This is a genomic window from Cupriavidus nantongensis (assembly GCF_041726985.1).
In the GTDB taxonomy this organism is placed as follows: domain Bacteria; phylum Pseudomonadota; class Gammaproteobacteria; order Burkholderiales; family Burkholderiaceae; genus Cupriavidus; species Cupriavidus nantongensis_A.
Genome location: NZ_CP168303.1, coordinates 3,266,605 through 3,378,687, shown reverse-complemented (window position 1 = coordinate 3,378,687; position 112,083 = coordinate 3,266,605). Strand labels below are relative to the sequence as shown.

General features: G+C 68.1%; 104 protein-coding genes, 2 tRNA genes and 2 riboswitches (2 of these 108 cut by a window edge). Of the genes, 65 read left to right on the top strand and 41 right to left on the bottom strand.

From position 1 onward, the window contains the following. Positions 1-1,055 carry the 3' portion of an ATP-binding cassette domain-containing protein gene (locus ACEI37_RS26955; RefSeq protein WP_373378829.1) on the top strand. The gene continues 787 nt to the left of window position 1, outside the view, so the window shows 1,055 of its 1,842 coding nt (coding positions 788-1,842); the start codon falls outside the window, past its left edge; it ends in the stop codon at positions 1,053-1,055. A gap of 20 nt (positions 1,056-1,075) precedes the next feature. After that, a complete protein-coding gene (locus ACEI37_RS26950; protein WP_111521295.1) occupies positions 1,076-1,819 on the top strand; it encodes an ABC transporter ATP-binding protein in 744 nt (247 codons plus the stop codon). A 259-nt stretch (positions 1,820-2,078) separates the two neighbouring features. On the opposite strand, the gene ACEI37_RS26945 is transcribed toward ACEI37_RS26950, so the two are convergent. Beyond that, positions 2,079-3,014: a LysR substrate-binding domain-containing protein gene (locus tag ACEI37_RS26945; protein ID WP_373380323.1), complete on the bottom strand. Its 936-nt coding sequence runs from the start codon at positions 3,012-3,014 to the stop codon at positions 2,079-2,081. 156 nt (positions 3,015-3,170) lie between these two features. On the opposite strand from ACEI37_RS26945, the gene ACEI37_RS26940 reads away from it, so the two are divergent. From ACEI37_RS26940 to ACEI37_RS26825, 24 genes are all read left to right on the top strand, one after another. Further along, the gene (locus ACEI37_RS26940) at positions 3,171-4,166 is read left to right on the top strand and encodes a Bug family tripartite tricarboxylate transporter substrate binding protein (protein ID WP_373378828.1); all 996 of its coding nucleotides are present in this window, start codon (positions 3,171-3,173) and stop codon (positions 4,164-4,166) included. 3 nt (positions 4,167-4,169) lie between these two features. Continuing rightward, complete coding sequence (locus ACEI37_RS26935) at positions 4,170-5,042, top strand: N-formylglutamate amidohydrolase (RefSeq protein ID WP_373378827.1); 873 nt, start codon at positions 4,170-4,172, stop codon at positions 5,040-5,042. A 211-nt stretch (positions 5,043-5,253) separates the two neighbouring features. Next, positions 5,254-7,212: a tRNA uridine-5-carboxymethylaminomethyl(34) synthesis enzyme MnmG gene (gene mnmG, locus ACEI37_RS26930; protein ID WP_373378826.1), complete on the top strand. Its 1,959-nt coding sequence runs from the start codon at positions 5,254-5,256 to the stop codon at positions 7,210-7,212. Between the two features lie 21 nt (positions 7,213-7,233). Further along, the gene (rsmG, locus tag ACEI37_RS26925; protein ID WP_373378825.1) at positions 7,234-7,935 is read left to right on the top strand and encodes a 16S rRNA (guanine(527)-N(7))-methyltransferase RsmG; all 702 of its coding nucleotides are present in this window, start codon (positions 7,234-7,236) and stop codon (positions 7,933-7,935) included. Between the two features lie 86 nt (positions 7,936-8,021). Beyond that, positions 8,022-8,795, top strand: coding sequence for a ParA family protein (locus ACEI37_RS26920; protein ID WP_062795850.1), 774 nt, complete (start codon positions 8,022-8,024; stop codon positions 8,793-8,795). A 16-nt stretch (positions 8,796-8,811) separates the two neighbouring features. Further along, positions 8,812-9,714 carry a ParB/RepB/Spo0J family partition protein gene (locus tag ACEI37_RS26915; RefSeq protein ID WP_265922096.1) on the top strand — a complete coding sequence of 301 codons (903 nt, stop codon included), beginning with the start codon at positions 8,812-8,814 and terminating at the stop codon, positions 9,712-9,714. Positions 9,715-10,031: 317 nt separating this feature from the next. Continuing rightward, entirely contained in the window at positions 10,032-10,538 is a 507-nt protein-coding gene (locus ACEI37_RS26910) for an ATP synthase subunit I (RefSeq protein WP_373378824.1), read from the top strand. Positions 10,539-10,780: 242 nt separating this feature from the next. Next, positions 10,781-11,647, top strand: coding sequence for a F0F1 ATP synthase subunit A (gene atpB, locus ACEI37_RS26905; protein WP_035848827.1), 867 nt, complete (start codon positions 10,781-10,783; stop codon positions 11,645-11,647). 71 nt (positions 11,648-11,718) lie between these two features. Next, positions 11,719-11,985, top strand: a complete 267-nt coding sequence (gene atpE / locus ACEI37_RS26900) for a F0F1 ATP synthase subunit C (RefSeq protein ID WP_011299478.1) — start codon at positions 11,719-11,721, stop codon at positions 11,983-11,985. 99 nt (positions 11,986-12,084) lie between these two features. Then, positions 12,085-12,555 (top strand): F0F1 ATP synthase subunit B, encoded by a 471-nt coding sequence (locus tag ACEI37_RS26895; protein ID WP_116355143.1) that lies wholly within the window; start codon positions 12,085-12,087, stop codon positions 12,553-12,555. Positions 12,556-12,557: 2 nt separating this feature from the next. Then, on the top strand, positions 12,558-13,103 hold the full coding sequence (locus ACEI37_RS26890; RefSeq protein WP_111521289.1) for a F0F1 ATP synthase subunit delta: 546 nt from the start codon (positions 12,558-12,560) through the stop codon (positions 13,101-13,103). Positions 13,104-13,141: 38 nt separating this feature from the next. Beyond that, the gene (atpA, locus tag ACEI37_RS26885; protein ID WP_018006200.1) at positions 13,142-14,683 is read left to right on the top strand and encodes a F0F1 ATP synthase subunit alpha; all 1,542 of its coding nucleotides are present in this window, start codon (positions 13,142-13,144) and stop codon (positions 14,681-14,683) included. Positions 14,684-14,757: 74 nt separating this feature from the next. After that, positions 14,758-15,633, top strand: coding sequence for a F0F1 ATP synthase subunit gamma (gene atpG / locus ACEI37_RS26880; RefSeq protein WP_373378823.1), 876 nt, complete (start codon positions 14,758-14,760; stop codon positions 15,631-15,633). Between the two features lie 33 nt (positions 15,634-15,666). After that, the gene (gene atpD / locus ACEI37_RS26875) at positions 15,667-17,070 is read left to right on the top strand and encodes a F0F1 ATP synthase subunit beta (RefSeq protein WP_373378822.1); all 1,404 of its coding nucleotides are present in this window, start codon (positions 15,667-15,669) and stop codon (positions 17,068-17,070) included. Between the two features lie 96 nt (positions 17,071-17,166). Then, positions 17,167-17,583 carry a F0F1 ATP synthase subunit epsilon gene (locus ACEI37_RS26870; protein ID WP_010811262.1) on the top strand — a complete coding sequence of 139 codons (417 nt, stop codon included), beginning with the start codon at positions 17,167-17,169 and terminating at the stop codon, positions 17,581-17,583. Positions 17,584-18,297: 714 nt separating this feature from the next. Beyond that, entirely contained in the window at positions 18,298-18,738 is a 441-nt protein-coding gene (locus tag ACEI37_RS26865; RefSeq protein WP_373378821.1) for a CoA-binding protein, read from the top strand. A 48-nt stretch (positions 18,739-18,786) separates the two neighbouring features. After that, a complete protein-coding gene (locus tag ACEI37_RS26860; protein ID WP_373378820.1) occupies positions 18,787-19,737 on the top strand; it encodes an alpha/beta hydrolase in 951 nt (316 codons plus the stop codon). Positions 19,738-19,783: 46 nt separating this feature from the next. After that, entirely contained in the window at positions 19,784-20,881 is a 1,098-nt protein-coding gene (hemE, locus tag ACEI37_RS26855) for a uroporphyrinogen decarboxylase (protein ID WP_373378819.1), read from the top strand. Between the two features lie 522 nt (positions 20,882-21,403). After that, a complete protein-coding gene (locus ACEI37_RS26850) occupies positions 21,404-23,719 on the top strand; it encodes a primosomal protein N' (protein WP_373378818.1) in 2,316 nt (771 codons plus the stop codon). A gap of 195 nt (positions 23,720-23,914) precedes the next feature. Beyond that, on the top strand, positions 23,915-27,898 hold the full coding sequence (gene putA / locus ACEI37_RS26845; RefSeq protein WP_373378817.1) for a trifunctional transcriptional regulator/proline dehydrogenase/L-glutamate gamma-semialdehyde dehydrogenase: 3,984 nt from the start codon (positions 23,915-23,917) through the stop codon (positions 27,896-27,898). A 169-nt stretch (positions 27,899-28,067) separates the two neighbouring features. Beyond that, on the top strand, positions 28,068-29,219 hold the full coding sequence (locus ACEI37_RS26840) for a branched-chain amino acid ABC transporter substrate-binding protein (protein WP_373378816.1): 1,152 nt from the start codon (positions 28,068-28,070) through the stop codon (positions 29,217-29,219). A 165-nt stretch (positions 29,220-29,384) separates the two neighbouring features. Further along, entirely contained in the window at positions 29,385-31,358 is a 1,974-nt protein-coding gene (locus tag ACEI37_RS26835; RefSeq protein WP_373378815.1) for a tetratricopeptide repeat protein, read from the top strand. A 166-nt stretch (positions 31,359-31,524) separates the two neighbouring features. Next, a complete protein-coding gene (locus ACEI37_RS26830) occupies positions 31,525-32,751 on the top strand; it encodes a cation:proton antiporter (RefSeq protein ID WP_092316751.1) in 1,227 nt (408 codons plus the stop codon). Further along, on the top strand, positions 32,751-33,866 hold the full coding sequence (locus tag ACEI37_RS26825; protein WP_373378814.1) for a YbdK family carboxylate-amine ligase: 1,116 nt from the start codon (positions 32,751-32,753) through the stop codon (positions 33,864-33,866). Before ACEI37_RS26830 ends, ACEI37_RS26825 begins: the two co-directional genes overlap by 1 nt. Positions 33,867-33,883: 17 nt before the next feature. On the opposite strand, the gene ACEI37_RS26820 is transcribed toward ACEI37_RS26825, so the two are convergent. The 8 genes from ACEI37_RS26820 to ACEI37_RS26785 all read right to left on the bottom strand — a co-directional run bounded on the left by ACEI37_RS26820 (position 33,884) and on the right by ACEI37_RS26785 (position 42,787). After that, a complete protein-coding gene (locus tag ACEI37_RS26820; RefSeq protein ID WP_373378813.1) occupies positions 33,884-34,732 on the bottom strand; it encodes an alpha/beta hydrolase in 849 nt (282 codons plus the stop codon). Positions 34,733-34,751: 19 nt separating this feature from the next. Next, positions 34,752-35,225, bottom strand: coding sequence for an OsmC family protein (locus ACEI37_RS26815; RefSeq protein ID WP_373378812.1), 474 nt, complete (start codon positions 35,223-35,225; stop codon positions 34,752-34,754). A 29-nt stretch (positions 35,226-35,254) separates the two neighbouring features. Further along, positions 35,255-35,992: an MBL fold metallo-hydrolase gene (locus ACEI37_RS26810; RefSeq protein WP_373378811.1), complete on the bottom strand. Its 738-nt coding sequence runs from the start codon at positions 35,990-35,992 to the stop codon at positions 35,255-35,257. 55 nt (positions 35,993-36,047) lie between these two features. Continuing rightward, entirely contained in the window at positions 36,048-37,424 is a 1,377-nt protein-coding gene (locus ACEI37_RS26805; RefSeq protein WP_373378810.1) for an L-serine ammonia-lyase, read from the bottom strand. 92 nt (positions 37,425-37,516) lie between these two features. Next, positions 37,517-40,447, bottom strand: a complete 2,931-nt coding sequence (gene gcvP / locus ACEI37_RS26800) for an aminomethyl-transferring glycine dehydrogenase (protein WP_373378809.1) — start codon at positions 40,445-40,447, stop codon at positions 37,517-37,519. Positions 40,448-40,545: 98 nt separating this feature from the next. Continuing rightward, positions 40,546-40,926: a glycine cleavage system protein GcvH gene (gene gcvH / locus ACEI37_RS26795; protein WP_018006183.1), complete on the bottom strand. Its 381-nt coding sequence runs from the start codon at positions 40,924-40,926 to the stop codon at positions 40,546-40,548. 101 nt (positions 40,927-41,027) lie between these two features. After that, positions 41,028-42,155 carry a glycine cleavage system aminomethyltransferase GcvT gene (gene gcvT, locus ACEI37_RS26790; RefSeq protein ID WP_373378808.1) on the bottom strand — a complete coding sequence of 376 codons (1,128 nt, stop codon included), beginning with the start codon at positions 42,153-42,155 and terminating at the stop codon, positions 41,028-41,030. 95 nt (positions 42,156-42,250) lie between these two features. Beyond that, positions 42,251-42,375, bottom strand: a riboswitch (glycine riboswitch). Positions 42,376-42,396: 21 nt separating this feature from the next. Then, a riboswitch (glycine riboswitch) is annotated at positions 42,397-42,484 on the bottom strand. A 75-nt stretch (positions 42,485-42,559) separates the two neighbouring features. Next, on the bottom strand, positions 42,560-42,787 hold the full coding sequence (locus ACEI37_RS26785; protein WP_012354259.1) for a glycine zipper 2TM domain-containing protein: 228 nt from the start codon (positions 42,785-42,787) through the stop codon (positions 42,560-42,562). 269 nt (positions 42,788-43,056) lie between these two features. Here ACEI37_RS26785 and ACEI37_RS26780 point away from each other — a divergent pair, with 269 nt between their 5' ends. Beyond that, on the top strand, positions 43,057-45,162 hold the full coding sequence (locus ACEI37_RS26780; RefSeq protein ID WP_373378807.1) for a UvrD-helicase domain-containing protein: 2,106 nt from the start codon (positions 43,057-43,059) through the stop codon (positions 45,160-45,162). A 23-nt stretch (positions 45,163-45,185) separates the two neighbouring features. Here the strand turns inward: ACEI37_RS26780 and ACEI37_RS26775 are convergent, their stop codons facing one another. Further along, positions 45,186-46,313, bottom strand: coding sequence for an ABC transporter substrate-binding protein (locus ACEI37_RS26775; RefSeq protein ID WP_373378806.1), 1,128 nt, complete (start codon positions 46,311-46,313; stop codon positions 45,186-45,188). Positions 46,314-46,513: 200 nt separating this feature from the next. Between ACEI37_RS26775 and hemN the strand changes: the two genes are divergently transcribed. Then, positions 46,514-47,986: an oxygen-independent coproporphyrinogen III oxidase gene (gene hemN, locus ACEI37_RS26770; RefSeq protein ID WP_373378805.1), complete on the top strand. Its 1,473-nt coding sequence runs from the start codon at positions 46,514-46,516 to the stop codon at positions 47,984-47,986. 79 nt (positions 47,987-48,065) lie between these two features. On the opposite strand, the gene ACEI37_RS26765 is transcribed toward hemN, so the two are convergent. Next, positions 48,066-48,977 carry a cytochrome c5 family protein gene (locus tag ACEI37_RS26765; RefSeq protein ID WP_373378804.1) on the bottom strand — a complete coding sequence of 304 codons (912 nt, stop codon included), beginning with the start codon at positions 48,975-48,977 and terminating at the stop codon, positions 48,066-48,068. A gap of 464 nt (positions 48,978-49,441) precedes the next feature. Between ACEI37_RS26765 and ACEI37_RS26760 the strand changes: the two genes are divergently transcribed. The 3 genes from ACEI37_RS26760 (at position 49,442) to arfB (ending at position 50,930) form a co-directional block, all read left to right on the top strand. Beyond that, a tRNA-Arg gene (locus tag ACEI37_RS26760) sits at positions 49,442-49,517 on the top strand. Positions 49,518-49,681: 164 nt separating this feature from the next. Further along, positions 49,682-50,497, top strand: a complete 816-nt coding sequence (locus ACEI37_RS26755) for a MipA/OmpV family protein (protein ID WP_373378803.1) — start codon at positions 49,682-49,684, stop codon at positions 50,495-50,497. 28 nt (positions 50,498-50,525) lie between these two features. Next, positions 50,526-50,930 carry an alternative ribosome rescue aminoacyl-tRNA hydrolase ArfB gene (gene arfB / locus ACEI37_RS26750; RefSeq protein ID WP_373378802.1) on the top strand — a complete coding sequence of 135 codons (405 nt, stop codon included), beginning with the start codon at positions 50,526-50,528 and terminating at the stop codon, positions 50,928-50,930. A 9-nt stretch (positions 50,931-50,939) separates the two neighbouring features. On the opposite strand, the gene htpX is transcribed toward arfB, so the two are convergent. Together htpX and ACEI37_RS26740 are read right to left on the bottom strand one after the other, a co-directional pair. Continuing rightward, on the bottom strand, positions 50,940-51,818 hold the full coding sequence (htpX, locus tag ACEI37_RS26745) for a protease HtpX (RefSeq protein ID WP_183300789.1): 879 nt from the start codon (positions 51,816-51,818) through the stop codon (positions 50,940-50,942). Positions 51,819-51,945: 127 nt separating this feature from the next. Then, complete coding sequence (locus tag ACEI37_RS26740) at positions 51,946-52,287, bottom strand: hypothetical protein (RefSeq protein WP_373378801.1); 342 nt, start codon at positions 52,285-52,287, stop codon at positions 51,946-51,948. A gap of 219 nt (positions 52,288-52,506) precedes the next feature. Here ACEI37_RS26740 and ACEI37_RS26735 point away from each other — a divergent pair, with 219 nt between their 5' ends. From ACEI37_RS26735 to ACEI37_RS26725, 3 genes are all read left to right on the top strand, one after another. Continuing rightward, entirely contained in the window at positions 52,507-52,938 is a 432-nt protein-coding gene (locus tag ACEI37_RS26735) for a Cd(II)/Pb(II)-responsive transcriptional regulator (RefSeq protein ID WP_265922013.1), read from the top strand. A gap of 514 nt (positions 52,939-53,452) precedes the next feature. Continuing rightward, entirely contained in the window at positions 53,453-53,872 is a 420-nt protein-coding gene (gene rnk, locus ACEI37_RS26730; protein WP_115663589.1) for a nucleoside diphosphate kinase regulator, read from the top strand. A gap of 280 nt (positions 53,873-54,152) precedes the next feature. Then, positions 54,153-54,566 (top strand): hypothetical protein, encoded by a 414-nt coding sequence (locus ACEI37_RS26725; protein WP_373378800.1) that lies wholly within the window; start codon positions 54,153-54,155, stop codon positions 54,564-54,566. A gap of 113 nt (positions 54,567-54,679) precedes the next feature. Here ACEI37_RS26725 and ACEI37_RS26720 read toward each other — a convergent pair whose 3' ends face one another. The 7 genes from ACEI37_RS26720 to gcl form a co-directional block, all read right to left on the bottom strand. Further along, positions 54,680-57,817: a multidrug efflux RND transporter permease subunit gene (locus ACEI37_RS26720; protein ID WP_373378799.1), complete on the bottom strand. Its 3,138-nt coding sequence runs from the start codon at positions 57,815-57,817 to the stop codon at positions 54,680-54,682. Positions 57,818-58,124: 307 nt separating this feature from the next. Continuing rightward, positions 58,125-58,994 carry a neutral zinc metallopeptidase gene (locus tag ACEI37_RS26715; protein ID WP_227313304.1) on the bottom strand — a complete coding sequence of 290 codons (870 nt, stop codon included), beginning with the start codon at positions 58,992-58,994 and terminating at the stop codon, positions 58,125-58,127. A gap of 258 nt (positions 58,995-59,252) precedes the next feature. Continuing rightward, on the bottom strand, positions 59,253-60,716 hold the full coding sequence (gene pyk / locus ACEI37_RS26710; RefSeq protein WP_373378798.1) for a pyruvate kinase: 1,464 nt from the start codon (positions 60,714-60,716) through the stop codon (positions 59,253-59,255). 167 nt (positions 60,717-60,883) lie between these two features. Continuing rightward, on the bottom strand, positions 60,884-62,197 hold the full coding sequence (locus ACEI37_RS26705; protein WP_373378797.1) for a glycerate kinase: 1,314 nt from the start codon (positions 62,195-62,197) through the stop codon (positions 60,884-60,886). Positions 62,198-62,308: 111 nt separating this feature from the next. Next, complete coding sequence (locus ACEI37_RS26700) at positions 62,309-63,229, bottom strand: 2-hydroxy-3-oxopropionate reductase (RefSeq protein ID WP_018006167.1); 921 nt, start codon at positions 63,227-63,229, stop codon at positions 62,309-62,311. 78 nt (positions 63,230-63,307) lie between these two features. Continuing rightward, complete coding sequence (gene hyi / locus ACEI37_RS26695) at positions 63,308-64,090, bottom strand: hydroxypyruvate isomerase (RefSeq protein WP_373378796.1); 783 nt, start codon at positions 64,088-64,090, stop codon at positions 63,308-63,310. Positions 64,091-64,235: 145 nt separating this feature from the next. Next, the gene (gene gcl, locus ACEI37_RS26690) at positions 64,236-66,020 is read right to left on the bottom strand and encodes a glyoxylate carboligase (protein WP_018006165.1); all 1,785 of its coding nucleotides are present in this window, start codon (positions 66,018-66,020) and stop codon (positions 64,236-64,238) included. A gap of 283 nt (positions 66,021-66,303) precedes the next feature. On the opposite strand from gcl, the gene ACEI37_RS26685 reads away from it, so the two are divergent. The 3 genes from ACEI37_RS26685 to ACEI37_RS26675 all read left to right on the top strand — a co-directional run bounded on the left by ACEI37_RS26685 (position 66,304) and on the right by ACEI37_RS26675 (position 68,469). Then, positions 66,304-67,002 (top strand): hypothetical protein, encoded by a 699-nt coding sequence (locus ACEI37_RS26685; RefSeq protein WP_373378795.1) that lies wholly within the window; start codon positions 66,304-66,306, stop codon positions 67,000-67,002. 148 nt (positions 67,003-67,150) lie between these two features. Beyond that, the gene (locus ACEI37_RS26680; RefSeq protein WP_025586057.1) at positions 67,151-68,071 is read left to right on the top strand and encodes a LysR family transcriptional regulator; all 921 of its coding nucleotides are present in this window, start codon (positions 67,151-67,153) and stop codon (positions 68,069-68,071) included. A 17-nt stretch (positions 68,072-68,088) separates the two neighbouring features. Continuing rightward, positions 68,089-68,469 (top strand): DUF2784 domain-containing protein, encoded by a 381-nt coding sequence (locus ACEI37_RS26675; RefSeq protein WP_373378794.1) that lies wholly within the window; start codon positions 68,089-68,091, stop codon positions 68,467-68,469. Positions 68,470-68,479: 10 nt separating this feature from the next. Here ACEI37_RS26675 and ACEI37_RS26670 read toward each other — a convergent pair whose 3' ends face one another. From ACEI37_RS26670 to ACEI37_RS26650, 5 genes are all read right to left on the bottom strand, one after another. After that, complete coding sequence (locus ACEI37_RS26670; protein WP_373378793.1) at positions 68,480-69,316, bottom strand: crotonase/enoyl-CoA hydratase family protein; 837 nt, start codon at positions 69,314-69,316, stop codon at positions 68,480-68,482. Positions 69,317-69,353: 37 nt separating this feature from the next. After that, positions 69,354-70,133, bottom strand: coding sequence for an enoyl-CoA hydratase-related protein (locus ACEI37_RS26665; RefSeq protein WP_373378792.1), 780 nt, complete (start codon positions 70,131-70,133; stop codon positions 69,354-69,356). A 54-nt stretch (positions 70,134-70,187) separates the two neighbouring features. Beyond that, the gene (locus ACEI37_RS26660) at positions 70,188-70,991 is read right to left on the bottom strand and encodes an SDR family oxidoreductase (protein WP_373378791.1); all 804 of its coding nucleotides are present in this window, start codon (positions 70,989-70,991) and stop codon (positions 70,188-70,190) included. 579 nt (positions 70,992-71,570) lie between these two features. Continuing rightward, a complete protein-coding gene (locus tag ACEI37_RS26655) occupies positions 71,571-72,263 on the bottom strand; it encodes a GntR family transcriptional regulator (protein ID WP_373378790.1) in 693 nt (230 codons plus the stop codon). A 47-nt stretch (positions 72,264-72,310) separates the two neighbouring features. Then, positions 72,311-73,708: a C4-dicarboxylate transporter DctA gene (locus ACEI37_RS26650; protein WP_373378789.1), complete on the bottom strand. Its 1,398-nt coding sequence runs from the start codon at positions 73,706-73,708 to the stop codon at positions 72,311-72,313. A gap of 390 nt (positions 73,709-74,098) precedes the next feature. On the opposite strand from ACEI37_RS26650, the gene ACEI37_RS26645 reads away from it, so the two are divergent. Continuing rightward, positions 74,099-75,355: an allantoate amidohydrolase gene (locus ACEI37_RS26645; RefSeq protein WP_373378788.1), complete on the top strand. Its 1,257-nt coding sequence runs from the start codon at positions 74,099-74,101 to the stop codon at positions 75,353-75,355. A gap of 55 nt (positions 75,356-75,410) precedes the next feature. Further along, positions 75,411-76,679, top strand: coding sequence for a M20/M25/M40 family metallo-hydrolase (locus ACEI37_RS26640; RefSeq protein ID WP_116293780.1), 1,269 nt, complete (start codon positions 75,411-75,413; stop codon positions 76,677-76,679). 123 nt (positions 76,680-76,802) lie between these two features. Here the strand turns inward: ACEI37_RS26640 and ACEI37_RS26635 are convergent, their stop codons facing one another. From ACEI37_RS26635 to ACEI37_RS26625, 3 genes are all read right to left on the bottom strand, one after another. Beyond that, complete coding sequence (locus ACEI37_RS26635; protein ID WP_373378787.1) at positions 76,803-77,099, bottom strand: type II toxin-antitoxin system RelE/ParE family toxin; 297 nt, start codon at positions 77,097-77,099, stop codon at positions 76,803-76,805. Next, on the bottom strand, positions 77,072-77,356 hold the full coding sequence (locus tag ACEI37_RS26630; RefSeq protein ID WP_373378786.1) for an antitoxin of toxin-antitoxin stability system: 285 nt from the start codon (positions 77,354-77,356) through the stop codon (positions 77,072-77,074). The genes ACEI37_RS26635 and ACEI37_RS26630 overlap by 28 nt, the downstream gene beginning before the upstream one ends. Positions 77,357-77,453: 97 nt before the next feature. After that, entirely contained in the window at positions 77,454-78,038 is a 585-nt protein-coding gene (locus ACEI37_RS26625; protein ID WP_373378785.1) for an N-acetyltransferase family protein, read from the bottom strand. A 173-nt stretch (positions 78,039-78,211) separates the two neighbouring features. Here ACEI37_RS26625 and arsC point away from each other — a divergent pair, with 173 nt between their 5' ends. After that, positions 78,212-78,571, top strand: a complete 360-nt coding sequence (gene arsC / locus ACEI37_RS26620) for an arsenate reductase (glutaredoxin) (protein ID WP_373378784.1) — start codon at positions 78,212-78,214, stop codon at positions 78,569-78,571. Between the two features lie 70 nt (positions 78,572-78,641). On the opposite strand, the gene ACEI37_RS26615 is transcribed toward arsC, so the two are convergent. From ACEI37_RS26615 to ACEI37_RS26605, 3 genes are all read right to left on the bottom strand, one after another. After that, positions 78,642-78,869: a hypothetical protein gene (locus ACEI37_RS26615; RefSeq protein ID WP_111521305.1), complete on the bottom strand. Its 228-nt coding sequence runs from the start codon at positions 78,867-78,869 to the stop codon at positions 78,642-78,644. 206 nt (positions 78,870-79,075) lie between these two features. Then, a complete protein-coding gene (locus ACEI37_RS26610; protein ID WP_373378783.1) occupies positions 79,076-79,732 on the bottom strand; it encodes an exonuclease in 657 nt (218 codons plus the stop codon). Between the two features lie 4 nt (positions 79,733-79,736). Further along, positions 79,737-80,387 (bottom strand): MBL fold metallo-hydrolase, encoded by a 651-nt coding sequence (locus ACEI37_RS26605; protein ID WP_373378782.1) that lies wholly within the window; start codon positions 80,385-80,387, stop codon positions 79,737-79,739. Between the two features lie 271 nt (positions 80,388-80,658). On the opposite strand from ACEI37_RS26605, the gene ACEI37_RS26600 reads away from it, so the two are divergent. Further along, on the top strand, positions 80,659-81,426 hold the full coding sequence (locus ACEI37_RS26600) for a septal ring lytic transglycosylase RlpA family protein (protein WP_373378781.1): 768 nt from the start codon (positions 80,659-80,661) through the stop codon (positions 81,424-81,426). A 96-nt stretch (positions 81,427-81,522) separates the two neighbouring features. Here the strand turns inward: ACEI37_RS26600 and rsmI are convergent, their stop codons facing one another. Continuing rightward, positions 81,523-82,428 carry a 16S rRNA (cytidine(1402)-2'-O)-methyltransferase gene (gene rsmI / locus ACEI37_RS26595; RefSeq protein WP_373378780.1) on the bottom strand — a complete coding sequence of 302 codons (906 nt, stop codon included), beginning with the start codon at positions 82,426-82,428 and terminating at the stop codon, positions 81,523-81,525. Positions 82,429-82,446: 18 nt separating this feature from the next. Here rsmI and ACEI37_RS26590 point away from each other — a divergent pair, with 18 nt between their 5' ends. The 18 genes from ACEI37_RS26590 (at position 82,447) to ACEI37_RS26505 (ending at position 96,291) form a co-directional block, all read left to right on the top strand. Continuing rightward, complete coding sequence (locus ACEI37_RS26590; protein ID WP_373378779.1) at positions 82,447-82,857, top strand: YraN family protein; 411 nt, start codon at positions 82,447-82,449, stop codon at positions 82,855-82,857. Between the two features lie 74 nt (positions 82,858-82,931). Then, entirely contained in the window at positions 82,932-83,519 is a 588-nt protein-coding gene (locus tag ACEI37_RS26585; protein WP_116308287.1) for a phosphoheptose isomerase, read from the top strand. A 55-nt stretch (positions 83,520-83,574) separates the two neighbouring features. After that, a complete protein-coding gene (locus ACEI37_RS26580) occupies positions 83,575-84,453 on the top strand; it encodes a BON domain-containing protein (protein WP_373378778.1) in 879 nt (292 codons plus the stop codon). A 177-nt stretch (positions 84,454-84,630) separates the two neighbouring features. After that, a complete protein-coding gene (locus ACEI37_RS26575; protein WP_373378777.1) occupies positions 84,631-85,008 on the top strand; it encodes a cytochrome c in 378 nt (125 codons plus the stop codon). 11 nt (positions 85,009-85,019) lie between these two features. After that, complete coding sequence (locus tag ACEI37_RS26570) at positions 85,020-86,285, top strand: NAD(P)/FAD-dependent oxidoreductase (protein WP_373378776.1); 1,266 nt, start codon at positions 85,020-85,022, stop codon at positions 86,283-86,285. 124 nt (positions 86,286-86,409) lie between these two features. After that, complete coding sequence (locus ACEI37_RS26565; RefSeq protein ID WP_373378775.1) at positions 86,410-87,306, top strand: EamA family transporter; 897 nt, start codon at positions 86,410-86,412, stop codon at positions 87,304-87,306. Positions 87,307-87,356: 50 nt separating this feature from the next. Beyond that, the gene (locus tag ACEI37_RS26560; protein ID WP_373378774.1) at positions 87,357-87,776 is read left to right on the top strand and encodes an ArsR/SmtB family transcription factor; all 420 of its coding nucleotides are present in this window, start codon (positions 87,357-87,359) and stop codon (positions 87,774-87,776) included. A 116-nt stretch (positions 87,777-87,892) separates the two neighbouring features. Continuing rightward, positions 87,893-89,251, top strand: coding sequence for a sulfite dehydrogenase (soxC, locus tag ACEI37_RS26555; RefSeq protein ID WP_373378773.1), 1,359 nt, complete (start codon positions 87,893-87,895; stop codon positions 89,249-89,251). Beyond that, entirely contained in the window at positions 89,235-90,290 is a 1,056-nt protein-coding gene (locus ACEI37_RS26550) for a c-type cytochrome (RefSeq protein ID WP_373378772.1), read from the top strand. The genes soxC and ACEI37_RS26550 overlap by 17 nt, the downstream gene beginning before the upstream one ends. Positions 90,291-90,407: 117 nt before the next feature. Further along, on the top strand, positions 90,408-90,734 hold the full coding sequence (locus tag ACEI37_RS26545) for a c-type cytochrome (RefSeq protein ID WP_018006137.1): 327 nt from the start codon (positions 90,408-90,410) through the stop codon (positions 90,732-90,734). Between the two features lie 157 nt (positions 90,735-90,891). Then, entirely contained in the window at positions 90,892-91,347 is a 456-nt protein-coding gene (gene soxY / locus ACEI37_RS26540) for a thiosulfate oxidation carrier protein SoxY (protein ID WP_018006136.1), read from the top strand. A 49-nt stretch (positions 91,348-91,396) separates the two neighbouring features. Then, positions 91,397-91,708: a thiosulfate oxidation carrier complex protein SoxZ gene (gene soxZ / locus ACEI37_RS26535; protein WP_025586032.1), complete on the top strand. Its 312-nt coding sequence runs from the start codon at positions 91,397-91,399 to the stop codon at positions 91,706-91,708. A 98-nt stretch (positions 91,709-91,806) separates the two neighbouring features. Beyond that, positions 91,807-92,271, top strand: coding sequence for a DsrE family protein (locus tag ACEI37_RS26530; RefSeq protein WP_373378771.1), 465 nt, complete (start codon positions 91,807-91,809; stop codon positions 92,269-92,271). 81 nt (positions 92,272-92,352) lie between these two features. Further along, positions 92,353-93,180, top strand: coding sequence for a sulfur oxidation c-type cytochrome SoxA (gene soxA / locus ACEI37_RS26525; protein ID WP_373378770.1), 828 nt, complete (start codon positions 92,353-92,355; stop codon positions 93,178-93,180). A gap of 19 nt (positions 93,181-93,199) precedes the next feature. Continuing rightward, positions 93,200-93,862, top strand: coding sequence for a sulfur oxidation c-type cytochrome SoxX (gene soxX / locus ACEI37_RS26520; protein WP_373378769.1), 663 nt, complete (start codon positions 93,200-93,202; stop codon positions 93,860-93,862). Between the two features lie 5 nt (positions 93,863-93,867). Then, positions 93,868-94,362: a TlpA family protein disulfide reductase gene (locus ACEI37_RS26515; protein WP_373378768.1), complete on the top strand. Its 495-nt coding sequence runs from the start codon at positions 93,868-93,870 to the stop codon at positions 94,360-94,362. Between the two features lie 58 nt (positions 94,363-94,420). Further along, complete coding sequence (soxB, locus tag ACEI37_RS26510) at positions 94,421-96,142, top strand: thiosulfohydrolase SoxB (protein WP_373378767.1); 1,722 nt, start codon at positions 94,421-94,423, stop codon at positions 96,140-96,142. A 73-nt stretch (positions 96,143-96,215) separates the two neighbouring features. After that, positions 96,216-96,291, top strand: a tRNA-Ala gene (locus ACEI37_RS26505). An 89-nt stretch (positions 96,292-96,380) separates the two neighbouring features. On the opposite strand, the gene ACEI37_RS26500 is transcribed toward ACEI37_RS26505, so the two are convergent. Further along, entirely contained in the window at positions 96,381-97,412 is a 1,032-nt protein-coding gene (locus ACEI37_RS26500; protein ID WP_373378766.1) for a hypothetical protein, read from the bottom strand. A gap of 203 nt (positions 97,413-97,615) precedes the next feature. Beyond that, the gene (locus ACEI37_RS26495; protein WP_373378765.1) at positions 97,616-99,334 is read right to left on the bottom strand and encodes a hypothetical protein; all 1,719 of its coding nucleotides are present in this window, start codon (positions 99,332-99,334) and stop codon (positions 97,616-97,618) included. 914 nt (positions 99,335-100,248) lie between these two features. On the opposite strand from ACEI37_RS26495, the gene ACEI37_RS26490 reads away from it, so the two are divergent. The 3 genes from ACEI37_RS26490 (at position 100,249) to ACEI37_RS26480 (ending at position 103,508) form a co-directional block, all read left to right on the top strand. Next, a complete protein-coding gene (locus tag ACEI37_RS26490; protein ID WP_373378764.1) occupies positions 100,249-101,100 on the top strand; it encodes a MurR/RpiR family transcriptional regulator in 852 nt (283 codons plus the stop codon). A 231-nt stretch (positions 101,101-101,331) separates the two neighbouring features. Then, the gene (locus ACEI37_RS26485; protein ID WP_373378763.1) at positions 101,332-102,780 is read left to right on the top strand and encodes an MFS transporter; all 1,449 of its coding nucleotides are present in this window, start codon (positions 101,332-101,334) and stop codon (positions 102,778-102,780) included. A 14-nt stretch (positions 102,781-102,794) separates the two neighbouring features. Continuing rightward, positions 102,795-103,508 carry an aspartate/glutamate racemase family protein gene (locus ACEI37_RS26480; protein WP_373378762.1) on the top strand — a complete coding sequence of 238 codons (714 nt, stop codon included), beginning with the start codon at positions 102,795-102,797 and terminating at the stop codon, positions 103,506-103,508. A 17-nt stretch (positions 103,509-103,525) separates the two neighbouring features. Here ACEI37_RS26480 and ACEI37_RS26475 read toward each other — a convergent pair whose 3' ends face one another. Next, positions 103,526-103,777, bottom strand: a complete 252-nt coding sequence (locus ACEI37_RS26475; protein ID WP_373378761.1) for a hypothetical protein — start codon at positions 103,775-103,777, stop codon at positions 103,526-103,528. Between the two features lie 215 nt (positions 103,778-103,992). Between ACEI37_RS26475 and ACEI37_RS26470 the strand changes: the two genes are divergently transcribed. Further along, positions 103,993-104,937 (top strand): cation diffusion facilitator family transporter, encoded by a 945-nt coding sequence (locus ACEI37_RS26470; RefSeq protein WP_373378760.1) that lies wholly within the window; start codon positions 103,993-103,995, stop codon positions 104,935-104,937. Between the two features lie 346 nt (positions 104,938-105,283). Here the strand turns inward: ACEI37_RS26470 and ACEI37_RS26465 are convergent, their stop codons facing one another. Further along, positions 105,284-105,910, bottom strand: coding sequence for a DNA-3-methyladenine glycosylase I (locus ACEI37_RS26465; protein ID WP_111521219.1), 627 nt, complete (start codon positions 105,908-105,910; stop codon positions 105,284-105,286). A gap of 105 nt (positions 105,911-106,015) precedes the next feature. Between ACEI37_RS26465 and ACEI37_RS26460 the strand changes: the two genes are divergently transcribed. Then, entirely contained in the window at positions 106,016-106,372 is a 357-nt protein-coding gene (locus ACEI37_RS26460) for a DUF2314 domain-containing protein (protein WP_373378759.1), read from the top strand. A gap of 80 nt (positions 106,373-106,452) precedes the next feature. Here the strand turns inward: ACEI37_RS26460 and ACEI37_RS26455 are convergent, their stop codons facing one another. Both ACEI37_RS26455 and ACEI37_RS26450 read right to left on the bottom strand, forming a co-directional pair. Continuing rightward, positions 106,453-107,763, bottom strand: coding sequence for an MFS transporter (locus ACEI37_RS26455; protein ID WP_373378758.1), 1,311 nt, complete (start codon positions 107,761-107,763; stop codon positions 106,453-106,455). A 92-nt stretch (positions 107,764-107,855) separates the two neighbouring features. Further along, on the bottom strand, positions 107,856-108,191 hold the full coding sequence (locus ACEI37_RS26450; protein WP_373378757.1) for a hypothetical protein: 336 nt from the start codon (positions 108,189-108,191) through the stop codon (positions 107,856-107,858). A 270-nt stretch (positions 108,192-108,461) separates the two neighbouring features. Here ACEI37_RS26450 and ACEI37_RS26445 point away from each other — a divergent pair, with 270 nt between their 5' ends. After that, entirely contained in the window at positions 108,462-109,346 is an 885-nt protein-coding gene (locus ACEI37_RS26445; protein WP_373378756.1) for a class III extradiol ring-cleavage dioxygenase, read from the top strand. 20 nt (positions 109,347-109,366) lie between these two features. Here ACEI37_RS26445 and ACEI37_RS26440 read toward each other — a convergent pair whose 3' ends face one another. The 3 genes from ACEI37_RS26440 to ACEI37_RS26430 all read right to left on the bottom strand — a co-directional run. Then, complete coding sequence (locus tag ACEI37_RS26440; RefSeq protein ID WP_373378755.1) at positions 109,367-110,563, bottom strand: MFS transporter; 1,197 nt, start codon at positions 110,561-110,563, stop codon at positions 109,367-109,369. Further along, a complete protein-coding gene (locus ACEI37_RS26435) occupies positions 110,560-111,861 on the bottom strand; it encodes an MFS transporter (RefSeq protein WP_373378754.1) in 1,302 nt (433 codons plus the stop codon). The genes ACEI37_RS26440 and ACEI37_RS26435 overlap by 4 nt, the downstream gene beginning before the upstream one ends. Before the next feature lie 110 nt (positions 111,862-111,971). Continuing rightward, on the bottom strand, positions 111,972-112,083 hold the end of the coding sequence (locus ACEI37_RS26430) for a VOC family protein (RefSeq protein ID WP_373378753.1). It continues 332 nt past the right edge of the window; 112 of the gene's 444 nt are visible here — the last part of the coding sequence; the start codon falls outside the window, past its right edge; it ends in the stop codon at positions 111,972-111,974.

Genomic DNA, 112,083 nt, shown 5'->3' with positions numbered 1-112,083 from the left:
ACCTGTTCATGGCCGTGGTCGGCGGCGTCGGCCACGTGTGGGGCGCGGTATTGGGTGCGGGCATCCTGACCATCCTGAAGGACGTGCTGCAGGGCGTGCTGCCCAAGCTGCTCGGTGCGGACGGGAACTTCGAGATCATCGTCTTCGGTGTGCTGCTGGTGCTGCTGCTGCAGTACGCGCGCGATGGCATCTGGCCGTTCCTGCGGCGCCTGGTGCCTTCCGGGCCGCCGGTGCTGGCGCCGGGGCAGGCCGCCGGGCTGGCGGTGCGCCAGAAGCCCGAGGCGGGCGAGCTGATCCTGGACGTGCGTGCCGCGCGCAAGCAGTTCGGCGGGCTGGTCGCGGTCAACGATGTCAGCTTCCAGGTGCGTGCCGGCGAGATCATCGGCCTGATCGGCCCTAATGGCGCGGGCAAGTCCACCACCTTCAACCTGGTGACCGGCGTGCTGCCGGTCTCGGGCGGCGAGGTGCGCTATCGCGGCGAGGTGATCTCGGGGCTGCCGTCGCGCGAGATCGTCAAGCGCGGCATCGGCCGCACCTTCCAGCACGTGCACCTGCTGCCGACCATGACGGTGCTCGAGAACGTCGCCATCGGCGCCCACCTGCGCGGCGACTTCCGCGCGCAGGGCGGCGTCTGCGCGGCGATCCTGCGCATGAACAAGATCGAGGAAGAAAAGCTGCTGTTCGAGGCGAAGCGACAGCTGGAGCGCGTCGGCCTGGCCGACTGCATGTACATGGAAGCCGGCAGCCTGGCGCTGGGGCAGCAGCGCATCCTGGAAATTGCGCGCGCGCTGTGCTGCGACCCGGCGCTGCTGCTCCTCGACGAGCCTGCCGCCGGACTGCGCTACAAGGAAAAGCAGGCGCTGGCCGACCTGCTGCGCAAGCTGCGCGGCGAAGGCATGAGCGTGCTGCTGGTCGAGCACGACATGGACTTCGTGATGAACCTGACCGACCGGCTGGTGGTGATGGAATTCGGTTCGCGCATCGCCGAGGGCGTGCCCGAGGAGGTGCAGAAGAACCCGGCGGTGCTGGAAGCCTATCTGGGCGGCGTGGAATAACTGTTGAGCACGGACCCGACATGAGCCTGATTCTGGAAGTGAAGGACCTGCACGTGCGCTACGGCAAGGTCGAGGCGGTGCATGGCGCCAACCTGAAGGTCGAGGCCGGCCGCATCGTCACCGTGATCGGCCCGAATGGCGCCGGCAAGTCGACCATGCTCAATGCCATCATGGGCGCGCTGCCGGTGACGGGGTCGTCCAGCGGCACGGTCAGCTACCTGGGCCACGACATGGCCGGCATCCCGGTGGAAGGGCGGGTCGCGCGCGGCATGTGCCTGGTGCCGGAAAAGCGTGAGCTGTTTGCATCGATGACGGTGGAGGACAACCTGCAGCTGGGCGCCTTCCGCCGCAAGCGCGCCGGCGACAAGCAATACCTGGATCAGATGGACGTGGTCTACGACCTGTTCCCGCGGCTGCGCGAGCGCGCGCGCCAGGACGCCGGCACGCTCTCCGGCGGGGAGCGCCAGATGCTCGCGGTGGGCCGCGCGCTGATGGCCAAGCCGCAGTTGCTGATGCTCGACGAGCCCAGCCTTGGCCTGGCCCCGCTGATCGTCAAAGAGATCTTTCACATCATCAGCAACCTGCGCCAGACCGGCGTGGCCACGCTGCTGATCGAGCAGAACGCGCGCGCGGCGCTGCAGGTGGCGGACTACGGTTATGTGATCGAGACCGGAGACATGGCGATGGAAGGGCCGGCCGGCGAGCTGGCGGCGAATCCGAAGGTGATTGAAACCTACCTTGGGCTGGCAAAAAAGGCGGCGTAGCAAGTCTCGCTTTCGCCAGAGGAATGAGGGCCCGCGCAAGCGGGCCCTTTGTTATTGGTGGTGTGCATAACTTTGGGGATAACCTGATTTTCCCGACCTTGTAACGCTGTGGCAACCGTATGGGTCCTCCACACCGTCCTTCTATTTATCAGATGAATGTTCTTGCCGGAAAAAACACACCAGATATCCATCCCTATGATCCATGCCGCAGTTGTATCCACATGATGAATGGCATGGCTTGAAAATGCGTTGTATTAAGTCATCTGTCGAATAATATGGCGTTTTTTCTGGTGATATCCTCGGCCGCCGTCTCCAACAGCCACGTGCGGAAGCAATTCAAGGCCGGATGATCGCGCCGCTCCTTCGGCGCACACAGAAAATAGCCGCGTTGCAGCGTAATGGGCAGGTCAAACGGCGCCGCCACGCGTCCCGCCGCAATTTCCTCGCGCACCAGGCAGCGCTGCAGCACGGCCACGCCCATGTCGGCGCGGACTGCCTGGATCAGGATCGAGACCTGGTCGAACGCTGTGGATAACCGGGGCGCAGCGTTGGGTACGCCGGCCGCCAGCAGCCAGTTTTGCCAGTTCGCCGGCGCGGTGGTGTGGTAGAGCAGGGGCTCATCCAGCAGCTCCGCGGGAGACTGCCAGCGGCCGGCCGCGCGGCGGGCGCGCGCGCGGTCCGGGTGGCAGACCGGCACCATTTCCCGACCGACCACGTAGTCGGCCTGCAGGCCTGGCCACTTGCCGGCCTCACCGGCCAGGATGGCGGCGTCGGGGGAGGGGCCGGACAAGTCTTCGTCACGCTGGTAGGGCACGAAGTCGAGCCGGATTTCCGGATGGCGGCGATGGAAATCCGGCAGCCGCGGCACCAGCCAGACGCTGGCCAGCGTTGGCACCACCGACAGCGTCAGGTGATGGCGGCGGTCGCCGGCGCGCAAGGCGGCGCTGGCGTGTTCGATCGCGGCGAGCGGCTCGGCCACGGCATCGAGCAGTTGCCGGCCGGCGTCGGTCAGTCCCAGCCGGTGCGCATTGCGTTGCAGCAGCGGCTGGCCGAAATGCGCTTCCAGCCGGGCGATGGCCCGGCTGATGGCTCCCTGCGTCACGCACAGTTCCTCCGCTGCGCGCGTAAAGCTGCCCAGCCGCGCCGCGGTGGCAAAGGCATGCAACTCGGACATCGAAGGGGAATGCAGCCGCATGGCGGAGGGAGGGGCGGAGAGCGGGCAGGGCGGTTTGCCAGGGCCGGCGCAAGGATGATCTTTGGTAATGCAAAGGTGCAATATAGTCGTTTGCGCCCGGCCGGTAAACGGCTGACACTCGCCCGGTTCATGCACAAAACCAACAGGAGAAACCCCATGATCCGAGCCCGGATGTCCCGCCGCCAGCTGCTGCTGACCGGCACCGCCGCCGCCGCCACGCTGGTCTTTGCCGGCAGCGCGCTGGCGCAGGCCAACTACCCGACCCGCCCGATCCGTCTGGTCGTGCCGTTTGCCGCCGGTGGCTCGACCGACCTGTCGGCGCGCCTGGTGGCCGAGTTTGCCGGCCGCGAGCTGGGGCAGTCGATCGTCGTGGAAAACAAGGGCGGCGCCGGTGGTTCGCTGGGCATGGAGCAGGTCGCCAATGCCGCGCCGGACGGCTACACCATCGGCATGGCCACGGTCAGCACGCATGGCTCCAATCCGGCCGTGTACCCCAAGCTCAAGTACGACCCGATCAAGGACTTTGCCCCGGTCACCAACGTGGTGGCGATCCCCAGCGTATTCGCGGTGCACCCGAGCGTGCCGGCCAAGACCATGCAAGAGTTCATCGCGCTCGCCAGGGCGAACCCGGGCAAGTACAGCTTCGCCTCGCCGGGCGCCGGCTCGCTCGGCCACGTCAACATCGAGAACTTCATGATGCTGGCCAAGATCGACCTGCTGCACGTTCCGTACAAGGGCGCCGGGCTGGCGCTGAACGATGCCGTGGCAGGACAGGTGAACGCGATCACCGACAACCTGTCGTCAACGCTGCCGCACGTAAAGGCCGGTCGTCTGCGGGCACTGGCGGTGCTGGGCGCGGCGCGCTCCGCGCAGTTGCCCAACGTGCCGACCTACGCCGAACTGGGCTTCAAGGACATGGGCGAGGGCGGCTGGTTCGGCATTGTCGCGCCAGCCAATACGCCGCCCGCCATCGTCGCGAAACTGAACCAGGCGATCCACAAGGCCATGCAGAACCCCGAGTTCAAGCGCAAGGTCGAGGAGTCCGGCGGCACCCTGGTGCCGACCACGCCGGAACAGTTCAAGGCACAGATCCAGCAGGCCATGGCACGCTACGCCCGCGTCGCCAAGGCCGCCGAGATCAAGCTGGACTAAGGCATGGCGGAAGCAAGCAAGCAGGCGGCCGCGCTGCCGCCGGTGATCGTGCGCCTGCCGGAAGGGGAGGCCCTGCCGCTGGTGTGCGACTCGCCGCATAGCGGGACGGCCTACCCGGCGGACTTTGGCGCCGTGGTGCCCGCCGCCCGGCTGCGCGGCGGCGAGGATACGCATGTGGACGCGCTGTGGCAGGCCGTGCCGGCGGCTGGCGGCACGCTGCTGGCGGCGACCTTCCCGCGCGTCTATATCGATCCGAACCGGATGGCGGACGACATCGACCCGGCCCAGCTCGACGGTGCCTGGCCGACGCCGCTGGCCCCGGGGCCGAAGACGCAGCTGGGATACGGCCTGATCTGGAGCCGGATCGACGCGGACACGCCGATCTACGACCGCAGGTTGTCGGTCGCGGAAGTGCAGGCACGCATCGAGCGCTACTATCGCCCGTACCATGCGGCGCTGGCCGAGGCCGTGGAGGGCGCTTACGCGCGCTTTGGCGCGCTCTGGCACCTGAACCTGCACTCCATGCCGAACAACGCCTACGAGCGCCTGAAGATCGCCAGCCCGCACCCACTGGCGGACTTTGTGCTGGGCGACCGCGATGGGACGACTTGCGAGCCGGGGCTGGTGGATCTGGTCGAGCGGGAACTGCGCGGCATGGGCTACACCGTCGCGCGCAACGATCCCTACAAGGGCGTGCAGTTGATCGCGCAGATCGGGCGTCCGGCGGAGCTGCGCAACAGCCTGCAGATCGAGATCCGGCGCCCGCTGTACATGGATGAGGTAACTCGCGAGCGCAATGCAGGATTCGCTTCGCTGCAGCGTGACCTCGGCAAGCTGACCGAGCAAGTGGCGGCCTATATCCGTTCCCAGCTCTGAGACGCTTGTTCCACGTGAAACATATGGCCGGGCCTTGCGCCCGGCCTTTTTGTTTCACGTGAAACACAACGTCGCTTTCAGGCGACTGATGACGTACCGCAATCGCCATGTTTCACGTGAAACATGGCGTCGACCGGAAGGCGATAACTCGAATGCCGCTATAATTTCGCAGTCCCGTATTTTCCCGCCAGCCTCCCGGAGGAGGTGTCCCATGCTTTACCCGAAAGAATTCGATGTCATCGTCGTCGGCGGTGGCCATGCCGGCACTGAAGCCGCCCTTGCTGCCGCCCGCATGGGCTGCCAGACGCTGCTGCTGACCCATAACATCGAGACGCTGGGGCAGATGAGTTGCAACCCGTCGATCGGCGGCATCGGCAAGGGGCATCTGGTCAAGGAAGTGGACGCCATGGGTGGTGCCATGGCCGCCGCCACGGACGAGGCCGGCATCCAGTTCCGCATCTTGAATTCCAGCAAGGGACCGGCCGTGCGTGCCACGCGCGCCCAGGCGGATCGGGTGTTGTATCGCAAGGCGATCCGCACCCGGTTGGAGAACCAGCCGAACCTGATGCTGTTCCAACAGGCCGTTGACGACCTGATGGTGGAGGGCGACCGTGTCGTCGGCGCCATGACGCAGGTCGGTATCGCCTTCCGCGCACGCGCGGTCGTGCTGACCGCCGGCACTTTCCTGGACGGCAAGATCCACGTGGGGCTGGACAACTACACCGGCGGCCGCGCCGGCGACCCGGCCGCGGTGTCGCTGTCGGCGCGCCTGAAGGACCTGAAGCTGCCGCAGGGCCGCCTGAAGACGGGTACGCCGCCGCGCATCGACGGGCGCACCATCGATTTTTCGGTGATGGAAGAGCAGCCCGGCGACCTGGATCCCGTGCCGGTTTTCTCGTTCCTGGGCCGGCCCGAACAGCACCCGCAGCAACTGCCGTGCTGGATTACCCATACCAACAGCCGTACCCACGACATCATCCGCGGCGGGCTGGACCGCTCGCCGATGTACACCGGCGTGATCGAGGGGGTAGGGCCGCGTTACTGCCCCAGCATCGAGGACAAGATCCATCGCTTTGCCAGCAAGGAAAGCCATCAGATCTTCCTGGAGCCGGAAGGCCTGACCACCAACGAGTTCTATCCCAACGGGATCTCGACCAGCCTGCCGTTCGACGTACAGCTGGAACTGGTCCATTCAATTCGCGGCCTGGAAAACGCACATATCCTGCGTCCTGGCTATGCGATCGAATATGACTACTTCGATCCGCGCGCCCTGAAGGCATCGCTGGAAAGCAAGGCGATCCGGGGCCTGTTCTTCGCCGGCCAGATCAATGGCACGACGGGTTATGAAGAAGCCGCGGCGCAGGGCCTGCTGGCCGGTATCAATGCCGGTTGCTACGTGCGCGAGCGCGATCCGTGGACGCCGCGCCGTGACCAGGCCTACCTCGGCGTACTGGTCGATGACCTGATCACGCGTGGCGTGACCGAGCCGTATCGCATGTTCACCAGCCGGGCGGAGTTCCGCCTGAGCCTGCGGGAAGACAACGCCGACATGCGGCTGACCGAGGTTGGCCGTGAACTGGGCGTGGTCGACGATGCGCGCTGGGACGCGTTCAACCGCAAGCGCGACGCTGTTTCACGTGAAACAGAGCGCCTGAAGAGCACGTGGGTGAACCCGGCGATGCTGCCGGCCGAAGAGGCGGTGCCGCTGCTGGGCAAGCCGATCGAGCGCGAGTACAGCCTGGCCGACCTGCTGCGTCGCCCGGAAGTCAGCTATGAAGCCCTGATGGCGCTGCAGGGCGGTCGCCACGCGCCCGAGGCCCCGCTTGATGCGGAGCCGATGCTGGCGGAGCAGATTCGCGAGCAGATCGAGATCGGCATCAAGTATCACGGCTATATCGCCCGCCAGGCGGCTGAAGTCGACAAGTTGGAAGCCAACGAATCGACGCGCCTGCCGGAAGGGCTGGATTACACCGAAGTGCGCGGGCTGGGTTTTGAGGTCAGCCAGAAGCTGAACCAGCATCGCCCGGAAACCCTGGGCCAGGCATCGCGCATCTCGGGTGTGACGCCGGCGGCGGTCTCGCTGCTGTTGGTACACCTGAAGAAGAAGGGGCTGGGCCGCGGCCGTGCGGACGCCGGCACCTCGTCCGGCAACGGTGAAGAGGCTGCCTGAGTGCCCGCTCCGCGACCCACCATGACCGACGACGCCACGCAGCGTCGTCGCCTTGAAGCGGGCCTGGCCGAGATCGGGTTGGCCCTGGCGCCGGACCGGATCGACACGCTGTTCGCGTACCTCGCGCTGCTGCGCAAATGGAATGGCGTCTACAACCTGACCGCCATCCGCCATCCCGACGAGATGCTTACGCATCACTTGCTGGATTCCCTCGCCGCAGTGCCGGCACTGGCCGAAGCTGCCCGTGCCGCCGAAGTCGATACGCCGGCGCGGGGCAGGGTGCTCGATGTCGGCTCGGGTGGCGGCATGCCGGGCCTGCCGCTGGCCATCGCCTGTCCCGATGTGTCGGTGCTGATGGTCGACATCGTGCAGAAGAAGACCGCCTTCCTGACGCAGTGCCGCGCCCAGCTGGGCTTGTCCAATGCCGCCGCGCATTGGGGCCCGGTAGAGAAGCTGGACGATGCCGACGGCTTTGCCGTGATCACCTCGCGCGCGTTTGCCGAGTTGACGGATTTCGTCAGCCTGTCGGGCCAGCTGCTGGCGCCGCGCGGCAAGCTGATCGCGATGAAGGGGGTGTATCCGCACGCCGAACTGGACCGCATGGAAGCCGCCGGACTGATGGCGCAATGGCAGGTCGACGCCGTGCCGCGGCTGACCGTGCCCGGGCTGGAGGCGGAGCGCCACCTGGTGGTGCTGTCGCGCCGCGCGGGTGCCCCCGCATGACCTACGCCGCGGCGCCGCGAGAAGCGCGCCGCGAACTGCCGGCCGCGTGCTGGCCGGATGATTTGAAGCAGGAGCCGCAGGAGCTTATGGCCAAGGTATTCGTGATCGCAAACCAGAAGGGCGGGGTAGGCAAGACCACCACCACGGTGAACCTTGCCGCTGGCCTGGCGGCGCAGGGCCAGCGCGTGCTGCTGGTCGACCTGGACCCGCAGGGCAATGCCTCGATGGGGTCCGGCATCGACAAGCAGGCGCTGGAAACCAGCGTGTACCAGGTGCTGGTCGGACTGGCCGGCATCGCCCAGGCGCGCCAGCGCTCCGAAACCGGCAAGTACGACGTGCTGCCCGCCAACCGCGAACTGGCCGGTGCGGAAGTGGAACTGGTCGAGCTGGACCAGCGCGAGCGCCGGCTGCGGCAGGCCATCGCGGAGGTCGACGGCGACTATGACTTCGTGCTGATCGATTGCCCGCCGTCGCTGTCGCTGCTGACGCTGAACGGCCTGTGCGCGGCGCACGGCGTGATCGTGCCGATGCAGTGCGAGTACTTTGCGCTGGAAGGGCTGTCGGACCTGGTCAACACCATCAAGCAGGTGCACGCCAACCTGAACCGCGACCTGCAGGTAATCGGCCTGCTGCGCGTGATGTTCGATCCGCGCGTGACGCTGCAGCAGCAGGTGTCGGCGCAACTGGAATCGCACTTCGGTGAAAAGGTCTTCAAGACCCTGATCCCGCGCAATGTGCGGCTGGCCGAGGCACCGTCCTATGGCATGCCGGGCGTGGCGTTCGATCCGTCATCGAAGGGCGCCAAGGCGTACCTGGACTTCGGCGCCGAGATGATCGCGCGGGTCCGGCAGCTGGGCTGAAGGAGAGGGCAAGAGCATGAGCACTGCAAAGAAGAAGGGCCTGGGCCGCGGCCTGGAAGCGCTGTTGGGCGGGCCCGCCGAAATCGTCGAGTCGGTCAAGCAGGAGGGTGCGCCCACCGTGCTGAACCTGAACCAGCTGCAGCCGGGCAAGTACCAGCCGCGCACACGCATGGACGAGGGCGCGCTGCAGGAGCTGGCCGCGAGCATCCGCGCCCAGGGGCTGATGCAGCCGATCCTGGTGCGGCGTGTGGCCGAGCCCGACCGCTACGAGATCATTGCCGGCGAGCGGCGCTTCCGCGCCTCCAAACTGGCCGGACTGGACAAGGTGCCGGTGCTGGTCAAGGACGTAGCCGACGAAGCCGCAGCGGCGATGGCGCTGATCGAGAACATCCAGCGCGAAGACCTGAATCCGCTGGAAGAAGCGCAGGGCATCATGCGGCTGATCCGCGAGTTCAGTTTCACGCACGAGCAGGCGGCCGAGTCGGTGGGCCGCTCGCGCAGCGCGGTGTCGAACCTGCTGCGGCTGCTGAATCTGGCCGCGCCGGTGCAGACCATGCTGATGGCCGGTGACCTCGACATGGGCCACGCGCGCGCGCTGCTGGCGGTGGACGGTGCCAACCAGATCACGCTGGCCAACCAGATCGTCAACAAGCGTCTGTCGGTGCGCGAGACCGAGAAGCTGGTGGCCTCGACGCTCAAGCCGTTCGACCTGAAGTCGCTCAAGCAGAAGGGCGGCAACAATGTGCGTGACGTCGCGCGGCTGGAAGAGGAGTTGTCGGATGCGCTCGGGCTGGCGGTGCAGATCAAGCTGTCGCCACGCGGGAAGGGGCAGCTGACCATCCACTTCAGCAACAACGATGCGCTCGAAGGGGTGCTGACGCGCCTGCGCGAATCCCGCGAAGGGCAGCAGGCCGCCTGATTTACTGCGCGATAAACGGCCATTGTTGCGGCGACTGTTGCGCGCACGCAGCACTGGCCGGGTCGATCCCCTGTATACCTTGTGGCGGACCGGTAATCCCCCATCATGCGCAGGGTTCACTGCGCAATCCAATTACGTCAAACGTCATTGCTGCGCAATTTCTGCGCAGCCATCATGCAATCGTGATGGCAACCGTTGTGCGCAACGCACTGCAAGGTAAATGTAAGCAGATTGACGTGAATCAGTAGTTCCCCTTAAAATCGTGCGGTTTGAATTCTGGTCGGGCCGAAAAGTTCCGGCCCGGATAAGGCAGGCAGGTGGTGGTTCAAGATCGTCGGCAACAAAGCGCCGGGTCCCGTCAGCAAGATGACTGGGACGACTGGAAAGAAGGCGCGGACCGTGAGGAAGAGGCCGTCGATCCGCTGTCGCATGCCGAGGCGGTGACGCTGTTTGGCGAGCGCGCGCTGCGTCCTTCGCGCATGACCCCGGGCAAGGTTGTCCTGGCGCAGGTGGCGGTTTCCCTGCTGTCGGCACTGTGCTGGGCGCTGTTCGCGAACGAGCCGGGGCCATATGGATGGTCGGCGCTGTTCGGCGGCATGGTGTGCTTCGTGCCGAGCGGGTTCTTCGCCTTCCGCCTGTGGCTGGCGCGCGATCGCGCTTCGGTTGGCGGACTGGTGTTGGGCGAGGCGATCAAGGTCTTTGCCACGGTGGCGCTGCTGGTGCTGGTGGTGGTGCTGTACCGGGACCTGCGCTGGGTGCCGATGCTGGTCACGTTCCTGCTGGCGCTGAAGACATACTGGGTGGTGGCCCTGGCCTTGCGCTAGGACCGCTGCCTGAAAGCGGTGCTTCCTTTGCAAGTGGTGGCACCAAGACGGAATATCAAGAGTTTCCGTGACGGCTGCGGCGTGTTTCATGGCGCTGACACCGGGCACGGCCAAGGTTGGAAACCCGCTTGCATCGCGGTGACCGGCGAATCCGCCGAAGGCAATGCAAGACGCGTACCGGGCGCTGCACAGAACAGCGGCGCGCGGCCCGAAGATTTCGCAATATACCGTTCGATTCGACAATGGCAGAAGCTACCCAAAGCGCGGAACACGTGCTGACACCCTCCGGCTATATCGCCGAACACTTGCAGAACTTGAACTCGGTCGGCGGCAAGCAGGCGTCGGTGGTCGATTTCTCCGTGATCAACTATGACACGGTGTTCTGGTCGGTGCTGTGCGGCGCCATCGCCGTGCTGTTCCTGTATGCCGCCGCGCGCCGCGTCACCGCGGGTGTGCCGGGGCGCTTCCAGGCCTTCGTCGAGATGATCGTCGAGATGGTCGACGACCAGGCCAAAGGCATCATCCATGGCGACCGTTCGTGGATCGCCCCGCTGGCACTGATGGTGTTCTGCTGGATCACCATGATGAACGCGATCGACCTGATCCCGGTCGACTGGGTCACCGGCCTGAACAAGGTCCTCGAGATCTTCCACATCCATATCCCCCACCACCGCGCAGTGGCCACCGCCGACCTGAACGGCACGCTGGGCATGTCGTGCGCCGTGCTGGTGCTGATGATCTACTACAGCTTCAAGATCAAGGGCGCCGGCGGCTTCATGCACGAGCTGTTCTCGGCCCCGTTCGGCGCCAAGTGGTACCTGGCCCCGTTCAACCTGGTCCTGAACATCATCGAATTCCTGGCCAAGGCCGTGTCGCTGGGCATGCGGTTGTTCGGCAACATGTACGCCGGCGAACTGGTATTCCTGCTGATCGCGCTGCTGGGTTCGATCTGGACGTTCGGCGCGGACCTGTCGGCACTGGGCTTTGTCGGCCATGTCGTGGCTGGTGCGGTCTGGGCGATCTTCCACATCCTGATCGTCCTGCTCCAGGCCTTCATTTTCATGATGCTGACGCTGGTGTATATCGGCCAGGCTCACGATCACCACTGATCACTGCAAGTTTCAGGTTTTTGGTTTTTTGGTTTTTTGGTTCTAAGTCTCTCTAAATTAAAGGAGTCATCATGCAAGCATTTCTCGCCAACATCCAGGGTCTGACCGCCATCGGTATCGGCATCATCATCGGCCTGGGCGCTATCGGCGCCTGCCTGGGCATCGCCCTGATGGGTGGCAAGTACATCGAAGCCTGCGCACGTCAGCCCGAGCTGATGAACCCGCTGCAAACCAAGATGTTCCTGCTGGCCGGCCTGATCGACGCGGCATTCCTGATCGGCGTGGGTGTTGCAATGCTGTTCGCGTTCGCCAACCCGCTGCTGGCTGTCATCCAGTAATTCTTTTCGGTCTGCATGATGCTGACGGGCGGCGCGGGCCACCAGCCTGGCCGCCTTTTGTGCATTTATCTGTAGTTTGATTACCGAAAGGAACACACCATGAATCTGAACGCAACGTTTTTTGCGCAGATGGTCGTGTTCTTCATCCTGTGGTGGGTTGTTGCCAAATTCATTTGGCCGCCGCTGGTGAAGGCGCTCGACGAACGCGCAAAGAAGATCGCCGATGGCCTCGCCGCTGCCGAGAAGGGCAAGGCCGAGCTCGAACTCGCCAACAAGCGTGTGGACCAGGCCCTGGCCGAAGCCCGCACCGAGGGTGCTCAACGCGTCGCTGACGCCGAGAAGCGCGCCCAGCTGACGGCCGACGAGATCAAGCAGAACGCCCAGGCAGAAGCCGCACGCATCATTGCCCAGGCCAAGGCCGAAGCCGAACAGCAGGCTACCCGCGCACGCGAAGAACTGCGTGACCAGGTTGCCGTGCTGGCCGTCAAGGGTGCCGAGCAGATCCTCAAGCGTGAAGTGAACGCGCAGGTCCACGCCGACCTGCTCAATCAACTCAAGGCTGAGCTCTAATCATGGCTGAAACCGCAACCATTGCCCGTCCCTACGCTGAAGCGCTGTTCCGCGTCGCCAGCGAATCGAGCGCAGGCAACCTGGGTGCATGGTCCGAGCTGGTGTCGGAAATGGGGCAGGTTGCCGCCAATCCCGACATGAAGGCGGTCGCCGACGATCCGAACGTTCCCGGCGCCAAGCTGGCCGAACTGTTCCTGTCGGTGCTGAAGTCCCCGGTCAGCGACGAAGCGCGCCGCTTCGTGCAGCTGCTGGTGGACAACAACCGCCTGACGGTGATGCCCGACATCGCCGAACAGTTCCATGCGCTCAAGAACGCCCGCGAAGGGTCGTCCGACGTTGAAATCACCAGCGCCTTCCCGCTGGAAGATGGTCAGCTGAACGACCTCGTCGCCGCACTCGAACGCAAGTTCGGCCGCAAGCTGTACGCGCAGGTGGCGGTGGACCCGTCCCTGATCGGCGGCGTCAGCGTCAAGGTTGGCGACGAAGTGCTCGACACCTCCGTGCGTGCGCGCCTGGCAGCCATGCAAACCGCGCTGACCGCCGCCTGAGCGGCCGTCCGGCGGATTGAAGAATTAGGAGCATTGTGATGCAACTGAACCCCTCAGAAATCAGCGAGCTGATCAAGACCCGCATCTCGGGCCTTGGCGCCGAAGCTGAAGTGCGCAACACCGGCACGGTGATCTCCGTGACCGATGGTATCTGCCGCGTGCATGGCCTGTCTGGCGTGATGCAGGGCGAGATGCTGGAATTCCCCGGCAACACCTTCGGCCTCGCGCTGAACCTCGAGCGCGACTCGGTCGGCGCCGTGGTGCTGGGTGAGTACGAACACATTTCCGAAGGCGACACGGTCAAGTGCACCGGCCGCATTCTGGAAGTGCCGGTGGGCAAGGAACTGCTGGGCCGCGTGGTCAACACGCTGGGCCAGCCGATCGACGGCAAGGGCCCGATCAACGCCAAGGAAACGGACGTGATCGAGAAGGTTGCCCCGGGCGTGATCGCGCGTCAGTCGGTGAGCCAGCCGGTGCAGACCGGCCTGAAGTCGATCGACGCGATGGTGCCGATCGGCCGTGGCCAGCGCGAGCTGATCATTGGCGACCGCCAGACCGGCAAGACCGCTGTCGCGGTCGACGCCATCATCAACCAGAAGGGCAAGGGCGTCTTCTGCGTGTACGTGGCTATCGGCCAGAAGGCTTCGACCATCGCCAACGTGGTGCGCAAGCTGGAAGAGCACGGCGCGATGGAATACACCGTCGTCGTCGCCGCCGCCGCTTCGGACTCGGCCGCCATGCAGTACCTGGCCGCCTACGCCGGCTGCACCATGGGCGAGTACTTCCGCGACCGCGGCGAAGACGCGCTGATCGTCTATGACGACCTGACCAAGCAAGCCTGGGCCTACCGCCAGGTGTCGCTGCTGCTGCGCCGCCCGCCGGGCCGCGAAGCCTACCCCGGCGACGTGTTCTATCTGCACTCGCGCCTGCTGGAGCGTGCCGCCCGCGTGAACGCCGACTACGTCGAGAAGTTCACCAACGGCGCCGTCAAGGGCAAGACCGGTTCGCTGACCGCGCTGCCGGTGATCGAAACGCAGGCCGGCGACGTGTCCGCGTTCGTGCCGACCAACGTGATCTCGATCACGGACGGCCAGATCTTCCTGGAAACCGACCTGTTCAACGCCGGTATCCGCCCCGCCATCAACGCCGGTATCTCGGTGTCGCGCGTCGGTGGTGCTGCGCAGACCAAGGTGGTGAAGAACCTGTCCGGCGGTATCCGTACCGACCTGGCCCAGTACCGTGAACTGGCTGCGTTCGCGCAGTTCGCCTCGGATCTGGACGATGCCACCCGCAAGCAGCTGGAGCGCGGCCGCCGCGTGACCGAACTGCTGAAGCAGCCGCAATACCAGCCGCTGCAGGTGTGGCAGCTGTCGGCTTCGCTGTTCGCCGCCAACAACGGCTTCCTCGACAACGTGGAAGTGAAGGACATCCTGCCGTTCGAGAAGGGCCTGCACGACCACCTGAAGACCAAGTACGCCGACCTCATCAACCGCATCGAAGAGACCAAGCAGCTCTCGAAGGAAGATGAAGCCGCCCTGCGTGCCGCTGTCGAGGATTTCAAGAAGTCCGCCGCGTTCTAACCGCGTAATTCCACGACATCGTCGCCGCGCCTGGCTCACGCCGGCGCGGCGATGGTTCGGATGGAGAGGAAGATATGGCCGGAACGAAAGAGATTCGAACCAAGATCAAGAGCGTGCAGAACACGCGCAAGATCACCAAGGCGATGGAGATGGTCGCCGCGTCCAAGATGCGCAAGGCGCAGGAGCGGATGCGCAGTGCCCGTCCCTATGCCGAGAAGGTGCGCAATATCGCGGCGCACCTGGCTGCGGCCAACCCCGAGTTCAAGCACCCGTTCATGCAGGAGCGCGACGTCAAGCGCGTCGGCATGATCGTGGTCACGACCGACAAGGGGCTGTGCGGCGGCCTGAACACGAACGTGTTGCGCTCGGTGACCAATGAGCTGAAGGCCCTGCAAGGCCGTGGCGTGGATGTGCAAGCCACCGCCATCGGCACCAAGGGCATGCAGTTCCTGGGCCGTATCGGCGCCAAGGTGGTTTCGCACGTGGTGCACCTCGGTGACACCCCGCATCTGGAAAAGCTGATCGGCGCGATCAAGGTCCAGCTCGACGCCTTCACCAATGGTGAAGTCGACGCGGTGTACGTGGCGTACACCAAGTTCATCAACACGATGAAGCAGGAACCGATGGTTGAGCAGCTGCTGCCGCTCGCCGCCGACAAGCTGTCGCAGACCGAAGAAGAGAAGCGCGCCTACTCGTGGGACTACATCTACGAGCCTGACGCCCAGACCGTCGTGGAAGAGCTGCTGGTCCGCTACGTCGAGGCGCTGGTGTACCAGGCCGTGGCCGAGAACATGGCGTCCGAGCAATCGGCGCGCATGGTGGCCATGAAGGCTGCGTCCGACAACGCCAAGAACGTGATCGGCGAACTGCAACTGGTCTACAACAAGACCCGTCAGGCCGCGATTACCAAGGAACTGTCGGAAATCGTCAGCGGTGCAGCTGCGGTCTAAGGCGTCACGAATTCAAGCTATCGGAGATACGAAATGAGTATCGGAAATATTGTGCAGTGTATTGGCGCCGTGGTGGACATCGAGTTCCCCCGCGACGCAATGCCGAAGGTGTACGACGCGCTCGTGCTGGAAGACAGCAATGATGCCTCGTTCGCCGAGAAGGGCCTGACCTTCGAAGTTCAGCAACAGCTGGGCGACGGCGTGGTGCGTACCATTGCCCTGGGCTCGTCGGACGGCCTGCGCCGCGGCATGGCAGTGAAGAGCACCGGCGCCCCGATTTCGGTGCCGGTTGGCCACGGCACCCTGGGCCGCATCATGGACGTGCTGGGTCGCCCGATCGACGAAGCCGGCCCGATCGCCTCGGACGAACTGCGTGCGATCCACCAGAAGGCACCGAAGTTCGACGAACTGTCGCCTTCGGTTGACCTGCTCGAAACCGGCATCAAGGTGATCGACCTGGTGTGCCCGTTCGCCAAGGGCGGCAAGGTGGGCCTGTTTGGTGGCGCCGGCGTGGGCAAGACCGTCAACATGATGGAGCTCATCAACAACATCGCCAAGCAGCACAGCGGTCTGTCGGTGTTTGCCGGCGTGGGCGAGCGTACTCGTGAAGGGAACGACTTCTACCACGAAATGAAGGACTCGAACGTGCTCGACAAGGTGGCCATGGTGTTTGGCCAGATGAACGAGCCGCCGGGCAACCGTCTGCGCGTGGCGCTGACCGGCCTGACCATGGCCGAGCGCTTCCGCGACGAAGGCCGTGACATCCTGTTCTTCGTCGACAACATCTACCGCTACACCCTGGCCGGTACCGAAGTGTCGGCACTGCTGGGCCGTATGCCTTCCGCCGTGGGCTACCAGCCGACGCTGGCTGAAGAAATGGGCAAGCTGCAGGAGCGCATCACGTCGACCAAGACCGGCTCGATCACGTCGATCCAGGCCGTGTACGTGCCTGCGGATGACTTGACCGACCCGTCGCCTGCCACGACCTTCCTGCACCTGGACTCGACCGTGGTGCTGTCGCGTGACATCGCCGCGCTGGGTATCTACCCCGCCGTCGATCCGCTCGACTCGACCTCGCGCCAGCTGGACCCGCAGATCGTCGGCACGGAACACTACGAAGTGGCCCGCCGCGTGCAGCAGACCCTGCAGCGCTACAAGGAACTGCGCGACATCATCGCGATTCTGGGCATGGACGAACTGTCGCCGGAAGACAAGCTGGCCGTGAACCGCGCCCGCAAGATCCAGCGTTTCCTGTCGCAGCCGTTCCACGTGGCCGAAGTGTTCACGGGTTCGCCGGGCAAGTACGTGCCGCTGAAGGAAACCATTCGCGGCTTCAAGATGCTGGTCGACGGCGAGTGCGATCACCTGCCCGAGCAGGCGTTCTACATGGTCGGCTCGATCGACGAGGCCTTCGAGAAGGCCAAGAAGCTCCAGTAAGCCTTGCTTTTCGTTCCCGTGCGAGCGGGAGCGAAGGCAGGCCCGGTTCGGTCCGGGCCTGCCGCTTGAGCGAAGCGATTGGAGAAAGGATCAGATATGGCAACCATTCTTGTAGACGTCGTCAGCGCGGAAGCGTCGATCTTCTCCGGCCAGGCGAAGTTCGTGGCGCTGCCGGGCGAGTCGGGTGAGCTGGGCATCCTGCCGGGCCACACGCCGCTGATCACGCGCATCCAGCCGGGTGCGGTGCGCATCGAGAAGGAAGACGGCAGCGAAGAGTTCGTGTTCGTTGCCGGCGGCATTCTCGAAGTGCAGCCCAAGCACGTCACCGTGCTGGCCGACACCGCGATCCGCGGTGGCGACCTGGACGAAGCCAAGGCCCAGGAAGCCAAGCGCGCCGCCGAGGAGCTGATGCAGAACCAGAGCAGCGACCTCGACCTGGCCCGCGCCCAGAGCGAACTGGCCGTGGCCGCCGCCCAACTGGCAGCGATCGCGCGTCTGCGTCGGAAGAAGTAAGCATCGCGCAGGACTGTCGCATTGTTGTTTTTTCGATGCGACATTTAAAAAAGGCAGCCGCGAGGCTGCCTTTTTTGTGAGCGCAACGATATGCTTTTGCGGCGCCTGGACAAAAAAAAGCGCGCGGGCCGGGGAGGCTCCGCGCGGACGGGAAAATCCCTTCGAGGGGTCAATTCGAAGGAACGGGTTCGGTCCAGGTCGACAAGCAAGGCGCACCGGATATCCAGATATCCGATCACAGGCCGCAAAGGCCACGCGCTGCAACGGTCTTCCTGGTGCTCCGGTCCAGCCAGCTTTACGCTGGATCGGAAAATCGGGTTACTGCCGGAAACGCTACAAAAAGGCTTTCTTCAGCACGCCCCTTTAGTCTGCACTGCCATTTTCACCGAGGCGCCACGCCCGCCCAGCGGGTGTGTCAATGCATTGTGGGGGAAACTCCCGGGCATGGCAGTAACAAAATGTATCGGTTTGAAAGAAGTTGAAAGCCGGAGCGCCCAAAATCCGGCGTGATCGGCATATTTTCGCGCCTCGGCGTCACGTTTTGCGCCTACATGTGTTGCGGGATTATCTTTATATCCGCGCTTTCAGTGTTCGTTTCCGCACCAAATCCTGCGCGACAATTGCGGTTACGATTGACCAGGCCAGGAGTTGCCTGCCGCTTTCGATGCAGCCCCACGGTCACCTCGTCACTCATATCCACAGCCCGGAGACGCAATGCCGCCTGAGATGCAGCAAGCCATACAAGCCATGCTGGCGATGAAGACCGTAGCCGTGGTCGGCCTGTCCGACCGTGCGGAGCGGCCCAGCCATGAGGCCGCCGAATTCCTGCAAGGCCACGGCTTCCGCATCGTGCCGGTCAATCCGCGCCATGCCGGCGAACGCATCTTGGGTGAGACCTGCCACGCGACGCTGCGCGAAGCCGCCGACGCCGCTGCGGCGGCCGGCGCTCCGATCGAATGGGTCGATATCTTCCGTCGCGCCGAGGACACGCCCGGTGTGGTCGACGAGGCCATCGCCATCGGTGCGCGCGGCGTCTGGCTGCAGCTTGGCATCGTCAACGACCGGGCGGTGCGTCGCGCCACCGATGCCGGGCTGCTGGCGGTGCAGGACTGCTGCAGCAAGATCGAGCTGACGCGCCAGCTCGGCGGGGCCTGATTCCGGCTGTTTCCTTTATCCCTTCCCGATTACCCTCCGCCGCCGACCATGGCCATCGATCCGCAACTGCTCGCCTATTACCGCCGCCTGGCCGAACGCTATGCCACCGAGCCGGCGCCGGCCGACGTCCCGGCGCAGCGCGCCCGCTTCGCCGAAATCGCCGCCGCCTCGTTGCGGCCAGATCCCGAGGGCGTGGTAGTGCAGCAGCTCGAAGTGGCGCTGGCCGGCCGCACCCTGGGCGCACGGTTGTTCCGCCCGCCCGGCGTGGCCATGCCGCGGCTGCTGGTGTACTTCCACGGCGGCGGCTGGGTGATTGGTTCGACGCAGACGCACCACACCGTGGCGGCCTTGCTCGCGGTCGATACCGGGTGCGCCGTGGCCAGCGTCGATTACCGGCTGGCCCCCGAGCACGCCTTTCCGGCGCCTTGCGACGATGCCGCCGAAGCGGTCCTGTGGCTTGCCGGCCAGCGCCAGGCGCTCGGGCTGGCACCCGATTTCCTGGCCGTGGCCGGCGACAGCGCCGGCGGCCACCTTGCTGCGCAGGCCGCGCAGCAGCTCAATGCCGGCGACGCGGTCCGGGTCGACGCCCAGCTGCTGATCTATCCGGTCGCGGCACCCGTGCTCAGCACCGAAAGCTATCGCGCCTTCGCCGATGGCCCGGGCCTGACGCGTGACGAGATGGCCTGGTTCTGGACCCAGTTCATCGGCGCCGAGGCGCTGGCGCAGGGCGCTGCCCACGGCGATCCGCGCGTGCACCTGATGGCCGCGCCGCCGGTGCGGCCGCCGGCCACTGTGCTGATGGTGGCGGCGCACGATGTTCTGCGCGACGACGGCCTGGCCTATGCCGACTTCCTGGTGCGCCACGACGCCCCGGTCATCACCCTCGAGGCCAGCGGCATGACCCACGGCTTCGCCCGGCTGCAGCCGGAGGCGGAGCGCGCGCGGGAATGGATGCGCCGCGCCGCGTCGGCGTTCACGGGGATCATCGACGACGTCTGAGCGGCATCCGCGTGCGGCCATCCCTTAGAATGGCGGTCTTACGAGGATGACCATGACCGCACTGCAGAACGATACCTTCCTGCGCGCGCTGCGCCGCCAGCCGACCGAATACACGCCGCTGTGGCTGATGCGCCAGGCAGGCCGCTACCTGCCCGAGTACAACGCCACGCGCGCGCGCGCGGGCAGCTTCCTCGGGCTGGCCAAGAACCCGGCCTACGCCACCGAAGTGACACTGCAGCCGCTGGACCGCTACCCGCTCGACGCGGCCATCCTGTTCTCGGACATCCTGACAGTGCCGGATGCGATGGGCCTGGGCCTGTCATTCGCCCAGGGCGAGGGCCCGCGCTTCGCGCATCCGCTGCGCACCGAGGCCGACGTGCAGAAGCTGGCCGTGCCCGACATGGCATCGCTGCAATACGTGTTTGACGCCGTGCGCGAAATCCGCCGCGCGCTGGTGCAGGACGGCCGCCAGCGCGTGCCGTTGATCGGCTTCTCGGGCAGCCCCTGGACCCTGGCCTGCTACATGGTCGAGGGCGGCGGCTCGGACGACTTCCGCACGGTCAAGGCGATGATGTACGGCCGGCCCGACCTGATGCACCGCATCCTCGACATCAATGCGCAGGCGGTCACGGCGTACCTGAACGCGCAGATTGAAGCGGGCGCGCAGGCGGTGATGATTTTCGACACCTGGGGCGGGGCGCTCGCCGACGGCATGTACCAGGCGTTCTCGCTGGCCTACATGCGCCGCGTGCTGGCCGGCCTGAAGCGCGAGCACGCCGGGCAGCAAGTGCCGGCGATCGTCTTCACCAAGGGCGGCGGCCTGTGGCTGGAAGCGCTGGCCGACACCGGCGCCGATGCCATCGGGCTGGACTGGACCGTCAACCTGGCTGAAGCGCGCCGGCGCACCGGCGGCCGCGTGGCACTGCAGGGCAATATCGACCCGACCGTCCTGTTTGCGCCCGAGGCCGCCATCCGCGAGCAGGTGCGTGGCGTGCTGGACAGCTATGCCGCCGGCGGCGGCAGCGACGGCCATGTATTCAACCTCGGCCACGGGATTTCACAGTTCACGCCGCCGGAGAGCGTTTCCGTACTGGTCGACGAAGTGCACCGGCACAGCCGGCAGCTGCGCACAGCAGGGAAGTGACGGCCGCGGTATGCAGGCTGGCGGGGCGGTTCGTCGCCGCCCGCGCCGCAGCGTCCCGGCCGCGCCCGTACCCAGTGCTGCGCGAGCCGCGCGGCCGTACCGTGTCAAGTTAACTTTTTCGCTGGCACCCACCAAAAAGGTGCGCGGAGTTGACTGGCGGCACTTGACTTATGCACACCGATAGGTTTGCCGCAGTGCAGGACAGGGTTATCCCCTACCCTATCTGGGGGATGTTTGCAAGCCCTTGATTTTTAAGGCTTTGGAAGATTTGCAAAGAGGGGGTCGATGCCAGTGGATCCCTTGTTTTTCGGGGCTTCCGGGCCAGGCAAAGCGACTTTTCAACAAAGTTATCCACAGGGGCGGTGGAATTAGTGGAAAACCAGTCATCTATCATCGACTTAGGGCCACATTTGAAGTTTTACTTTAAGTTGATGCTGCGCCGCACACCAACCCTCCGCCATGTCCGGGCAGGCTGTCAGTGGACCCGGCCTTGCCCCACGGCGATGCACCATCAAGTCGTGCATGCTGCCCGGTAGCGGCACGCTCCTTCCCGAGTCCCTGGCGCCAGCCGCCACAGGGGTGGCGTCGTCGCCGCCGCCGGTGATCCGGGTTGCCCTCGACACGCCTGCCGACGACTGCTTCGACTACCTCGCCATCGCCGACGTCGCGCCCGGAGACCTGGTGGTGGTCCCGTTCGGCCGCCGCAGCATGGTCGGCGTAGCGGTCGAATTCGCGCAGGACTCGGACGTGCCTGTGGACAAGTTGCGCCCCGTGGCGCAACGGCTGGACTGGCTCACGCCGCTGCAGCCGGACTGGATCGGGCTGGCAGCCTTTGCCGCGCGCTACTACCAGCGCCGGCTCGGCGAAGTGATGCTGCCGGCCTTGCCGCCCGCCCTGCGCGAGGCCGAAAGCTGGCCCAGCCTGTCGCAGCGTGCCCGCACCGATGAATACCGCGTGCTGCCGGACCAAGCGGAGGCCTTGCTGGCGGCCGTGCCGCCCCGCGCCCGCAGCGTGCGGGCCCTCGCCCAGGCGCTGGCCGACCGCGCCGCCACGGGCGAGCCGCTGTCCCTGGCGGAAGCGCGGGCCCTCTGTGCCGCCGCTCCGTCGCGGCTGGCCGAATGGCAGGCCGCCGGCTGGGTCGGGGCCAGCCGCACCGCGCGCACCTTGTTGCCGATCGACCCCGCCCAGCCGCCATCGGCCGCGCCGCCGCTGCATGACGAGCAGCGCGCCGCGGTGCAGGCCATCGCCGACGCCGATGGCTTTTCCCCGTTCCTGCTGCACGGCGTGACCGGCAGCGGCAAGACCGAGGTCTACCTGCATGCGATGCAGGCGGTGCTGGCGCGCGACCCGCAGGCCCAGGTGCTGATGCTCGTGCCCGAAATCAACCTGACTCCGCAGCTGCAAAGCCGCATTGCCGCGCGCTTCCCGCAGTTGCCGCTGGCGGTGCTGCACAGCGGCCTGGCCGACCAGGAGCGCAGCCTGCAGTGGCTGGCGGCGCACCGCGGCGAGGCCCGCATCGTGCTGGGCACGCGCATGGCGGTGATGGCGTCGCTGCCGGCGCTGGCGCTGATCGTGGTCGACGAGGAGCACGACACCTCCTACAAGCAGCAGGAAGGGCTGCGCTATTCCGCGCGCGACCTGGCCGTGTGGCGCGCCAAGCAGCGCGGCATCCCGGTGGTGCTGGGTTCGGCCACCCCATCGATGGAGACCTGGTGGCGGGCCGGACAGGGCACCTACCGCAAGCTGGTGCTGCGCGAGCGCGCCCAGGCCGATGCGGCGCTGCCGTCGGTGCGGCTGGTCGACCTGAACCATGAGCGCCAGCGCCAACGCGCCCTGTTCGAGGGCCTGTCGGTGCCGTTGCTGGAAGCCATCGACGCGCGCCTGGCGCGCCGCGAGCAGAGCCTGCTGTTCCTGAACCGCCGCGGCTATGCGCCGGTGGTCGCCTGCGACAGCTGCGGCTGGCTGTCGGGCTGCCCGCGCTGCTCGGCGTACCTGGTGCTGCACCGGCCCGAACGGCGCCTGCGCTGCCACCACTGCGGCCTCGAGGCGCCGGTGCCGCACCACTGCCCGGACTGCGGCAATGTCGATATCGCGCCGCTCGGGCGCGGCACGCAGCGCATCGAGGAAGCGCTGGCGGCGCGCTTTCCCCAGGCCCGCATCGCCCGCATCGACGCCGATTCCACGCGTCGCAAGGGTAGTGCGCAGGCCATGTTCGACGAGGTTCACGCGGGCGAGGTCGACATCCTGGTGGGTACGCAGATGGTGGCCAAGGGGCATGACTTCCAGCGCGTGACCCTGGTCGGCATCGTCCATCCGGACGCGGCCATGTTCAGCCACGACTTCCGCGCCGCCGAGCATCTGTTTGCATCGCTGATGCAGGTGGCGGGGAGGGCGGGGCGGGCCGGGTTGCCGGGCGAGGTGCTGATCCAGACCCGCTATCCCGATACCCCGGCATTGCAGGCCCTGACGCGCCATGACTATGATGGATTCGCGGCCAGCCAGTTGCGCGAGCGGCGCCAGGCCGGGTTGCCCCCATTCTGCTTCCAGGTGCTGGTCACGGCGGAACACGGGCAGCTGGAGCGGGCGCTGCAGTTTCTGGAGGCCGCGCGCCGGCATGCCGAACGCTGCACCCTGGCGCCGGAGGTGCAACTGCATGACCCGGTGCCGATGTCGATGGTGCGGGTGTTCAACCGAGAGCGTGCGCAGATGCTGGTCGAAGCGAGTGCCCGCCCTGTACTGCAACGGTTTGTGGCCGAGTGGGTGCAGACTTTCGGCGAGGTCGGCACGGAGGTGAAGGGGGTGCGCTGGCAGCTGGAAATCGACCCGTTGCGGATCTAGCGGGCCGGCGATGTGAATTAAGAGTGCAACCTTGGGGTTAGGGTTTTCGATAGGGTTGCACTAGGTTGCACCTTGGTGATTTTCGGGAGTAAGATCGCGCCAGCTCACAGGCTGCGGCCGGTCGCGCGCCCCTGCCTGTCGGCTCGGACGAGGTAGCACCGGCGGCGGCTCCAGTCTTTCGGAGAATTGCCCGCAATGGCCACCACCACCCTTGGCGTCAAGCTCGATAACGCCTCGCGCGACCGCCTCAAGCGCGTTGCCCAATCCATCGATCGCACCCCCCACTGGCTGATCAAGCAGGCTATCTTCTGCTACCTCGAGCAGATCGAGCGCGGCCACCTGCCGTACGAAGCCGGCGCGGCCGGTGCCGAGGGCGACGCCGGCGACGGCGCGGATGCGCTCCATGCCGACGGCGCGCCGCAGCCTTTCCTGGAATTTGCGCAGAGCATCCAGCCGCAGTCGGTGCTGCGTGCAGCCATCACTTCGGCCTATCGCCGTCCTGAAACCGATTGCGTGCCGGTGCTGCTGGAACAGGCACGCCTGCCGCAACAGCAGGCCGAGGCCGCGATCAAAATGGCCAAGGCACTGGCCACGCGCTTGCGCGAGCAAAAGGTTGGCACTGGGCGCGAAGGCCTGGTGCAGGGGCTGATCCAGGAATTCTCGCTGTCGTCGCAGGAAGGCGTGGCGCTGATGTGCCTGGCCGAGGCGCTGCTGCGCATTCCCGACAAGGCTACGCGCGACGCGCTGATCCGCGACAAGATCAGCGGCGCCAACTGGCAGTCGCACCTGGGCCAGAGCCCGTCGCTGTTCGTCAACGCCGCTACCTGGGGCCTGCTGCTGACCGGCAAGCTGGTCGCCACCCATACCGAATCGGGCCTGACCAAGGCGCTCACGCGCATCATCGGCAAGGGCGGCGAGCCGCTGATCCGCAAGGGCGTGGACATGGCGATGCGGCTGATGGGCGAGCAGTTCGTCACCGGCGAGACCATTTCCGAGGCGCTGGCCAACGCGCGCCGCTACGAGGCCGAGGGCTTCCGCTACTCCTACGACATGCTGGGCGAGGCGGCCATGACCGAGGCCGATGCCGCGCGCTACCTGGCCTCGTACGAGCAGGCCATCCACGCCATCGGCCAGGCCTCGCGCGGCCGCGGCATCTATGAAGGCCCGGGCATCTCGATCAAGCTGTCGGCGCTGCACCCGCGCTACAGCCGCGCGCAGCACGAGCGCGTGGTGGGCGAACTGTACGAGCGCCTGAAGTCGCTGACGCTGCTGGCGCGCCAGTACGACATCGGCATCAATATCGACGCCGAAGAGGCCGACCGCCTCGAGATCTCGCTGGACCTGCTCGAGCGCCTGTGCTTCGAGCCCGAGCTGGCCGGCTGGAACGGCATCGGCTTCGTGGTGCAGGGCTACCAGAAGCGCTGCCCGTTCGTGATCGACTACCTGATCGACCTGGCCCGCCGCAGCCGCCACCGCCTGATGATCCGCCTGGTCAAGGGCGCCTACTGGGACAGCGAGATCAAGCGCGCCCAGGTGGAAGGGCTGGAAGGCTATCCGGTCTATACGCGCAAGGTCTACACCGATGTGTCGTACATCGCTTGCGCACGCAAGCTGCTGTCGGTGCCGGACGCGATCTACCCGCAGTTCGCCACGCACAACGCGCACACGCTGTCGGCCATCTACCAGATTGCCGGCCACAGCTACTACCCGGGCCAGTATGAGTTCCAGTGCCTGCACGGCATGGGCGAGCCGCTCTACGACCAGGTGGTTGGTCCCACCGCCGACGGCAAGTACAACCGGCCCTGCCGCATCTACGCACCGGTCGGCACCCATGAAACGCTGCTGGCCTACCTGGTGCGCCGGCTGCTTGAGAACGGCGCCAACACCTCGTTCGTCAACCGCATTGCCGACGACACCATCTCGCTGGATGAACTGGTTGCCGATCCGGTGACCGTGGTCGAGGCCATGCACCGCGACGAAGGCCTGCTCGGCCTGCCGCACCCGCGCATTCCGTCGCCGCGCACGCTGTATGGCAAGAGCCGGCCCAACTCGGCGGGCATCGACCTGGCCAACGAGCATCGGCTGGCCTCGCTGTCGTCGGCGCTGCTGGCCGGCACCGGCGAGCGGCTTGTCGCCGAGCCGATGCTGGGCGCCGAGGTGGCGCGCGCCGCCGATGCCATCACCACGCCGGTACTGAATCCGGCCGATCACCGGGACGTGGTCGGCCATGTCACCGAAGCCGGCAAGGCCGACGTCGACGCCGCGCTGCAGGCCGCGGTCAATGCCGCGCCGATCTGGCAGGCGACCCCGCCGGACGTGCGCGCCGCCGCGCTGGAGCGCGCCGCCGACCTGATGGAAGCCCAGATGCAGTCGTTGATGGGCATCATCATGCGAGAAGCCGGCAAGACCTTCTCCAATGCCATCGCCGAAGTGCGCGAGGCGGTGGACTTCCTGCGCTATTACGCCGCCGAGGTGCGCCGCGGTTTCGACAACGAGACTCATCGCCCGCTGGGCCCAGTGGTCTGCATCAGCCCGTGGAACTTCCCGCTGGCGATCTTCACCGGCCAGGTTGCCGCCGCGCTGGCGGCCGGCAACCCGGTGCTGGCCAAGCCCGCCGAGCAGACCCCGCTGATCGCCGCCGCCGCGGTGAGGCTGCTGCGCGAGGCCGGCGTGCCGGCCGGCGCAGTGCAACTGCTGCCGGGCCGTGGCGAAACCGTCGGCGCCGCGCTGGTGGGCGACGCCCGCGTCAAGGGCGTGATGTTCACCGGCTCGACCGAGGTCGCGCGCATCCTGCAGCGCAATGTCGCCGGGCGCCTGGACGCCGCCGGCCGCCCGATTCCGCTGATTGCCGAAACCGGCGGCCAGAACGCGATGATCGTCGACTCGTCGGCGCTGGCCGAGCAGGTGGTCGGCGACGTGGTCAACTCCGCCTTCGACTCGGCCGGGCAGCGCTGTTCGGCGCTGCGCGTGCTGTGCCTGCAGGAAGACGTGGCTGACCGGGTGCTCGAGATGCTCAAGGGCGCGATGCAGGAGCTCAACATGGGCAACCCGGACCGCCTGTCGACCGACGTCGGCCCGGTGATCGACGAAGAGGCGCGCGCCGGCATCGTGCGCCATATCGATGCGATGCGCGCCAAGGGCCGCCGCGTCCACCAGGCCGATCCCAATGCGGCGCAGGGCGCCAGCTGCCGCCATGGCACCTTTGTGCCGCCGACGCTGATCGAACTGGACAGCATCGAGGAGCTCAAGCGCGAGGTCTTCGGCCCGGTGCTGCACGTGGTGCGTTTCCCGCGCGCGGCGCTCGATACCATGGTCAGCCAGATCAACGGCACCGGCTATGGCCTGACGCTGGGCATCCATACCCGCATCGACGAGACCATCTCGTTTATCGTCAGCCGGGCCCAGGTGGGCAACCTGTATGTGAACCGCAATATCGTCGGCGCGGTGGTGGGGGTGCAGCCGTTCGGCGGCGAGGCGCTGTCCGGCACCGGTCCCAAGGCCGGCGGCCCGCTATATCTGCACCGGCTGCTGTCGGTCTGCCCGCAGGACGCGGTGGCGCGCAGCGTGCGCGCGGCCGACGTCAATGCCGGCGCCGGCGGCGCGCAGACGGTGGGCCCGGACGACGATGCTGTGCGCGCCACCGAGGCCTTCCGGGAGTGGGCGCGCCGCGAGCTGCCCGAGGTGGCGGCCGCGTGCGAGCGCTTCGCCGAGGCCTCGGCCTCGGGCTTGGCGGTGACGCTGGCGGGACCCACCGGCGAGCGCAACACCTACACCCTGCTGGCGCGCGAGCGGGTACTGTGCCTGGCCGCGCAGGAGGCCGACCTGGCCCTGCAGCTGGGCGCGGTGCTGACAGTTGGCGCCGAGGCCGTGTGGGTGGAAAACCCTGTCGGCCGGGGGCTGTTTGCGCGCCTGCCTAAGGGCGTACAATCGCGCGTCCGCATGGTGGCCGACTGGACCGCGACGGACACGGCAATCGATGCGGTGCTGCACCACGGCGATTCGGACCAGCTGCGCACGGTGTGCGAGCAGGTCGCGGCGCGCCCCGGTCCGATCATCGGCGTCCAGGGCCTGGCGCACGGGGAACGGAACATTGCGCTCGACCGCCTGCTGATCGAGCGCTCGCTCTCGGTCAACACCGCGGCCGCGGGCGGCAATGCCAGTTTGATGACGATCGGCTGAGGCAACCCTCGGACGGCGTCATGTCGAAGCGCGCGGCGATGGCGGCGATCCCGCTCCGCCGCGCACAGAAAGCACGGCGCGGCACTGCCAGGCCGCGCCGCAATACAACTGCCGGTAACGACACCACACCGGCACCACATCGGCACCATTTGGGACCCAAGGAGATCTGATGAGCTCGACCTTCCACAAGACGGCAATGACCGTTGCCCTGACCCTGGCCGGCCTGACCGCCGCCTCCGCCGCGTTCGCGCAGGCGCAGGAAATCAAGCTGGGCTTTGCCGGCCCGATGACCGGCGGCCAGGCGCAGTACGGCAAGGACATGCAGAACGGCATCGTCCTCGCGATCGAGGACATGAACGCCACCAAGCCCAAGATCGGCGGCAAGGAAGTCAAGTTCGTGCTGGTTTCCGAAGACGACCAGGCCGATCCCAAGACCGGCTCGGTGGTCGCGCAGAAGCTGGTGGATAACGGCATCCAGGGCATGCTTGGCCATTTCAACTCGGGCACCACCATCCCGGCGTCGATGGTGTACAACCGCGCCGGTATTCCGCAGATCGCCATGGCGACCGCGCCGGAATACACCAAGCAAGGCTTCAAGACCACCTTCCGCATGATGACCTCCGACACCCAGCAGGGTTCGGTGATCGGGGCCTTCGTGGTGAAGAAGCTGGGCGCGAAGAACATCGCCATCGTCGATGACCGCACCGCCTACGGCCAGGGCCTGGCCGACGAGTTCGAAAAGGCCGCCAAGGCCGCCGGCGGCAAGATCGTGCGCCGCGAGTTCACCAACGACAAGGCGGTGGACTTCAAGGCCGTGCTGACCAACATCAAGCGCAGCAACCCGGACATCATCTTCTACGGCGGCGCCGAGACCCAGTCCGCGCCGATGGCCAAGCAGGTCAAGGAACTGGGCATCAAGGCCCCGCTGGTGTCGGGCGAAATGTCCAAGACCGACAACTTCCTGAAGCTCGCCGGTCCGGCCGCCGAAGGCACCGTGGTGTCGCTGGCCGGCCTGCCGCTGGACCAGATGCCCGGCGGCGCCGCGTACGAGAAGAAGTACGAGAAGCGCTTCGGATCGAAGGTCCAGACCTATTCGCCGTACGCCTATGACGGCGCCACCGCGATGATGACGGCCATGGTCAAGGCGGGCTCGACCGACCCGGCGCGCTACCTGCCGGTGCTGGCCGCGACCAACATGCAGGGCGTGACCACCAAGACGCTGGCGTATGACGCGCGCGGCGACCTCAAGGACGGCGGCATCACCGTCTACAAGGTCGTGGGCGGCAAGTGGACGGTGCTGGAGACGGTGGGCGGCAAGTAAGCCGCCGGCCGCGCCTGGCGCATACGAAGAACGCTGCCTGCGGGCGGCGTTTTTCTTTTCCGGATGCCGGCGCCGGGCCAGACCCCGCCGGGCCAGACCCAATCCGAGCCCCGCCATTGGCGCATAATCCCGCACTCGCACTTTTTAAAACCATAGGAGCAGTACGTGTCCCAGCAGGAAGCCAGCTACGACCACGCCATCGGGCTAGCCAACCAGGGGCGCTTCGCCGAAGCGCTGCAGATTGCCGACCAGTTGTCGCTGGCGCGCCCCGAGGTGGTGGATTTCGTCACGCTGCGGGCGCGGCTGCACTTTGACAGCGGCGATGCCAACGCCGCGCTGGCGGTGCTGGACGAGGCGCTGGCGCGGCTCGACACGCTGCCGCTGCAGCCGCCGCACCGCTGGGTCTCGCGCGGGGTGATCGCGCACCGTTACGGCGCCATGCTGATGAGCCTGGGCCGCGATGCCGAGGCCCGCCCGTGGCTGCACGAGGCCGCGCAGCGCAGCGGGCTGCTGACGGGCGAGTGGGCCGCGCATTTCCACGCCGGCCTGGCGGCGCTGCGGCTGGGCGATATCGCCGGCGCGGCGCGCTACTGGTACGACCTGATGGTGCGCAACCCCGACCTGGGCGCCGACGATATCGCACCGCTGGTGTCGGACTACATCGCCCGCACCGAGGCCGCCGGCGTGCCGGCGGAGCCGCTGATGCGCGTCTGCCTGGGCCGGGTCGCGCTGGACAACTCGCATCTGCTGGAGCTCGATGCCGCGGCCGGCGATGCCGTCGCCGCCGACCAGGCCGCGCGCGTGCTGGCCGAGCACCCCGACCATCCCGAGGCGCGCCGGCTGCGCGCGCCGCTGCGCCATGGTGTCGGCGACCTGCAAGGCGCGCTCGACGACCTCGGCGTCTACCTGCGCCAGGTGCCCGACCCGCAGAGCCAGGTACGCGAACTGGCCTGGCGCCACCAGCTGGCACAGCGCGGGGACAGCACCGGCGCCGCCGCCCCGGCCGAGCGCGAGCCGTGGCTGCGCTTTACGCTGACCGACCAGTGTGACGACGGCGCCGGCTACTACCGCGCCGCAATGGCGTTGGGCGAGTTCATTGACGACGTGCCCGCCGCCGAGGCCGCGCTGCGCCCGCTGCTGGTGCAGGCAGGGCGCGCGGGCGTGGCGCGCTTCGACCAGTACTTCGCCACGGGCCAGGGCGATGCCGCCGGCCATGGCGGCAATGCCGACCCCCATATCTATTCGCTGCTGTGCCGGCTGCTGGCGCGCAGCCTGCCGGCCGACGCCGCGCATGCCGACGAGCGCATCGCGCTGCACCGCCAGGGCATGGCCGCGAGCGAGTTCATCGAGCACTGGATCGACCTGCTCGACTGCCACGCCGATGCGGGCCAGCACCAGAAGGTGGCGGAACTGGCGGGCGAGGTGCTCAACCGCTACCCGCTCGAGCGCAACCCGGCCGACGTGACCTGGGCCTTCAGCCGCATGATCGCCGCCTGGAAGGCCATGGGCGGCGCCGAGCCGACCGAGGCCGCGCGTGCCGCGATGGCGCACATGGATGCGCGCCTGGACGCGCTGCCGGTGGAAGCCCGCAGCGAGGCCGCGCACCCGATGGCGCATGCGCGTGCCTACTATGCCGCGTTGCTACAGGCCCGCATGGCAGGCATGGACGAGCACGACCGCACCGATGCGCTGGCCGAGATCGAGGCGCAGCAGCGGCGCGCGCTGCTGGTGGAAGATGCGTGGCTGTACAACCGTTTCGGCCAGGTCTGGCGGGACCTGGGCGAGCCCGAGCGCGCACTGCCGCTGTTCGAGCAGGCGGTGGCGCTGACCGAGGGCGATCCGCTGGACCAGGCCGGCCCGCGCGTGCAGCGCGGCCTGGTGCACAACGCCGCACGCCGCCACGATGCCGCGCTGGCGGACTTCGTCGCGGCCTTCGCCGTGCGTGACGACTGGGACGCCGAGGTGTACCTGCGCGCGGTGCAGTCCGCACTCGGACAGGGCCAGCGTGAAGCCGCGCTCGGCTACTTCGACCAGGCGCGTGCCCGCGGCGCCGCGCAGGGCGCCACGCGCACGCTGTACGGGCAGGTCGAGACGGCATTGAAGGCGACCCGCCCGGTGTGGAAGATGTGGGGCGTCTGAAACGTCTCCCGCGGCCCGCGAATCGGCTGAAGATGTAAGGAATGTAAAAAACGCCATCCGCAGATGGCGTTTTTTACGTGAAGATAGCCGAAATAAGACGCGCGTTTGGTGCGCTGTCGGACAATCACTGACATGGATTGTGAAGTGCTTACATTACCATGTCGCCATGAATGGACTGAGCCAACTTTTTCCTAGCCTCCCGCTCGCGCCCGGCGGCCTGTTCTGGGTCGGACTGGCCCTGGTCGGCGCCGGCCTGGCGGGCGAGCTGAGCCGGCGCTGGCTGCGCTGCCCGCGCATCGTCGGCTACGCCGCGGCGGGGCTGTGCGCCGGCATGCTGGGCCGCGGCATCGTCGACGAGAACATGATCAACCAGACCCGTATCCTGATCGATATGGCGCTGGCGCTGGCCCTGTTCGAACTCGGGCATCGACTCTCGCTGACCTGGCTGCGCGCCAACCGCTGGCTGCTGCTGACCAGTGCCTTTGAAAGCCTGCTGACGTGGGGGCTGGTGGCGGCGGTGCTGCAGTGGATCGGCGCCTCGCCCGGGGTGGCCATCCTCGCCGGCGGCATCGCGGTCAGCACCTCGCCCACCATCGTGCTGCAGCTCAAGAACGAGCTGCGCGCCGACGGGCAGGTCACCGAGCGGCTGCTGGCCATGGCCGCGCTCAACAGCATCTATGCCGCCGCCATCGTGCAGGTTGCTACCGGCTGGCTGCATTCGGAATACGGCAACCTGGGCGCCGCGCTGCTCCATCCGCTGTACCTGCTGGTGGGCTCGTGCCTGCTGGCCTGGGTGGTGGGCAAGCTCGGCCATGCCATCTACGACCGCATGTCGGCCGACGACCACTACAGCTTCCTGGTGCTGGTGGGCCTGGTGCTGTTCACGCTGGCGCTGACCCGGGTACTAAAATTGTCGATGCCGCTGACGCTGATGCTGGCCGGCGTGGTGTTCAAGCACCAGGACAACCAGCCGCATGTGTGGCCGCCGCATTTCGGCAGCGCCGGCAGCCTGCTGATCATCGTCATGGTGGTGTCGCTGGGGCTGCCACTGACGGCGCAGGACTGGGCCGTGGGCGGCGTCTACGCCATCGCGCTAGTGGTGCTGCGCCACGTTGCCAAGCTGGCCGGGGTGGTGTCGCTGGGGTCGTTCTCGGGCCTGAGCCTGCGCCAGTGCATGGCGCTGGGGCTGGCGCTGGCGCCGATGTCGGGCCTGGCCTACCTGCTGATGCATGACGTCGCGCGCCTGTACCCGGGCACGGGACAGCCGCTGGCGGCCATCATCCTGTGCGCGCTGGCTATCGAACAACTTTTCGGTCCCGTGATCGCGGCCTGGGCGCTGCGCTACGCAGGCGAAGTCCGCGTCGATATCCGGGCCAATGGAGGAGGGCGCTGATGTCGCTCGAACCGTTCAAGCAATCCGAGGCGCTGACCTTCGGCGTCGAGCTGGAGCTGCAGCTGGTCAACCGGCACGACTACGACCTGGCGCCGTTCGCGCCCGACCTGCTGCGCGCGCTCAAGGGCGCCGAGCATGCCGGCGACATCAAGCCCGAGATCAGCCCGTCGATGATCGAGATCAGCACCGGCATCTGCCACAGCTACCAGCAGGCGCTGGAGGAGCTGACGGTGATGCGCGACCTGATGGTGGCGGCGTCGCACTCGCTGAACCTGGGCATTGCGGGCGGCGGCACGCATCCGTTCCAGCAATGGTCCGACCGCACCATCTCCGATTCGCCGCGCTACCAGTACATCTCCGAGCTGTACGGCTACCTGGCCAAGCAGTTCACCGTGTTCGGCCAGCACGTGCATATCGGCTGCCCCAGCGCCGACGAATCGCTGTTCCTGCTGCACGCCATCGGCCGCTATGTGCCGCACTTCGTCGCGCTGGCGGCGTCTTCGCCCTATGTGCAGGGCGTCGATACCGGCTTTGCCTCGGCGCGGCTGAACTCGGTCGCGGCCTTCCCGATGAGCGGGCGCGCGCCGTTCCTGCTGACATGGGATGCCTTCACCGCGTACTTCGAGAAGATGCGCAACACCGGCGTGATCGAAAGCATGAAGGACTTCTACTGGGATATCCGCCCCAAGCCGGAGTTCGGCACCATCGAGGTCCGCGTGATGGACACGCCGCTGACGGTGCAGCGCGCCTGCGATATCGCCGCGTATATCCAGATGCTGGCGCGCTACCTGCTGCTGTCGCGCCCGTTCATGCCGCAGGAAGACGACTACCTGGTGTACACCTTCAACCGCTTCCAGGCCTGCCGCTTCGGGCTGGAGGGCGAGTACGTGCACCCCAACGAACTGACCCGCATGCCGATCGCGGACCATATCCTGTCGATCTGCGACGCGCTGGTGCCGCATGCCGAGGCGCTCGGTTCGCTCGAGGCGCTGGCCAATATCCGCGCACTGGCCGCGCGCCGCGACGGCGATGCCCACTGGCTGCGCCAGGTCGACGCGGACGCGCGCAGCCAGCGCGAAACCGTGCGCAAGGCCTGCGACCGCTGGGCAACATAACGTCGCTTCGCCCCCCGTCAGCGCTGCTGGCGCGGCAGCAGGAAATCCAGCGCGTCGCGCCACCAGCCCGCGTCGACATGCCCGGTCCAGTCGTTGTGGCCGGCGCCGTCGATCACCGCCAGCCGGCGCGGTTCGCCCAGCGACGCATGCAGCGCTTCGCCGAAGCGCGCCGGCACGATGGTGTCGCGTTCGGCCACCGCCACCATCACCGGGCGGCCGAAGCTCGCGAGGTTGGCCGCGCTGTCGTAGCGGTCGCGCAGCACCCAGCCGGCCGGCAGCCAGGGATAGTGATGCGAGGCCAGGTGCGCCAGCTTGTCCCATGGCGTGATCAGCAGCACGCCAGCGACGCTGTCGCGTTGGCGCGCCGCCGCGGCCGCCGCCACGCCGGCTCCCAGCGATTCGCCGATCAGCAGCAGCGGGCCGTCGAACTGGCGCCGCGCCAGCATGATCGACTGTTCCGCGTCGGCGACGAAGCTGCGCTCGCCCAGCGTGCCCGGGCGCGGCCCGTACCCCGGGTACTCGGCCAGGATCACGCGCACGCCCAGCGGCGCGAGCGCGCTGGCGTAGTAATCGCGATGTCCGGCATGTCCGGCGTTGCCGTGGAACACTATCGCGGTGGCGCGCACCGGCCCGCGCGGCTCGGCCACCAGGCCGCGGAAGTCGTCCGGACCGGGCCACGCGCGCAGCCCGGCCGAGACCATGTCGTCGACCGAAGCGCGTTCGGGGAAATAAAGGAAGTGGTCCTGCAGCATGGCGATCGCGGCAAGTCCCGCCAGCGCCGCGGCCAGCCAGCGCCACAGGCGTGCCCGCGCCGGCCGTGGCGGCGCCGCGGGTGCCGTTGCGGCGGGCAGCACGCTGGCAGGCATGGCCGTGTGGCTGGCGCGGCTAGGCGCCGGCGTACACCGGCTCGCAGCGCACTTCGGTCCTGACCGAGTTGGCAATAAAGCAGGCCTCGTGCGCGGCGTGGTGCAGGGCGTCGAGCTGTTCGCGCGTCGGCTCGCGCTCGCCGCCGAACGTGACCTGCGGGCGCAGCGTCACCACCGTCATCGCCATGCGCCCGTCGGCGTTCTTTTCCATCACACCGGTGGCCGCGTCCAGGTAGCGGTCGACCACCAGGCGCTGCTTGGCCGCAAGCGACAGGAACCACAGCATGTGGCAGCTCGACAGCGAGGCGATGAACATCTCTTCCGGGTCGACCGCGCTGGCGTCGGACATCGGCAGCGGCACCACGTGCGGCGACGACGAGCCGGGCACTTCGGCGCCGCCGTCAAAGCGCAGCACATGCCGGCGGCTGTAGCGGTTGCCGGCGAAATCCTGTTCGTCGCGTTGCCACAGGACTTCAGCGGTGTAGGTGGACATGCAGGGACTCCTGGGGTTGGGGAAAGAATTCAGGCGCCGTGCGGCACGATCTCGCCATCGCGCAGGCCGAGGCGCTGGTTGGCCGGCACGGCGACATCGATCAGTTTGGGGCGCGGCAGGTTCAGGTTGCGCATCATCTCGACGAACTGCTCGCGCGTGCGGCCGGCGACGCGGCTGTTGTGCGCGCGTTCATGGCCGATGGTGGACACGGTGCGGCCCTTGTAGTCATGGGCCGGATAGACCAGCGTGTCGTCGGGCAGCGCGAACAGCTTGCGGGTCAGGCTGTCGTACAGCGTGCCGGCGTCGCCGGACTGGAAATCGGTGCGGCCGCAGCCGTCGATCAGCAGCGCATCGCCGGTGAAGACGCGGCGCACGATGCCGTCGGCGGTGGCTTCTTCCCACAGGTAGCTCATGCTGCCGGCGGTGTGCCCGGGCGTATGGATGGCGCGCAGCAGCTGCTTGCCGAAGGCGACGGTATCGCCGTCGATCAGCTGCTTCTGTGCGGGCTTGATGTCGCAGCCTGACGGCGCCGCGGTATGCGCGCCGGTCTGCAGCGCCAGGTGGCCGGCCGAGGTGATGTGGTCGGCATGGGCGTGGGTTTCGATCACCCACGCCAGGCGCGCGCCGGTCGCTTGCAGCAGTTGCAGGTCGCGCTCGAGCTGGTGGTCGACCGGATCGATCAGCAGCGCGTCCCCGGTGGCGGCGTCGATCAGCAGGTAGGTAAAGGTGGACGAGGTCTCGTCGAACAGCTGGTGGAAGGTCTGCATGGCCGTCCTCTTGTTGTTTGGCCGGGGAACGCCGCCATGATACGCCGCACCGCCGCTAGCACTCCACGATATTCACCGCCAGCCCGCCGCGCGCCGTTTCCTTGTACTTGGTCTTCATGTCGGCGCCGGTCTCGCGCATGGTCTTGATCACCGAATCGAGCGACACGTAATGCGTGCCGTCGCCGCGCAGTGCCATGCGCGCGGCATTGACCGCCTTGACCGACGCCATCGCGTTGCGCTCGATGCACGGGATCTGCACCAGTCCGCCAACCGGGTCGCAGGTGAGGCCCAGGTTGTGCTCCATGCCGATCTCGGCTGCGTTCTCCACCTGTGCCGGGCTGCCGCCGGTGACCGCGGCGAGTGCGCCGGCCGCCATCGAGCAGGCCACGCCGACTTCGCCCTGGCAGCCAACCTCGGCGCCGGAGATCGACGCGTTGAGCTTGTACAGCAGCCCGATCGCGCCCGCGGTCAGCAGGAAGTCGACCACGCCCTCGCGGTTTGCGCCAGGCACGAAGCGGTCGTAGTAGTGCAGCACCGCCGGGATGATGCCGGCCGCGCCGTTGGTCGGCGCCGTGACCACGCGCCCGCCGGCGGCATTCTCTTCATTGACGGCGATGGCGTACAGGTTGACCCAGTCCATCACCGAGAGCGGATCGGACAGCGTGCGCTCGGCGCGCTCGGTCAGGCTGCGGTACAGCTCGGGCGCGCGCCGCTTTACCTTGAACGGCCCCGGCAGTTCGCCGTCGGTGCGGCAGCCGCGCGCCACGCAGGCCTGCATCACGTCCCAGATATGCAGCAGGCCGTTGACCACGTCGGCCTCGCTGCGCCAGGTCAGTTCGTTTTCCAGCATCAGCCGGGCGATGCTCTTGCCGCTGGCGCTGGCCATCCCGAGCAGTTCCTTGCCGCTGCGGAACGGGTGCGGCAACTGCTGCGCGGCGTTGAGCACCTGCGTATTGGGCGCGCCGGCGGTGACCACGAAACCGCCGCCGACCGACAGGTAGCGCGCCTCGCGCAGCGTGGCGCCAGTGCCATCGAAGGCGTGGAACTTCATGCCGTTGGGATGCTCGGCCATGGCCTCGCGCCGGTAGAAGGCGATGTGCTCCTTCTCGACGAAGGGCACGATGTGACGGCCCAGCAGCGACAGCTCGCGCGTCTGGCGCAAGGTGGCCAGGCGCGTGTCGATGGCATCGGGATCGATGGTGTCGGGGGCCTCGCCCATCAGGCCCAGGATCACGCCCTTGTCGGTGCCGTGGCCCTTGCCGGTGGCGCCGAGCGAGCCGTACAGCTCCACCCGCACGCTGGCGACTTGCGGCAGCAGCCCGTCGCGCTCCAGCCCCTGCGCGAACATCAGCGCCGCGCGCATCGGCCCCACGGTGTGCGAACTCGATGGGCCGATGCCCACCTTGAACAGATCGAATACGCTGACTGCCACGGACGGCCTCCAGATTGACGCCGGACCAGGCCGGCGGGCGCCGCGTTGCGCGGCGCCCTGAGTACAGCTTAGCTTGTGGCCGGGGTGCCGGCTCAGTCCACCACGTAGTCGCTGACCGGCACGCAGGCGCAGAACAGGTTGCGGTCACCGTACACGTTGTCGGCGCGGCCGACCGGCGGCCAGTACTTCTGCGTGCGCAGCGACGCCACCGGGTAGGCGGCTTCCTCGCGCGTGTACTGGTGGGTCCACTCGTTGGCGGTGACCACCGCGGCGGTGTGCGGGGCGTGCTTGAGCGGATTGTCCTCGCGGTCGAAGGTGCCGTCGGCAACGCGGCCGATTTCCTGGCGGATCGCGATCATGGCGTCGATGAAGCGGTCCAGTTCATGCAGCGCTTCGGACTCGGTCGGCTCGATCATCAGCGTGCCCGGCACCGGGAAGCTCATGGTCGGCGCGTGGAAGCCGTAGTCCATCAGGCGCTTGGCCACGTCTTCATTGCTGATGCCGGTTTCCTTCTGCAGCGGGCGCAGGTCCAGGATGCACTCGTGCGCGACCAGGTCATGCTGGCCGGTGTAGAGCACCGGGTAGTACGGCGCCAGGCGCTTCGCGACATAGTTGGCGGCCAGGATCGCGTTCTCGGTCGCCGCGGTCAGGCCGGCCGAGCCCATCATCGCGATATACATCCACGAGATCGGCAGGATGCTGGCCGAGCCGAACGGCGCCGCCGACACGCCGCCGATGCCGCGCTCGTCGCGGCGATAGCCGACGCTGTCCTGGTTGGGCAGGAAGTCCGCCAGGTGCGCGCCGACCGCAACCGGGCCCACGCCCGGGCCTCCGCCGCCGTGCGGGATGCAGAAGGTCTTGTGCAGGTTCAGGTGCGACACGTCGCCGCCGAACTGACCCGGCGCGGCGGTGCCGACCATCGCGTTCATGTTGGCGCCGTCCACATAGACCTGGCCGCCGTGCTTGTGCACGATGTCGCAGATCTGCTGCACGCCCTGCTCGAACACGCCGTGCGTGGACGGGTAAGTGATCATGATCGCAGCCAGGTTCTTGCTGTGCTGCTCGGCCTTCTGCGCCAGGTCGTCCAGGTCGACGTTGCCGTTCTCGTCGCAGGCCACCACCACCACCTTCATGCCGGCCATCTGCGCCGACGCCGGGTTGGTGCCGTGCGCCGAGGACGGGATCAGGCAGATATCGCGATGGCTTTCGCCGCGGCTGGCGTGGTAGGCGTGGATGATCAGCAGGCCGGCGTATTCGCCCTGCGAGCCGGCGTTGGGCTGCAGGCTGACGGCGGCGTAGCCGGTGGCGGCGCACAGCATGGCCTCGAGCTGGTCGATCATCTCGCGGTAGCCGACGGTCTGGTCCAGCGGCGCGAACGGGTGGATCTGGCTGAACTCGGGCCACGTCACCGGGATCATCTCGCTGGTGGCGTTCAGCTTCATCGTGCACGAGCCCAGCGGGATCATGGTGCGGTCCAGCGCCAGGTCCTTGTCGGCCAGCATGCGCAGGTAGCGCAGCATCTCGTGCTCGGCGTGGTGGGTGTTGAAGACCGGGTGCGTCAGGTAGGCGCTGGTGCGTGCCAGTGCCGGCGGGAAGGCATCCTGCGCGGCGGCCTCGAGCTGGTCGAAGTCGACTTCGGCGGGCAGCGGCTTGCCCTGGGTAAAGATCTCCCACAGCGCGATCACGTCGGCGCGGGTGGCGGTCTCGTCCAGCGAGATGCCGACGCGCGTGGCGCCGGCATGGCGCAGGTTGATGCCGCGCGCGGTGGCGGCGGCATGGATCGCATCGGTGTTGAAGCCGGTTTCCAGCGTCAGCGTGTCGAAGAAGTTGTCGTTGGTACGCGCGAAGCCGAGCGCCTGCAGACCCGCGGCCAGTGTCGCGGTCAGTCGATGCACGCGTTGCGCGATGCGCTTCAGGCCCAGCGGGCCATGGTAGACCGCGTACATCGACGCCATCACCGCAAGCAGCACCTGCGCGGTACAGATGTTGGAGGTGGCCTTTTCGCGGCGGATATGCTGCTCGCGCGTCTGCAGCGCCAGGCGGTAAGCCTTGTTGCCCTGCGCATCGATGGTCACGCCGACCAGCCGGCCCGGCATCGAGCGCTTGAACGCATCCTTCACCGCCATGTAGCCCGCGTGCGGGCCGCCGAAGCCGAGCGGCACGCCGAAGCGCTGCGAGTTGCCCACCGCCACGTCGGCGCCCCATTCGCCCGGCGCGGCGATCAGCGTCAGCGCCAGCAGGTCGGCCGCGGCGACCACCAGGCCGCCGGCTGCGTGCACGGCGTCGGCGATGGCGCGGTAGTCATTGATGTCGCCGTTCACGCCCGGATACTGCAGCAGCACGCCGAAGGCGCCCGCCGCGGCAGCGTCGGCGGCGGGGCCGACCTTGACCTCGATGCCCAGCGGCAGCGCGCGCGTGCGCACCACTTCCAGCGTCTGCGGCAGCACGTCGTCGGCGACGAAGAAAATATTGGAGTCGTGCTTGTTCACGCGCTGCAGCAGCGTCATCGCCTCGGCCGCGGCGGTGCCTTCGTCGAGCATCGACGCATTGGCGATGTCCAGCCCGGTCAGGTCGGTGACCATCTGCTGGAAATTCAGCATCGCTTCCAGCCGGCCCTGCGAGATCTCGGGCTGGTAAGGCGTATAGGCGGTGTACCAGGCGGGGTTCTCGAAGATATTGCGCAGGATGACGCCGGGCGTGATGGTATTGAAGTAGCCCTGGCCGATAAAGCTCTTCAGCACCTTGTTCTTGCCGGCCAGCGCGCGCAGCTTTGCCAGCGCGGCCTCTTCGCTGAGCGGCTCGGTGAACTCGCCCATCGGCATGCCGTCGCGGCGGCGGATGGCGGCGGGGATGACGGCGTCGATCAGCGCGGCGCGGCTGTCATAGCCCAGCACCTTCAGCATGTGCTGCTGCTCGGGGGTATCGGGGCCGATATGGCGGGCGGCGAAGGCGTCGCGCGCCTCCAGTTCGGCCAGCGAGGGCCGGTTTGCTTGGGCGGCGTTCATGGGAAGCGGGGCGTTCATGGGCAAGAACCTCGTGGGTAGCGCTGCGGCAGGTGGTCAGCCGTGCCGCGGCGCTGCAATTTCGCTTGTCGTTCCCGCCTGCGCGGGAATGACGAAAATCAGGCGCCGACGCTGGCCTTGTAGGCGTCGGCCGACATCAGGCCGTTGACGTCGTCGCCGTTGGCCGGCTTGAGCTTGAACAGCCACGCGTCGAAGGCGTTGGCATTGACGCTTTCGGGCGCCGCGGTGGCGGCCTCGTTGACGGCGATCACTTCACCGGCCACGGGTGCGTAGATGTCGGAAGCGGCCTTCACCGACTCCACCACGGCCAGCGCGTCGCCGGCACCGACCGACTTGCCCACTTCGGGCAGCTCCAGGAAGACGATGTCGCCCAGCGCGTCCTGTGCGTGGTCGGTAATGCCGATGGTGAGCGTGCCGTCGGCTTCGACGCGCACCCACTCATGCGACTCGGTGTACTTGAGGTCAGCGGGGAAATTCATGAAGGTTCTCCGGATTCAGATCTGTTTCTTGTTTGGGTGATGCCTGCCCGGCAACGCTGCCGGCAGGCGAGGGCGACCGTTGGGTGAGCGGGGCTTTCCCCTTAGCTCACGAGTGCCTTGCCATGACGCACAAACGGCAGTTTAACCACAGTCGCGTTGAGTTTGCGGTCGCGGATCTCTACCTGCACGGTGCCGCCCACGTTCACGCCATGGGGGAGGCGTGCGAAGGCGATCGATTGCGACAGCGAAGGGCTGAAGGTGCCGCTGGTGATTTCGCCGTCACCGGCGGGCGTGATGACTTTCTGGTGGGCGCGCAGCACGCCGCCTTTGTCGCGCAGGATCAGGCCGAGGAACTGTTGCTGTTGCCCCTTGGCCGCCAGCGCCGCCTTGCCGGTGAAGTCGCGCTCGCTCTGCAGGTCGACCGTCCACGCCAGGCCTGCGTCCAGCGGCGAGACCTTGATATCCATGTCCTGGCCGTACAGGTTCATGCCGGCTTCCAGGCGCAGCGTGTCCCGCGCGCCCAGGCCGGCCGGGCGCACGCCCGCGGCATTCAGTTTTTCCCACAGGCCGGCGACACTGGCGGCCGGCACCACCAGCTCGAAGCCGTCTTCGCCGGTGTAGCCGGTGCGCGCCACCATCACTTCGCCGAGGGCGGGGTCCTGCACCACCACGGCGTTGAATGGCTTGAGCGCATCGGAAGGCTGGGTCGACGGGAAGGTGCTCCACACCTTGGCGCGGGCGTTGGGGCCCTGCACCGCGACGATCGCCAGCGGCTCCACGCCCGCGGGCGCAACATCTTCACGGCGCGGCGTGATGGTCACGCCGCTGCCGGTGGCGTCGTTGCGGGCGCGGATCCAGTCGATATCGCCCACCGCGGTGCCGGCGTTGACGACCAGGCGGAAACGGTCCTCGGCAAAGAAATAGACGATCAGGTCGTCGATGACGCCGCCGTTCACGTCGAGCATGCAGGAATAGAGCGCCTTGCCGGGGGTCTGCAGCTTGTCGACATTGTTGGCCAGCAGGCCGCGCAGGAAGCTGCGGGTATTCGGGCCGGCGAGATCGACCACGCACATGTGAGAGACGTCGAACATGCCCGCATCGTTGCGCACGGCATGGTGCTCTTCGATCTGCGAGCCATAGTTGACCGGCATGTCCCAGCCGCCGAAGTCGACCATGCGGGCGCCGAGGGCGCGGTGGATAGCGTTGAGGGGCGTGGCCTGGAGCGTCATGGAATCCTCGGGGGCAGTCTCGGTTGGCGAAAACAAAAAGGGGTCATCCGCCGCAACCATCGCTACGCCAATATGGCAAGCAATCCGCTGCGGCGGATGACCCCTCTGTCCTCGATACCTGAGAGATTACGAGGCGGATCCGGCGGACCCCATCCTCGCGCGCCCCTTCGGTGGGCACGCTCGCCACGAATGGCGGGTGCCGCTCTCCAGAGTGCGGCATGCATCGTGTGCATGTTGCATGCCGATCCGACCGGTCCGTGGTGCCTGAGAGTTTTCGGGTGATACCCCTTCGGCGGCGCAGGCGATGCGCGCTCTCCCGGTCGGATGCGCGCAATGTACGGGAGGGCCCGGCCTTTGTCAAACCACGGCAAAGGCCGCCGTACCCGCCGCTGCGCGCCCAGTATTTACTTCTTCTTGTCGTCGGTGACGACGTTACCGATTACGCCGCCCACTGCCGCCCCGCCCAGCGTACCCAGCGCGCTGCCGTCGGTCAGCACCGCGCCGCCCACCGCGCCGGCACCGGCGCCGATGGCGGTATTACGTTGCTTCGGGGTCATGTCCGCGCAACCGGCAAAGGCCGCGACCGTCATGCCGATCAGGGTCACCTTGGTCAAAGTTTGCAGGGTTTTCATTGTTGGCTCCGATGTGATGATTTGTGCATGCCCAAGCGACCCGGCGGATCGGGGGACACACTGTTTAGAGTGTCGCGTTATGTCATTGGCTCCGCGCTTTACGAAGTGTTACGCCGGTGACACGGCCGGGCCCTTGCGCGCGGCTTCCGCTGACTGACCCGCCTCGGCGAGCGTGTTAACATCGGCAGCTTTGCCGCAGGCCCGGGTGACGGGATGCCGGCAAATTCCGCCGCATTCCGTCGATTCCGCCCCCCAAACGCCTGCCCCGCATGACCCATGGCCTGAACCCCGCCCAATCCGAAGCCGTCCGCTACCTGGACGGGCCTTGCCTGGTGCTGGCCGGCGCAGGCTCCGGCAAGACCCGGGTGATCACGCAGAAGATTGCGCATCTGATCGAGGACAAGGGCTTCGAGCCGCGCCATATCGCCGCCGTCACCTTCACCAACAAGGCGGCCAAGGAAATGCAGGAGCGCATCGCCAAGCTGATGGAGGGCAAGACCACGCGCGAGGGCAAGCGCATTCCGCTCAAGCAGCTGACGGTCTGCACCTTCCACTCGCTGGGCGTGCAGATCCTGCGCATGGAAGCCGAGCACGTCGGCCTGAAGCCGCAGTTCTCGATCATGGATTCGGACGACTGCTTCGGCCTGATCCAGGAGCAGCTGGGCACCACCGACAAGAAGCTGATCCGCGGCGTGCAAAGCACGATCTCGCTGTGGAAGAACGGCATGGTCGATCCCGAGGCCGCGATCGCGCAGGCCACCAATGCCGACGAGCACCAGGCCGCGCTGGTCTACCGCAACTACGTCGCCACGCTGAACGCTTACCAGGCGGTGGATTTCGACGACCTGATCCGCCTGCCGGCGGAACTGTTCGCGGGCAATGAAGCGGTGCAGCTGAAGTGGCAGAACCGCCTGCGCTACTTCCTGGTCGACGAATACCAGGACACCAACGCCTGCCAGTACCAGCTGCTCAAGCTGCTGGCCGGCGGCTCGCACCTGCGCGCGCCGGCCTTCACCGCGGTGGGCGACGACGACCAGGCCATCTATGGCTGGCGCGGCGCCACGCTGGACAACCTGCGCGGGTTGCAGACGGACTTCCCCAACCTGAAGGTGATCAAGCTGGAGCAGAACTACCGCTCCACCGTGCGCATCCTGGAAGCGGCCAACGCGGTGATCTCCAACAACCCCAAGCTTTTCGACAAGAAGCTGTGGAGCGAGCACGGCATGGGCGACCCGATCGCCATCCACCCGATGAACGACGAGGAGCACGAGGCCGAGTCGGTGGTGTTCCGCCTGTCCGCGCACAAGTTCGAGCGCCGCGCGCAGTTCCGCGACTACGCCATCCTGTACCGCGGCAACCACCAGGCGCGGCTGTTCGAGCAGATCCTGCGGCGCGAGCGCATCCCGTACGTGCTGTCGGGTGGCCAGAGCTTCTTCGACAAGGCCGAGATCAAGGACATCTGCGCCTACCTGCGCCTGATCGCCAACCCTGATGACGATCCCGCCTTTATCCGCGCCATCACCACGCCGCGGCGCGGGGTTGGCAACACCACGCTGGAAGTGCTGGGCACCTTCGCCGGCCAGGCCAAGGTCTCGCTGTTCGAGGCGGCGATGATGGGCGGCATCGAGGGCAAGCTGCAGCCGCGCCAGCTGGAACCGCTGCGCGTGTTCTGCGAATCGATGGTGCGGCTGGCCGACCGCGCGGCCAAGGACCCGGCCACCGAGGTGCTCGACGACCTGATGGCGGGCATCCACTACGAGGCCTACCTGTACGACAGCTTCGACGAACGGCAGGCGCAGTCGCGCTGGACCAATACCCTGGAATTTCTTGACTGGCTCAAGCGCAAGGGCACCAAGCCCGAGGGCGCCGAAGGCGAGGAAGCCACCGGCTTCGACACGGCCGACGGCTTCGGCAGCGACGGCAAGAACCTGCTGGAACTGACCCAGACCGTGGCGCTGATGAGCATGCTCGAAGGCCGCGAGGAAGACCCCGACGCGGTGCGGCTGTCCACGCTGCATGCGTCCAAGGGGCTGGAGTATCCGCACGTGTTCCTGGTCGGCGTGGAGGAGGGCATCCTGCCCCACTGCCGCGAGGACGAGGACATGAGCGACGAGAAGATCGAGGAAGAGCGGCGCCTGATGTACGTGGGCATCACGCGTGCGCAGCGCAGCCTGCATGTCAGCTGGTGCAAGAAGCGCAAGCGCGCGCGCGAGACCTACTCGTGCCAGCCGTCGCGCTTTATCGGCGAGATGAAGCTGGAAGAGGCGCCGGCACCGGTCGACGCGACCCCGGCGATGAGCCCCAAGGACCGCCTCGGCGCGCTCAAGGCGCTGCTCGGGAACGGGGGCAGCGGCGGCAAGGCGGCCGCCGGCTGAGCCGCACGCGCGCGATCGAAGCCCTAGCGCGCGCCCGACACCGCCAGCGTGACGTACTGCGAGCCGCGCTGCCCGCGCGTGAAGTCGAGCGTGAAGTCGCCCACGTCGACGCGGCTCTGCAGCGCGCGCCGCAGTTCCGCCGCGCCGCCCGGCCGCGCACCCTGCAACGCGCGCGCCAGCCAGGCCGCGCCGATATAACCGGCCAGCGTCGCCGGAGACGGCGGCTCGTCCAGATACTGCTTCATGCGCGCCACGTGTTCCTTCACCACCCGCAACGTGGCCTGCTGCGGGCCCGGCGCGACCTGGGTCAGCACCATCCCGCCGGCGTAGCCGCGGCCCAGGATCTCGCGCGCGGCATTGGCGCTGACCGCGGACAGGCCGACCAGGAAGCCGTACCACCCTTGCGCCGCCAGCGCCCGGCCCAGTTCGGCATAGGCCAGGGTGTCGCCGGCGACGATCACCGCGCCCGGGCGCGTTGCCGCAATGCGCCGCGCCGCGGCTTCGCCATTGCCTTCCAGCAGCACCGCGCGGGTGCCGGCCTGCGCTTCCAGCCTGGCCAGCGGCGACACCGCAAAGTCCGGCGCCACAGCCAGCGCGATCTGCGTCAGCCCGTAGCCGCGCAACTGTTGCGCGGCGGCGTCCAGTTCGGCCTGGTAGTCGGCCCGCGTGAACCAGACATTGTCGGCGGCCAACGCCAGCCCTGACAGCGGCGCGACGATCTGCATGCCGCGCCGGGCCAGTTCGGTTGATGACGCCAGCACGGGCAGCAGCCGGTCGCCGGGACCGAACAGTAGCCCCGCATGTTCGGTGTCGGCCAGCGACACCGCCTGCGCCAGCGCGCGGCGCGGATCCGGATCCGCATCGCGCACCAGATGCTGGATCCGCACCGGGCCGCCGCCGGCGTTGACGGCGTCGAACAGGACCTTGGCGCCGGCCAGGTAATCGCGTGCCAGGTCAGACTGCGCGCCGTGGCGGTCGACCAGATGCCCGACCACCACCGTACGCGGCGCCTGCGCCAGCGGGGCAAACGCAGGCAGCGCCAGCACCAAGCCGGTCGCGGCAAGCAGCCGGCGTCGGCCAGGGTGTGCCGGTGGCTCGTCGCGCAGCGGTGGGTGCGGGGTGGGCGTATCGGGTCGGCGGGAACTTGGCATGGCTGGGGCGGTGTCGGATCGCGCGCGGGCGCGGTGGCGCGCAGCGTACCCGGCACCCATGACGCCAATGTGACCTACGCGCGCGTGTCAGCCGGGACGAGGCCGGTGGCCTCAGGCCCGTGCTTGACGGCGGTCAAGCTGCGGGCGCCGGCGCGGTCCTACGATGACGTGTCGCACACCCACGTCCCCCGCGCCCCCCAATGAACCCGTCTGCCATGACTTCCCCCGCGCTCGACCGCCGCGCACTTTCCGACTTCCGCGCACTGGCCGGGCGCATCGACGGCAACGGCCCGCGCTATACCTCATACCCGACCGCCGACCGCTTCCACAACGGGCCCGACCTGTCGCTGTACCACGACGCGCTGGACGCCTGCCGCGCCGACGCGCCGGCACCGCTGTCGCTGTACCTGCATATCCCGTTCTGCGAGAACATCTGCTACTACTGCGGCTGCAACAAGATCATCACCCGCGACCACGGCCGCAGCGCGCGCTACGTCAGCTACCTGGGGCGCGAGATGGCGCTGGTGGCGGAGCGGCTGGGCGAGCCCCGGCAGGTGATCCAGTCGCACTGGGGCGGCGGCACGCCGACCTTCCTGAACGAAGAGGAAATGCGTCGCGTGATGGCGCTGCTGAATACGCACTTCACGCTGGCGGCCGATGGCGAGCACTCGATCGAGATCGATCCGCGCCGCGTCGACCGGGACCGCATGGTGCTGCTGGCCGAGCTGGGCTTCAATCGTGTCAGCCTTGGCGTGCAGGATTTCAACCCCGAGGTCCAGCAGGCCATCCACCGCATCCAGCCGTTCGAAGAGACCCGCGCGGTGGTCGACGCCGCGCGCGCGCTGGGCTTCCGCTCGGTCAGCCTGGACCTGATCTACGGGCTGCCGCACCAGACCGCGGCGCGCTTCGGCCGCACCATCGACCAGGTGCTGGCGCTGCGGCCCGACCGGCTTTCGGTCTACAGCTATGCCCACCTGCCGCACGTGTTCAAGCCGCAGCGCCGCATCGACGAAAGCGCATTGCCGCCGGCCGGCGAGAAGCTCGACATCCTGGTCTCGACCATCGAGCGGCTGACCGCCGAGGGCTATGTCTATATCGGCATGGACCACTTCGCGTTGCCCGACGACGACCTCGCCGTGGCCCAGCGCGAGGGCCGGCTGCAGCGCAACTTCCAGGGCTATTCGACGCACGCCGGCTACGACCAGGTCGGCCTCGGCATCTCGGCAATCGGTGCGATCGCGGGGCGCTTCGTGCAGAACGCGCGCACGCTCGACGACTACTACGGCGCGCTCGACCAGGGCCGCCTGCCGCTGGCGCGCGGCGTGGCGATGACGGCCGACGACGACCTGCGGCGCGAGATCATCGGCGACCTGATGTGCAATGGCGTGCTCGAACTTCCGGCGATCGAAGCGCGGCATGGCATCGATTTCAACCGGACGTTTGCCGCGGAAATGGCCGACCTCGACCACCTGGCCGCCGACGGGCTGGTACGCTGCGAGCCCGGGCGCATTACCGTGACGCCGCTGGGCCGGCTGCTGGTGCGCCGCGTGGCGATGGTGTTCGACCGCTACTTGCGCGACGACGCAGCCCGGCCCCTCGACAGCGGCGCGCGCGCCGCCAACGACGGCACCCAGCCGATCCGTATCGTGCCGCGCTACTCGCGCGTGGTGTAGCGCCAGGGATCGTTGCCGGACTGGGCCGGACAACAAAAAACCCGCGCACTGCGCGGGTTTTTGTTTGCGTCGGGCCGACTTACTTGGCGGCGTTAGCCATGTAGTCCGACGCGGCGATCACGTCGGCGTCCGGGCCGGCATAGCCGCCCTTGGGAGGCATCACGCCCTTGCCCTTGAGCGCGAAGTTGTGGACCGCATCCATGCCTTCCTTCAGGCGCGGCGCCCAGGCGGCCTTGTCGCCGAACTTCGGCGCACCAGCCACGCCGGCGGCGTGGCAGGCGGCGCAGACCTGCTCGTAGACCTTCTTGCCCACTTCGGCCGAGGCAGCGGCCGGCGCGGCAGCTGCGGCGGCCGGAGCGGGAGCGGGAGCGGCAGCTGCAGCCGGAGCCGCCGCAGCGGCAGGGGCCGGCGCTGCAGCGGCAGCCGGGGCGGCCGCTTCAGGGGCAGCGGCCGTGGTCGGCGCGGCAGCGGCCGGAGCCGGGGCCGGCGGCTCGGGGAACTTGGCGCCGCCGGCGTCGGCCAGGTAGACCACGGCGCGGGCCAGCTCGTAGTCGGTGTAGTCGTCAGGCGTGCTGCCGGCGCGCGGCGGCATCGCGCCCTTGCCGTTGAGCACCGACTTCATCAGGCCGTCGAAGCCCTGGCCGATACGCGCGGTCCAGTCGGCGGCGGTACCGTGCTTGGGCGCACCCGCCGCGCCGGTGGCGTGGCAGGCGGCGCAGATCTCCTTGTAGACCTGTTCGCCGGTCTTGAACACGCGCGGCGCGTTGGGATCCTTGATTTCGAGCGAGGCGACCGGCTTGATGCGATCGTTGACGGCTTCGGCGGCGGTACTCGCGCCGGCGCTTTCGGTCGAGCCGTGTCCGACGAAGTTGACCAGCAGGATGATCACGATGATCGGCACCAGGAACGCCGCGATCACGACTGCGATCAACTGCTTCGGGGTTTTGATGGGAGATTCGTGCTCGGGGTGTTCGTTGTGGACGTCGCTCATACAGAACTCTCAGTTTTGCAGGAAACCTTCTGGCCGCTTACGCTCGGCTTGCTTTTTCTGGCCCTGGTGTGGCCCTTCGCTGACCACTATCCGGCCCCATCCGGACCGCCCGCGCTCCCCTGCGGCCCTTGCCTGACTTGGGTCTGTTGCCATTTGCGTACCTCGGACTGTCTCCCGGACCGGGGCCCGATTGTCGCCGACAACCAGCCGCCCGGATTTGACCCCGGTCGACTCGTTGCGCCGACGGCGCGACGGGCACGATTTGACGCAAATAGCTGGCGATTATAGCGCCAAAGCCCCCCTGCCAGTGCCAAAAAGCGGCGGTTGCGAGACGTTCCCGGGCGCCCGCATCGGCCCCGCATGGACGGCGCCGGGCAAAAGCGGTATCCTATGCGACTTTCCAGCGGCGGCATTCGCCCGCCGCAACCGCTGTACCCGCAAAACCGGTTGCAAAACCGTCCTGTGCGCCCGTAGCTCAATGGATAGAGTACTGCCCTCCGAAGGCAGGGGTTGCTGGTTCGATCCCAGCCGGGCGCGCCAATTTTCCTCCGATGTCCCACGCAGTGTCCGCGTCGCGGCGGGCAGGCTTTAACTCGCGCGACGAAAACTTTCAGCACGCGTTTGGCGGCGGCGCGAGCCGGTGCTGATAGATTCACCCACTCCACCGAACCGCGCGCGCCACTGGTGCCGCGCCGCAGACAGCCATGGCGATTCCGACGAAGCTCCCGCACCGGCTGGCAGCACTGGCGCTCGCCGGCGCGAGCGCCGCAGCCGTTGCCACGCCGCTCAGCCTGCCCGGCGCCTTGCCCAACATGGCCGGTGTGGGCATCGGCTCGACTACGGAGTTTGCCGGCGGCAAGGACCGCATGGTCGGCGTGGTGCCCGGCCTGCGCTATGTCACGCCAGGCGGTCGGCTGCTGGAATGGTACGGGCCCTATGCGCAGTTCAACTTCGGCGGGCTGACCGGGTTCCAGTGGGGTCCGGCAGTGGGCCTGCGGCTGGGCCGCAACGATGTCGACGATCCGGTGGTGTCGCGCCTGCACGAGATCGACACCACGGTCGAGGCCGGCGGCTTCATCGGCTATGAATACGTCAATGCGGGCCCCATCCCGTGGCGGCTGCGCGGCGGCGTCAATGTGATGACCAATGCCGGCATCGTCTATGGCGGCGCGCGCGTCAACGCGACCGGTTCGCTGTGGGTGCCGCTGCACCCGCGTCTCTTTGCGGGTGCGGGACTGGGCGCGACGTGGGTCAGCGGCAGCTTCAACCGCACCTATTTCGGCGTGACGCAGACCGATGCGGCCGCCAGCGGACTGCCCGTCTACAGCCCGGGCGGCGGCCTGGAGCAGTTCACCGGCTGGCTCGCGCTGATCTGGCAGCTGGACAAGCACTGGTATGGCGGCGCGATGGTGTATGGCCAGCGCCTTGCCGGTGCGGCCGCCGACAGCCCGATCGTGACCCAGCGCGGCACGCGCAACCAGATTACGTATGGCGTCGGCATCGCCTATGCATGGCGCTAGGCCGGAGCGCGCTTGCTATGATCGAGGCATGACCGACGATCTCGTCATCCCCCATCACGAATACCTGATCACCGCAATCCGGGCCCAGGGGGCGGGCGGCCAGAACATCAACAAGGTCTCGAACGCGGTGCACCTGCGCTACGACGTGCGTGCGTCGTCGCTGGCGCCCGACCACAAGGAGCGGCTGCTGGCGCTGCATGACCACCGCATCACGCGCGACGGCGTGGTGGTGATCAAGGCGCAGCAGTTCCGCAGCCTGGAGCAGAACCGGGACGATGCGGTGCGGCGCCTGCACGAGCTGGTGCGCAGCGTGGCCACGCCGCCGCGCGTGCGCCGGGCGACCCGGCCGACGCTGGCGTCGCGCCAGCGCAGGCTCGAGAGCAAGAGCCAGCGCAGCCAGGTCAAGTCGCTGCGCGGCCGGGTGTTCGACTGAGCCTTTGCCTTAGCGTGCCGACTGCAGCGCGGCGATGCGCTGCTCGATCGGCGGGTGGCTCGAGAACAGCGCCATCCACGACTTGCCGCCGGCGATCCCCATTGCCTGCATGTTCTGCGGCAGCCCGTCCGGATCCAGCCCGCCCAGGCGGCGCAGCGCCGCGACCATCGGCGTGGGCGTGCCCATCATGCTGGCGGCGCCGGCATCGGCGCGGAACTCGCGGCGGCGCGAGAACCAGGCCACGATGATGCTGGCCAGGATGCCGAACACGATCTCGCACACGATCACGGTGACCATGTAGCCGATGCCCGGGCCGCTCGACTCCTCGTCGTTCTTGCGCAGCATCGAATCGACGAAGTAGCCGACCACGCGCGCCAGGAAGATCACGAACGTGTTGACCACGCCCTGGATCAGCGTCAGCGTGACCATGTCGCCGTTGGCGACGTGCGCCACCTCGTGCGCCAGCACGGCCTCGACCTCTTCATGTGACATCGATTGCAGCAGGCCGGTGGACACCGCCACCAGCGAGCTGTTCTTGGTGGCGCCGGTGGCGAAGGCATTGGGTTCGCCCTCGTAGATGGCCACTTCCGGCATCGGCAGACCGGCGCGCTGCGCCAGCTTTTCGACGGTCTGCACCAGCCACAGCTCGGTGCTGGTGCTGGGGTGGGTGATGACCTGCGCGCCGGTCGACCACTTGGCGATGGTCTTGGACATTAGCAGCGAGATAAAGGCGCCGCCGAAGCCCATCAGCGCGGCAAACGCCAGCAGCATGCCCAGGTTCAGCCCGTTGGCGGTCAGGAAGCGGTTCACCCCGAGCACGCTGGCGGTGATGCTGAGAACAAGCATGACGGCGAGGTTGGTCGCCAGGAAAAGCAGTACGCGTTTCATGTGAGTGTGGAGCAGTGGTAGGTCGCGCCATAAGGCGCAAGGATGCGGTCGGACCGCAGGCGCGCGCCGCACGCGAGGTCGCGGCACGCGGGTTCAGGCGGGCGCGGTCGGGCCGCGCCGGTAGAGATCAGCCGCGCGGCGGTCGCGGCAGCCGCGGCAGGTCGGGTTCGGGCAGCAGGGCGCCGGCATAGCGCGGCGGCCCGGCACGGCCGGCCCACGGGGCCAGGCGCAACGGGGTGGCGGGCAGCAATTGCTCGGCCAGGTCGGCGCCGGGCTGCCACTGCGGCTCGGCGGCTTCGGGAAGCGGCAGGGGATCGCCGGCCGGATCGCCTGTGACGGCGGCTGCATCAGCGTCGGCGGCATTGGCCCACGGCGCAGCGACAGGTACGGCCGCGGCTTCGGTGGTGGAGACCACCGCGTGCGCGAATGCGGCCGCCCAGCCCGGCAGGGGCAGGAAGGCCAGCATCATGACCAGCAGGAGCAGCCGCAGGGCGCGCACGAACAGGGGACGGCTTATCGGTGGAAGTGGAAGGAATTCTACAGGATGCCGCAAGGCGCTGGCGCCGCCGTGGCGGCGGTAGCACACGAACGGTTGCGGTGGCTTCGCCACCTGCTGCAGGATGCGGCAGGCTGGCCTACACTAGCGTCTACCCTGTAGTCGTTACAGGGTATGGCAAGGAACAGGCATATGCGTATCGGCGAACTGTCACGGTCCAGCGGCTGCGATGTCGAGACCATCCGTTATTACGAGCGTGAAGGGCTGCTCGACGCCCCCCGGCGCGAGGCCAACGGCTACCGCCGCTATGACGAGAGCCATGTGGTGCAGCTTAACTTCGTGCGCCATTGCCGTTCGCTCGGAATGAGCCTGTCGGACGTCAGGCGGCTGCGCGAGTTCGAGCGCAACCCGTCGCAGGACTGCGACGACATCAACACGCTGCTGGACCGCCAGATCGCCCAGATCCACGCCCAGCGCGTGGCGCTGGAGGCGCTCGAAGGTCAGTTGCGCGCGCTGCGCGAGACCTGCCGCCATCACCAGCCCGCCAGTGCGTGCGGCATCCTGCAGAACCTGCAGCAGGCGGCGGCGGGGGCTGGCTGTGAGTGCCATGCCACCAACGGGTGACGACCCCGAACCCGGCGCTGTGCTACGATGGTTACTCCCGCTTCGCACCAGCACGGTGCACGAAGCGGGACAGCAAGGCAGGTGAGCCACCACTTCGAGGCTTGCCATTGCAGCAAGCCATCCGCTGCCGCTAATCCTTTTCCGCAGGACCATGACCGATCGCCTGACGCCGATGCCCGATGCGCCTGTCCGCCCGCTGCGGACCGGCCGCGCGCACGCGTCCGCGCTCGCCCTGGCCCCCAGCCTGCCCCAGCGCGCCAAGCGCGCGATGTCTCCCCGCCGGATCAGCGCACCGCCTGATTCCGCCCGGTTCCCAGCCTGATTCGTCTCCCATAGCGGGGCCCGGGCCGAACCGGGCCCGAGCCAGCGTTTCCGTTGTTGCCGGCGATCGCCGCAACGTTTTTGCCGATCCGTTGATGCGCGCGCCGCTGCGCGGCACGCCAATCCGCAAGACCTGACCGCCGCCAGCCATGCAGGCCGGCCGCGCCCACCCACGACTGCCGGAGGACCCGCCATGACGGCCACCAAGACCCAGACCGCCACCCTGTACCTGACCGAACTCGACGTCACCCGCCTGGAGCGCATCGCCAGCCGCGCCGGCTCGGCCCAGCTCGAGGACATGCTCGACAGCCTGCTGGCGCGCGCCACCATCGTCGCGCCCGAAGAGATCCCGACCGACGTGGTCACCATGAACACGCGCGTGGTGTGCACGCTGCCGGGCGAGCAGGCACCGCGAAACTGGACCCTGGTGTATCCCGACGCCGCCGACTTCGACGCCGGCCGGCTGTCGGTGCTGTCGCCGGTGGGCCAGGCGCTGCTGGGCGCGCGCGCCGGCCAGACCGTCAGCTACCGGCTGCCCGATGGCCGCGAGCAGCAGGTAAGCGTGGCCGAGATCGCGTTCCAGCCCGAAGCCAGCGGCCAGTACACGCTCTGAGCGCCCTCCGGGCACGCGCGGGCGCGCCCTCGCGGGTGCGGCCGCCGCCACGCTCACGCGCCGGTGGCGGCGTGTCGCCGGCGATCCGCGGACACCATTCATCGGCAAGCGAGTCGTTTCACGACTCGCAACGCACCATTCGTCGCAGCGGTATTTCTGCTGGCGCGGGCTGTGACTAATCTTCAGTCCGTGCTCGCATCGCAACATAGATTGCAGAGCGGCCGGAGTCTCACCCCGGACCGACAAGAAAGAACGACGAAATCAGTTGAAGGAGTCCAAAATGATCGCCAGACGTATCCTTGGCGGCGCGCTCGTGTTCGCGGCAGTGGCCGCGTCCGCTACGGCGATGGCTGCCCCCGCTGCCAGCAAGGTTGGCAAGTTCGATGTGTATGCCGACGCGCTGCGGGTCGGCAAGTACGATGTGTATACGGACGGCGCCAAGCAAGGCAAGTTCGACACCTACACCGACGGCGCCCGCACCGGCCGCTTCGACCCGTACTCGGAAGGCTCGCGCCGCGACGGCAAGTTCGACACCTTCAGCGAAGGGGCGCACAGCTTCAGCGGCGAGATCTCGAAGCAGGACAAGTTCGATACCTTCAGCGAAGGCACGCACACCTTCACCGGTGACGTGGCCGAACGCGCGCTCGACAACTCGCGCTCCGGCGACGGTTCGCTGTACGGCTATCGCGTCTGATCCCCCGGGTCTGCTCCAAGACCCGACGCGGCCACTGCGGTGGCCGCAAGTTTTCTCTCCCGCCTGCCCGGCCGACCTCCTCCTCCTTCTCTCTTCGCCAGGCAGGCGTTTTTCTATTCCGTAGCTGCCGCTTCCGCCTGTTCCGGCGCCGGCTGTGCGCGCGGCAAGCGGCGCGCGATCGCCGCATACAGCAGCGGCACCGCCAGCGTGCCCAGCACGGTCGCGCCCAGCATGCCGCCCAGCACGCCGGTGCCGACCGCCTGCTGCGCGCCGGCGCCCGGGCCGGTGCTGATCGCCAGCGGCACTACACCCAGCACGAACGCCAGCGAGGTCATCACCACCGGACGCAGTCGCTGGCGCGCCGCGCGCGTGGCGGCCTCGACCACGTCCATCGCCCCCGCGGCGCCGCGCCGCAACTGCTCGGCGTATTCGACGATCAGGATGGCGTTCTTGGCCGCCAGGCCCATGATCACCACCACGCCCACCTTGAAATAGACGTCGTTGGGCATGCCGCGCAGCCAGATCGCGGCGGCGGCGCCCATCAGGCCGGTGGGCACGATCGCAATTACCGCCAGCGGCAGGGTCCAGCTTTCATACAGCGCCACCAGGCACAGGAAGATAAACAGCAGCGACAGCGCGAACAGCCACGGCGCCTGCGTGCCGGTCTGCTCCTGCTCGTAGGCGCGCCCGGTCCAGCGCACGTCGAATTCGGGACCCAGCCCGCGCACCAGTTCCGCCAGCCGCGTCATCGCCGCGCCGGTGGTGTAGCCCGGCGCCACTTCGGCATTGATGCGCACCGAGCTGAAGCCGTCGAAGCGCTCCAGCGTGACCTCGCCTTGCCCCCATTCCAGCGAGGCGAACGCAGCCAGCGACACCATCGCGCCCTGGGCGTTGCGCACATGCACGCGTGCCAGCTGGTCCGGCTGCATGCGGAACGGGGCGTCGGCCTGCAGGATCACGCGCCGCACCCGGCCTTCGCGCGCGACTTCGTCGATATAGCGCGAGCCCAGCGTAGCCGACAGCGTGTGGTGCACGGCTTCGGCATCGACGCCGAAGGCCTCGGCCTTGCGGTAGTCGATCTTCAGGTCCAGCGCCGGCACGGGCTGGCCGGTGGTGGCGCGCACCTCGCCCAGCACCGGGTCCTGCCTGGCGCGCTCGATCAGCTTGTCACGCGCGGCGAACAGCGCCTCGCGCCCAACCGGCTGGCGCGCCACCAGGCGCATGTCCAGGCCGCCGATGCTGCCGAGTTCCGGCAGCGCCGAGCTGTTGTAGGCGAACAGTTGCGCCGCGCCGCGGCCGGGCCAGCTTTCGAGGCCGGCCGACAGCCGCTCCAGCACCGCCTGCGCGGTATGCTCGCGCCCGCGCGCCTTCCAGTCGGTCAGCCCGATAAACAGGCTGGCGCGCTGCTCGCCGCTGCCGCCGCTGGACCAGCCCAGCACGGCAAAGCTCGAATGCACCGGGTAGCGCTGGTCGCGCATCCACTGTTCCAGGCTGGCGACCAGCCGACGCGTGTCGGCCTGCGTGCTGCCGGCGGGCAGCTCGACATCGACCACGATCTCGCCGGTATCCTCTTCGGGCAGGAAGCCGCTCGGCATCTTCCACAGCGCATAGCCGCACGCCAGCGTCAGCGCCAGGTACACCGCCAGCCAGCGCAGCCGGCGGCGTTGCAGCGCCTGCACCCAGCCGGCATAGCGCGCCGTGAACGCGGCAAAGCGCGCATCGAACCACGCCAGCGGCCCGCGCGCCGGCGCCGCGCTGTGGCGCAGCAGGCTGGCGCACATCGCCGGTGCCAGCGTCAGCGCAAAGAACAGCGAGAACGCGATCGACACCGCCAGGGTCACGGCGAAATGCCGGTAGATCACCCCTACCGCGCTCCCGAAGAACGCCATCGGCACGAACACCGCGCACAGCACCAGCGTCACCGCGACCAGCGCGCCGGAGACTTCGCGCATCGAGCGCGCCGCGGCCTGCATTGCACCGACGCCATCGGTGCGCAGGATGCGCTCGACGTTTTCCACCACCACGATGGCGTCGTCGACCAGGATGCCGATCGCCAGCACCACGCCGAACAGCGTGATCACGTTCAGCGACAGGCCCAGCGCGTACAGGCACGCGACCGTGCCCAGCAGCGACACCGGCACCACGATGCATGGGATCAGCGTGGCGCGCAGGTTGCCGAGGAACAGGTACAGGATCAGGAATACCAGCACCGTGGCCTCGATCAGCGTCAGCACCACGCGCGAGATCGACGCCTGCACGAAGGTGGCGCCGTCATACGAGATCTCATAACGCACGTCGCCAGGGAAGCCCTTGCTGGCGGCATCGAGCGCGGCGCGCACGGTGCGCGAGGTCTGCAGCACGTTGGCGCCGTCGGCCAGCTTCAGTCCGATCGACGCGGCGTTGCGCGTGTTCAGCGTGGAGCCGTAGCGATAGTCGCTGGCGGCCAGTTCCACCCGCGCCACGTCGCGCAGCAGCACCGCCGAGCCATCGGTGGCGGCGCGCACCACGATGCGCCCGAACGCCTGCGCGTCGCTCATCGGCGCGGGCGGGCGCACGATCGCCTGGAACGGCTGGCCCGGCACCGCCGGCGCGCCGCCCAGCTGGCCCGGCGTGACGTTGCCGTTGCGCGCGCGGATGGCGGCCTCGACCTCGGCCGTGGTCAGGTTGAAGGCGTTCAGCTTGTCCGGGTCGAACCAGATCCGCAGCGCGTACTCGGCGCCGTAGGGCTCGGCCTTGCCGATGCCGGGCAGGCGACGCAGCAGCGGCAGCACCGACCCGGCGGCGAAGTCGCCCAGCGCGGTTTCGTCGAGCTGGCCGCTGTCCGACACCAGCGACACATACATGAAGGCGCTGCTGCTGGCCTGGTCGACATAGACCCCGCCGCGCCGCACCGCCTCGGGCAACAGCGGCTCGGCCTGGGCCACGCGGTTGCGCACGTTGACCTGCGCCAGCTGCGGATCGGTGCCCTGGCGGAAGCCCAGTGTCACCGTGGCGGTGCCGCCCTCGCTGCTGGAATCGAGGTAGAGCAGGCCGGGGATGCCGTGCATCTGCTGCTCCAGCACCGCGGTGACGCGGTCTTCCACCGTGCGCGCGGACGCGCCGGGGTAATCGGCATAGATGATCACCGTGGGCGGCGCCACCGCCGGATACTGGGCGATGGGAATGCGGTTCAGGGCCAGCAGGCCCGCCACCACGGTCAGGATGGCCAGCACCCAGGCGAACGCCGGGCGCTTCAGGAAAAACGACGCCATGTCAGGTCAGGGCTGGCACGGGCGCACGGCAAGTGAAGATCGTGCCGTGGCTCCGGTGCGGTTGGAACGGAACGGCTTGGGTGCGGAGACGCCGCAACGACTGCGGCAAGTTGGCGCGTACACGGGGTACGGGGGTCCGGCGGGGAAGGACCCGGCGCTGCGGCGGGAAACGATCCGTGAGGATCGACGCCGGCGACCGGCCGTCATACTGCGGCCTTGCCGGCGATTATAGACAGGGAAGCGCGGCCCGGACAACGCAAACGTCACATTGCCGGCCCCCACTGAGGTTGGGGGCCCGGGCCGGGAACTACAGGTCGCGCGCGGCGAAGGCGTCGCACTTGCGGATGTCGCCGGACTCGATGCCGCGGCGCAGCCAGCGCACGCGCTGCTCGCTGGAGCCGTGGGTAAAGGCTTCCGGCACGACATAGCCCTGCGACTGGCGCTGCAGCCGGTCGTCGCCGATGGCGGCGGCAGCCTTCAGGCCTTCCTCGATATCGCCGGGTTCCAGCAGCTGCTGGTTGGCGCGCTGCGCGGTCGCGGCCCAGACCCCGGCCAGGCAATCGGCCTGCAGTTCCATGCGCACCGACAGCTGGTTGGCCTGGGCCTCGCCCATGCGGCGGCGCGCGCTGTCGACCTTGTCCGAGACGCCCAGCAGATTCTGCACATGGTGGCCGATCTCGTGCGCGATCACATAGGCCTGCGCAAAGTCGCCGCCGGCGCCGAAGCGCTGGCGCAGTTCGTCATAGAAGGCCAGGTCGATATAGACCTTCTGGTCGCCGGGGCAGTAGAACGGGCCCATCGCCGACTGGCCGGTGCCGCATGCCGTCGGCGTGGCGCCGGAGAACAGCACCAGGGTGGGCGGCGCATAGCGGCGGTTGAGCTGGGTTTCGAAGATGTGTTGCCAGGTGCGCTCGGTATTGCCCAGCACCTTGCGCGTGAACACCGTCATCTGGTCCGTCGCCGGCGGCCGGTTGACCTGCTGCTGTTGCTGCTGCGGGCCGGAGCCCTGCAGCACCGACGCGCCCTGCATGATCAGCATCGGGTCGATGCCGAAGAAATACGACGCCGCCAGCGCAATGATCACCGTGCCGATGCCGATCGACTTGCCGCCAAGGCCGCCGAATCCCCCGCGGCGGTCTTCAACGTGCTGGCTTTCGGCTTCGTCATCTAGGCGCATGGGGGCTCCGGGGGCTTGGGGAAGAGGGGAGGGAAAGTGGAATTCAGTATAGCAATCCGCGCCTCGGTGCTCGCGCTGGCGCTCGCTCCCGCAGCGCGCCGTGCCGGCGGATGCGCGCCGCGGCACGCCAAAAAAAACACCGCCCACTCGCCCTGGAGACGGGCAATGCGGGCGGTGTGCGGCAAAGCGAAGAAACCGGGTTTGCACCCGGTTCCGTGATGGCGTGGTCGTTCCGCGGCGGGAACGCGCGCGGTGCGCTCAGGCCAGTGCGGCCTCGCGTTTGGCCGGCGCGGCGGCCAGCGCGCTGGCGCTGACTTCGGCCACGCGCAGCAGGTTGGTGGTGCCGCCCTGGCCGAACGGCATGCCGGCGGCGATGGTGATCTGGTCGCCCGGCGCGGCGTAGCCTTCGGCGACGGCGGCGCGCGTGGCGGCTTCGACCATTTCATCGACGCTCTGCACGTCCGGGCTCACGGTGGAGTGGATGCCCCACGCGATCGCCAGCCGGCGCGCGATCTCCAGGTTCGGCGTGATGCTGACGATCGGCGCGCACGGCCGTTCGCGCGCGGCGCGCAGCGCGGTCGAGCCGGACGAGGTATAGGTCACCGTCGCGGCGGCGCCGATGATATGCGTGACTTCGCGCAGCGCGGCGCAAATGGCATCCTGGCGCGTGTTCAGCGGGGTCTCGTGCTGGGCGTCGAGCAGGTTGCGGTACAGCGGGTCGCGCTCCACCTCGGTCACGATGCGGTTCATCATCGATACCGCCTGCACCGGGTAGCGGCCGTTGGCCGACTCGGCCGACAGCATCACCGCATCGGCGCCTTCATAGATGGCGCTGGCCACGTCCGACGCTTCGGCGCGGGTCGGCACCGGCGAGTCGATCATCGATTCCAGCATCTGCGTGGCGATTACGACCGGCTTGCCCAGCTGGCGGCACACGCGCAGGATGCGCTTCTGCACGCCGGGCACGCGCTCGGGCGGCAGCTCCACGCCGAGGTCGCCGCGTGCCACCATCACCGAATCGGACACCCGTACGATCTCTTCGAGCTGCTGCAGTGCGGCCGGCTTCTCGATCTTGGACAGGATGCCGGCACGGGTGCCGACGATCTCGCGCGCCTCGACGATGTCGGACGGGCGCTGCACGAACGACAGGCCGATCCAGTCCGCGCCCAGCGACAGCGCGAAGTCCAGGTCCTTGCGGTCCTTCTCGGTCAGCGCCGGGATGGGGATCACCGCGTCGGGCACGTTCACGCCCTTGCGGTCGGACAGCGAGCCGTTGTTGGCGACGCGCGTGGTGATGGTGCCGGTGGTGACCGACTCGATCGCCAGGCGCACCTTGCCGTCGTCGATCAGCAGCGACTGGCCGGGTTGCGCGGCCTGGAACAGCTCCGGGTGCGGCAGGTAGACGCGGGTGCCGTCGCCCGGGGTCGGGTCGCTGTCGAGCACGAACACATCGCCGGTGCGCACCGCGACCTTGCCGGCGGCGAAGGTGCCGATGCGCAGCTTGGGGCCCTGCAGGTCAGCCAGCACGGCGATGGGGCGGCCGGTCTCGGCCTCGACCTGGCGCACCGCGTCGTAGCGCGCGCGGTGGTCGTCGTGCGTGCCGTGGCTGAAGTTCAGCCGGAACACGTCCGCGCCGGCCTCGAACAGCGCGCGGATCACCGCGATGTCGGTGCTGGCGGGGCCGAGCGTGGCCACGATCTTCGCTTTGCGCTGGCGTCTCATGATGTCTCCTCTTCCATTCTCGGTAGCGGCGCGTCGGCGCCGCGAGTCAGTCGGTACTACTGTGCTATGCCACTCCGTCATTCCCGCGCATACCCAAAGGGCACGTGGGCGGGAATCCAGCGTCTTTGAAAGTCACTGGGTTCCCGCCTGCGGGGAACGACAAGAAATCAGGTAATCAAAATCGCGCGGAAGTCGTTCACATTGGTGCGGGTCGGGCCGGTGACGATCAGGTCGTCCAGGCCGGCGAAGAAGCCGTAGCCGTCGTTGTTCTCCAAGTGCGCGCGCGCATTCAGCCCGCGCGCGCCGGCGCGGGTCAGCGTGTCGGGTGACAGCAGGGCGCCGGCGTTGTCTTCCGAGCCGTCGATGCCATCGGTGTCGCCCGCGAGCGCGTACACGCCGGGCAGGCCGTCGAGCGCCACCGCCAGCGCCAGCAGGAACTCGGCATTGCGTCCGCCGCGGCCCTTGCCGCGCACCGTCACCGTGGTTTCGCCGCCGGACAGGATCACGCACGGCTTGCTGAACGGCTGGCCGCGCTGCGCCACCTGGCGCGCGATCGCGGCATGCACTTCGGCCACCTCGCGGGCTTCGCCCTCGATGCAGTCGGACAGGATGTGGGCCTCGAAGCCCAGTTCACGCGCACGCGCCGCCGCCGCTTCCAGCGACTGCTGTGCGGTGGCCAGCGTCACGCTGCGGTGGCCGTTGAAGCGCGCGTCGCCGGGCTTCGGGGTTTCGCCGGCACCGCTCTCCAGGTGCGCGCGCACGTTGGCCGGCACCTCGATGCCGTACTTGGCGATCACCGCCAGCGCGTCGGCGCAGGTGGTCGCATCCGGCAGCGTCGGGCCGCTGGCGATCAGCGTCGGGTCGTCGCCGGGAATATCGGAAATCAGCAGCGTCTCGACGCGTGCCGGTGCGCAGTGCAGCGCCAGGCGGCCGCCCTTGAGCGCCGACAGGTGCTTGCGCACGCAGTTCATCTCGCCGATGCTGGCGCCGCTCCTGAGCAGCGCCTTGTTCACGGCTTGCTTGTCGGCCAGCGTCAGGCCCGGCGCGGGCGCGGCCAGCAGCGCGGAGCCGCCGCCGGAGATCAGGCACAGCACCAGGTCGTCGGCGCTCAGGCCCTGCACCAGTTCCACCATGCGCTGCGCGGCGCGCGCGCCGGCTTCGTCGGGAACCGGGTGGGCGGCTTCGACCACTTCGATGCGCTTGCAGTCGGCGCCGTGGCCGTAGCGCGTCACCACCAGCCCCGACAGCTCGCCTTGCCAGTTCGCTTCCACCGCCTGGGCCATCGCCGCGGCGGCCTTGCCGGCGCCGATCACCACGGTGCGGCCCTTCGGCGGCGCAGGCAGGTGCGGCGGCAGGCAATGGCTGGCGCTGACGGAGGCGACCGCGGTATCGAACAGGTCGCGCAGCAGCGCGCGCGGTTCCGCGTTGGCTGCGGTGCGCTGGGGCGACAGCAGGGCGGCTTGGGGTTCGGTGACGAGCATGAAGAATCCTGGGTGCTGACGGGTACGCCGGGTACTTCGGGTACGCAGTGGGTACAAAGCGGTACTGCAAAGCGTGTCGTCCCCGCTGGGCGGGGACGACGGGGTTGCTGCTTACTTGGCGTTGGCGATCTGGTGATTCGACATAATCTCGATCGCGCGGCACAGGGCCGAGTGGTCCTGCTTGCCCAGGCCGTTGGCCGAGCAGGTATTGAACAGCTCCTGCGCGGTGGCGGTGTTGGGCAGCGCCACGCCCAGCGCCTTGGCACCCTGCAGCGCCAGGTTCAGGTCCTTCTGGTGCAGCTCGATGCGGAAGCCCGGGTCGAAGGTGCGCTTGACCATGCGGTCGCCGTGCACTTCCAGGATGCGCGACGCGGCAAAGCCGCCCATCAGCGCCTCGCGCACCTTGGCCGGATCGGCGCCGGCCTTGGAGGCGAACAGCAGCGCTTCGGACACGGCCTGGATGTTCAGCGCGACGATGATCTGGTTGGCCACCTTGGTGGTCTGGCCGTCGCCGTTGCCGCCCACCAGCGTGATGTTCTTGCCCATCAGCTCGAACAGCGGCTTGACCTGGTCGAAGGCTTCCTGCGGGCCGCCGACCATGATCGTCAGCGAAGCGGCCTTGGCGCCCACTTCACCGCCCGACACCGGCGCGTCCAGGTACGAAGCACCCAGCTTGTTGATGCGCGCGGCGAAGTCCTTGGTGGCGATCGGCGAGATCGAGCTCATGTCGACCACGATCTTGCTGTAGCTGGCTTCCTTGCCGGCCGCCTTGAACGCGGCGGCCACGCCCTTCTCGCTGAACAGCACCGCTTCCACGTGCGGCGTGTCCGGCACCATGATGATGATGATGTCGGCACGCTTGGCGACTTCCTCGGCGCTGGTGCAGACGGTCACGCCTGCATCGACCAGCGCCTGCGGGGCCGGGTTGACGTCATGCACGAACAGCGTGTGGCCGGCGGCGCGCAGGTGGCCCGCCATCGGTGCGCCCATGATGCCCAGGCCGATGAAGCCGACGTTGCGAGTGGTTGCCATGTGATGTCTCCTTGCTTGAGATTAAATGTGTCTTGGTTCGTGTAGGTAGTAGCGGGATACGACGGCAGCGCGCAGCACTTACTGCACGCCGTGCGCGGCGCGCCATCCCAGGCCGGCTTCGGTGGTGGTCTTCGGCTTGTACTCGCAGCCGATCCAGCCGGTGTAGCCGATCTCGTCCAGGAACCTGAACAGGTACTGGTAGTTCAGCTCGCCCGTGCCCGGCTCGTTGCGGCCCGGGTTGTCGGCCAGCTGGATGTGCCTGATCTTCGGCAGGTTGGCCTTGATGGTGTTGGCGATCTCGCCTTCCATCCGCTGCATGTGATAGATGTCGTACTGCACGTACAGGTTGGGCGCGTTGACCTGGGTGATCAGGTCCAGCGCCTGCTGCGTGCGCGACAGGAAGAAGCCGGGGATGTCGAAGGTGTTGATCGGCTCGATCAGCAGGTCGATATGCTCGGCGGCGAGCACGCCGGCGGCGAAGCGCAGGTTTTCCACCAGCGTTTCCTGCGCCTGCTCGCGCCTGACGTTCTGCGGCAGGATGCCGACCAGGCAGTTCAGCTGGCGCACGCCCAGCACCTTGGCGTACTTGATGGCTTCGCCCACGCCGTCCTGGAACTCGCCGACGCGGTCCGGGTGGCAGGCAATGCCGCGCTCGCCCGCGTCCCACTTGCCGGCGGGCAGGTTATGCAGCACCAGGTCGAGCTGGAATCGGTTCAGGCGGTCAGCGATCTGGTCCGCATGGAACGCATAGGGAAACAGGAATTCCACGCCGCGGAAGCCCGCGCGCGCGGCGGCTTCGAAGCGGTCGAGAAAGCCCGCTTCGTTGAACAGCATGGTGAGGTTGGCCGCAAGTTTAGTCATTTGTCATCTCCTGTGACTTGGTTTTTCTTGTCGTTCCCGCGAAGGCGGGAACCCAGTGACTTTCAAAGACGCTGGATCCCCGCCCACGTGCCCTTTGGGTATGCGCGGGGATGACGGTCTGGTCCTGCAGGGGGCGGGAAGGGTCTTACGCCGTTTCCACTTCTTCCTTCAGGATCGCTTCCTCGATGTCCTCGAGGTCTTCGATCGGCTCGAACTCGTTGATGTTGTCGATCTCGGTGCCCATCGCGATATTGGTCACGCGCTCCAGGATCACCTCGACCACCACCGGCACCGAGAACTCGGCCATCAGGTCGCGCGCTTCGGCGAAGGCCGGGGCGATGTCTTCCGGCTTGAACACGCGGATCGCCTTGCATCCCAGTCCCTCGACCACCTTGACGTGGTCCACGCCGTAGCCGTTCAGCTCGGGGGCGTTGACGTTGTCGAAGGCCAGCTGCACGCAGTAGTCCATCTCGAAGTTGCGCTGCGCCTGGCGGATCAGGCCCAGGTAGGAGTTGTTCACCACCACGTGGATGTACGGCACCTTGAACTGCGCGGCCACGGCCAGCTCTTCGATCATGAACTGGAAGTCGTAGTCGCCCGAGATCGCCACCACGTCCGAATCCGGCGAGGCGGTCTTCACGCCGATCGCGGCCGGGATGGTCCAGCCCAGCGGGCCGGCCTGGCCGCAGTTGATCCAGTGGCGCGGCTGGTTGACTGACAGGAACTGGGCCGCGGCGATCTGCGACAGGCCGATGGTGCTGACGTAGCGCACGTCGCGCGGGAAGTACTGGTTCATCTCGCGGTACACGCGCTGCGGCTTGACCGGCACGTTGTCGAAGTCGCTCTTGCGCTGCATGGTGCGGCGGCGCTTCTGCACGTCGGCGACCCAGCTCTTGCGGCATGGCAGGCGGCCGGCCATCTTCATTTCGCGCGCGACTTCGACGAACAGTTCCAGCGCGGCCTTGGCGTCGGAGACGATGCCCAGGTCCGGGCCGAACACGCGGCCGATCTGGGTGGGCTCGATATCGACGTGCACGAACTTGCGGCCCTTGGTGTAGACGTCGACGCTGCCGGTGTGGCGGTTGGCCCAGCGGTTGCCGATGCCCATCACGAAGTCCGAGGCCAGCAGCGTGGCGTTGCCGTAGCGGTGCGAGGTCTGCAGGCCGACCATGCCGGCTTGCAGCGGGTGGTCGTCGGCCAGCACGCCCCAGCCCATCAGGGTCGGCACCACCGGCACGTTGACCAGCTCGGCGAACTCGACCAGCAGTTCCGACGCATCGGCGTTGATCACGCCGCCGCCGCACACGATCAGCGGGCGCTCGGCCGCGTTGAGCATGGCGATGGCCTTCTCGATCTGGGCGCGCGAGGCAGCCGGCTTGTACGGCTGCAGCGACTGGTAAGTGTCGGGATCGAATTCGATCTCGGCGACCTGCACGTCGAACGGCAGGTCGATCAGCACCGGACCCGGGCGGCCCGAGCGCATGATGTGGAAGGCCTGCTGGAACACCTGCGGCACCAGCGCCGGCTCGCGCACGGTCACGGCCCACTTGGTCACGGGCTTGGCGATCGACTCGATGTCGACGGCCTGGAAGTCTTCCTTGTACAGGCGCGCGCGCGGGGCCTGGCCGGTGATGCAGAGGATGGGGATCGAGTCCGCCCAGGCCGAGTACAGGCCGGTGATCATGTCGGTGCCGGCGGGGCCGGACGTGCCGACGCAGACGCCGATGTTGCCCGGCTCGGCGCGGGTGTAGCCTTCGGCCATGTGCGAGGCGCCTTCGACGTGGCGGGCCAGCACGTGGTTGATGTTGCCCGACTTGCGCATCGCCGAGTAGAACGGGTTGATGGCCGCGCCCGGCACGCCGAACGCGGTGGTCACGCCTTCCTTCTCCAGCACGGCGATTGCCGCGTCGATTGCTCTCATCTTTGCCATGATTCTGTCTCCGGTAATGGTGGGAATTTCGTTGGAGTCGATCCTATTCCCGCAGGCCGGTTGGGATAAACAGAAGAGCGATCAGTTGATTCGATACCTGCAGTACGCAATAAGGGCTGGAAAGCCACGTCGGACGGTCGGCGCAGGTACGCCGATGCATGCCATTGGATATGTGGTGTGACGGTACGGACACGCCGCGCAGCACCGGGTACGCCGGCGCGCCGGCGTGCCGCCGCGGCGCGCTGCGGCAAAATGGCGGCATTTCCTGCCATCCGGGCCGACCATGTATTCCAGGCTGCCGTCCACCTATGAACTGCTGGAAGCGCTTGCCGCCGCCGCGCCCGAGGCGGCGTCCGCGCCTGCGCCCGCGGCGGACAGCCGGCTCGGGCGCGCGCTGTGGCTCGGCTTTGTCGCGGCGCTGGCCGCGACGATCCTGTGCGGCGCCGGCCTGGCGGTCTGGCGACTGGGGCTGAAGCAGGCCGTGCCGCTGTGGTCGCTGCGCGGCTTCGAGGCCCTGCTGGCGCTGGCGGCCGCGTGCTATGTCGGCGCCGGGCTGGCCCGTGCCGGCACGGTGCTGGCGCGGCTGCGCCATCCGCTGCGCTGGCAGGCCGCCGAGCTGGACCGCGACAGCGCCGCCGAAGACGCGCTGCTGCGCCGGCTGGCGCGGATTCCGCCGCAGCAACTGCAGGCGCGGCAGCGGCGCGTGGCGCTGCAGTTGCGGCTGTGGGAGGGCGCGGCGCGCACGCTGGCAGTACTGCTGGCGCTGGCGCCAGCCGCCGCGGTGCTGGCCGCGCTGCCGCGCCAGCAGGCCGTGGCCGGCACGCTGCTGTGGCTCTACGGCGTGATGGTGGTGACCGGCGCCGCCTGCTACCTGTACCTGCATCTGCAATGCAGCCGGCCGCTGCGGCGCCTGGCCCATGTGCTGGGCGAGGCGGCCGAACTGAACGCACAACTCGGCAAGCGCACGGCTGGCGCGGGCTGAACGTAGCCATGCACCGGGTGCCGCAGCGTGCCCGTGGCGAGCCCCGGCAGCGGCCCTTATGCGGCGGCTTCGATCCGGTCCATCAGCCGCGCAGGGATGCCACAACCCCGGCGATGCCGCACAATGGCGCCCGGGAGACCAATATCAGATGGACAAACTCAAGCAAATCGAAGCCTTTATCGCCGTGGTGGAGCACGGCAGCATGGCCGCCGCGGCGCTGACGCAGAACGTCACGCCGGTGATGATCGGCCGCCGCATCAACGCGCTCGAAGCCCGCATCGGCGTCAAGCTGCTGCACCGCTCCACGCGCCGCATCGCCGTGACCGAGCAGGGCGCGGTATTCATGGAGCAGTGCAAGAAGGCGCTGGCCGACCTCGACCGCGCCGAGATGCTGATCGCCGAGGGCAAGCACAAGGCCACCGGCCACCTGATCGTGTCGGCGCCGGCGGCGTTCGGGCGCAAGCACGTGGCGCCGCACGCGCCGGCGTTCCTGGCCAGCAACCCCGAGGTGCAGATCTCGTTCAACCTGACGGACCGCGTGGTCGACCTGGTGCGCGAAGGGTACGACGTCGGCATCCGCATCGGCGGCGCCATCGATCCGAACTTCGTCGCGATCAAGCTGGCGTCGAACAAGCGCGTGGTGTGCGGCACGCCGGCGTACTTCGCCAAATACGGCGTCCCGCAGACGCTCGACGACCTGGCGCAGCACAACTGCCTGGCGTTCAACCTGCAGGGCGGCCAGCAGCGCGGCTGGTACTTCAGCCAGAACGGCAAGACCGTGACCGTGCGCGTCAACGGCAACCTCGACTGCAACGACGGCGAGCTGCTGCACCGCTGGACCGGCGAGGGCCTGGGCCTGGGCTGGCGTTCCACCTGGGAGATCCTGCCGCAGCTGGAGAGCGGCGAGCTGATCACGGTGCTGGACGAATACGCGCTGCCCGCCTACGACATCCTTGCCGTGTACCCGCAGCAGCGTCCGGTGCCGGCCAAGATCCGCTTCTTCATCGAGCACCTGAAGGCGCAGTTCGCGCGCCCGGGCTACTGGATGGACACGGCGGGCGGCAACTGAGGCCGCCGCCGCATACCATGCCGAGCGCCGCCTGGCTGGCCGACCTCGTCGTCATCGTGCACGCGCTGTTCATCGTATTCGTGGTGGCGGGCGGCCTGCTGGTATTGCGCTGGCCGCGCGCCGCATGGGTGCACTTGCCGGCGGCGGTGTGGGGCGTGCTGATCGAATGGGCCGGCTGGATCTGCCCGCTGACGCCGCTGGAAAACACGCTGCGCCGGGCTGCCGGGCAGGCCGGCTACAGCGGCGGCTTTGTCGAGCGCTACCTGTTGCCGCTGATCTATCCGGCGGGGCTGACGCCCACGGTGCAGCTATGGCTGGGCCTGGTGGTGCTGGTGGTGAACGTCGCGATCTATGCGCTGTGGTGGCGACGTCGGCGCCACCACCATGCCAGGCGCTGAGCGACCGGCTTCAGCTTGCCGGCGTGAAGCGCGGCGCGCGTTTCTCGAGGTTGGCCAGCACCGCCTCCCGCTGGTTGGGCGAGCCCACCAGGCGGTCCTGCTCGTCGGATTCGGCCTGCAGGATGGTGGCGTGGTCGCCGCGCTCCGCCACCGCCATCAATCGCTTGGCGGCGCGGATCGCATCCGGATTCTTCTGCGCGACTTCGCGCGCGGCGGCCAGCGCCGCGGCGCGTGGGTCGTCGGCCAGGTAGGTGCCCAGGCCCAGCTCGCACGCCTCGCTGCCGCTCAGCACGCGCGCGCTGTAGATCAGCTCGCGCAGCACATCGGGGCGCACCAGCCCGCGCGTCAGCACCATGCCCGCCATGTCGGGCACCAGCCCCCACTTCAGCTCCATCACGGACAGCCTGGCATCCGGCGCGACGTAGCGGACATCGGCGCCCAGCGCCACCTGCAGCCCCCCGCCGAAGGCCACGCCATGCACCGCGGCGAACACCGGCACCGGCAGCTCGCGCCAGACCATGCATGCGTACTGCGGCCGGTTCGAGATGCCATGGGTGCGCTTGCCGAGGCGGCCGGCGCCGATGCTGTCGTCGTGGGATTCGCCGCCACCGTCGGACAACATGCCGGCCATGCGGCCCATGTCCAGCCCCGCGCAGAAGGCGCGGCCCTGGCCGGACAGCACCACCGCGCGCAGGTCGGGCAGGCGCGCGAGCTGTTCGCCAGTCTCGATCAGGGCATCGAACATCGCCTGGTCGAGCGCGTTCATCTTGTCGGGGCGGTTCAAGCGGACGTCGGCGACGCCGTCTTCGATCGTCACGAGGATACGTTCGTTGCTGCTGGCGCTCATGCGCGGGCTCCCTGGAAGTGGTGAGGCGGCGCCGCGCTCAGCGGCCCTTGAACTGCGGCTTGCGCTTCTCGACGAAGGCGGCCACGCCTTCCTGGCAGTCCTCGCTGCGGCTGGCGCGCGACTGCAGCGTGGCTTCCACTTCCAGCTGCGCGGCCAGGTCGTTGCCCAGGCTCTGGTTGAGGGCCTGCTTGATCATGGCGTAGGCCATGGTCGGCATGGTCGCCAGGTGGCGGGCCAGCTTGCCGGCCTCGTCCTGCAGCGCGGCGTCGTCATGGACCTTCCACACCAGGCCGATGCGGTGCGCTTCTTCCGCGTCGATCTTCTCGGCCAGGATGGCCAGTGCGCGGGCGCGCATCTCGCCGGCATAGCGCGGCAGGAAGTAGGTGCTGCCAGCATCCGGGATCAGGCCGATCTTCGAGAACGCCTGCAGGAAGCTGGCCGAGCGCGCCGCCAGCACCACGTCGCCCGCCAGCGCCAGGCTCATGCCGGCGCCGGCGGCGACGCCGTTGACGGCGGTGATGACCGGCTTGGGCATCTCGCGCAGCGCCATGATGATCGGGTGGTAGCGCTCGCGCAGCAGCGTGCCGGAATCGGACACGCCGCCGCCCTGGCGCGCAGCCAGGTCGGCGCCGGCGCAGAAGCCGCGGCCGGTGCCGGTCAGCAGCACGGCGCGCACCTCGGCATCGGCCGCGGCGCGGTCCACAGCCTCGCGCAGTTCGCGCAGGATGTCGGCGTTCAGTGCATTGAGCACGTCCGGGCGGTTCAGGGTCAGCGTGGCCACGCCTTCGCTGGCTTGGTAGAGGACGGTTGCGGTCATGGTGGTTCTCCTGGTTCTGGGTCGGTGCGTATGCGGATATCTGCTGTTGCCGGGCTATTGCGGCTTCTTCAGCGCGTCGGCCGAGGCGTCGCCAAGCTTGCTGCCGCCGTCGCAGTCGAGGATGGTGCCGGTGACATAGCGGGCGTTGTCGCTGCTAAGGTACATCGCGGCGTCGGCGATGTCGTCCTTGGTGCCATAGTCGCGCAGCGCCAGGCGCGCCTTGTAGCGGGCCTCCATCTCGGGCGTGGGGGCCAGCCGCGCCATGCCTTCGGTGTCGGCGATCGGGCCGGGCGAGATGCCGTTCACGCGCACCCCGGCCGGGCCCCATTCCATCGCCAGGCACTTGATCAGCATGTTGATGCCGGCCTTGGCGGCGCAGGCATGGGCCTGGAACATCATCGCGTTGACCGCCTGCGGCGCGGTGATCGCGATCAGCGACGCGCCCGGCTTGTTGAGGTGGTCGAAGCTGGCGCGGAACACGTTGAAGGTGCCGAGCAGGTCGATATCGACCACGGTCTTGAAGGCATTGGCCGACATGCCAACCACGGGCGCCAGGAAATTGCCGGCGGCGCCGGAGATGACCACGTCGACCGGGCCCAGTTCGTCCTGCGCGCGCACCAAGGCGGCTTCGACCGCGGCGTAGTCGCGCACGTCGGCGGCCATGCCGATGGCGGTGCCGCCGGCCGCGGTAATGGTGTCGGCGGCGGCCTGGATGCGCTCGGCGGTGCGGCTTATCAGCGCCAGCCGGGCGCCCGCGCGCGCAAAGCCGTGCGCGATGCCAAGGTTGATGCCGGAGGAGGCGCCGGCGACGAATACGGTCTTGCCGGCGAAGGCGTCGGGGCGGAAGGCGCTGGGCATGGGAAGTCCTTTTCGATCGGGAAGCAGGGCGGATGCAGGCGAGGGCTAGTGCCGGCGGTACGGCGGCACGGAAGGTATGGCGCGATGGCGCATGGCGGTCTCCCTGTGATTGTTATGGTTTGCGGCTGCCCGGTGTGGCGGGACGGCGCGGGCCTCTGGCCGGGCCTGCGGCATCCTAACCCGAAGCCGGGATTCGCTTTCACGCATGGCCGGCAGGGAAGGGTCCGCAAACGCACACGACGCATCCACGCTGGGACACCCAAAGTGAGCCCCGGGGGCATCGCAACCTGCTGTCGGAAAAGGAAAAAACCGGTGCGGGACGGCAGGGGTGCGAGGCGGCGGGGCAGCGCGCCATTCGGCGACGCGGAACCCCGTCCTCAGAAAAAAGAAAGCCCGCACACCGTTGCAGCGTGCGGGCGGCCTGCCGACGATGAGGTGCCGGCAGGCAAGTGCTCATGAAGTGCGCCCCCGCGTCTTCATGGCGAGATGAAGTTTGCGCGCGGGCGGCCCGGGGTGCTTTGACTCACGTCAAGCGGCCGGCACCCAGGAAGGAGAGTTGGGAAAGGGTGGAGCAGGCACCTAGGCCAGCAGCGCGGCGACCAGGTCCTTGCCGCGCGCCACCGGCGCGGTTTCCTCGAAATGCAGCGCCCCCTCCACGTGGCCCAGGTGGTCCACCATCAGCGTGACGGCGCGCTCGACATCGCCCGCACGCGCCGCCTCGATAAACTCGCGGTGCTCGTCCGACGAGCAGGCCGCATCGCGACGCGACTGGTACAGCATGGTGATGACGGCGCTGCGCGTGGACAGCTCGCGCATCATCTCGGTCAGCACGCCGTTGCCGACCACCTCGGCCAGCACGATATGGAAGTCGCCCAGCAGCCGGGTTCGCACCTGGGCATCGTTGCCGGCCAGCGCCTTGCGCTCGGCCGCCAGGTGGCGGTCGATGCGCTTGTAGTCGGCGGCGGTGGCCTTCGCGACAAACTCGCGCGCCAGCGCGGCTTCGAGGATGCGGCGCACGGCGAACACCTCGCGCGCTTCCTCGGCACTGGGCTTGGCCACGAACGCCCCCTTGTCCGGCACGATCTGGATGACCTTGTCCTTGGACAGCATCAGCAGCGCCGCGCGCACCTTGGTGCGGCTGACGCGGTAGACGCTGGCCAGCGCCTCCTCGCGCAGCTTGGTGCCGGGCGGCAGGCGGTGCGAAACGATCGCCGCGACGATGTCGTCGGCGATCGCTTCGGCGGTCATGTCAGGATCGATATGCTCGGGCATGGCAGCGCACTTGCGCAGAGGCTGCGCGGTTGGGGAGATGCGTGATTCTAGCGCCCCGCGACCGGGCCCGGCACGATGGCCGGAGCGGCGGCGTCCTGCGCCATCGCGGCCAGGCCGGCATCCAGGTCGGACGCCTCGATGGTGCCGTTCAGGACCCCGTGCGCCCGGGCGCGGTCGATGTCCTTCTCCCATGCGGCCACCACCACGGTGGCGACGCAGTTGCCGATCAGGTTGCCGAGCGCGCGCGCGATGCCGATAAACCAGTCCACCGACAGCACCAGCACCAGGCCGATCGCCGGGATCGCCGGGTGTGCCGACAGCGTCGCGGCCAGGATCACGATGGCCGAGCCGGGAATGCCGTGCGCGCCCTTGGAGGTGATCAGCGCCACCGCCAGGATGCCGAGCAGGTCGGCCATGGCCAGCGGCGTGTTGGTCGCCTGCGCGATAAAGACCGCGGCCAGCGTCAGGTAGATCGAGAACGCGTCGAGGTTGAACGAGTAGCCGGTCGGGATCACCAGGCCCACCACCGACTTCTTTACGCCCATGAACTCGAGCTTCTTCATCACCTGCGGCAGCACGCTGTCGGACGAGGCGGTGCCCAGCACCACCAGCAGCTCGGCGCGCAGGTAGCGGATCAGCTTGATCACCGAGAAACCGCAAGCGCGCATGATGCCGCCCAGCACCACCAGCACGAACACGATCACCGCGCCGTAGAACAGCAGCACCAGGAAGCCCAGCTGCTTGAGCGAGCCGATGCCGTACTTGCCGACCGTGAACGCCACTGCGCCCAGCACGCCCAGCGGCGCCAGCTTGATGATGAAGCCCATCATCTTGAACAGCGTGTGCGAGAAGGTATCGATCAGGCTGACCAGCGGCCGGCCGGGCTCGCCCACCAGCGACAGCGCGCAGCCGAACAGGATCGACACCACCAGCACCTGCAGCACGTCGCCGTTGGCGAAGGCGCCAAACACGGTATTGGGGATCAGCTTGAGCAGGAAGTCGACCGTGCCCTGGTCCTTGACCTTGGTCGCGTTGTCGATAAAGCCGGCGATGGCCGAGGCGTCGAGCGAACGGGGATCGACGTTCATGCCCACGCCCGGCTGGAACACATAGGCCAGCAGGATGCCCAGCGCCAGCGCGATGGTGGTGACGACCTCGAAGTACACCACCGCCTTGATGCCGACGCGGCCCACCTTCTTCAGCTCGCCGGCGCCGCAGATGCCGGCCACCACCACGCAGAACACGATCGGGCCGATCAGCATCTTGATCAGCTTGATAAAGGCATCGCCGAGCGGCTTGAGCTTGGCGGCGAACTCGGGGAAGGCGAGGCCGAGCGCCGTGCCGATCACCAGGGCGATCAGCACCTGGCCGAACAGCGAGCGGGTAAAGCGGGTGTGCAGGCGGGGATTGCCCGGACGCTGCTGCGAGGGAACTGCGTGCTGCATGGTTGTCTCCGTGCGGGGCCGGTCCTGTGCGCTGGCCGGCCCATTTCGATCCAGGAATTACCGGCGGCCCCATGCTGCTCTGACGGCTGGGTTGGGCTGCCGGCCTTACGTTCCGGGCGGGACTCCGGGTCGGGAGTACGCCACCGCGTGGGCAGCCCCCCTGTTGGGACGGATCCCACGCCATCCGCTGTCCGGACCGGATTGTCCGCGGCGGATTGTCTGAACGTGGAACCGAATATAGTGCATATCATTTTTGTATGCAATTTTTGAATTCACTGTGCTACCATGAATCGCACAGAATAGAGCTTCGGCCATGGGCGCCCCCGCCCGCACTGGCACCCCGCCAGCCACGCCGCCGCGGCTTTCACGCACTTCCAGCAGGAGACACGCATGGCAGCAAATCCGTCGCCGTCCGCCGCAGAGACTGGCACGCGCATCATGGCCTGGGCCGACGCCCTGGCCGTCCACACCGAGCAGCCCGGCATGCTCACCCGCACCTACCTGACCGCGGCCCACCACGGCGCCGCCGCGCAGCTGACCGAGTGGATGCAGCAGGCCGGCATGACGGTGCGCCGCGATGCCGCCGGCAACGTGATCGGCCGCTACGAGGGCACCACGCCCGACGCGCCGGCGCTGCTGACCGGCTCGCATTTCGACACCGTGCGCGACGCCGGCCGCTATGACGGCAACCTGGGCGTGATCCTGCCCATCGCGTGCGTGGCGGAATGGAACCGGCAGGGCAAGCGCTTTCCGTTTGCGCTCGAGGTAGTAGGCTTCGCCGAGGAAGAGGGGGTGCGCTTCAAGGCCACGCTGCTGGGCAGCCGCGCCATCGCCGGCACCTTCGACAACAACGTGCTGGACAACCTCGACGACAGCGGCAAGAGCATGCGCGAGGTGATGCGCGAGGCTGGCTTCGACCCCGCCGCGCTGCCCGCGGCAAAGCATGAGCGCAGCAAGGTCGCGGCCTTCATCGAGGTGCATATCGAGCAAGGTCCGGTGCTGCTGAACGAAGGCCTGCCAGTGGGCGTGGTGACCGCGATTTCCGGCGCGACCCGCTTCCTCGTCGAGCTCGAAGGCCTGGCCGGCCATGCCGGCACCGTGCCGATGGACATGCGCCGCGACGCCGCCATGGCGGGCGCCGAAATCGGCCTCTATATCGAGAAGCGCTGCGGCGGCAAGCCGGGCCTGGTCGGCACCGTGGGCCAGTTCAACGTGCCCAACGGCGCCACCAACGTGGTGCCGGGCCGCGCCGTGTTCTCCATCGACATCCGCGCCGGCGAGGACGCCGAGCGCGAGGCCGCCGTCAGCGACGTGCTGGCCGAGATCGAGCGCGTCTGCGCGCGTCGCAACGTGCGCGCACAGATCCGCAAGACCCACGAGGCGAAGAGCGTCCCCTGCGCCCCGTGGCTGCAAGAGCAATGGGCCGCCGCCATCGCCCGCCAGGGCGTGCCGGTGCGCCACCTGCCGTCGGGCGCCGGCCACGACGCCATGGCCATTGCCGCCATCGCCGATGTCGCCATGCTGTTCGTGCGCTGCGGCAACGGCGGCATCAGCCACCATCCCACCGAAACCATGACCGCCGAGGATGCCGCACTGTCCGCGCGCGTGTTCAGCGATTTCGTCGAGCACTTCCGGCTGCCGCAGTAAGCCAGCGCGCCTGGAAGCCCACCCGAACCTCCTTCAGTTGTTACGAGAACAAGTCATGACCGCACGAGACAATATGAACCCCATCGAAACCACGCTGACGCAGTTCATCGACCAGCACCGTCCGCAGCAGGAAGCCTTCCTGGCCGAACTGGTCAAGGTGCCGTCGGACAACCCGGCCGGCGATTGCGACGCGCACGGCAAGCGCGCCAAGGAACTGCTGGAGGGGCTGGGCTTCACGGTGGAGGCCCACAAGGTGCCCGACGAGCAGGTCAAGGCCGCCGGCATGATCAGCGCCACCAACCTGATCGTGCGCAAGCAGTTCGGTACGGGCGGCCCGGTCATCGCCATGAACGCCCACGGCGACGTGGTGCCCCCCGGCCTGGGCTGGACCAAGGACCCGTACGGCGGCGAGATCGCCGACAGCGAGCACGGCCCGGTCATGTACGGCCGCGGCGTGGCGGTGTCCAAGTCGGATTTCGCCACCTACACCTACGCCGTGCTGGCGCTGATGGAAGCCGAGAAGCAGGGTGCGAAGATCAACGGCGCGGTCGAGCTGCAGTTCACCTATGACGAGGAAACCGGCGGCGACATCGGCCCGAAGTTCCTGCTGGACAACAACCTGAGCAAGGCCGACTACGCGATCTCGGCGGGCTTCTCGTACGGTATCACCTCGTCGCACAACGGCTGCCTGCACGTCGAGGTGACGGTCAAGGGCAAGCAGGGCCACGCCGCCATGCCGCACACCGGCGTCGACGCGATCGAGGCCGCCACCCACATCCTGCAGGCCATCTACGGCCTGCGCGCCGAGCTGGCCACGCGCAAGTCGAAGGTGCCGGGCATCGACACCGCGACGCTGAACGTCGGCCTGATCAAGGGCGGCATCAACACCAACGTGGTGCCGGACCTGGTGACCTTCCGCGTCGACCGCCGCATGATCCCCGAGGAGATCGGCTTCGACGCCGAGGGCGAGATCCGCGCCGTGGTCGAGAAGGCCGCCAAGGACCGCCCGGGCATCGAGGTGAAGGTCGAGCGCATCATCCTGGCCGAGCCGCTGTCGGAACTGCCGGGCGTGGAAAAGCTGATCGGCGCGCTGAAGAGCCGTGCCGAGTCCGTCTTCGGCGTCGAGATCCCGGTGCAGGGCGTGCCGCTGTACACCGACGCCCGCCACTACACCAAGCGCGGCATCCCCACCGTGCTGTACGGCGCCGGCCCGCGCACGCTGATGGAAGCCCGCGGCCACAACTCGGACGAGAACCTGCGCCTGAACGACCTGAACCGTGCCACCAAGGTGGTGGCCCTGGCGCTGTCGGACCTGATGCAGTAAGGCGAGTCGATTTGCCAGAGCGCAAATAGGCGACTGGTTAATGCAAAACGCCACGGGTTTCCGTGGCGTTTTGCATTGTGATGCGGCTATGGCCGGGTGGATTGCCAATGTTGTTCTGGCTGGCTATAAAGAACGCCGCGATGTGTGCGCGATTCCTATGATCCAGATCACTCCTTCATTGAGTTCGTAAATCAGTCGGTAGTGCTCGTGCGCCACGTACTCACGAGCTCCGGTACAGCGGCTCGCCGTTCCAAGTTCGGGAAAAAGCTGCAGCCGCGCAGCCGCCTCATTGAACCGCCTTTCCATTCGGACTGCGGCAACGGGATCATGCTGTGCGATGAAGCTCCGGATCGCTATAGGCTGTTTCAGTGCCTGTGGCGTCCATAGCAGCTTCAAGCCTGCCGTAACATCGCGGCACACCAGACGGCGGATTCGGCTTCCACTTGTTCATTTGGAATGCCGATGCCGGCGCGCATGAAAGTCCTGCCCTGTTCGACCATCTGCCGGAACCGGGCGTCGTCGTCGCGTGACTTCTGGCACTGCTCGAGGTACTGACGTATCAATCCTTCAGTGACCTGCGAGATGGTATGACCTTCGGCCTCAGCCGCGGCTATAAAGGCGTCGCGCAGTTGACGATTCAGTGTGAGAGTGAACTGGGTTTCTTCCGACACAAGCATGTCCGGTGTCCTTGTGATGACAAAGTATAGGCATTGTCGACATCAGGACACCTGCACGGCGATAAGACCCGTCTGAACTTGCGGCAGCCGATTCAGCCTACACCGGCAGCGTCGTCGCGCCCGCACCCAGCATCCGCTGCATCAGCACCGTATCGATCCACTGACCGTGCTTGAACCCCACCGCCTCGAGCCGGCCGACGGTGCGGAAGCCCAGCCGTTCGTGCACGGCCAGCGAGCCCGCGCCTTCGCCGGCGGCGGTGCACGCGATCACGGCGACCATCTGGCGCCATGGGCCGGTTTCGCAGCGCGCGATCAGCGCGGCCAGCAGCGCCTGGCCCAGACCTTCGCCGACGCGGCGGTGGTCGATGTAGATCGAGTCTTCGATGGCGAAGCGGTAGGCGCTGCGCGCGCGGTAGGCCGAGGCATAGGCGTAGCCCAGCACCTCGCCGTCGCGCTCGGCAAGCAGGTAGGGCAGGCGCTTGCGGTGCACTTCGGCAAGGCGCAGCTGCATCTCGTCGACGCTCGGCGGCACTTCCTCGAACGAGGCGCGGCCGTGCTGCACGTGATGGGCGTAGATCGCGTGGATGGCGGCAATATCGGCGCGGGTGGCGTCGCGCAGCGTAAAGGGCGGGCGCGTGCCCGGATCGCGTGGCGCGGTGGTGGAAGCAGGAGTGGAGGTCATCGGAAATGGCGCCTGGGGCAAGAACCGGTGCAACGCAGGATGCGTGCCGGTGGGCGATGCACCGCATGATGCTGCGCGCGGGCCGCGGTCTTGTATATAGTGCGGATGGATTTGCACCGCATTAGTGCCGATGCCCCGCAGCGGGGCGCGGCCATGACAAGAAAGGACCTGCCATGATCACCATCTACCACAACCCCCGTTGCTCCAAGTCGCGCGAGACCCTCGCCCTGGTCCAGGCTGCCGCCGAGCGGCTGGGCGAGCCGATGGAGATCGTGGAGTACCTGAAGGAACCGCCTTCGCTGTCGACGCTGCGCCAGTTGCACACCTTGCTGGGCGTGCCGGTGCGGGAGATGCTGCGCGACAACGAAGCCCCCTATGCCGAACTGGGCCTGGCCGACCCCGGCCTGACCGATGCCGAGCTGCTCGCGGCGGTGGCCGACAACCCGATCCTGCTGCAGCGTCCGGTGGTAGTGCGCAACCGCCGCGCCGCGATCGGCCGCCCGCCCGAGAACGTGGCGCCGCTGCTGGCCTGAAATAGAACCGGCCCCCACGGTGTGTGGGGGCCGGCCGGTCTGCGAGGCAGTCTGCTTCAGGCGGGGTCGTCTAATGAACACCCAGCCAGTGCATGGCCTCCTGACCGAAAGCGATGGCCGCCAGCACCACCAGCAGCACCACCAGCGTCACGGTGCTGATGTAGAGCGTGGCCTTGGCGACTTCGGCGTCCTCGTCCGAGGTGTGGCGATGGGTAATGGGCGTGGCGTCCCGCGTGGCATGCGGCCAATGGATCCGGCCAGCCAGGTCTCTCAAGTGCAGGTCGGTAGGGAAACGCATGATCGACACCTCCTCGGCAGGCGCCGCGCGGTCCGGGCAGGATGGCTCAAATGTCGTATGGCGTGGCTGCGCAAGTGCGCCGGTTAGTCATGGCTCGTTTCGCCCGGTAACGCCATATCCGCTTCTACTATAGCCGGGCTGGCGCCAGATGCGAGCGGCGGCCTGCAAGGGACATGCCGCCGCGCCTGACGCGGCGCAACAGGCGATCAGGCCTGGTTTGGCGGAGGTGAGGGCACGCTTGCGCTGGCTCCCTCTTCTGCCGTGAGCGATGCCAGCGCCGCTTCCCGCTCGCGCAGCGTCGCCAGCATGTTGCAGAACAGCGCGCCCTGTTCCATCGCGTCGTCGAGCGCCACGTGGGTGTGCGGCAGCGGATCCATCCATCCGGCCGGGAAGGCCGCCTTGACGGTCTTGCGATAGGGCCGCCCGGTCAGCGCGAAGCCCAGCGTCTTGACGTCGAGCGCAGCCCAGCCGAACGGCGAGCGCCCGGCGAAGCGCATCATGTACCAGAACATCCAGGTGAAATCGAAGCCCGCCGGAAAGGCGACGAAGACCGGCTTGCCGGGCAGGGCCTCGACCCATTCGACATAGCGCACCATGGCGTCCTCGGGGCGCTGCAGGTCGCGCCGGCAGGCGCTCCAGGCTTCGGGCTGGGTTTGCCACCACTGCATCTGCACCGGATGGCCGGCGGCGCCGGGCAGGGTTTCGAGATTGGCGGAGAAGGTGCCGAGCACGGTCTTGTCCGCCAGCATCGCCACCGAGGCGAAGGACAGCATCGAGTGCGGGCCCGGGATCGGCCCATCGGCCTCGACGTCGGTGCTGACGTAGATCTCGGGGCGGGTGTCGGGCGCCTGTCGCTTGGCCATGGCCTCAGCCCGCTTCGACCAGGTGATCGGCGACGAAGGGATTGTTGCGGCGCTCCTCGCCGAAGGTGGAGACCGGGCCGTGCCCGGGGATAAAGGTCACGTCCTCGCCCAGCGGCCACAGCCGCGTGCGGATCGAGCGAATCAGGTCGGCGTGGTTGCCGCGCGGGAAGTCGGTCCGGCCGATCGACCCGGCGAACAGCACGTCGCCGACCACGGCCAGCCGGTTGGGACGCGAGAAGAACACCACGTGGCCCGGGGTATGGCCGGGGCAGTGGTAGACCTCCAGGGTCTCGTTGCCGAACTGCACGGTGTCGCCGTTCTCGAGCCAGCGGTCGGGCTCGAAGCTCTCGGCGTGGCCGAAGCCGAAGCGGCGGGTCTGCTCGGGCAACTGCTCGATCCAGAAGCGCTCGTCCTGCTGCGGGCCCTCGATCGGGATGCCGAGTTCGCGCGACAGCGCCGCGGCGCCGGCGCAATGGTCGACGTGGCCGTGGGTCAGGAAGATCTTTTCCAGGGTGACGCCTTGGTCTTTCACCGCCGTGCGGATGCGGTCGAGGTCGCCGCCGGGATCGCAGACCGCGGCGGCGCCGGTGCTTTCATCGATCAGCAAGGAACAGTTCTGCTGGAAGGGCGTGACGGGAATGAGCAGGGCTTTCATGGAGGTCTTGTATAGCCGGCGGGTACCGGACCCGGCGTCCTGGCGGCGTGATCGGCGGCAGTGCCCAGCATTGTAGCGCCGGGGACGTTGGGCACGCCCGGCGGGTTCGATGTGATCAATGGAGTACCCATCGCAGGCCACGCTGCATCGAGCCGAATCCCTTGCCAGACGCGGGATTCCGGCCAATTAGGCCCCGATGGTGCGAAATCGCACAGATTTCGTAACAAATTGAAAGAGATAGTCCCAAACAGTCAATGTTAGACTGCCGCCCATGTTACGGATCTCCGCTCTCACCAAGCGCTGGCAACGGCTGGCCAAGCTCGGCGCATGCACCGCATGCGCCGTGGTGCTGGCCGCTTGTGCCACGCCGCCCGAAAGCGATACTGCCAGCACCGACGCCGGCGATGCCGTGCCCACGCGCGCGGCAAAAAACGGCAAGCCCGCCCGGGCCGAACGCGCCGAGGTCAAGCCCGCCACGCGCACGCCCGACACCGGCAGCTGGAACCTGTTCGGCTATGACCCCGACGAAGGCCGCAGCGGCAACTCGCTCGAAGGCTTGCGCGCCGACATCGGCACGTTCGAGCAGCGCGGCGTGGCCTCGTGGTACGGCAAGGGCTTCCACGGCCGCAAGACCGCCAACGGCGAACGCTTCGACATGCGCGCCATGACCGCGGCGCATCCGTCGCTGCCGCTGGACAGCTGGGTGCTGGTGCGCAACCTGCGCAACAACAAGGTCGCGGTGCTGCGCATCAATGACCGCGGCCCGTACCACGGCAACCGCGTGCTGGATGTGTCCTACGGCGCGGCGCGCCGCCTGGGCTTTGTCGAACGCGGCGCCACCAACGTCGAGATCCGCCGCCTGACCCGCACCGAAGTCGCCGCGCTGGGCCCGCAGGTGGATGCCGGGGGCACCGAGGCCGGCGACGGCAGCGGCGATGACGACGTGTCGGTGCCGGAACTGGCCAATTCGCTGGCGCCCGCCAAGGCGCGCAAGGCGGCCAAGGCCAGCGGCAAGACCGTCAAGCGCAAGCGCCGCTGAGCGCGCCAGCGCCGTCGCATGCCGCCGCGCGCTGACACTTCCTCCTTACATTCTGACCTGCAGTTCCGCGCCGGTGCCCGCGCGCGGGCCGTGCCCTCAATCGCCGGCGCCGCCGGCACGCTGTGCCAGCGCCAGCTGATACAGGGCATCGGTGTCCGCGCCGGTGATCGCGGCCGCCAGCTTGGCGGCGCGCTTGGCCGGCAGCTCGGCCAGCAGCAGCGCCAGCACGCGCTGCGCTTCGGCATCCGGCAGGCCCTCGGCGGCGGCGCTGCCGGCACCTTCCACCACCAGCACGAATTCGCCCTTGGACCGGTTCGGGTCGGCCGCGAGCCAGGCCGGCGCCTGCGCCACCGGCATCACGGCGATGTCCTCGAACAGCTTGGTCAGTTCACGGCCGACCAGCAGCCGGCGCTCGCCCGGCAGGCCCGCGGCAAGCGCCGCAAGCGTATCGGCGATGCGGTGCGGCGCCTCGTAGCAGATCCAGGCGTGGTCCAGTGCCGCCAGGCCGGCGATTGCCTCGGCGCGCGCCTTGGGCTTGGGTGGCAGGAAGCCGGCAAAGGTGAAGCGGCCCGCGCCGGCATCCAGCAGGTCGCCCGCCACCGACAGCGCCGCCACCGCCGCACTGGGACCGGGCAGGGGCACCACCGGATGGCCGGCGGCGCGCACCGCCTCGACCAGCCGCGCGCCGGGGTCGGAGATACCGGGCGTGCCGGCGTCCGAGACGTACGCGATGCGTTCGCCCGCCGCCAGGCGCTCCGCGATGCGGCCCGCAGCCTCGCGCTCGTTGTGCTCGTGCACCGCCACCAGTGGCCGCTGCAGCCCAACGCGCGACAGCAGCTGGCCGGTATTGCGGGTGTCCTCGCAGGCCACCGCGTCGGCCAGCCCCAGCACATGCAGCGCGCGCAGCGACAGGTCGGCGACATTGCCGATGGGCGTGGCCACGACATAGAGCGTGCCGGCCGGGTACGACTGGCTTGCCGCCAGGGAGATCCAGTCACTCATGCTTGAGAACTTCCGTTGATGCGATCATTCAAATCCAGCACGCAGGTGCCGGGCAGGCAGGCGCCAAGCCGGCAGGCACGCGGGGCGCAGGCAGAGGACCGGGCCCTGGCCCACTTGCGGCGCCAGGGCCTGGAGCCCGTGGTGCGCAATTATCGCTGCAAAGGCGGCGAGATCGACCTGGTGATGCGCGCGCCGGACGGCACGCTGGTGTTCGTCGAGGTGCGCCAGCGCAGCGGGCGGGGCTTCGGCGGCGCCGCGGCCAGCGTCACGCCGGCCAAGCAGCGGCGCGTGCTGCTGGCCGCCGGGCACTACCTTGCCACGCTGGCCCGGGTGCCGCCATGCCGCTTCGACGTGGTGGCGCTGGAGCCCGGCCGGCTGGAGTGGCTGCAGCACGCCTTTGACCTGGATGCCGCCGGGGCTGGGTCATAATGCACGGCAGACATCAGCGGTAGACATAAGCGGCGATTCGCGGATCGCCATGGCAACAAACCGGCCCCAGAGCCATGAGTATCGACAGTATCCAGCAACAGTTCCTAGACAGTGCCGAAGCCAAGCGACAGGCTGCGGCGGTGATGGCCCCGTATATCGACGCCGCGGTGGAACGCATGGTTGGCGCGCTGACCAGCGGCAACAAGATCCTGGCGTGCGGCAATGGCGGCTCCGCGGCGCAGGCGCAGCATTTCGCCGCCGAGCTGGTCGGGCGCTTCGAGCGCGAACGGCCCGGGCTGGCCGCGATCGCGCTGAGCACCGACGGCTCGATCCTGACCGCGATCGGCAACGATTACGACTTCAGCAAGGTGTTCGCCAAGCAGGTCGAGGCGCTCGGCCAGCCCGGCGACATCCTGCTGGCGATTTCCACGTCGGGCAATTCGGACAACGTGATGGCCGCCGTGGCCGCCGCGCGCCAGCGCGAGATGGCGGTGGTGGCGCTGACCGGCAAGGGCGGCGGGGCCATCGCCGGCCTGCTCGATGAATTCGACATCCACCTGTGCGTGCCGAGCGAGCGCACCGCGCGCATCCAGGAAGTGCACTTGCTGACGCTGCACTGCCTGTGCAACGGCATCGACGAGGCACTGCTCGGAGAGGCGTGATGCCGGGCATCCGCCGACCCTCTCATTCCCAACATTCCGACACAGCAAGGACCGCATGACCCATCTGCCCACTACGCAAGCTCCCCGGAACGGCGCGGACGCGCGCCATCCTTCCCGCCCCCTGGCCAGCTCCGGCCTGGGCCGCGCCGGCCTGGCCGCGGCCGCGCTGGTGTGCGCCACGCAGCTGGCCGGCTGCTTCCCGGTGATCGCCGGCGCCATGGGCACCGGGGTGGCCATGGCCACCGACCGCCGCCCGGCCGCCACCCAGACCGTCGACCGCGGTCTGCAGCTCGAAGCCGAGAGCACCATCAACTCGCGCTTCAGCGGCCAGGCCCGTGTCAACGTGACCGTCTTCAACCGCAAGGTGCTGCTGACCGGCGAAGCGAAGAACGACAGCGTCAAGCAACAGATCGAGCAGTACGTGCGCGGCCTGCAGAATGCGCGTGTGGTGATCAATGAGCTGGAGGTGGTCAACTCGCCCGGCTTCATGACCCAGAGCCAGGACGCCTACCTGACCAGCAAGGTCAAGACGCTGCTGATGACCGCCGAAGGCGTGCCGTCCAACTCGATCAAGGTCACCACGGAAAAGAGCGTGGTCTACCTGCTCGGCGTGGTCACCAGCGCCGAGGGCGACCGGGCCACCGACGTGGCGCGCAATGCCTCGGGCGTGACCAAGGTGGTCAAGGCTTTCGACTACGTCAACGACGCCGAGCGCGCGCGCCTGGATGCGGCTTCGACCTCGGAGAACCCGTCGTTCGACGGCAGCGTCGGCACGCCGGCGCCGGTGCAGTCGGTGCCGGGCGTGGGCGGACCGATCGATGCGCCGGCCGGTGCGGCACCGGGTACCGCCGGCAGCGCGGGCGCGACCACCGCGCCGGTCGCGGCTCCGGTCACTTCGCCAGTGGCGCTGCCGCCCGGCCGCAACCTGCCCTGAAGCGCGCAGCGCTCGCCCGGCTCCGGCCGGCCAAGACGGCGCCCGCATATGCGGGCGCCGTTTTTCGTTCTGCGGTTTGCAACGCACACCGGGCCCGGCCGATGTGCTACGGTTGCCACGCTGGCTGACAACGCTGACTGCGATGGCGCTGCGCCGGCCCCCAGACGGAGCGAGACCATGACAACAACGATCCCCCGGCCTGCCTGGCGTATTCCGCCCCGACTGGCGCTGCTGGCAGCGATGCTATGCGCTCAGCCGGCGCTGTCAGCCGAACCCGGCGGCGCGCCAGCCGCCGCGCCTGTCCAGGCCACCGATGCCGCGCTGCGCGCGCGCAGCCAGGCCGCCGCCTGCACCAGCTGCCACGGCCCGGCCGGCCGGGCCCCGGCGGGCAGCACGATTCCGCCGCTGGCCGGCCGCCCGCAGGCAGAGCTGGCCGCGCAGATGCAGGCCTTCAAGGCCGGCACGCGCCCCGCCACGGTGATGCACCAGATCGCCAAGGGTTACAGCGACGACCAGATCGCCACGATCGCGGCGTGGTTTGCCACCGTGCGCTGACAGGAGCCAGCATGCAAAGACGAAGCTTCCTCGGCGCCGCGGGCGCCGCAGTACTGGGTACGGCCGGGATCCGGCCGGCGCGCGCCGCGGCCCGCGCCCGCGTGGTGGTGGTCGGCGGCGGCTATGGCGGCGCCACGGCAGCGCGCTACCTGCGCGAATGGAGCGGGCAGGCGATCGAGGTGACGCTGGTCGAACCGAATCCCGCCTTTGTCTCGTGCCCGTTGTCGAACCTGGTGCTGGGCGGCAGCCGCCAGCTCGGCGACCTGACGCTGCCGTACGACGCGCTGGTGCGCCGCCACGGCGTACGGCTCGCGCGCGACACCGCGGTCGCGATCGACCCGGCCAAGCGGACTGTGCGCCTCGCGGGTGGCAGCGTGCTGCCCTATGACCGCCTGCTGCTTTCGCCCGGCGTCGAGATGATGCGCGACGCGCTGCCCGGGCTGAAGCGGCCCGGCGGCGACAAGATCCTGCATGCCTGGAAGGCCGGCCCCGAGACCGTCGCGCTGCGTCGCCAGCTGGAGGCAATGCCCGACGGCGGCACTTATGCGATCAGCGTGCCGCTGGCGCCGTACCGCTGCCCGCCGGGCCCGTACGAGCGCGCCTGCCAGGTGGCGCACTATTTCAGGCAGCACAAGCCGCGCAGCAAGGTGCTGATCCTGGATGCCAATGCCGACATCACCTCCAAGGCCGCACTGTTCCGCCAGGTGTGGGCCACGCAATACCCGGGCATGGTGGAATACCGGCCGCAGCACGAGGTGGCCGATGTCGACCCCGCCACGCGCACGCTCAAGTTCGAGGTGCAGGACGATGTGCGCGCCGACGTGCTCAACCTGCTGCCGCCGCAGCGGGCCGGCGCGATCGCGGTGTCGGCCGGGCTGGCCACGGCCAATGGCAAGTGGTGCGAGGTGGATTTCCTCAGCTTCGAGTCCCGCGCCGCGGCCCATATCCATGTGATCGGCGACGCGATCCAGATCGCGCCGCTGATGCCCAAGTCCGGCCATATGGCCAACCAGCACGGCAAGGTCGCGGCGGCGGCGCTGGTGGCGCTGCTGTCGGGCCGCGCCCCGGACCCGGAGCCGCTGTACAACAACACCTGCTACAGCTTCACCTCCGACCGCGAGGCGGTGCATGTGTCCAGCGTGCATCGCTACGACGCGGCGCAGAAGACCATGCTCACGGTGCCGGGCTCGGGCGGGCTGTCGCCGGCGCCGACGGTACTGGAAGGCGATTACGCGCTGGCCTGGGCGCGGGGAATCTGGGCGGAGATGCTGGCCTGACGCTGCCGGCGGTGCGGGCGGCACGGCTGCCCGCACAAAACCGCAAGAACGTGCAATGCCGCGCGCTCCGGCGCTGCTACGCTAGGCGTCCCGATCGAACTCGCGCCCGCGCCCGGCATCCCCCATGCAAGCCAGAGACCGTCTCCTCGCCCTCGCCATCGTCTGCGTCTGGGGCGTCAACTTCGTCGTGATCAAGGTCGGGCTGGCGGGCGTGCCGCCGATGCTGCTGGGGGCGCTGCGCTTCCTGCTGGTGGTGTTCCCGGCGATCTTTTTCGTGCCGCGCCCGCGCGTGCCGTGGCGGCTGCTGCTGGCCTACGGCGCCACCATCAGCCTGGGCCAGTTCGCTTTCCTGTTCTACGCGATGGCGGTCGGCATGCCGGCCGGCCTGGCCTCGTTGGTGCTGCAGTCGCAGGCCTTCTTCACGCTGGCGATCGCCGCGCTGTGGCTTGGAGAGCCGGTGCGCTGGCACAACTTCGCCGGCATGGCGGTAGCGGCCGGCGGGCTGGCCCTGATCGGGGCCGGCGCCGGCGCGGGTAGCATGGGCGGCATGAGCGCGGCGGGCTTCGTGCTGACGCTGTGCGCGGCGTTCTGCTGGGCCAGCGGCAATATCGTCAGCAAGAAGATCGGTCCCGTGGACCTGCTCGGGCTGGTAATCTGGGGCGCGCTGGTGCCGATCGTGCCGTTCGCGCTGCTGTCGCTGTGGTTCGAGGGCCCGGCGCGCATCGTGCAAAGCGTGACGCAGCTGTCGGGCATGGCGGTGTTTGCGGTGGTGTACCTGGCGTTCGCGGCGACGGTGTTCGGCTACACCATGTGGGGCCGGCTGCTGACGCGCTATCCGGCCAGCCAGGTGGCGCCGCTGACGCTGCTGGTGCCGGTGGTGGGCCTGGTGTCGGCGCACGTGCTGCTGGGCGAGGACCTGTCCGGTACGCAGTGGATCGGCGCAGCGGTGGTGATGGCGGGGTTGCTGCTCAACGTGTTCGGCCAGCGCCTGTGGGCGGGCAGGGCACTGGCGCGCCGCTGAGCCGGCGCGTGCGGGGCGCATGTTGTGCTGCATCAATGGGTAAACACTATATGCGCATTCACGCATATACGAATATATTGGACGGCATGGAAGAGCTGGATCGCGTGTTCGAAAAGGTATCGGGTTACTTCAGCCTGCTGGCGGAGCCGACGCGGCTGAAGATCCTGCACGCCTTGTGCGATGGCGAGAAGCCGGTCAGCACGGTGGTCGAGACGGTGGGTTCGTCGCAGACCAATGTGTCGCGGCATCTCAACGCGATGTACCGCTCGGGCGTGCTGTCGCGCCGCAAGGAGGCGAACCTGGTGTTCTACGCCATTGCCGACGAAAGCGTGATCGAGCTGTGCCGCACGGTCTGCGTGCAGGTGGCGAGCCGGCTGGAGGACAACGCCTTGCCCTCCGGCGTGGTCGACCGCTTCATGGCACAGCCCGCGCCGGAAGCCCCGGCGCGGCGGCGGCGCACGGCAAGCTAGCCGCGCCACCACTCTTCCGGCAGCAAACGGCGGCGCCGCACCCGTTGCGGCGCCCTGTACAACAGGCACGCCGCCCGGTCTGACCGACCGGGGCGAGCGCGCCGGAGGAGACCGCATTGCAGGAACGGAACCGGCCCGGGCGCATCGTGCCCGCGCCCGAGCACTTCGTCAGCGCATCGCTGCAGCAGGACATCGGCCGGCACGGCCTGGACGCGCCGCGGCGCGACTTCCTGCGCAAGAGCTTCCTGGGTGCCGCCGCGGGCCTCGCCGCGGCCGCGGCGGGCCGGCAGGCGCTGGCCGCGGACGGCGCGAACGGCGATCCCGCCATCCTGCAGCCGCAGCCCTGGGCCACGTCGCTGGGGCAGCCGGTGGCGGCGCGCCCCTACGGCCAGCCCTCGGTCCATGAGAAAAACCTGATCCGGCGCGAGTCGCCCGGCCTGACCCGGGTGTCGGCGGCCTCGGTCGCGTTCGCGCCGCTGCAGGGCTTCTTCGGCATCATCACGCCCAACGGGCTGCACTTCGAGCGCCACCACCAGGGCTGGCACGATATCGACCCGGCGCGCCATCGCCTGATGATCAACGGCCTGGTGCGCAACCCGCGGGTCTACACCATGGACGACCTGATGCGCCTGCCGGCGGTGTCGCGCATGCACTTCATCGAATGCGGCGCCAATACCGGCATGGAGTGGGGCAACGTCGCGGTGCCGACGGTGCAGTACACCCATGGCATGCTGTCGTGCTGCGAATTCACCGGGGTGCCGCTGCGGGTGCTGCTGGACGACGCCGGCGCCGACCTGCGCCGCGGCCGCTACCTGCTGGCCGAAGGCGGCGACGGCTCGTCGATGACGCGCACCATCCCGATGGAGCTGGCCAACGAGATCATCGTCGCCTGGGGCATGAACGGCGAGATGCTGCGCCCCGAGAACGGCTACCCGCTGCGGCTGGTGGTGCCGGGCGTGCAGGGCGTGTCGTGGGTCAAGTGGCTGCGCCGGCTGGAGCTGGGCGACCAGCCCTGGAACGCCAAGGACGAGACCATCCACTACGTCGACATGATGCCCGACGGCAAGCTGCGCCAGTACACCTCGATCCAGGAGTGCAAGTCGGTCATCACCACGCCGTCGGGCGGGCAGCAACTGGTGGGCAAGGGCTTCTACAACATCAGCGGCCTGGCGTGGTCGGGGCGCGGACGCGTCAAGCGGGTCGATGTCTCGACCGACGGCGGGCGCAACTGGCGCACCGCGCGGCTGGAGGCGCCGGTGCTGTCCAAATGCCTGACGCGGTTCAACCTGGACTGGGTCTGGGACGGCGGCCCGGCGATCCTGCAAAGCCGCGCCATCGACGAGACCGGCTACGTGCAGCCGAAGCTGGGGCAGCTGCGCGCGGTGCGCGGCACGCGCTCGATCTATCACAACAACGCGATCCAGAGCTGGCAGGTCGCGGCCGGCGGCGAGGTGGCCAATGTCCATGTGGGCTGAGCTCAGGATCGCCGCGGCGCTGCTGCTGGCTGCGGGGTGCGCCGTGTGGCCATCCGCCGCGGCAGCCGGCACGGGCGACGCGCGTGCGGCACTCGGCCGCACCGCCACGCCTGCGGAGGTGGCCGCGTGGGACATCGACGTGCGTCCGGACTTCAAGGGCCTGCCCAGGGGCAGCGGCACGGTGGCGCAGGGCCAGAAGGTCTGGGACGGCAAGTGCGCGTCGTGCCACGGCGATTTCGGCGAATCCAACGAAGTATTCACGCCGCTGGTCGGCGGCACCACCGCCGAGGACATCAAGCGCGGACGCGTCGCCGGCATGACCGGCAACCAGCCGTACCGCACCACGCTGATGAAGGTTCCCACCGTCAGCACGCTGTGGGACTACATTCATCGCGCGATGCCGTGGAACGCGCCCAAGAGCCTGAGCACGAACGAGGTCTATGCGGTCACCGCCTACCTGCTCCACCTGGGCGAAATCGTCCCGGCCGACTTTGCGCTGTCCGACACGAATATCGCCCAGGTGCAGCGGCGCATGCCCAACCGCGCCGGCATGACCACGGACCACGGCCTGTGGCCGGGGCGCGGCCAGCCGGATACCCGCAACAGCGCGTGCATGTCGCGCTGCGCGGAGCAGGTCAGGGTTGCCTCGTCGATGCCGGACTATGCCCGCGACGCCCATGGCGACCTGGCGCAGCAGCAGCGCGCGTTCGGCCCGGTGCGCGGCATCGCGGCGGCCGCGGCAGCCGGCGCGGCCAGGCCAGGCGGCGCAGCCGTGGCCGCGGCGGCGCCCGCGCCAGGCGCGCGCCTGGCCAGCCAATACCAGTGCGTGGCCTGCCACGCGATGGACCGCAAGCTGGTGGGGCCGTCGTTCGCCGACATCGCGGGCAAGTACAAGGGACAGGATGCGCATGCGGCACTGGCGCGCAAGGTCAAGGCGGGCGGGCAGGGCGCCTGGGGCGCCGTGCCGATGCCGCCGCAGCCGCAAATCCCGGATTCGGACGTGCAGGCCATGGTGGCCTGGATTCTTGAGGCAAAATAGCGGACTGGCCGCCGCAGTGCCCCCAGGCGGCGGCCGGTGTGTGCCGCCTGGCCATTGCAGCACGGCCGCGCGGCCTTTGCCGTCCCCACGGCTTTACAGAGCTTGGAGAGCTTAACAATGAAGCAGTTTGTCATCGCAGCGCTGATGCTCGGCGCCGCCGCATCGGCCCACGCGGTCGATGCCGCCAAGGCACAGGAGATCGCCAACAAGAACGCCTGCATGGGTTGCCACCAGGTCGACAAGAAGCTGGTCGGCCCGTCCTACAAGGAAGTGGCGGCCAAGTACAAGGGCGACAAGAACGCCCTGGCGACCCTGAGCAAGAAGGTCAAGAGCGGTGGCTCGGGCGTGTGGGGTCCGGTGCCGATGCCGGCCAACGCCGCCATCAGCGACGCCGACCTGAAGACCGTGGTCGAGTGGGTGCTGGCAGGCGCCCCCGCCAAGTAAGACCGACTGCCAGAGCGGGCAGTCCGCCGATGCACCGGGCCGGGCAGTGAATGCCGCGCGGCCTGGGACAACCAGCGGCCGGCCATGTACCGGCCGCATGCAACACCCCCTGAAACGGTCCACGACCGACTGGAACGGAGTAGCCGGAGAGCAAGCAATGAATTCCAAACGACGAGAAGTGCTGCGGGTCACCGCTGTCCTGTCGCTGATGGCCGCCACCGGCCTGATCAGCGAAGCGCAGGCGGCCGAGTGGAACAAGAACGCCTTTGACGGCAAGAGCGTTGCCGACGTGATCAAGGCCCTCGGCGGCAGCGGCACCGAGAAAAGCACCGCCATCACCTTCACTGCCCCCGATATCGCCGAGAACGGCGCCGTGGTGCCGGTGGCCGTGACCAGCACCCTGCCGGATACCGAGCAGATCGCGATCCTGGTGGAAAAGAACCCCAACACCCTGGCCGCCGACTTCATCATCCCGGCCGGCACCGAGCCGTTCGTCTCCACGCGCGTGAAGATGGGCCAGACCTCGGTGGTGCACGCCGCGGTCAAGGCCGGCGGCAAGTGGTACGTGGCATCGAAGGAAATCAAGGTCACGCTGGGCGGCTGCGGCGGCTGACGCCGCGCCCCGGACCGAGATTCCCGCCAAACTGCAACAGGAGAAACACATGGCAGACCCGATGCGCGTACGCGCCACCGAAAACGGCGGCGTGGTGGACGTCAAGATTCTGATGAAGCACGACATGGAGACCGGCCAGCGCAAGGATGCGTCCGGCAAGGTCGTCCCGGCCTGGCATATCCAGACCGTGACCGCCCAGTGCAAGGGCAAGGAAGTGTTCCGCGCCCAGTTCGGCCCGGCGGTGTCCAAGGACCCGTTCCTGAACTTCAAGTTCAAGGGCGGCGCCAAGGGCGACAAGGTGGCCGTGACCTGGACCGACAACAAGGGCGACAAGCGCACCGACGAGGCCACCATCGCCTGAGGCCGCGCGCCCACGCTGGCAGGCAGCCGGCACGCCGCGTCGTCCTCTGCTAAGGTTCGGGGCGGAATGCCGGGACGGACCCGGCCCGAAGGAGCATTATGCGGCGAGCATTTATTCGAGCATCGGCGGCGCTGGCCGCCATCGGCCTGGCGGCGAAGGCCTCGGCACAGTCGGGCCAGTCAGGGCCGGCCGGGGCGGGCAAGGGCGCGCGCGTGAAGGTGGTGTACCAGCTGTCGGAAGGCGTCGACCAGGCGGTGCGCGCGATGGGCAACTTGCGCAACCACCTGAATGGCGCTCCCGGCACCAGGATCGTGGTGGTCGCGTTCGGCTACGGCATCGACTTTCTGGTGGAAGGCGCCAAGGACGCGCGCGGCAACAGCTTCGAGAGCGCGGTGGGCGCGCTGGCCGCCGAAGGCGTGGAGTTCCGCGTCTGCCGCAATACGCTGACCGCGCGCAAGATCAGTGAATCGCAGCTGTTGATGGAAGCCAAGGTGGTCCAGGCCGGCGTGGTCGAGATCGCCCGCCTGCAGGCCGAGGAAGGCTACGCGTATATCAAGCCCTGAGCCGGGCTGGCGCGGCCTGACGGCAAGACAAGACAGAAGAATCGGCCCGTCCGCAAGGCGCGGCCGCGAGGAGGAAGCCCCATGAAACCGATCCCAAGCCTGGCCCGGCGCGCAGCGCTGGCGCTGGCCGCCACCGCGGCGGCCGCGGCCGCTGCCGCCGTGCACGCGCAGGGCAGCACCGCCGACGAAATCGCCAAATACCGGCAGATGCTGGCCGAAGGCAATCCCGCCGAGCTGTGGGAAGCCGCCGGCGAAGAGCTGTGGAAAAAGCCCGCGGGGCCGAAGAATGCGTCGCTCGAGCAATGCGACCTGGGCAAGGGCCCCGGCGTGACCAAGGGCGCCTACGCCGAGCTGCCGCGCTACTTCAAGGACACCAACAAGGTGATGGACCTGGAGCAGCGGCTGGCCCATTGCCGCATGACGCTGCAGGGGTTGACCAAGGAAGAGGCCACCAAAATCCCGTTCTCGTCGTCGGGCAAGCCGTCCGAGATCGAACGCCTGGTGGCCTACCTGACCGGCGAGTCGCGCGGCGTGAAGATGAACGTGCAGCTCAGCCATCCGGAAGAAAAGCGCACCTATGCCCTCGGCGAGAAGATGTTCTTCTACCGCGGCGGCGCCTACGACTTTGCCTGCGCCACCTGCCATGCGGTGGACGGCCAGCGCATCCGCCTGCAGGACCTGCCCAACCTGCTGACCGACAAGGGCGCGCAGGCAGCCTACACCACCTGGCCCGCCTATCGCGTGTCGCAAGGCGAGGTCCGCACCATGCAGCACCGCCTGTACGACTGCCTGCGCCAGCAGCGCTTTCCCGAACCCGCCTATGGCTCGGACGTGATCACCGCACTGACCATGTTCCTGGCCAGGAACGCCAACGGCGGCACCTACGACGGCCCGGCGATGAAGCGCTGACCAGTACGGGAGAGACACCATGCAACGACATACCCAGGCACTGGCCGTCGCGGCCCTGGCCGCCGTGCTGGCTACCGGCGCTTATGCACAAGACAGCGCCAAGCCCCGCCCCGCCAAGGCCAAGCCCGCCGCCGTCAACGGCGCCGACATGAAGCACCTGATCGAAGACTCGTTCTCTTCGCGCGGCCCGGTCACGGTCGAGGGCGTGCTGAACCAGGACGGCATGCAGCAGGCCTGCAGCCAGTACCCGGATCGCACCAGGGTACCGGCGAAGGTGGCAAAAAAGATCGAGGCCGCCGAGCTGAAGCAGATCAAGTACCCGGCCGACGACAAATGGCTGGGCGACTGGAAGGAAGGCGAGAAGGTCGCCCAGAACGGCCGCGGCATGCAGTTCACCGACCAGGTCGGCGGCACCAACGGCGGCAATTGCTACGCCTGCCACCAGATGACCAAGGCCGAGATCTCGTTCGGCAATATCGGTCCGTCGCTGTACCAGTACGGCAAGCTGCGCGGCAACTCGCAGGAAGTCATCAAGTACACCTGGGGCAAGATCTGGGACTCCAGCGCCTACGCCGCCTGCTCCAATATGCCGCGCTTCGGCCACAAGGGCATCCTGACCGAGGCCCAGATCCGCGACGTGATGGCGCTGCTGCTCGACCCGGCCTCGCCGGTCAACCAGTAACGCCGATGCGCGCGCCCGCCATGCTGCTGCGCGCGCTGCTGGCCGCGAGCCTGATGCTGGCCGCGGCCGGCGCCGCCGCGCTGGAAGTCGGCGACACCGTGCGCCTGCCCGAGGTCCGCACCCTCGACGGCCGCACGCTGAGCGCGGCCGCGCTGGCCGGCAAGCCGCTGGTGGTCGAATACTGGGCCACCTGGTGCCCGTTCTGCGCGATGCAGAACCCGCGCCTGCAGAAGCTGTACGAGCGCACACGCGGCACGCCGCTGCAGGTGCTGGCCATCAGCATCGACAAGGATCCGCGCGAGGCCGCCGACTACGTGAAAAAGCGCGGCTACACCTTCCCCGCGACCATGGATTCGCCCGCATTGCAGGCGGTGTTCGGCAAGCGCAAGGGGCTGCCGGAGCTGTACGTCATCGACGCGCGCGGCCGCGTGGTGCAGAAGGAAGTCGGCGAAATGCTCGAAGAAGACGTGGCCGCACTGGAGCGCTACGCAAAGCCATAGCCATGCGATGCCGGAAGCCCCCGCGCCCACCGGCACGCACTTACCCACAGGAAGAGACATGAACCGACGCGAGTTCCTGCAGGTGCTGGCCATCGCCGGCGCCGGCGGCATGACGTTCCCCCACCAGGATGCGCACGCCGCGCAGGCCGCCGACGCCATGTACGACGTGCCCCGCTTCGGCAACGTCCACCTGCTGCACTTCACCGACTGCCATGCGCAGCTGCGGCCGGTGTACTTCCGCGAGCCCAATGTCAACCTCGGCATCGGCGACTATGCCGGCAAGCCGCCGCATCTGGTCGGGGAGGCGCTGCTGCGCCATTACGGCATCCGCCCCGGCAGCGCGCAGGCGCATGCATTCACCTATCTCGATTTCAACGAGGCGGCGCGCCGCTATGGCAAGGTCGGCGGGTTTGCGCACCTGGCCACGCTGGTGAAGCGGCTCAAGGCCGGCCGCCCGGGTGCGCTGCTGCTCGACGGCGGCGACACCTGGCAAGGCTCGGCCACCGCGCTGTGGACCAGGGGCCAGGACATGGTCGATGCCGCGCTGGCGCTGGGCGTGGACGTGATGACGCCGCACTGGGAGATGACCCTGGGCGCCGAGCGCGTCCGGGAGATCGTCGACAAGGACTTCAAGGGCAAGGTCGCGTTCCTGGCGCAGAACATCAAGACCAACGATTTCGGCGACCCGGTGTTCGATCCTTACGTGATCCGCGAGATTAACGGCGTGCCGGTGGCCATCATCGGCCAGGCGTTCCCGTACACCCCGATCGCCAACCCGCGCTATTTCGTGCCGGACTGGACCTTCGGCATCCAGGAAGAGAACCTGCAGCAGGTCATCGACGCCGCGCGCGGCAAGGGCGCGCAGGCGGTGGTGCTGCTGTCGCACAACGGCATGGACGTCGACCTGAAACTGGCCTCGCGCGTGCGCGGGCTCGATGCCATCCTCGGCGGACACACCCACGACGGCGTGCCCGCGCCGGTGGCGGTGAAGAACGCCGGCGGCACCACGCTGGTGACCAATGCCGGCTCCAACGGCAAGTTCCTCGGCGTGCTCGATTTCGACGTGAAAAACGGCAAGGTGGCGGACTTCCGCTACCGGCTGCTGCCAGTCTTCGCCAACTACCTGCCGGCCGACCCGGCCATGGATGCGCTCATCGGCAAGGTGCGGGCGCCGTATGAAAAGAAGCTGTCGGAAGTCCTCGCCGTCAACCGTGGCCTGCTGTACCGCCGCGGCAATTTCAACGGCACCTTCGACCAGCTGATCCTCGACGGCCTGATGCAGGTGCAGGGCGCGCAGATCGCGTTCTCGCCCGGTTTCCGCTGGGGCACCACGCTGCTGCCGGGGCAGGCCATCACCATGGAGCACCTGATGGACCAGACCGCCATCACGTATCCGTACACCACGGTGACGCAGATGAGCGGCGCGACCATCAAGACCATCCTCGAAGACGTCGCCGACAACCTGTTCAATCCCGACCCGTACTACCAGCAGGGCGGCGACATGGTGCGCGTCGGCGGCCTGCAGTACACCATCGATCCCGCCGCCGGCATGGGCAAGCGCATCACCGACATGCGCCTGGCGGGCAAGCCGCTGGAGGCCGGCAAGACCTACAAGGTGGCCGGCTGGGCACCGGTTGCGGAGGAAGCGCGTGAATCGGGCGGGGCGCCGATCTGGGACGTGATGGCGCAGTGGCTGCGCAGCACCCGCGAAGTCAGCGCGCGCCCGCTGAACCTGCCGCGCGTGCGCGGCATGGACGGCAATGCCGGCATTGCGGCGTGATGTGGCAAACAGCACGCATGGGGGCGCGGAGGATTGAAGCGCGCCACCCAAGTACGCTACAATCCTCCGCGACGGGCCGATAGCTCAGCTGGGAGAGCGCTGCGTTCGCAATGCAGAGGTCGGGAGTTCGATCCTCCTTCGGTCCACCAGATTCTTCGCAACATCCCGTTTCGAACGAAAACCCCGGAGCCGCCAGGCTGCCGGGGTTTTTTGTTGGCGGCGTTCCCGCCGTCCCTCCTCACAACGCCGCAGCGACCTGCACCGGCAGCGTTTCCAGCCCCAGCAACTCCCTGAACCCGGCCTCGTGATGCCGCAGCGCATGCGGTGCATACCAGGCGTTGGCCGCCCGGCCGATGCGCCGGGCGGCGTCCAGGTCCGGCGTCATGGCCTCGATCGAAGGCAGGTAGTGCGCGGGCGTGATGCCATCGTGCACGCCGCGGTGGCGGGACAGCAGCACGGGGCAGACCGCGTGAGCGCAGTACGCGGCGAAGACCCCGCTCTTGGCGGCATAGTCGACGGGATAGGCCAGCACGCCGTAGGTCGACTCCGACAGCAGCTGCGCCGCTTCGGCGGCTTCGACGCGGCCGTGCACCACCGCGCCGCGCCGGGCGATGCGGGCGGCCAGGCCGGTATCGTCCAGGGGTGGGCCGACGTCATGCAGCGTGAAGCCGGTACGGCCGACCCATTCGAACAGCGCCTCGCCCGCCTCCTGGTAGGTCTGGGCGCGCAGCGCGGAGCCACCGAGCACCACCACGGCGGCCTGCCGGTCCCGCTGCTGCGCGCCGCTTTCGCCCAGGTTGGAGAACACCGGCAGCACCCGGTGCGGCCGCGCCGGCGCGTGGGCGTTGAGCCAGCGTGCCGAACCCTCGCGGTTGGTGACCCAGAAGTCGGCCAGCGATGCCAGTTCGGCGGCAATGTAGCGCTGCACCGGAGAGAGCCAGAACGCCGAGCGCCATGGCACGCCGTCGGCATACAGTTCGTGGAAGAAGATGCCGAGGCGGCGCATGTGCGGCCGGGCCTCGCGCAGGCGCCGCAGCAGCCACAGCGGCGTGCCGCGCCGGGCGTAGCCGTAGCCGACGTAATGGAGGATTACGTCGGCGCCGGCCAGGGCGGCCGCCGGCAGGTCGGGCGTTGCCTCGAGCAGCTGTCCCTGCAGCAGCCCGTTGAGCGTGGCGGCATAGTCCCTGACGCCACCTTCGCCGGGCGCGACCAGGCTGATGGGAGCGCCGATGCCGCGGTCATTCAGGTCGTGGGCGGACAGATTCGGCATTGGGACGGGCTCCTTGCGCATATGGCAAGGTTGTCATGTCCGCAGGCAGGATATCTGTGCTCCAGCGCACGCGGGGTCACGGCGTGGCCGGCGTCTGCCCAATGGAAAAAGCCCGCACGGCGAACCGTGCGGGCCTGGATCAAGCGATATCAGGGGAAGAAGCTTGCCGGGATCAACCGGCGCGCCTCAGGCTGACATGGCGCTCAGGGTACATTGCTCTGGGTGAAGTTGAACGGCTTGCCGGCCACCGCATAGGAACCGCCGAACTCGAACTCTTCATTGCCCGACTGGCCCACGCCGATATACAACGGGGTGTTCCCGCCCTGGAGGTTGATCGGGGCATAGCGATAGTTCAGCACCTGCTTGCCCGAATAGTCGGTCACCGAGATCACGCTGGTCAGCAGCGGGCTTTGCTGGGTTTCAGACACCGTGATCGGGTCGACGATACGCGAATCCTGCAGCGTCTTTTCGACCGTCAGCGTTGCCATGTCGACCAGCTGGATCTTCTGCTCGCCGCGCGACACCACCCACATCTTGGTGTTCGAGTTGCCGAAGCTCTCGCGATTCACCTGGTGGATCATGCTGGTCGGGTTCTTGCCCACTTGCAGGCTGGTCACTTCCTTGATCAGTTCCGGATCGAGGTTGGTACCCGACTGCACGCCAGCCACCGAGATCGCGTGGATCACGCCGTCTTCCGTCGCCACCCAGGCCTGGCCGGGGTTGGCCAGCATCGAGACCCTCACCGCGGTCGGCTTTTCGGCCAGGCTCATGGTCTTGACGATGGTCGGAGCGTAGTTGTCCACCGAGAACGTCTGCGGCCATTGCGAGTCTTCCAGGCCGGTATTGTTCAGGGTGTTCTGCAGATCGCTGAAGCTGCCTTCGAAGTAGGTGTTGTTGACCTTGTCGAACAGCGGCTTCAGGTCCAGGAACACCACCTTCTTTTCCGACTTCGAGATCACTGCGGCCACGCCGGCGCGGGAGATCAGGTCGGCGTTGACGCCACCCACGGCGTAGCTCTTCTGGTTGGCTTCGCTCAGGCCAGGCGTCGCTTCGTCGCGACCCAGGCTCGCGCCGCGGTCACCCACCGGGTCACGCATCCAGCCCTGGGTGGTGTTGTCCTGCATGACGCTGAAGTCGGTCACGGCGGAAATCTCCGTCGGGGCCTTCATATCCGGCAGGTCAACGAAGCCCAGCAGCTTCATGAAGACGAAGTTCGACATATTGCGGAAGCCCGGATAGAGGCCATGCCACGACATATCGCTGGAGTCATACGGACCGCCCACCTGGCTGCCGTCGGCGAGGCTGCCCAGCGCAATCACCGCCACCTGGCCCTTCAGGTTCTTGGTGTCCCAGATGGTCACCAGGGCAAATTCCGAATTCGGCGTAATGGCGATGGCCGTGGGCACCTTGCCCTCCGGCAGCTTCACCGAAGCCGAGTGCGAAGCCGTATTCATGCCGACCGAGGCAATCAGGCCGTTCTGGAAAGCCACCAGCGATTGTGCGCAATCGTGCTCGCTGCAGCGGCCCATGGCGATAGGCTGCGTCGGCATCGCGCCACCGTTGGCCGTGACGTGTTCCTTCAGCAGCGGATTGGTGGTGGTATGGCCCCAGAACCACGGGGTCTGCGGCTTTTCGGCAATGGTGCCGGCGCTCAGCGCGAGCGTCAGCAGCGGCGTGACGCCGGAGTCCGAAGCGGAGTCCGCGCGGAAAATCACGTCGCCCATGTTGCTGCCGTAGTCGTTGCGGGCGCAGTCGATGTTACCCAGCTGATAGATCACATTGGTGCTGGTATCCATCGTGGCGCCCGGGTAATCCTGCTGGAAACAGGTATTGCCGTGCGGGTAAAAGGTCTTGTCCTCGGGTTTCCATACCGTACCAACTGCTGCGGCGGCGGAATTACTCGCGCCGTAGCGATAAGCCATGGCTTTTTCGCCGGAATAATCCGAAGCAATGGCAACATATTCGTCGGCATTCAAATTGCCGGAGCCGTCGAAAATCTCATCGGCGACTTGAGTGGATTCTGCCGGGGTGGTCGGGCTGCGCGAAGCTTCGGTCGACGAGGTGCTACCGGAGGTGGTTGCATCGCTGCCATCGCCACCGCCGCCGCATGCCGTAAGCACCACAGCGGCGCAGGCCGCAGCCAGGAAGTTCAGGCTCGGGAGAATGTAAGAATTGCGCGCCCGGCGCAGGTCCGATGGGTTATCGCGGGGTAGATTTTTCCCAGTCATTGATTTTTAAGTGAATGGATAAAAGATGAAAGTGAATAAACATCACCACGCCCGTTCTTGTGCCGGTTTGCAGTGTGCACGACCAATTGCAGTGGCATAAAAAGCGGATCGGGTTAACCCCTTGGAAAACCCGGCAGCGGCGATACTAGGGGTATGCATCCGAGACCGTACAGGTCGGTAACAATGGGTTACGTGTGATTTTCGGGCAGGGCACCTATGCACTATTGCAGTGCGCACTTGCGACTTAACGATTACTCGACTCTGGATCACATGTAAGGATTTGTTCGATTTGTGGACAGTCTTCCGTACGCGGCAATATCATCGCGCGCGATTTTCGGGACTCAAGAAACGGTAATTGCGCTGGCTTGGGCAAGGCCAGGACAGAGATTTAATGCCGGACCAACGCCAGCGCTGTCAGGGGTTAATGCCACCTGAATTCCACGTGAATGCCAGCGGCGCGCCGCGTTAAGCGCCACGCCCAGCATCGAGGCAGGCCGGCTGCCGGCGACTCGCATCGCGCGGCGCCATACGTTATCGTTGAGCCCCTTGGAGCCCCGCGCGCGGCAGGCTCAGTCGACCGACCGTGCGCACCAAAGCCGTCTCGTCCCATGCAAGCCACCAGGAAATCGTTCGTCGGACGCATCCGCGAACAGCTGGACCAGCTATCGCCTTCGGAGCGCAGGCTGGCGGAGTTCGCGCTGGATTTCCCCGGCGATCTCGCGGGCTATACCGCTTCGGAACTGGCTGGGCTGGCCAATGTGTCGAATGCCACCGTGACGCGCTTCGTGCGGCGCATGGGCTATGCCTCGTATGACGACGCGCGCAAGCATGTGCGCTCGGAGAAGAGCGCAGGCTCGCCGCTGCTGCTGGCCGGCACCGAAAGCGCGGCCGGTGCGGCCGATAGCGGCTCGCTCGGCGCGCATCTGCAGCAGGGCCTGACCAACCTCGGCGCCACTTACCGGCGCCTGTCCGAGGCGCAGCTGCGGGAAATCGCCGAGGCCATCCTGAATGCGCGCAAGGTCTGGATCGTCGGCTTTCGCTCGAGCCAGCCGCTGGCCATGTACCTGCGCTGGCAACTGCTGCAGATCGTGCCGAGCGCGCAGGCGGTGCCCGGCGCGGGCGAGACCATGGGCGAACATCTCGCCGGCATGACCGAAGACGACGTGGTGATCGTGCTGGCGTTGCGCCGGCGCGTGCGCCAACTGCCGTCGGTGGTGGCGCAGGCGGCGAAGGCTTGTCCCAGGCTGCTCTACATCACCGAACAGGGCGCGACCACCAAGGTGCCCGCCCGGTGGGTACTGCGCTGCGATGTGCAGGCCCCCGGCGTGCTGGACAACCATGCCGCCGTGATCGGCCTGTGCCACCTGATCGTCACCCAGGTGATGGAACTGGCCGGTACCCCGGGCCGGCGGCATCTGGGCCTGGTCGAGGCTTTCCACGACGCGCTCGACGAACTCTGAGCGCCGGCGCCTGCCGCCGTCGGCGGCGAATGCCATCCCAATTCCTCGTTCCGTCGCGCTGCCAGCCGCCTTAAAAGCGGCACGCGGCGGCACGCAGCCGCCCCGCGTCGGTATAAACCCGCGTGAAAAATTCTTTTCAAAAATTTATCATATGAAAAAATCAAAACATTACGGCGGGAGCGGCTGAATCCCGGCCAGAAAAAAGCGCCGGCGTGCGCATGGAGGCAAGGCATGGGTGCGGAAGTCATGGTTTCTTCGACGCAGCCGCGGCTGCAGCAACTCGAACGGGCGCTGGACGATATCGGCGTCACTCCGTCGCACAAGAAAATCCTGGCGCTGATTTTGTTCGGCGTGCTGTTCGACGTGTTCGAGCAGAATGCCGTGGGCCTGGTGGGGCCGCTGCTGCGGGAACACTGGGGCGTGTCGGCGGCGGAAATCGGCTTTCTCAACACCCTGACCTTCGGCGCTGCGGCGCTGGGCCGGCTGGGTTCCGGCTATATCGCCGACCGGTATGGGCGGCGCGCGATGCTGAGCATCAACCTGATGCTGTTCACGCTGGGTGCGCTGATCTGCGCGCTGGCGCCGAATTACGCGGTGCTGGCCGCGGGGCGTTTCCTTGTCGGCTTCGGGCTGGGCGGCGAGATCTCGATCGCGGTGACCATGCTGGCCGAATTCTGTTCGTCGCGTTTCCGCGGTGTGGCGGTCGGCGCCATCAACGTCGCGGGCGGCGGGCTGGGCAATATGCTGGCGCCGGCCTTCGGGCTGGCGGTGTTCGCCTTGTTTCCCGGGCCGGACAGCTGGCGCTGGCTGTTCGGCTGCCTGGTGCTGCCGGCGTTTTTCGTGCTGCTGTACCGGCGCTTTATCCCCGAGACGCCGCGCTTCCTGCTGTCGAAGGGGCGCGTCGACGAGGCCAACCACGTGCTCAATATCCTCGCCTCGGGCAAGCTGTCGCGGCGCACGGCGCAGTCGACGGAATACCTGAGTGCCGCGCGCGAGGGCGATATCCAGCCGGAAAAGGTCCGTCTGAGCGAAGTCTTCACCGGCCGCCTGGCACGCCGCACCATCGCGGTGGGAATCGCCGTGTGCATGACCTATGGCGCGCAGATCTCGGTGCTGACGCTGATGCCGACGATCTTGATGGCGCAGGGCTACACGCTGACCAAGAGCTTTGCCTTCACCATCGTGATGCAGTCCGGCAGCCTGCTGGGTGCGGTGGCGGCGTCGTACTTCGGCTACCGCTTTCCGCGCAAGCGGGTGCTCACATTAGGGGCACTGCTGGCGTGCGTGATCGGTCTGTGCTTCGGCTTCCTGTCCAATTCGGCGGCGCTGGTCCTGATCTTCGGCGCGGCCTTCCAGTTCTGCGTGCTGCTGCTGAACACCTCGATCTGGATCTACGCGCCGGAGCTGTATCCGACCCGCGTGCGCGCCTTCGGCACCGCTTTCATCCTGGCGCTCGGCACCATGGCCGGCGCAGCCATGCCCCTGATCGCCGGGCGCGTGTTCGACCAGTACGGCATCGGCGGCATGTTCGGGATGATGGCCGGCATGTATGCGGTGTTCGCGCTGGTGCTGCAGTTCGCCCCCGAAACCTTCGGCCGGGCGCTGGACGGCGCCGACGACGAGCCCGGCGATGCATCGCGGCAGCCGGCCGGCCAGCCCGCCGCCAGCCAGCACCCCTGAATCCCGAGACATGAATGAGCCATATCCTGCTGATCAACCCGAATACTTTCAGCGCCACCACGCAGATGATGGTCGGCATCGCCCGCGCCTGGCTGGCGCAGCACCTGGACGCGCCGCCGGCCGTGGTTGGCGCGACGGTGGCGCGCGGCGCGCCGATGATCGTCGACGATGGCGATCTGGCGGTGGCCGCCGGCGCGGTCCTTGACGCGGACATGGTGCGCCTGGCCCGCCTTGCCGGGGGCGTGATCGTCGGGGCCTTCGGGGATCCGGGCCTGGAAGCCCTGCGCGCGCAGCTGGCCGTGCCGGTGGTTGGCATCGGCGAGGCCGCGATGCGCGCCGCCGCGGCGGGCGGGCGGCGCTTCGGCATCGCCACCACCACGCCACGGCTGGCGGCGTCGATCGCGTCGGGCGTGCGCCGGAACGGGCTGGAGGCCTGGTTCACCGGCGCGCGCTTCACCGATGGCGACCCGCGCGCGCTCGGCAACGCGCCGCAGCAACAGGAAGAACGGCTCGCGGGTGCGGTGCAGGCGTGTATCGACGATGGCGCGCAGGCCGTGATCATCGGCGGCGGGCCGCTGGGCGAGGCCGCGCGGGCGCTGGAACAGCGCTTCGCGGTACCCGTGATCGGGCCGATTCCGGCCGCATGCGATGCGCTGGCCCGCGCCCTGGGGCTGGCGCCGCGCCAGGGGCCGGCGGATTCGCCGGCTGCGGCCGCGGCAGGCGCTTAGGCTACCAAAGGCGCGCGCTAAGCCACGCGCGCCGGCCGCCTGGCCTTCATCGCGGACGGGCGTACCTGTTGCAGCGCGCGCAGTGACTGCAGGGCATCCTCGACCGCTTCGATGCCGTCGCGCAGGCGGCCGGTGGCATAGCCCAGGCGGCTTTGCGCGTCGGCATCGGGCGTGGACAGGTTTTCGAGTGCGTCGACTTCTGCCTGCATCTGTCCGATCAGGCGGCGTAGCTGGGATGTGCTGTGCGAGGCTAGCGAACGGATCGCCATCGTGAGAGCCCTCCTTGCAAAGACCGGGTGCGCCCGCTGGCGCTGGTCCGCACGCTTCGTGCGGTGCCCGTCCTTTCTACGGTAAAGGCGGCGCAATAAGTTAGCCAGCGCTGTTACGAAATCGGCACGATGGCGCGGCCTGCACGCGCGTCGTGCCGGCCCGCGCTGCCGACAGGTTCGGCTATAGTCACCCGATGGATTCGCACTCGCCCCGCATGCGCGCAAAACCCGGCAGCCTGCCCGACGACGGCGCCACCCCCGCCGCACAAGCCGATGCGCGCCATCGCGCCGGCCGCAACAGCACGCTGGTCAGCGTCGCAGTCAATATCGGCCTGACCGCGGTGCAGGGGGTCGCTGGGGTGATCTCCGGCTCGCAGGCGCTGATCGCCGACGCCGCGCATTCGCTGTCCGATCTGCTTTCGGACTTTGTCGTGCTGGCCGCCGGCTGGCAAAGCCGCAAGGACCCGGATGCCGACCACCAGTACGGCCACCTGCGCTTCGAGACCGCCGCCTCGCTGGCCCTGGGCGTGCTGCTGCTGACGGTGGGGGCGGGCATGCTGTGGGCGGCGCTGGGCAAGCTGCAGTCTGCCGGCGGCGCGCAGCCGGTGCAGCCGGTGGCGCTGTGGGTGGCGCTGGCCACGCTGGCGTCCAAGGAGCTGCTGTTCCGCTACATGCTGGCCGTGGCGCGGCGGGTGCGGTCGAGCATGCTGGTGGCCAACGCCTGGCATGCGCGCTCCGATGCGGCGTCGTCGCTGGTGGTGGCGCTCGGCATCGGCGGCAACCTGCTGGGCTACCACGTGCTCGACCCGATCGCGGCGATCGTGGTCGGTCTGATGGTGGCGCGCATGGGGCTGCGCTTTGGGTGGGATGCGCTCAATGACCTGATGGACCGCGCCGCCGACGAGGAGACCGTCGCCGCCATCCGCGCCACCATGCTGGCCACGCCCGGCGTGCTCGGCCTGCACGAACTGCGCACGCGCAAGATGGGCGACCAGGTCCTGGTCGACGTGCACCTCGAGATCGATGCCACCCTGACCGTGGCGCAGGGTCATGCCATCGCGGTGGAAGCGCGGCGCCGCACGCTGGAACACCACCACGTGCTGAACGTGATGACGCACGTCGACCCGGTATACGTGGGCGCAACCACGGCCGATGGCTGAGCCGGGCTGTGGACAGCTTGGCCCAGGCCTGGGGATAACCGGCGGGACAAGGTGTGTCACGCCTGGGGATGCGCTGTGGGACGTATACGGACAACTCGCGGGGGCGCGCGGGAGATGTATACGTTGCCGCCGTCTTGTCCCGGCAAATCAGGGTTATCCCGGAGCCGTTATCTTTGCTGCAAGTCACTGACCCGGAAGGGAAAAGGTGACTTATCCACGGCCCGTAGCCCGGTTTACCTACTACTACTATGTTTACATACGTAAACAATATAAAGACGACAGTCAGGACCTTTGCGCCAGACGGTGGTGTCTGGCTCCTATGTATACGCGGCGGCCTGTATACCGGCTAGCGCGGCACCTTGAACGCCTTGCGCGCCGCCAGCACCTGCGCGCGCGTGGCGCAGCCCTCCTGGTGGTCGTTGACCAGGCCCATGGCCTGCATCAGCGCATACATCGTGGTGGGTCCGACAAAGCGCCAGCCGCGCTTCTTCAGGTCTTTGGACAGCGCGGTGGACTCCGGCGAAATGGCCATGGTGCGCAGTACCTCGGGCGTGAGCACCTTCGGCCGGCTGGCCGGATCGGGCTCGAAGCGCCAGAAGTAGGCCGCCAGCGAGGACTCCGATTCCAGCAGTTCGCGGGCCCGCTGGGCATTGTTGATTGCGGCCTCGATCTTGCCGCGATGGCGCACGATGCCGGCATCGCCCAGCAGGCGCGCGATATCGCGCTCGGTGAAGCGCGCGACTTTCTCGATATCGAAATTGGCAAACGCCTTGCGGAAGGCTTCGCGCTTGCGCAGGATGGTCAGCCAGCTGAGGCCGGACTGGAACCCCTCCAGGCACAGCTTCTCGAACAGCCGGCGGTCGTCGGCCACCGGGAAGCCCCACTCGGTATCGTGGTAGTGGCAATAGTCCTCCAGCGTGCCGCACCAGCCGCAGCGCACCGGCGCGGCCAGCGCTTCCTTGTTGCTCGTCATGCGTACCTTTCCAGTATTGAATGAATGGGGTGCTGCTCCGGCTCTCGCCGGCCGGCGCATTTGCTGCGATCATGCCCGCACCTGAGACATTGCGGAAGGCTGAAAATGGACATGCGATTGACCACCCTGGACGAGGACGGATGGGAGCTCGACGACGCCGAGCCCATCGCCGCCGCCCACCCCGACACCTTCTGGATGCCGCCGCGCGCGGAACGCGACGCGCTTGCCACCGGCCAGCAGGTCAAGCTGATCTTCCGCATCCTGGTCGCGGACGAGGATGGCAACGAGGAAGTCCACGTCGAGCGGATGTGGGTCAATGTGACCGGACGCGAAGGCGCGCTCTATACCGGCGAACTCGACAACCAGCCGTACTGCACCGACGAGATGAATCCCGGCATGCCGCTGTGTTTCGAGGCCCGGCACGTCATCCATATCTATCGGGAAGGCGACGAGGACGCCTGAGCCGTATTTGCGCGACCGGCCGCCGGCCACAAAAAAGCCAGCCTTGCGGCTGGCTTTTTCGATGGACAGGCGCGGCGCGCTCAGGCCAGCCGCTTGCCGGTCCGGTCGTGCATGAACACCAGCGCGACAAAGCTGACCACGGCTGCGGCGATCACATAGTAGGCCGGCGCCAGCTTGTTCTGGGTCGATTCGATCAGCCAGGTCACGATCAGCGGGGCAAAGCCGCCGAAGATGGTCACGGCGAAGTTATAGGCCAGCGACAGGCCGGTGGAGCGCACTTCGGTGGGGAACTGCTCGGCCAGCACCGCCGGCGCCGGGCCGGTAAAGGCCGCCAGCAGGATGCCCAGCACGATCTGCACCTGCAGCAGCGTCTGCGTGGTCGGCGCCACGTTGAGCCAGTGGAACAGCGGATAGGCGAGCACGCCGATCAGCAGTGCCACCACGCCCAGCATGCGCTTGCGGCCGACGCGGTCCGACAGCATGCCCATCAGCGGGCACAGCACCAGGATGATGGCGCCGCACAGCGCGGTCGACTGGAACGTGGCGCCCAGCGGCAGGCCCAGCTGCTGCTTGGCGTACGACGGCATGTAGAACACCAGCACATAGGTGCAGACCGTCCACAGGATGGTCACGCCGAGGCCGGCCAGCACTTCGCGCGGGTGGTCGCGCAGCACCTGCGACAGCGGCGAGAACTTTACCTGCGCGGCCTTGCGCGCGGCCTGGCGCGCCTCGAACTCGGGCGGCTCGTGCAGGTGCGAGCGGATATACATGCCCACCGGGCCGATCAGCAGGCCGAACAGGAACGGGATGCGCCAGCCCCAGGCGTCGATCTGCTCCGGCGACAGGCCGTTGATGACCAGCGCGCCCATGGCGGCGCCCAGCATGAACGAGATGCCCTGGCTGGCCTGCTGCCAGCTGGCGTAGGCGCCGCGCTCGGCGTCGGGCGCGTGCTCGATCAGGAAGGCGGTGGCGCCGCCGACTTCGCCGCCGGCGGAAAAGCCCTGGATCAGGCGCGCGACCACGATCAGCGCCGGGGCCCACAGGCCGATCTGGTCGTAGGTCGGGGCCAGGCCGATGATGGCCGTGCCCAGCGCCATCAGCAGGATGGTCAGCGTCAGCGCCGCCTTGCGGCCGACGCGGTCGGCATAGACGCCCAGCACGATGGCGCCGACCGGGCGCATGAAGAAGCCCACGCCGAAGGTGGCGACGGTGAGCAGGAACGAGGTCAGGTCATTGCCGGTGGGAAAGAACAGCTTGGCGATGATGACGGCAAAGAAGCTGTAGACGGTGAAGTCGAACCACTCCAGGCCATTGCCGATGGTGGCGGCGATGATCGCCTTGCGTCGGGTGGCGTTGGTCAGTTCTGGAACGGGGGCGGTAGTCGCGGTCATGAAGCGTTGGTCATGCGGGGAAACCGCCATATTAAGCGATTCCTTAATCCCGGACCTCCGCGCCAGCGGCGACTCAATTTTGGCGTGCGCTTTCAGGCATCCGACGGCCTGGGCTGCGCCTGGCCTGGGGCAGCTTCGGCGGGGGTCCCCGGAGCCGGGGCGGCATCCGCGGCAGGGGCAGGACGGTGGCGGGAGAGCCACAGCAGCAGGGCGCTGGCGACCCACCCGGCCACGAACACGGTGTCCCCGGCCCGGTTCAGCCAGGCGGATGCGGCCGGCATGCCGGTCACGGACAGCAGCAGGCCGGCTGGCAGCCGCGCCAGGATCCACAGTGCGACGGCGGGCATGCTGCCGTAGACGCCCAGCTGCCACCATTGGCCGGGAATGCGGTGGTGCCGTCCGGTGCGGCGCGGATTGCGCGATGCCACCTGAGTCTCCTGCCTCGCGCGCGGGAAAAGCGCCGCGGCGTCTGCGTTGCGGAAGTGCTTGCGGAGCGCCTGTCACGGGCTTCCGGCTGCAGCATAAGCCCCTCGCATCGGCGGCGGGACCGGCGCGGCGCGGGTTATGTGGGCCGCGCCACGGATCGTCACCGCGATTCAATTTTTTTGCATGAGGTGTCCGCAAACCGCGTCCGCGCCCGCCGCCGTTCTTTGCCAAACTGGAAGCCAGTACACAAACCGTTTGAAGGCGGTATTGCCATGCTTCCCTCGCTCTATATCTCCCACGGCTCGCCGATGCTGGCCATCGATCCCGGCCCCACCGGTGCCGCGTTCGAGGCGCTGGGCGCCCGGCTGCGCGCGCAGCGCCCGCGTGCGGTGCTGGTGATTTCGGCTCACTGGATCTACAGCACGCTGGCGGTCACCAGCCGCGAACGCCAGGAGGCCTGGCACGATTTCGGCGGCTTCCCGCGCGAGTTGTACGCCTTGCGCTACGACGCCCCGGGTTCGCCGGAACTGGCGGCGCGGGTGAAGGCGCTGGTCGAGTCGGCGGCGATTCCCGGCGCGGGCTTTGTCGGCCACGACGACGAGCGCCCGCTGGACCACGGCGCCTGGATGCCGATGCGCCACTTCTTTCCCGATGCCGACATGCCGGTGGTGCAGCTGGCGCTGAATCCCTACCTGGCGCCCGCGACGCAGATCGCGATCGGGCGTGCGCTGGCCCCGCTGCGCGATGAGGGCGTGTTGGTGCTGGCCTCGGGCAGCTTCACCCACAACCTGCAGGAAGTCTTTGGCGGCGGCCGGCGCGAGCAGCACGGTCCGCAGGCCGAGCCGTACGTCGAGGCGTTCCGCAAGTGGATGGCCGAGGCGCTGGACCAGGCCCTGGCCACCGGCGACACCCGCCTGATTGCGGACTACCGGGCCCAGGCGCCCTATGCGCGCCGGGCGCACCCGACCGACGAGCACCTGCTGCCGTTCTATGTGGCGCTGGGCGCGGCGCTCGGCCCGGAGGGCGCCGGCCCGGCGCTGACGGGGCCGGCCACGGTGTCGCGGGTGGCCGACGAGGTCACCTACGGCGTGCTGGCGATGGACAGCTTCGTGTTCGAGGGCATGGGCGCCGGGGCGCCGCTGCGCGCCGCGGCCTGAAAGGCTGAAGGCCTGGAGGATTACCGGCCCGGCGCGCGCGGCGGCAGGTAGCGCCGCGCCGAGCGCGCCCCAGCCAGCGCGATCCAGCCCATGGTCAAGGCCACCAGCGCCAGGCCGGCGCGCAGGTTGGCCAGGTGCGCCACGCCGCCGATCAGCACCGGGCCCAGCAGCAGCCCGACGTAGGCGAAGCGTGCCACGCGCGCAATCGCTTCCGCCGGCGCCACGCCGGGCAGCCGCGACGCGGCGACAAAGAAGATCGGCACCATATTGGCCGCGCCCAGCCCCATCAGCGCAAAGCCTGCCAGCGCGGCCAGCGGCAGCGGCACGGCCAGCGCCAGCGCAATGCCGGCAAAGCCGAGCCAGGCGCTGCCGGTCAGCGTGGCGCTGTCGCCCAGACGCGCGCGCAGGCGGTCGCCGCCGAAGCGCCCGCACGCCATGCCGCCCGAGAACGCGGCATAGCCCAGGCTGATCCAGCCGTCGGGCGCGCGTGCCACGTCGAGCATGTAGACGCTGGTCCAGTCGTACATCGCGCCTTCGCCGATCAGCCCGAGAAAGGCCAGCAGCCCCAGCAGCCATAGCGCCCGCACTGCATGGTCGCGATGGTGGGGCGCGGAAGGCGGCACCGGATGGTCGGCCAGCAGCCCCGGCAGCGTGGCCACCGCCACTGCCGCGGTCACGCCGGCCATCATGGCCGCATGCGCCAGCGGCGGCACGTCCCAGGCCAGCATCAGGCCACCAAAGCCCGCACCCGCCATGCCGCCCAGGCTGAACATGCCGTGCAGCGACGACATCACCGGCCGCGTGCGGCTGGCCTCGACCGTGGCGGCCTGCGCGTTCATGGCGACATCGAACGCCGCATTGGCCATGCCGAAGACCAGCAGCGCGGGCAGCAGCAGCCAGAACGACGGCATCGCCAGGATCGCCACCGTGGCCAGCGCGAACAGCAGCCCGCCGGCCATCGAGGCGCGCGCGCTGCCGGCGCGCGCCACCCAACGGCCGACCGGACCCATCGCCACGATGGCGCCGCCCGCCACCGCCAGCATCGCCAGCGACAGCATCGCGTCAGACAGGCCGAAGCGTGCCTTGATGGTGGGGATATGCACGCCCCAGGTGGCGAAGGTGGCGCCGTTGACGAAGAACAGCGCCATGGTGCCGCGCGTGGCGCGTGCGACCTGGCCGGCAGGCAGCGCGGCGGCGGACGCCGGCGAGCCGGTCATGGGCGGCCCGCCTCCACGCGCAGCAGCCCGCGCCGGTGCAGCGCGTAGCCGAACGCCAGCAGCGCGGCCAGCGCCAGCGCCAGCATTACCCACAGCATCAGCCAGTAGCCGCCGGCCGCGCGCCACAGCAGCGCGCCCAGCCACGGCGCCGCCGCCTGCATCAGCAGCACCGGCGTCATCATCAGCCCGTTGAGAGTGGCATAGTGGTGGCGCGAGATCAGCTCCGGCATCGCCATCGCGCGCAGCATGGTGTTGACGCCGTTGGCGCAGCCGTACAGCACGGCCGCCACCATCAGCCAGGCGCCATGCCCCAGCGCGAAGCACAGCAGGCCGACGCTCATCAGCGCATAGACCGGCAGCGACAGCCGCACCGGGTGGCGCACGCCCGCGCGCATCATCAGCATGCGGCCCACCACCTGGGCCGGCCCGATCAGCGCCGCGACCGCCAGTTGCTGCGCCACTGGCATGCCTTTCTCGGTCAGCATCGGGATCAGGTGCGCGCCCAGCAGCGACGCCACCACCGCGGTCGCGGTAAAGGCCAGCACCACCGCCCAGAACACCGGCTGGCGCAGCGTGGCGCGGGCAATGTCGCGGCCGCCGGCGGGGGCCGTGCCGGCGCCGGTGCCAGCGCCGGTGCCAGAGTAAGAGGGATGCAGGGCGTAGCGCATGCGCGCATGCAGCGGCGCGCAGACCAGCAGGTTCAGCAGGGCAAAGCCGACCAGGGTCGGGCGCCAGCCGACATGCAGCACCAGCCATTGCGCCAGCGGCACGAAAATCGTGCTGGCAAAGCCGGCCATCAGCGTGACCGCGACGATCGGCTTCTGGTACTGGTCGCCATAGGCCTGGCGCAGCACCACGAAGGCGGGCTCGTACAGCGTGGTCGCCATGGCCAGCCCGAGCGGCACCCACATCAGCAGGAACACGGACTGCGACGGCGTCCACGCCCACAGCAGCAGGCCCAGTCCGGCCAGCACCGAGCCCGCGCCCATCACCTTGCGCGCCGGCGCTCGGTCCAGCAGCCGCCCGACCGCGAACGAGCACAGCGCCCACACCAGCAGCCCCAGCGAATAGCCGCCCGCCAGGAAAGGCTTGGACCAGCCCAGGCTGCGGATCATCGGGTCGATGAAGACGGTGAAGGCGAAGAACAGCGTGCCCCAGGAGATGGTCTCGGTCAGGCCGAGGATCCACACCAGCCGGCGCGGCGGCGTGGCGGGCTGCGCGGGTCCGGCGCGGGCCGGGCTGGCGTCAGGTTCGGTGTCGGCAGCGTCCGTGCCGGGGCTGGCTTCGAGTGTGGTCATGGCGGGCCCGGCGGGGGATGGCCGCCACGGAAGCGGCGCGCCTGGGGCCAGTCGGAAATTGTAGCGATGCTGCGCGCCGGCTGCTCGCGGCGCACTGGCCGCAACGCGCGTTACTGTGCGGTCACCGGCGTGGGCGGCCCTTTCAGCTCGACCACGTTGCCGTCCGGGTCCTGCACATAGAGCGAGGGCCCCTTGCCTTCGGCGCCGAAGCGCTGCGCCACT

Bases quoted from the DNA above. Each gene is read 5' to 3' on its own strand.
- ACEI37_RS26950 (WP_111521295.1), top strand. From the start codon at position 1,076: ATGAGCCTGATTCTGGAAGTGAAGGACCTGCACGTGCGCTACGGCAAG.
- ACEI37_RS26870 (WP_010811262.1), top strand. From the start codon at position 17,167: ATGGCAACCATTCTTGTAGACGTCGTCAGCGCGGAAGCGTCGATCTTC.
- ACEI37_RS26705 (WP_373378797.1), bottom strand. From the start codon at position 62,197: ATGCTCGTCACCGAACCCCAAGCCGCCCTGCTGTCGCCCCAGCGCACC.
- ACEI37_RS26655 (WP_373378790.1), bottom strand. From the start codon at position 72,263: ATGCCCGAGCATATCGATCCTGACATGACCGCCGAAGCGATCGCCGAC.
- ACEI37_RS26865 (WP_373378821.1), top strand. From the start codon at position 18,298: ATGCCGCCTGAGATGCAGCAAGCCATACAAGCCATGCTGGCGATGAAG.
- ACEI37_RS26665 (WP_373378792.1), bottom strand. From the start codon at position 70,133: ATGACCGCAACCGTCCTCTACCAAGCCAGCGAAGGCGTGGCCACGCTG.
- ACEI37_RS26605 (WP_373378782.1), bottom strand. From the start codon at position 80,387: ATGAAAGCCCTGCTCATTCCCGTCACGCCCTTCCAGCAGAACTGTTCC.
- ACEI37_RS26485 (WP_373378763.1), top strand. From the start codon at position 101,332: ATGGGTGCGGAAGTCATGGTTTCTTCGACGCAGCCGCGGCTGCAGCAA.
- ACEI37_RS26580 (WP_373378778.1), top strand. From the start codon at position 83,575: ATGACCCATCTGCCCACTACGCAAGCTCCCCGGAACGGCGCGGACGCG.
- hemN (WP_373378805.1), top strand. From the start codon at position 46,514: ATGAACCCGTCTGCCATGACTTCCCCCGCGCTCGACCGCCGCGCACTT.
- soxB (WP_373378767.1), top strand. From the start codon at position 94,421: ATGAACCGACGCGAGTTCCTGCAGGTGCTGGCCATCGCCGGCGCCGGC.
- ACEI37_RS26725 (WP_373378800.1), top strand. From the start codon at position 54,153: ATGATCGCCAGACGTATCCTTGGCGGCGCGCTCGTGTTCGCGGCAGTG.
- ACEI37_RS26640 (WP_116293780.1), top strand. From the start codon at position 75,411: ATGACCGCACGAGACAATATGAACCCCATCGAAACCACGCTGACGCAG.
- rsmI (WP_373378780.1), bottom strand. From the start codon at position 82,428: ATGAGTGACTGGATCTCCCTGGCGGCAAGCCAGTCGTACCCGGCCGGC.
- ACEI37_RS26685 (WP_373378795.1), top strand. From the start codon at position 66,304: ATGTATTCCAGGCTGCCGTCCACCTATGAACTGCTGGAAGCGCTTGCC.
- ACEI37_RS26830 (WP_092316751.1), top strand. From the start codon at position 31,525: ATGAATGGACTGAGCCAACTTTTTCCTAGCCTCCCGCTCGCGCCCGGC.
- ACEI37_RS26810 (WP_373378811.1), bottom strand. From the start codon at position 35,992: ATGCAGACCTTCCACCAGCTGTTCGACGAGACCTCGTCCACCTTTACC.
- ACEI37_RS26480 (WP_373378762.1), top strand. From the start codon at position 102,795: ATGAGCCATATCCTGCTGATCAACCCGAATACTTTCAGCGCCACCACG.
- soxX (WP_373378769.1), top strand. From the start codon at position 93,200: ATGCAACGACATACCCAGGCACTGGCCGTCGCGGCCCTGGCCGCCGTG.
- ACEI37_RS26715 (WP_227313304.1), bottom strand. From the start codon at position 58,994: ATGCGCCTAGATGACGAAGCCGAAAGCCAGCACGTTGAAGACCGCCGC.
- ACEI37_RS26755 (WP_373378803.1), top strand. From the start codon at position 49,682: ATGGCGATTCCGACGAAGCTCCCGCACCGGCTGGCAGCACTGGCGCTC.
- rsmG (WP_373378825.1), top strand. From the start codon at position 7,234: ATGACCGACGACGCCACGCAGCGTCGTCGCCTTGAAGCGGGCCTGGCC.
- gcl (WP_018006165.1), bottom strand. From the start codon at position 66,020: ATGGCAAAGATGAGAGCAATCGACGCGGCAATCGCCGTGCTGGAGAAG.
- ACEI37_RS26920 (WP_062795850.1), top strand. From the start codon at position 8,022: ATGGCCAAGGTATTCGTGATCGCAAACCAGAAGGGCGGGGTAGGCAAG.
- ACEI37_RS26615 (WP_111521305.1), bottom strand. From the start codon at position 78,869: ATGCGTTTCCCTACCGACCTGCACTTGAGAGACCTGGCTGGCCGGATC.
- ACEI37_RS26815 (WP_373378812.1), bottom strand. From the start codon at position 35,225: ATGTCCACCTACACCGCTGAAGTCCTGTGGCAACGCGACGAACAGGAT.
- ACEI37_RS26530 (WP_373378771.1), top strand. From the start codon at position 91,807: ATGCGGCGAGCATTTATTCGAGCATCGGCGGCGCTGGCCGCCATCGGC.
- ACEI37_RS26585 (WP_116308287.1), top strand. From the start codon at position 82,932: ATGAGTATCGACAGTATCCAGCAACAGTTCCTAGACAGTGCCGAAGCC.
- ACEI37_RS26650 (WP_373378789.1), bottom strand. From the start codon at position 73,708: ATGCAGCACGCAGTTCCCTCGCAGCAGCGTCCGGGCAATCCCCGCCTG.
- ACEI37_RS26440 (WP_373378755.1), bottom strand. From the start codon at position 110,563: ATGACCGGCTCGCCGGCGTCCGCCGCCGCGCTGCCTGCCGGCCAGGTC.
- gcvP (WP_373378809.1), bottom strand. From the start codon at position 40,447: ATGAACGCCCCGCTTCCCATGAACGCCGCCCAAGCAAACCGGCCCTCG.
- ACEI37_RS26735 (WP_265922013.1), top strand. From the start codon at position 52,507: ATGCGTATCGGCGAACTGTCACGGTCCAGCGGCTGCGATGTCGAGACC.
- ACEI37_RS26780 (WP_373378807.1), top strand. From the start codon at position 43,057: ATGACCCATGGCCTGAACCCCGCCCAATCCGAAGCCGTCCGCTACCTG.
- ACEI37_RS26550 (WP_373378772.1), top strand. From the start codon at position 89,235: ATGTCCATGTGGGCTGAGCTCAGGATCGCCGCGGCGCTGCTGCTGGCT.
- atpA (WP_018006200.1), top strand. From the start codon at position 13,142: ATGCAACTGAACCCCTCAGAAATCAGCGAGCTGATCAAGACCCGCATC.
- ACEI37_RS26740 (WP_373378801.1), bottom strand. From the start codon at position 52,287: ATGATGCTGGCCTTCCTGCCCCTGCCGGGCTGGGCGGCCGCATTCGCG.
- pyk (WP_373378798.1), bottom strand. From the start codon at position 60,716: ATGAGACGCCAGCGCAAAGCGAAGATCGTGGCCACGCTCGGCCCCGCC.
- ACEI37_RS26565 (WP_373378775.1), top strand. From the start codon at position 86,410: ATGCAAGCCAGAGACCGTCTCCTCGCCCTCGCCATCGTCTGCGTCTGG.
- ACEI37_RS26675 (WP_373378794.1), top strand. From the start codon at position 68,089: ATGCCGAGCGCCGCCTGGCTGGCCGACCTCGTCGTCATCGTGCACGCG.
- atpE (WP_011299478.1), top strand. From the start codon at position 11,719: ATGCAAGCATTTCTCGCCAACATCCAGGGTCTGACCGCCATCGGTATC.
- hemE (WP_373378819.1), top strand. From the start codon at position 19,784: ATGACCATGACCGCACTGCAGAACGATACCTTCCTGCGCGCGCTGCGC.
- ACEI37_RS26545 (WP_018006137.1), top strand. From the start codon at position 90,408: ATGAAGCAGTTTGTCATCGCAGCGCTGATGCTCGGCGCCGCCGCATCG.
- ACEI37_RS26570 (WP_373378776.1), top strand. From the start codon at position 85,020: ATGCAAAGACGAAGCTTCCTCGGCGCCGCGGGCGCCGCAGTACTGGGT.
- ACEI37_RS26495 (WP_373378765.1), bottom strand. From the start codon at position 99,334: ATGGCTTATCGCTACGGCGCGAGTAATTCCGCCGCCGCAGCAGTTGGT.
- ACEI37_RS26515 (WP_373378768.1), top strand. From the start codon at position 93,868: ATGCGCGCGCCCGCCATGCTGCTGCGCGCGCTGCTGGCCGCGAGCCTG.
- ACEI37_RS26935 (WP_373378827.1), top strand. From the start codon at position 4,170: ATGGCGGAAGCAAGCAAGCAGGCGGCCGCGCTGCCGCCGGTGATCGTG.
- ACEI37_RS26610 (WP_373378783.1), bottom strand. From the start codon at position 79,732: ATGGCCAAGCGACAGGCGCCCGACACCCGCCCCGAGATCTACGTCAGC.
- ACEI37_RS26625 (WP_373378785.1), bottom strand. From the start codon at position 78,038: ATGACCTCCACTCCTGCTTCCACCACCGCGCCACGCGATCCGGGCACG.
- ACEI37_RS26575 (WP_373378777.1), top strand. From the start codon at position 84,631: ATGACAACAACGATCCCCCGGCCTGCCTGGCGTATTCCGCCCCGACTG.
- ACEI37_RS26460 (WP_373378759.1), top strand. From the start codon at position 106,016: ATGGACATGCGATTGACCACCCTGGACGAGGACGGATGGGAGCTCGAC.
- ACEI37_RS26785 (WP_012354259.1), bottom strand. From the start codon at position 42,787: ATGAAAACCCTGCAAACTTTGACCAAGGTGACCCTGATCGGCATGACG.
- atpG (WP_373378823.1), top strand. From the start codon at position 14,758: ATGGCCGGAACGAAAGAGATTCGAACCAAGATCAAGAGCGTGCAGAAC.
- ACEI37_RS26500 (WP_373378766.1), bottom strand. From the start codon at position 97,412: ATGCCGAATCTGTCCGCCCACGACCTGAATGACCGCGGCATCGGCGCT.
- putA (WP_373378817.1), top strand. From the start codon at position 23,915: ATGGCCACCACCACCCTTGGCGTCAAGCTCGATAACGCCTCGCGCGAC.
- soxY (WP_018006136.1), top strand. From the start codon at position 90,892: ATGAATTCCAAACGACGAGAAGTGCTGCGGGTCACCGCTGTCCTGTCG.
- ACEI37_RS26700 (WP_018006167.1), bottom strand. From the start codon at position 63,229: ATGGCAACCACTCGCAACGTCGGCTTCATCGGCCTGGGCATCATGGGC.
- ACEI37_RS26660 (WP_373378791.1), bottom strand. From the start codon at position 70,991: ATGCCCAGCGCCTTCCGCCCCGACGCCTTCGCCGGCAAGACCGTATTC.
- ACEI37_RS26890 (WP_111521289.1), top strand. From the start codon at position 12,558: ATGGCTGAAACCGCAACCATTGCCCGTCCCTACGCTGAAGCGCTGTTC.
- ACEI37_RS26645 (WP_373378788.1), top strand. From the start codon at position 74,099: ATGGCAGCAAATCCGTCGCCGTCCGCCGCAGAGACTGGCACGCGCATC.
- soxA (WP_373378770.1), top strand. From the start codon at position 92,353: ATGAAACCGATCCCAAGCCTGGCCCGGCGCGCAGCGCTGGCGCTGGCC.
- gcvH (WP_018006183.1), bottom strand. From the start codon at position 40,926: ATGAATTTCCCCGCTGACCTCAAGTACACCGAGTCGCATGAGTGGGTG.
- ACEI37_RS26600 (WP_373378781.1), top strand. From the start codon at position 80,659: ATGTTACGGATCTCCGCTCTCACCAAGCGCTGGCAACGGCTGGCCAAG.
- ACEI37_RS26945 (WP_373380323.1), bottom strand. From the start codon at position 3,014: ATGCGGCTGCATTCCCCTTCGATGTCCGAGTTGCATGCCTTTGCCACC.
- hyi (WP_373378796.1), bottom strand. From the start codon at position 64,090: ATGACTAAACTTGCGGCCAACCTCACCATGCTGTTCAACGAAGCGGGC.
- ACEI37_RS26825 (WP_373378814.1), top strand. From the start codon at position 32,751: ATGTCGCTCGAACCGTTCAAGCAATCCGAGGCGCTGACCTTCGGCGTC.
- arfB (WP_373378802.1), top strand. From the start codon at position 50,526: ATGACCGACGATCTCGTCATCCCCCATCACGAATACCTGATCACCGCA.
- ACEI37_RS26775 (WP_373378806.1), bottom strand. From the start codon at position 46,313: ATGCCAAGTTCCCGCCGACCCGATACGCCCACCCCGCACCCACCGCTG.
- ACEI37_RS26895 (WP_116355143.1), top strand. From the start codon at position 12,085: ATGAATCTGAACGCAACGTTTTTTGCGCAGATGGTCGTGTTCTTCATC.
- ACEI37_RS26465 (WP_111521219.1), bottom strand. From the start codon at position 105,910: ATGACGAGCAACAAGGAAGCGCTGGCCGCGCCGGTGCGCTGCGGCTGG.
- ACEI37_RS26680 (WP_025586057.1), top strand. From the start codon at position 67,151: ATGGACAAACTCAAGCAAATCGAAGCCTTTATCGCCGTGGTGGAGCAC.
- ACEI37_RS26765 (WP_373378804.1), bottom strand. From the start codon at position 48,977: ATGAGCGACGTCCACAACGAACACCCCGAGCACGAATCTCCCATCAAA.
- htpX (WP_183300789.1), bottom strand. From the start codon at position 51,818: ATGAAACGCGTACTGCTTTTCCTGGCGACCAACCTCGCCGTCATGCTT.
- ACEI37_RS26490 (WP_373378764.1), top strand. From the start codon at position 100,249: ATGCAAGCCACCAGGAAATCGTTCGTCGGACGCATCCGCGAACAGCTG.
- ACEI37_RS26820 (WP_373378813.1), bottom strand. From the start codon at position 34,732: ATGCCTGCCAGCGTGCTGCCCGCCGCAACGGCACCCGCGGCGCCGCCA.
- rnk (WP_115663589.1), top strand. From the start codon at position 53,453: ATGACGGCCACCAAGACCCAGACCGCCACCCTGTACCTGACCGAACTC.
- ACEI37_RS26455 (WP_373378758.1), bottom strand. From the start codon at position 107,763: ATGACCGCGACTACCGCCCCCGTTCCAGAACTGACCAACGCCACCCGA.
- soxZ (WP_025586032.1), top strand. From the start codon at position 91,397: ATGGCAGACCCGATGCGCGTACGCGCCACCGAAAACGGCGGCGTGGTG.
- ACEI37_RS26475 (WP_373378761.1), bottom strand. From the start codon at position 103,777: ATGGCGATCCGTTCGCTAGCCTCGCACAGCACATCCCAGCTACGCCGC.
- gcvT (WP_373378808.1), bottom strand. From the start codon at position 42,155: ATGACGCTCCAGGCCACGCCCCTCAACGCTATCCACCGCGCCCTCGGC.
- arsC (WP_373378784.1), top strand. From the start codon at position 78,212: ATGATCACCATCTACCACAACCCCCGTTGCTCCAAGTCGCGCGAGACC.
- ACEI37_RS26445 (WP_373378756.1), top strand. From the start codon at position 108,462: ATGCTTCCCTCGCTCTATATCTCCCACGGCTCGCCGATGCTGGCCATC.
- mnmG (WP_373378826.1), top strand. From the start codon at position 5,254: ATGCTTTACCCGAAAGAATTCGATGTCATCGTCGTCGGCGGTGGCCAT.
- ACEI37_RS26915 (WP_265922096.1), top strand. From the start codon at position 8,812: ATGAGCACTGCAAAGAAGAAGGGCCTGGGCCGCGGCCTGGAAGCGCTG.
- ACEI37_RS26470 (WP_373378760.1), top strand. From the start codon at position 103,993: ATGCGCGCAAAACCCGGCAGCCTGCCCGACGACGGCGCCACCCCCGCC.
- atpB (WP_035848827.1), top strand. From the start codon at position 10,781: ATGGCAGAAGCTACCCAAAGCGCGGAACACGTGCTGACACCCTCCGGC.
- ACEI37_RS26860 (WP_373378820.1), top strand. From the start codon at position 18,787: ATGGCCATCGATCCGCAACTGCTCGCCTATTACCGCCGCCTGGCCGAA.
- ACEI37_RS26560 (WP_373378774.1), top strand. From the start codon at position 87,357: ATGCGCATTCACGCATATACGAATATATTGGACGGCATGGAAGAGCTG.
- ACEI37_RS26590 (WP_373378779.1), top strand. From the start codon at position 82,447: ATGCGATCATTCAAATCCAGCACGCAGGTGCCGGGCAGGCAGGCGCCA.
- ACEI37_RS26630 (WP_373378786.1), bottom strand. From the start codon at position 77,356: ATGCTTGTGTCGGAAGAAACCCAGTTCACTCTCACACTGAATCGTCAA.
- ACEI37_RS26435 (WP_373378754.1), bottom strand. From the start codon at position 111,861: ATGACCACACTCGAAGCCAGCCCCGGCACGGACGCTGCCGACACCGAA.
- atpD (WP_373378822.1), top strand. From the start codon at position 15,667: ATGAGTATCGGAAATATTGTGCAGTGTATTGGCGCCGTGGTGGACATC.
- ACEI37_RS26670 (WP_373378793.1), bottom strand. From the start codon at position 69,316: ATGAGCGCCAGCAGCAACGAACGTATCCTCGTGACGATCGAAGACGGC.
- ACEI37_RS26940 (WP_373378828.1), top strand. From the start codon at position 3,171: ATGATCCGAGCCCGGATGTCCCGCCGCCAGCTGCTGCTGACCGGCACC.
- ACEI37_RS26850 (WP_373378818.1), top strand. From the start codon at position 21,404: ATGCTGCCCGGTAGCGGCACGCTCCTTCCCGAGTCCCTGGCGCCAGCC.
- ACEI37_RS26840 (WP_373378816.1), top strand. From the start codon at position 28,068: ATGAGCTCGACCTTCCACAAGACGGCAATGACCGTTGCCCTGACCCTG.
- ACEI37_RS26720 (WP_373378799.1), bottom strand. From the start codon at position 57,817: ATGGCGTCGTTTTTCCTGAAGCGCCCGGCGTTCGCCTGGGTGCTGGCC.